The 114,428-nt window shown below is 73.4% G+C and carries 97 protein-coding genes and 4 tRNA genes (2 of these 101 running past the window's edge); 70 read left to right on the top strand and 31 right to left on the bottom strand.

Features of this window, described 5'->3' with window-relative positions; translation table 11 throughout:
* The 3 genes in view from ACWHYA_RS14315 to ACWHYA_RS14305 are tightly spaced (at most 44 nt apart) and all read left to right on the top strand, a layout consistent with a single transcriptional unit that may run on beyond the window.
* Positions 1–706, top strand: the 3' portion of a protein-coding gene (locus ACWHYA_RS14315) for a Gfo/Idh/MocA family protein (RefSeq protein WP_425942731.1). The gene continues 299 nt to the left of window position 1, outside the view; only the last 706 of its 1,005 coding nucleotides appear in the window; its start codon lies beyond the left edge, outside the window; it ends in the stop codon at positions 704–706.
* On the top strand, positions 703–1,959 hold the full coding sequence (locus ACWHYA_RS14310) for a glycosyltransferase (RefSeq protein ID WP_425942730.1): 1,257 nt from the start codon (positions 703–705) through the stop codon (positions 1,957–1,959). The genes ACWHYA_RS14315 and ACWHYA_RS14310 overlap by 4 nt, the downstream gene beginning before the upstream one ends.
* A gap of 44 nt (positions 1,960–2,003) precedes the next feature.
* Positions 2,004–2,651 carry a DnaJ family domain-containing protein gene (locus tag ACWHYA_RS14305; protein ID WP_425942729.1) on the top strand — a complete coding sequence of 216 codons (648 nt, stop codon included), beginning with the start codon at positions 2,004–2,006 and terminating at the stop codon, positions 2,649–2,651.
* Here ACWHYA_RS14305 and ACWHYA_RS14300 read toward each other — a convergent pair.
* The gene (locus ACWHYA_RS14300; protein ID WP_425942728.1) at positions 2,608–3,855 is read right to left on the bottom strand and encodes a hypothetical protein; all 1,248 of its coding nucleotides are present in this window, start codon (positions 3,853–3,855) and stop codon (positions 2,608–2,610) included. The genes ACWHYA_RS14305 and ACWHYA_RS14300 overlap by 44 nt on opposite strands.
* A gap of 61 nt (positions 3,856–3,916) precedes the next feature.
* Between ACWHYA_RS14300 and ACWHYA_RS14295 the strand changes: the two genes are divergently transcribed.
* Genes ACWHYA_RS14295 through ACWHYA_RS14285 form a run of 3 tightly spaced genes read left to right on the top strand, consistent with a single transcriptional unit; the run spans position 3,917 to position 8,368 of the window.
* Positions 3,917–5,749 carry an ABC transporter ATP-binding protein gene (locus ACWHYA_RS14295; protein ID WP_431473773.1) on the top strand — a complete coding sequence of 611 codons (1,833 nt, stop codon included), beginning with the start codon at positions 3,917–3,919 and terminating at the stop codon, positions 5,747–5,749.
* Complete coding sequence (locus tag ACWHYA_RS14290) at positions 5,742–7,223, top strand: glycosyltransferase (protein WP_425942726.1); 1,482 nt, start codon at positions 5,742–5,744, stop codon at positions 7,221–7,223. The genes ACWHYA_RS14295 and ACWHYA_RS14290 overlap by 8 nt, the downstream gene beginning before the upstream one ends.
* Positions 7,220–8,368: a glycosyltransferase gene (locus tag ACWHYA_RS14285; protein ID WP_425942725.1), complete on the top strand. Its 1,149-nt coding sequence runs from the start codon at positions 7,220–7,222 to the stop codon at positions 8,366–8,368. Before ACWHYA_RS14290 ends, ACWHYA_RS14285 begins: the two co-directional genes overlap by 4 nt.
* 87 nt (positions 8,369–8,455) lie before the next feature.
* Here the strand turns inward: ACWHYA_RS14285 and wecB are convergent, their stop codons facing one another.
* Positions 8,456–9,523, bottom strand: coding sequence for a non-hydrolyzing UDP-N-acetylglucosamine 2-epimerase (gene wecB, locus ACWHYA_RS14280; RefSeq protein ID WP_425942724.1), 1,068 nt, complete (start codon positions 9,521–9,523; stop codon positions 8,456–8,458).
* Between the two features lie 34 nt (positions 9,524–9,557).
* Here wecB and ACWHYA_RS14275 point away from each other — a divergent pair, with 34 nt between their 5' ends.
* A complete protein-coding gene (locus ACWHYA_RS14275) occupies positions 9,558–11,885 on the top strand; it encodes a glycosyltransferase (protein ID WP_425942723.1) in 2,328 nt (775 codons plus the stop codon).
* A gap of 10 nt (positions 11,886–11,895) precedes the next feature.
* Here ACWHYA_RS14275 and ACWHYA_RS14270 read toward each other — a convergent pair whose 3' ends face one another.
* Positions 11,896–12,834, bottom strand: coding sequence for an alpha/beta hydrolase (locus ACWHYA_RS14270; protein ID WP_425942722.1), 939 nt, complete (start codon positions 12,832–12,834; stop codon positions 11,896–11,898).
* Positions 12,835–12,907: 73 nt separating this feature from the next.
* On the opposite strand from ACWHYA_RS14270, the gene ACWHYA_RS14265 reads away from it, so the two are divergent.
* Positions 12,908–14,233 carry a nucleotide sugar dehydrogenase gene (locus ACWHYA_RS14265; RefSeq protein WP_425942721.1) on the top strand — a complete coding sequence of 442 codons (1,326 nt, stop codon included), beginning with the start codon at positions 12,908–12,910 and terminating at the stop codon, positions 14,231–14,233.
* Positions 14,230–16,206, top strand: coding sequence for a DUF6541 family protein (locus tag ACWHYA_RS14260; protein WP_425942720.1), 1,977 nt, complete (start codon positions 14,230–14,232; stop codon positions 16,204–16,206). The genes ACWHYA_RS14265 and ACWHYA_RS14260 overlap by 4 nt, the downstream gene beginning before the upstream one ends.
* 63 nt (positions 16,207–16,269) lie before the next feature.
* On the opposite strand, the gene ACWHYA_RS14255 is transcribed toward ACWHYA_RS14260, so the two are convergent.
* The 8 genes from ACWHYA_RS14255 to ACWHYA_RS14220 form a co-directional block, all read right to left on the bottom strand.
* Positions 16,270–17,058: a glycerophosphodiester phosphodiesterase gene (locus ACWHYA_RS14255; protein ID WP_425942719.1), complete on the bottom strand. Its 789-nt coding sequence runs from the start codon at positions 17,056–17,058 to the stop codon at positions 16,270–16,272.
* A gap of 68 nt (positions 17,059–17,126) precedes the next feature.
* On the bottom strand, positions 17,127–17,768 hold the full coding sequence (locus ACWHYA_RS14250) for a response regulator (RefSeq protein WP_425942718.1): 642 nt from the start codon (positions 17,766–17,768) through the stop codon (positions 17,127–17,129).
* Positions 17,765–19,468 (bottom strand): sensor histidine kinase, encoded by a 1,704-nt coding sequence (locus tag ACWHYA_RS14245; protein WP_425942717.1) that lies wholly within the window; start codon positions 19,466–19,468, stop codon positions 17,765–17,767. Before ACWHYA_RS14245 ends, ACWHYA_RS14250 begins: the two co-directional genes overlap by 4 nt.
* 97 nt (positions 19,469–19,565) lie before the next feature.
* On the bottom strand, positions 19,566–19,997 hold the full coding sequence (locus ACWHYA_RS14240; RefSeq protein WP_425942716.1) for a hypothetical protein: 432 nt from the start codon (positions 19,995–19,997) through the stop codon (positions 19,566–19,568).
* 155 nt (positions 19,998–20,152) lie between these two features.
* Positions 20,153–20,947: a spermidine synthase gene (locus ACWHYA_RS14235; protein WP_425942715.1), complete on the bottom strand. Its 795-nt coding sequence runs from the start codon at positions 20,945–20,947 to the stop codon at positions 20,153–20,155.
* Positions 20,948–20,985: 38 nt separating this feature from the next.
* The gene (locus tag ACWHYA_RS14230; protein WP_425942714.1) at positions 20,986–22,515 is read right to left on the bottom strand and encodes a helix-turn-helix domain-containing protein; all 1,530 of its coding nucleotides are present in this window, start codon (positions 22,513–22,515) and stop codon (positions 20,986–20,988) included.
* Positions 22,516–22,580: 65 nt separating this feature from the next.
* Positions 22,581–23,861: an HRDC domain-containing protein gene (locus ACWHYA_RS14225; RefSeq protein ID WP_425942713.1), complete on the bottom strand. Its 1,281-nt coding sequence runs from the start codon at positions 23,859–23,861 to the stop codon at positions 22,581–22,583.
* Positions 23,858–24,520: a DUF3000 domain-containing protein gene (locus ACWHYA_RS14220; RefSeq protein WP_426948813.1), complete on the bottom strand. Its 663-nt coding sequence runs from the start codon at positions 24,518–24,520 to the stop codon at positions 23,858–23,860. Before ACWHYA_RS14220 ends, ACWHYA_RS14225 begins: the two co-directional genes overlap by 4 nt.
* A gap of 110 nt (positions 24,521–24,630) precedes the next feature.
* Here ACWHYA_RS14220 and hemE point away from each other — a divergent pair, with 110 nt between their 5' ends.
* Positions 24,631–25,683, top strand: a complete 1,053-nt coding sequence (gene hemE, locus ACWHYA_RS14215) for a uroporphyrinogen decarboxylase (RefSeq protein WP_425942711.1) — start codon at positions 24,631–24,633, stop codon at positions 25,681–25,683.
* A gap of 27 nt (positions 25,684–25,710) precedes the next feature.
* Here hemE and nadE read toward each other — a convergent pair whose 3' ends face one another.
* Entirely contained in the window at positions 25,711–26,556 is an 846-nt protein-coding gene (nadE, locus tag ACWHYA_RS14210; RefSeq protein ID WP_425942710.1) for an ammonia-dependent NAD(+) synthetase, read from the bottom strand.
* Positions 26,557–26,598: 42 nt separating this feature from the next.
* On the opposite strand from nadE, the gene hemG reads away from it, so the two are divergent.
* From hemG to ACWHYA_RS14195, 3 genes are read left to right on the top strand one after another with little or no spacing between them, the layout of a single operon-like run.
* Positions 26,599–28,014: a protoporphyrinogen oxidase gene (hemG, locus tag ACWHYA_RS14205; protein WP_425942709.1), complete on the top strand. Its 1,416-nt coding sequence runs from the start codon at positions 26,599–26,601 to the stop codon at positions 28,012–28,014.
* 46 nt (positions 28,015–28,060) lie between these two features.
* A complete protein-coding gene (gene hemQ, locus ACWHYA_RS14200) occupies positions 28,061–28,768 on the top strand; it encodes a hydrogen peroxide-dependent heme synthase (protein ID WP_425942708.1) in 708 nt (235 codons plus the stop codon).
* A gap of 31 nt (positions 28,769–28,799) precedes the next feature.
* Entirely contained in the window at positions 28,800–29,168 is a 369-nt protein-coding gene (locus ACWHYA_RS14195; RefSeq protein WP_425942707.1) for an HNH endonuclease, read from the top strand.
* Positions 29,169–29,175: 7 nt separating this feature from the next.
* Here ACWHYA_RS14195 and msrB read toward each other — a convergent pair whose 3' ends face one another.
* Together msrB and ACWHYA_RS14185 are read right to left on the bottom strand one after the other, a co-directional pair.
* Positions 29,176–29,640: a peptide-methionine (R)-S-oxide reductase MsrB gene (gene msrB / locus ACWHYA_RS14190; RefSeq protein WP_425942706.1), complete on the bottom strand. Its 465-nt coding sequence runs from the start codon at positions 29,638–29,640 to the stop codon at positions 29,176–29,178.
* Positions 29,641–29,744: 104 nt separating this feature from the next.
* Positions 29,745–30,392 (bottom strand): hypothetical protein, encoded by a 648-nt coding sequence (locus ACWHYA_RS14185; protein ID WP_425942705.1) that lies wholly within the window; start codon positions 30,390–30,392, stop codon positions 29,745–29,747.
* 167 nt (positions 30,393–30,559) lie between these two features.
* Here ACWHYA_RS14185 and ligD point away from each other — a divergent pair, with 167 nt between their 5' ends.
* From ligD to ACWHYA_RS14170, 3 genes are read left to right on the top strand one after another with little or no spacing between them, the layout of a single operon-like run.
* Positions 30,560–31,651, top strand: a complete 1,092-nt coding sequence (gene ligD / locus ACWHYA_RS14180) for a non-homologous end-joining DNA ligase (RefSeq protein ID WP_425942704.1) — start codon at positions 30,560–30,562, stop codon at positions 31,649–31,651.
* A gap of 4 nt (positions 31,652–31,655) precedes the next feature.
* A complete protein-coding gene (locus ACWHYA_RS14175; protein ID WP_425942703.1) occupies positions 31,656–32,762 on the top strand; it encodes an ATP-dependent DNA ligase in 1,107 nt (368 codons plus the stop codon).
* On the top strand, positions 32,759–33,985 hold the full coding sequence (locus ACWHYA_RS14170) for an alpha/beta hydrolase (protein ID WP_425942702.1): 1,227 nt from the start codon (positions 32,759–32,761) through the stop codon (positions 33,983–33,985). Before ACWHYA_RS14175 ends, ACWHYA_RS14170 begins: the two co-directional genes overlap by 4 nt.
* A gap of 30 nt (positions 33,986–34,015) precedes the next feature.
* Here the strand turns inward: ACWHYA_RS14170 and ACWHYA_RS14165 are convergent, their stop codons facing one another.
* The gene (locus tag ACWHYA_RS14165; protein ID WP_425942701.1) at positions 34,016–34,738 is read right to left on the bottom strand and encodes a dihydrofolate reductase family protein; all 723 of its coding nucleotides are present in this window, start codon (positions 34,736–34,738) and stop codon (positions 34,016–34,018) included.
* A 94-nt stretch (positions 34,739–34,832) separates the two neighbouring features.
* Between ACWHYA_RS14165 and ACWHYA_RS14160 the strand changes: the two genes are divergently transcribed.
* The gene (locus ACWHYA_RS14160) at positions 34,833–35,798 is read left to right on the top strand and encodes a polyphosphate kinase 2 family protein (protein WP_425942700.1); all 966 of its coding nucleotides are present in this window, start codon (positions 34,833–34,835) and stop codon (positions 35,796–35,798) included.
* 62 nt (positions 35,799–35,860) lie between these two features.
* Here ACWHYA_RS14160 and glgX read toward each other — a convergent pair whose 3' ends face one another.
* Positions 35,861–37,999: a glycogen debranching protein GlgX gene (gene glgX / locus ACWHYA_RS14155; protein WP_425942699.1), complete on the bottom strand. Its 2,139-nt coding sequence runs from the start codon at positions 37,997–37,999 to the stop codon at positions 35,861–35,863.
* Positions 38,000–38,194: 195 nt separating this feature from the next.
* Between glgX and ACWHYA_RS14150 the strand changes: the two genes are divergently transcribed.
* The 3 genes from ACWHYA_RS14150 (at position 38,195) to ACWHYA_RS14140 (ending at position 38,468) form a co-directional block, all read left to right on the top strand.
* Positions 38,195–38,267 (top strand) — tRNA-Gly (locus ACWHYA_RS14150).
* Positions 38,268–38,296: 29 nt separating this feature from the next.
* A tRNA-Cys gene (locus ACWHYA_RS14145) sits at positions 38,297–38,367 on the top strand.
* Positions 38,368–38,393: 26 nt separating this feature from the next.
* Positions 38,394–38,468, top strand: a tRNA-Val gene (locus ACWHYA_RS14140).
* Positions 38,469–38,595: 127 nt separating this feature from the next.
* On the opposite strand, the gene ACWHYA_RS14135 is transcribed toward ACWHYA_RS14140, so the two are convergent.
* Positions 38,596–38,862, bottom strand: a complete 267-nt coding sequence (locus ACWHYA_RS14135; RefSeq protein ID WP_425942698.1) for a hypothetical protein — start codon at positions 38,860–38,862, stop codon at positions 38,596–38,598.
* 674 nt (positions 38,863–39,536) lie between these two features.
* Here ACWHYA_RS14135 and ACWHYA_RS14130 point away from each other — a divergent pair.
* The 10 genes from ACWHYA_RS14130 to ACWHYA_RS14085 all read left to right on the top strand — a co-directional run bounded on the left by ACWHYA_RS14130 (position 39,537) and on the right by ACWHYA_RS14085 (position 50,476).
* Entirely contained in the window at positions 39,537–39,698 is a 162-nt protein-coding gene (locus ACWHYA_RS14130) for a hypothetical protein (protein WP_425942696.1), read from the top strand.
* 408 nt (positions 39,699–40,106) lie between these two features.
* Entirely contained in the window at positions 40,107–40,889 is a 783-nt protein-coding gene (locus ACWHYA_RS14125) for an ABC transporter ATP-binding protein (protein WP_425942695.1), read from the top strand.
* Positions 40,886–41,746 carry an ABC transporter ATP-binding protein gene (locus ACWHYA_RS14120; RefSeq protein ID WP_431473781.1) on the top strand — a complete coding sequence of 287 codons (861 nt, stop codon included), beginning with the start codon at positions 40,886–40,888 and terminating at the stop codon, positions 41,744–41,746. Before ACWHYA_RS14125 ends, ACWHYA_RS14120 begins: the two co-directional genes overlap by 4 nt.
* Positions 41,743–43,659 carry an AMP-dependent synthetase/ligase gene (locus ACWHYA_RS14115; RefSeq protein WP_425942693.1) on the top strand — a complete coding sequence of 639 codons (1,917 nt, stop codon included), beginning with the start codon at positions 41,743–41,745 and terminating at the stop codon, positions 43,657–43,659. The genes ACWHYA_RS14120 and ACWHYA_RS14115 overlap by 4 nt, the downstream gene beginning before the upstream one ends.
* An 8-nt stretch (positions 43,660–43,667) precedes the next feature.
* Positions 43,668–44,582, top strand: coding sequence for a branched-chain amino acid ABC transporter permease (locus ACWHYA_RS14110; protein ID WP_425942692.1), 915 nt, complete (start codon positions 43,668–43,670; stop codon positions 44,580–44,582).
* On the top strand, positions 44,579–45,784 hold the full coding sequence (locus ACWHYA_RS14105) for a branched-chain amino acid ABC transporter permease (protein WP_425942691.1): 1,206 nt from the start codon (positions 44,579–44,581) through the stop codon (positions 45,782–45,784). The genes ACWHYA_RS14110 and ACWHYA_RS14105 overlap by 4 nt, the downstream gene beginning before the upstream one ends.
* Before the next feature lie 33 nt (positions 45,785–45,817).
* Positions 45,818–47,263, top strand: a complete 1,446-nt coding sequence (locus ACWHYA_RS14100) for an ABC transporter substrate-binding protein (protein ID WP_425942690.1) — start codon at positions 45,818–45,820, stop codon at positions 47,261–47,263.
* A gap of 149 nt (positions 47,264–47,412) precedes the next feature.
* Positions 47,413–48,543 carry a serine hydrolase domain-containing protein gene (locus ACWHYA_RS14095; RefSeq protein WP_448095604.1) on the top strand — a complete coding sequence of 377 codons (1,131 nt, stop codon included), beginning with the start codon at positions 47,413–47,415 and terminating at the stop codon, positions 48,541–48,543.
* 87 nt (positions 48,544–48,630) lie between these two features.
* The gene (locus tag ACWHYA_RS14090) at positions 48,631–49,215 is read left to right on the top strand and encodes an ArsR/SmtB family transcription factor (RefSeq protein ID WP_425942688.1); all 585 of its coding nucleotides are present in this window, start codon (positions 48,631–48,633) and stop codon (positions 49,213–49,215) included.
* Between the two features lies 1 nt (position 49,216).
* Positions 49,217–50,476 carry an MFS transporter gene (locus tag ACWHYA_RS14085; protein WP_425942687.1) on the top strand — a complete coding sequence of 420 codons (1,260 nt, stop codon included), beginning with the start codon at positions 49,217–49,219 and terminating at the stop codon, positions 50,474–50,476.
* A gap of 15 nt (positions 50,477–50,491) precedes the next feature.
* Here ACWHYA_RS14085 and ACWHYA_RS14080 read toward each other — a convergent pair whose 3' ends face one another.
* Both ACWHYA_RS14080 and ACWHYA_RS14075 read right to left on the bottom strand, forming a co-directional pair.
* Positions 50,492–52,246: a gamma-glutamyltransferase gene (locus ACWHYA_RS14080; protein WP_425942686.1), complete on the bottom strand. Its 1,755-nt coding sequence runs from the start codon at positions 52,244–52,246 to the stop codon at positions 50,492–50,494.
* A gap of 1 nt (position 52,247) precedes the next feature.
* Positions 52,248–53,468, bottom strand: coding sequence for an acyltransferase family protein (locus ACWHYA_RS14075; protein WP_425942685.1), 1,221 nt, complete (start codon positions 53,466–53,468; stop codon positions 52,248–52,250).
* Between the two features lie 29 nt (positions 53,469–53,497).
* Here ACWHYA_RS14075 and ACWHYA_RS14070 point away from each other — a divergent pair, with 29 nt between their 5' ends.
* Positions 53,498–55,657, top strand: a complete 2,160-nt coding sequence (locus tag ACWHYA_RS14070) for an alpha-galactosidase (protein WP_425942684.1) — start codon at positions 53,498–53,500, stop codon at positions 55,655–55,657.
* The gene (gene galK / locus ACWHYA_RS14065) at positions 55,654–56,889 is read left to right on the top strand and encodes a galactokinase (RefSeq protein ID WP_425942683.1); all 1,236 of its coding nucleotides are present in this window, start codon (positions 55,654–55,656) and stop codon (positions 56,887–56,889) included. The genes ACWHYA_RS14070 and galK overlap by 4 nt, the downstream gene beginning before the upstream one ends.
* A 56-nt stretch (positions 56,890–56,945) precedes the next feature.
* Here galK and ACWHYA_RS14060 read toward each other — a convergent pair whose 3' ends face one another.
* Together ACWHYA_RS14060 and ACWHYA_RS14055 are read right to left on the bottom strand one after the other, a co-directional pair.
* A complete protein-coding gene (locus ACWHYA_RS14060) occupies positions 56,946–57,296 on the bottom strand; it encodes a hypothetical protein (protein ID WP_425942682.1) in 351 nt (116 codons plus the stop codon).
* Between the two features lie 30 nt (positions 57,297–57,326).
* A complete protein-coding gene (locus tag ACWHYA_RS14055) occupies positions 57,327–57,530 on the bottom strand; it encodes a hypothetical protein (RefSeq protein ID WP_425942681.1) in 204 nt (67 codons plus the stop codon).
* A gap of 167 nt (positions 57,531–57,697) precedes the next feature.
* Between ACWHYA_RS14055 and ACWHYA_RS14050 the strand changes: the two genes are divergently transcribed.
* Positions 57,698–62,506, top strand: coding sequence for an nSTAND1 domain-containing NTPase (locus ACWHYA_RS14050; RefSeq protein WP_425942680.1), 4,809 nt, complete (start codon positions 57,698–57,700; stop codon positions 62,504–62,506).
* A gap of 37 nt (positions 62,507–62,543) precedes the next feature.
* Here ACWHYA_RS14050 and ACWHYA_RS14045 read toward each other — a convergent pair whose 3' ends face one another.
* Positions 62,544–63,773: an acetate/propionate family kinase gene (locus ACWHYA_RS14045; RefSeq protein ID WP_425942679.1), complete on the bottom strand. Its 1,230-nt coding sequence runs from the start codon at positions 63,771–63,773 to the stop codon at positions 62,544–62,546.
* 1 nt (position 63,774) lies between these two features.
* A complete protein-coding gene (pta, locus tag ACWHYA_RS14040) occupies positions 63,775–65,889 on the bottom strand; it encodes a phosphate acetyltransferase (protein ID WP_425942678.1) in 2,115 nt (704 codons plus the stop codon).
* Between the two features lie 45 nt (positions 65,890–65,934).
* On the opposite strand from pta, the gene ACWHYA_RS14035 reads away from it, so the two are divergent.
* The 3 genes from ACWHYA_RS14035 (at position 65,935) to ACWHYA_RS14025 (ending at position 70,188) form a co-directional block, all read left to right on the top strand.
* The gene (locus ACWHYA_RS14035) at positions 65,935–66,849 is read left to right on the top strand and encodes an aminotransferase class IV (protein ID WP_425942677.1); all 915 of its coding nucleotides are present in this window, start codon (positions 65,935–65,937) and stop codon (positions 66,847–66,849) included.
* Between the two features lie 585 nt (positions 66,850–67,434).
* Positions 67,435–69,897 carry a hypothetical protein gene (locus tag ACWHYA_RS14030; protein WP_425942676.1) on the top strand — a complete coding sequence of 821 codons (2,463 nt, stop codon included), beginning with the start codon at positions 67,435–67,437 and terminating at the stop codon, positions 69,895–69,897.
* Positions 69,898–70,111: 214 nt separating this feature from the next.
* Positions 70,112–70,188 (top strand) — tRNA-Val (locus tag ACWHYA_RS14025).
* A gap of 521 nt (positions 70,189–70,709) precedes the next feature.
* Here the strand turns inward: ACWHYA_RS14025 and ACWHYA_RS14020 are convergent.
* A complete protein-coding gene (locus tag ACWHYA_RS14020; protein ID WP_425942675.1) occupies positions 70,710–71,063 on the bottom strand; it encodes a winged helix-turn-helix transcriptional regulator in 354 nt (117 codons plus the stop codon).
* A gap of 452 nt (positions 71,064–71,515) precedes the next feature.
* Between ACWHYA_RS14020 and ACWHYA_RS14015 the strand changes: the two genes are divergently transcribed.
* Positions 71,516–75,826 (top strand): multicopper oxidase domain-containing protein, encoded by a 4,311-nt coding sequence (locus ACWHYA_RS14015; RefSeq protein ID WP_425942674.1) that lies wholly within the window; start codon positions 71,516–71,518, stop codon positions 75,824–75,826.
* Between the two features lie 343 nt (positions 75,827–76,169).
* Here the strand turns inward: ACWHYA_RS14015 and ACWHYA_RS14010 are convergent, their stop codons facing one another.
* Positions 76,170–76,643 (bottom strand): flavodoxin family protein, encoded by a 474-nt coding sequence (locus ACWHYA_RS14010; RefSeq protein ID WP_425942673.1) that lies wholly within the window; start codon positions 76,641–76,643, stop codon positions 76,170–76,172.
* Between the two features lie 129 nt (positions 76,644–76,772).
* Between ACWHYA_RS14010 and ACWHYA_RS14005 the strand changes: the two genes are divergently transcribed.
* On the top strand, positions 76,773–77,858 hold the full coding sequence (locus tag ACWHYA_RS14005; protein ID WP_425942672.1) for a DNA polymerase IV: 1,086 nt from the start codon (positions 76,773–76,775) through the stop codon (positions 77,856–77,858).
* A gap of 15 nt (positions 77,859–77,873) precedes the next feature.
* On the opposite strand, the gene ACWHYA_RS14000 is transcribed toward ACWHYA_RS14005, so the two are convergent.
* Entirely contained in the window at positions 77,874–78,398 is a 525-nt protein-coding gene (locus tag ACWHYA_RS14000) for an NUDIX hydrolase (RefSeq protein ID WP_425942671.1), read from the bottom strand.
* Positions 78,399–78,516: 118 nt separating this feature from the next.
* Here ACWHYA_RS14000 and thrS point away from each other — a divergent pair, with 118 nt between their 5' ends.
* Both thrS and ACWHYA_RS13990 read left to right on the top strand, forming a co-directional pair.
* The gene (thrS, locus tag ACWHYA_RS13995; RefSeq protein WP_425942670.1) at positions 78,517–80,499 is read left to right on the top strand and encodes a threonine--tRNA ligase; all 1,983 of its coding nucleotides are present in this window, start codon (positions 78,517–78,519) and stop codon (positions 80,497–80,499) included.
* A 29-nt stretch (positions 80,500–80,528) separates the two neighbouring features.
* Complete coding sequence (locus tag ACWHYA_RS13990; protein WP_425942669.1) at positions 80,529–81,005, top strand: hypothetical protein; 477 nt, start codon at positions 80,529–80,531, stop codon at positions 81,003–81,005.
* A 15-nt stretch (positions 81,006–81,020) separates the two neighbouring features.
* Here the strand turns inward: ACWHYA_RS13990 and ACWHYA_RS13985 are convergent, their stop codons facing one another.
* Positions 81,021–81,479, bottom strand: a complete 459-nt coding sequence (locus ACWHYA_RS13985; protein WP_425942668.1) for a nitroreductase family deazaflavin-dependent oxidoreductase — start codon at positions 81,477–81,479, stop codon at positions 81,021–81,023.
* Between the two features lie 89 nt (positions 81,480–81,568).
* On the opposite strand from ACWHYA_RS13985, the gene ACWHYA_RS13980 reads away from it, so the two are divergent.
* The 13 genes from ACWHYA_RS13980 (at position 81,569) to ACWHYA_RS13920 (ending at position 94,502) form a co-directional block, all read left to right on the top strand.
* Positions 81,569–82,138, top strand: coding sequence for an HIT family protein (locus ACWHYA_RS13980; protein ID WP_425942667.1), 570 nt, complete (start codon positions 81,569–81,571; stop codon positions 82,136–82,138).
* The gene (pgsA, locus tag ACWHYA_RS13975; protein WP_425942666.1) at positions 82,138–82,746 is read left to right on the top strand and encodes a phosphatidylinositol phosphate synthase; all 609 of its coding nucleotides are present in this window, start codon (positions 82,138–82,140) and stop codon (positions 82,744–82,746) included. The genes ACWHYA_RS13980 and pgsA overlap by 1 nt, the downstream gene beginning before the upstream one ends.
* Before the next feature lie 104 nt (positions 82,747–82,850).
* Positions 82,851–83,750, top strand: a complete 900-nt coding sequence (pdxS, locus tag ACWHYA_RS13970; RefSeq protein WP_425942665.1) for a pyridoxal 5'-phosphate synthase lyase subunit PdxS — start codon at positions 82,851–82,853, stop codon at positions 83,748–83,750.
* A complete protein-coding gene (gene pdxT / locus ACWHYA_RS13965) occupies positions 83,747–84,382 on the top strand; it encodes a pyridoxal 5'-phosphate synthase glutaminase subunit PdxT (protein ID WP_425942664.1) in 636 nt (211 codons plus the stop codon). The genes pdxS and pdxT overlap by 4 nt, the downstream gene beginning before the upstream one ends.
* 123 nt (positions 84,383–84,505) lie before the next feature.
* Positions 84,506–85,273, top strand: coding sequence for a YebC/PmpR family DNA-binding transcriptional regulator (locus ACWHYA_RS13960; protein WP_425942663.1), 768 nt, complete (start codon positions 84,506–84,508; stop codon positions 85,271–85,273).
* Between the two features lie 165 nt (positions 85,274–85,438).
* Entirely contained in the window at positions 85,439–86,089 is a 651-nt protein-coding gene (ruvC, locus tag ACWHYA_RS13955; protein WP_425942662.1) for a crossover junction endodeoxyribonuclease RuvC, read from the top strand.
* A complete protein-coding gene (gene ruvA / locus ACWHYA_RS13950) occupies positions 86,090–86,701 on the top strand; it encodes a Holliday junction branch migration protein RuvA (RefSeq protein ID WP_425942661.1) in 612 nt (203 codons plus the stop codon).
* Positions 86,698–87,858 (top strand): Holliday junction branch migration DNA helicase RuvB, encoded by a 1,161-nt coding sequence (ruvB, locus tag ACWHYA_RS13945; RefSeq protein ID WP_425942660.1) that lies wholly within the window; start codon positions 86,698–86,700, stop codon positions 87,856–87,858. Before ruvA ends, ruvB begins: the two co-directional genes overlap by 4 nt.
* Before the next feature lie 139 nt (positions 87,859–87,997).
* The gene (yajC, locus tag ACWHYA_RS13940) at positions 87,998–88,348 is read left to right on the top strand and encodes a preprotein translocase subunit YajC (protein WP_425942659.1); all 351 of its coding nucleotides are present in this window, start codon (positions 87,998–88,000) and stop codon (positions 88,346–88,348) included.
* Entirely contained in the window at positions 88,348–90,330 is a 1,983-nt protein-coding gene (secD, locus tag ACWHYA_RS13935) for a protein translocase subunit SecD (protein ID WP_425942658.1), read from the top strand. Before yajC ends, secD begins: the two co-directional genes overlap by 1 nt.
* Entirely contained in the window at positions 90,330–91,520 is a 1,191-nt protein-coding gene (gene secF, locus ACWHYA_RS13930; protein WP_425942657.1) for a protein translocase subunit SecF, read from the top strand. Before secD ends, secF begins: the two co-directional genes overlap by 1 nt.
* Positions 91,521–91,543: 23 nt before the next feature.
* Positions 91,544–92,116, top strand: coding sequence for an adenine phosphoribosyltransferase (locus ACWHYA_RS13925; protein ID WP_425942656.1), 573 nt, complete (start codon positions 91,544–91,546; stop codon positions 92,114–92,116).
* Positions 92,117–92,177: 61 nt separating this feature from the next.
* Positions 92,178–94,502 carry a RelA/SpoT family protein gene (locus tag ACWHYA_RS13920; RefSeq protein ID WP_425942655.1) on the top strand — a complete coding sequence of 775 codons (2,325 nt, stop codon included), beginning with the start codon at positions 92,178–92,180 and terminating at the stop codon, positions 94,500–94,502.
* Between the two features lie 471 nt (positions 94,503–94,973).
* Here ACWHYA_RS13920 and ACWHYA_RS13915 read toward each other — a convergent pair whose 3' ends face one another.
* Together ACWHYA_RS13915 and ACWHYA_RS13910 are read right to left on the bottom strand one after the other, a co-directional pair.
* Complete coding sequence (locus tag ACWHYA_RS13915; RefSeq protein ID WP_425942654.1) at positions 94,974–96,305, bottom strand: M18 family aminopeptidase; 1,332 nt, start codon at positions 96,303–96,305, stop codon at positions 94,974–94,976.
* Positions 96,305–98,242 carry a DUF349 domain-containing protein gene (locus ACWHYA_RS13910; protein WP_425942653.1) on the bottom strand — a complete coding sequence of 646 codons (1,938 nt, stop codon included), beginning with the start codon at positions 98,240–98,242 and terminating at the stop codon, positions 96,305–96,307. The genes ACWHYA_RS13915 and ACWHYA_RS13910 overlap by 1 nt, the downstream gene beginning before the upstream one ends.
* A 145-nt stretch (positions 98,243–98,387) precedes the next feature.
* Here ACWHYA_RS13910 and ACWHYA_RS13905 point away from each other — a divergent pair, with 145 nt between their 5' ends.
* A complete protein-coding gene (locus ACWHYA_RS13905; RefSeq protein ID WP_425942652.1) occupies positions 98,388–99,080 on the top strand; it encodes an MBL fold metallo-hydrolase in 693 nt (230 codons plus the stop codon).
* A 9-nt stretch (positions 99,081–99,089) separates the two neighbouring features.
* On the top strand, positions 99,090–100,493 hold the full coding sequence (hisS, locus tag ACWHYA_RS13900; RefSeq protein ID WP_425942651.1) for a histidine--tRNA ligase: 1,404 nt from the start codon (positions 99,090–99,092) through the stop codon (positions 100,491–100,493).
* Positions 100,494–100,518: 25 nt separating this feature from the next.
* Here hisS and ACWHYA_RS13895 read toward each other — a convergent pair whose 3' ends face one another.
* A complete protein-coding gene (locus ACWHYA_RS13895; protein ID WP_425942650.1) occupies positions 100,519–101,223 on the bottom strand; it encodes a peptidylprolyl isomerase in 705 nt (234 codons plus the stop codon).
* Between the two features lie 143 nt (positions 101,224–101,366).
* Here ACWHYA_RS13895 and ACWHYA_RS13890 point away from each other — a divergent pair, with 143 nt between their 5' ends.
* From ACWHYA_RS13890 to hisIE, 9 genes are read left to right on the top strand one after another with little or no spacing between them, the layout of a single operon-like run.
* A complete protein-coding gene (locus ACWHYA_RS13890; protein ID WP_425942649.1) occupies positions 101,367–101,717 on the top strand; it encodes a YerC/YecD family TrpR-related protein in 351 nt (116 codons plus the stop codon).
* 43 nt (positions 101,718–101,760) lie between these two features.
* A complete protein-coding gene (gene hisG, locus ACWHYA_RS13885; RefSeq protein ID WP_431473794.1) occupies positions 101,761–102,696 on the top strand; it encodes an ATP phosphoribosyltransferase in 936 nt (311 codons plus the stop codon).
* On the top strand, positions 102,693–104,009 hold the full coding sequence (hisD, locus tag ACWHYA_RS13880; protein ID WP_425942647.1) for a histidinol dehydrogenase: 1,317 nt from the start codon (positions 102,693–102,695) through the stop codon (positions 104,007–104,009). Before hisG ends, hisD begins: the two co-directional genes overlap by 4 nt.
* Positions 104,006–105,112 (top strand): histidinol-phosphate transaminase, encoded by a 1,107-nt coding sequence (gene hisC, locus ACWHYA_RS13875; protein WP_425942646.1) that lies wholly within the window; start codon positions 104,006–104,008, stop codon positions 105,110–105,112. The genes hisD and hisC overlap by 4 nt, the downstream gene beginning before the upstream one ends.
* On the top strand, positions 105,109–106,209 hold the full coding sequence (gene hisB / locus ACWHYA_RS13870; protein ID WP_425942645.1) for a bifunctional histidinol-phosphatase/imidazoleglycerol-phosphate dehydratase HisB: 1,101 nt from the start codon (positions 105,109–105,111) through the stop codon (positions 106,207–106,209). Before hisC ends, hisB begins: the two co-directional genes overlap by 4 nt.
* Positions 106,206–106,820: an imidazole glycerol phosphate synthase subunit HisH gene (gene hisH / locus ACWHYA_RS13865; RefSeq protein WP_425942644.1), complete on the top strand. Its 615-nt coding sequence runs from the start codon at positions 106,206–106,208 to the stop codon at positions 106,818–106,820. The genes hisB and hisH overlap by 4 nt, the downstream gene beginning before the upstream one ends.
* Positions 106,817–107,614 carry a 1-(5-phosphoribosyl)-5-[(5-phosphoribosylamino)methylideneamino]imidazole-4-carboxamide isomerase gene (hisA, locus tag ACWHYA_RS13860; protein ID WP_425942643.1) on the top strand — a complete coding sequence of 266 codons (798 nt, stop codon included), beginning with the start codon at positions 106,817–106,819 and terminating at the stop codon, positions 107,612–107,614. Before hisH ends, hisA begins: the two co-directional genes overlap by 4 nt.
* Positions 107,611–108,405, top strand: coding sequence for an imidazole glycerol phosphate synthase subunit HisF (gene hisF, locus ACWHYA_RS13855; protein ID WP_425942642.1), 795 nt, complete (start codon positions 107,611–107,613; stop codon positions 108,403–108,405). The genes hisA and hisF overlap by 4 nt, the downstream gene beginning before the upstream one ends.
* Positions 108,402–109,076 (top strand): bifunctional phosphoribosyl-AMP cyclohydrolase/phosphoribosyl-ATP diphosphatase HisIE, encoded by a 675-nt coding sequence (hisIE, locus tag ACWHYA_RS13850; protein ID WP_425942641.1) that lies wholly within the window; start codon positions 108,402–108,404, stop codon positions 109,074–109,076. Before hisF ends, hisIE begins: the two co-directional genes overlap by 4 nt.
* 16 nt (positions 109,077–109,092) lie before the next feature.
* Here hisIE and ACWHYA_RS13845 read toward each other — a convergent pair whose 3' ends face one another.
* Entirely contained in the window at positions 109,093–109,698 is a 606-nt protein-coding gene (locus ACWHYA_RS13845) for a hypothetical protein (RefSeq protein ID WP_425942640.1), read from the bottom strand.
* A gap of 142 nt (positions 109,699–109,840) precedes the next feature.
* Here ACWHYA_RS13845 and arfB point away from each other — a divergent pair, with 142 nt between their 5' ends.
* The 6 genes from arfB to ACWHYA_RS13815 all read left to right on the top strand — a co-directional run.
* Complete coding sequence (arfB, locus tag ACWHYA_RS13840; RefSeq protein WP_425942639.1) at positions 109,841–110,296, top strand: alternative ribosome rescue aminoacyl-tRNA hydrolase ArfB; 456 nt, start codon at positions 109,841–109,843, stop codon at positions 110,294–110,296.
* Positions 110,293–111,255 (top strand): site-specific tyrosine recombinase XerD, encoded by a 963-nt coding sequence (gene xerD, locus ACWHYA_RS13835; RefSeq protein ID WP_425942638.1) that lies wholly within the window; start codon positions 110,293–110,295, stop codon positions 111,253–111,255. Before arfB ends, xerD begins: the two co-directional genes overlap by 4 nt.
* Positions 111,256–111,376: 121 nt before the next feature.
* Positions 111,377–112,279, top strand: a complete 903-nt coding sequence (locus ACWHYA_RS13830) for a ParA family protein (protein WP_425942637.1) — start codon at positions 111,377–111,379, stop codon at positions 112,277–112,279.
* Between the two features lie 5 nt (positions 112,280–112,284).
* A complete protein-coding gene (locus ACWHYA_RS13825) occupies positions 112,285–113,145 on the top strand; it encodes a segregation and condensation protein A (RefSeq protein ID WP_425942636.1) in 861 nt (286 codons plus the stop codon).
* Positions 113,142–113,816, top strand: a complete 675-nt coding sequence (gene scpB / locus ACWHYA_RS13820) for an SMC-Scp complex subunit ScpB (protein ID WP_425942635.1) — start codon at positions 113,142–113,144, stop codon at positions 113,814–113,816. The genes ACWHYA_RS13825 and scpB overlap by 4 nt, the downstream gene beginning before the upstream one ends.
* Positions 113,813–114,428, top strand: partial view of a pseudouridine synthase gene (locus ACWHYA_RS13815; RefSeq protein ID WP_425942634.1) — the 5' portion only. 293 nt of this gene lie beyond the right edge of the window; only the first 616 of its 909 coding nucleotides appear in the window; its start codon is at positions 113,813–113,815; its stop codon lies beyond the right edge, outside the window. The genes scpB and ACWHYA_RS13815 overlap by 4 nt, the downstream gene beginning before the upstream one ends.

The raw sequence follows: 114,428 nt of genomic DNA, 5'->3' as shown, positions 1-114,428 counted from the left end.
GGCGTCGGCGGAGTCGGGGCGGCGGGTCGCGGAGGCGTTCGAGGCGGCCGGGCTGGTGGGTGCGGTGGGCTACGTGGAGCGGTGCAACCCGGCGCTGCTGCAGATGCGGCGGCGGATCGAGGCCGGTGAGCTGGGGGAGGTGTTCCAGATCACGACCTCGCGGCAGGGGCCCTTCCCGGCGCGGATCGCCGACGTGGGGGTGGTCAAGGACCTGGCCACGCACGACATCGACCTGACCGCCTGGATCGCCCGCTCGCCCTACGCGGTGGTCTCGGGGCAGGTGACCCACCGCTCGGGGCGTGAGCACGAGGACATGGTCGTGGCCACCGGCCGGCTGGCCAACGGGGTGATCGTCTCGCACACGGTGAACTGGCTCTCGCCGATGAAGATCCGCCAGACGGTGGCCACCGGGACCAAGGGGGCGTTCATCGCCAACACCCTCTCCGGGGACCTCACGTTCGTGGCCAACGGGGACGTGCGCAGCGAGTGGGCCCGCTCGACCGCGTTCCGGGGCGTGTCCGAGGGCGACTCGGTGCGCTACGCCATCGCCCGGCGCGAGCCGCTGCGGGTGGAGCAGGAGAACTTCCGCGACGCCCTCTGGGGCCGCCCCTCCGAGGCCGTCTCGATGGCCCAGGGCGTGCACACCCTGCAGGTCGTCGAGGCCATCCTCGCCTCCGCCGCCACCGGGGAGACCGTCCACCTGTGACCCGTCGTCCGCGGGTGCTGCTGGCCTCCCGGATCTTCGTCCCCGAGGCGGCCGCCGCCACCTTCCGGCTGCGGGCGCTCGTCTCGGCCGTGGCGCAGCGGGCGGACGTGCAGGTGCTGACGACCGAGCCGCCGCCCGCACTGCGGTCCGGGGGCAGGGACGGGGAGCCCGACGACGGCGACGACCGCGACGCCACCGGCGACGGCCTTCCGCCCGGGGTGCGGGTGCGGCGCTGGCCCGCCCTGCGCGACGCGTCCGGGTACGTGCGCGGCTACCTGCCCTACCTCTCCTTCGACCTGCCGCTGGCCCTGCGGCTCCTCGCCGCCGGCCGTCCCGACGTCGTCGTGGTCGAACCGCCCCCGACGACGGGCGCGGTCGTGCGCGTCGTGCTCGCGCTCCGGGGCCTGCGCGGCGGCCGGACCCCCTACGTCTACTACGCCGCCGACGTCTGGTCGGACGCGACGGCGTCCATGGGCGCGCCGGCCCCGGTGGTGACGCTCATGCGGGCGGTGGAGAGGTTCGCGCTGCGCGGCGCCCGGGACGTCGTCGCCGTCTCCGAGGGCGTCGCCGAGCGGGTCCGTCCGCTGGCGGGACTGGAGGTCCCGGTGACCGTGGTGCCCAACGGGATCGACACCGCGGTGTTCACCCCCGAGGGTCCGGTGCACCCCGAGGCGCCGGGGACGCCATACCTGGTGTATGCCGGGACCGCCTCGGAGTGGCAGGGCGCGGAGGTCTTCGCCGAGGCGATGCCGCGCGTGCTCGCCGAGGTGCCCACCGCCCGCCTCGTGTTTCTCGGCCAGGGCTCCAGCTGGCCGCGCCTGGAGCGGCTGCGGGACGCGCTCCCCCCGGGGGCGGTCGAGCTGCGCCCGCTGGTGCCGCCGGAGGAGGCCGCCGCCTGGCAGCGCGGCGCCGCCGCGGCCCTGGTGAGCGTGCGCCCGGGAATCGGCTACGACTTCGCCTACCCGACCAAGGTCCTGGCCGCCCTGGCCTGCGGCACCACGGTCGTGCACGCCGGCCCGGGCCCGGCGGGGGAGGACCTGCGCCGACACGACCTGGGGGAGTCGGTGGACCACGACGTCGGGCAGGTGGCGGCGGCGATGGTCCGTGTGCTGCACGACGGGGACGAGCGGTCCGGCGCCGGGCGGACCGCGGAGGAGGGGGCGCGCCGGCGGGTGGCGTGGGTGCGCGAGCACCGCAGCCTCGCCGCGACGGGGCGGGCGGCCGCCGAGGTCGTGCTGCCCGCCGGGGGCTGACCCGAGGCGCGGCGGTCGGTACCGTGACGGGGAAGGAGGTCGGTATGGCGCAGCGTGGCGCGGGAGACGGAGCACCGTGGGGGAGGGCCGGAGAGCGGCCGGGCGCCCCAAGGGCCGAGGACCAGCTGGCCGACCAGGGCGTCCGGCGGCGGCCACCCCCGGGGGACACCGCCCGCGCGGTGTCCGGCTGGGTGGACCAGCAGATCCAGCAGGCGCAGCGGCAGGGGGCCTTCGACGACCTTCCGGGGGCGGGCCGCCGGCTGCCGGACGTGGACGTGCGCACCGACCCCGACTGGTGGGTGCGCAGCCTCGTCGAGCGGGAGAAGCTCGACCTGTCCGCGGCCCTGCCGGGTGTTCTGCAGCTGCGTCGCGAGAAGGCCACCTTTCCGGAGTCGTTGCTGGGGCTGCCCGACGAGACGGCGGTCCGGGCCCGGCTCGAGGACTTCAACGAGCGGGTCCTGGCCGACCGTCGCCGCCCGCACGTGGGGCCGCACCCGCCGCCCGTCGTGGGTCGGGTCGACGTCGAGGCGGTGGTCGGGCGCTGGCGCGAGCTGGTCGCGCAGCAGGCGTCCACGGCTCCCACGGCTCCCACGGTCCCGAGTGCTTCGACGACCTCCTCGTACCCGGTGCCGGAGCCGCCGGACGATCTCAGCCGGGCCCGTCGTCGCTGGTGGCGCCGAGCACGTCGCTGAGCACCTGCGCCGCCCGGCGCCCGTCGTGGTGCCGCCGCGCCCAGGCCGGGCCCCGACCGGCCAGGTCCTGCGCGTGCGCACGGTCCCGGAGCAGCTCGCGCAGGACCTGGGCCAGGGTCCCCGCGTCGGCCTCGAGCACGGGCACCTCGGCTCCTGTCCCGTCCTCGTCCCGCAGCCGCTCGCGCACCGCGGCGGCGAGGTGGGCCACGACCACCCGTCCCGCGGCGAGCGCCTCGGCCGCCAGCACGCCCGGGTTGCCCAGCACGACCTGGTCGACGACCACGTCGGCGTCCGCGAGCAGGGCCGCCATCCGCGCGTGCGGCACGCCGCTGAGCCGGCGGTAGTCCACCAGGCCCTCGTCCTGCAGGTGGCCGAGCACCTCCTCGATCACGGCGGTGCCCTTCAGCAGGGGGTTGGACGGGGCGTGCAGCACGACCGGGCGGTCGCGCTCCAGCGGCCGCACCCCCGCCTCCGCGGCCGCCGCCACGAGGCGGTCGACGTCGACGACGACGGGCAGCAGCCGGGCCCCCGGTGCCGCGTCGAGCAGGTCGGGCGTGGACACCAGGACCGGCAGCCCGCTGCGGGCGACCAGGTCGCGGGTGCGCTCGACACCGCGCTGGAGGCGCTCCCACCGTTCGTCCCACGGCCCGCGGAACGGGGAGGAGGGGTAGGCCGCCGCGTGCGCGTGCAGGTCGCGCAGCTCCGAGCCGTGGAGGAGCAGCGCGGTCCAGATCCCGGCGGCCTGCAGGTCGGGCAGGTCGTCCAGGACGGTGCCGTCGAAGACGTTCCCCAGCACCGGGCGTCCGCTCTCGGCGAGGACGCCCGTCGCCCCGGGGACGCCCCGGCCCAGCACGCGCGCCCGGTGGGCCTCCAGACCGCGCAGCTGGACCTGGCGGGAGAGGTGCACGTCGGTCGCGTACCCGAAGGCGCCCGCCCCGGCGGCGATCCGCTCGACGGAGAGGCTGAGGGCCTGGGCGCCGGCGTGCTGCCGGGCGGCGCGGGCCCAGGCCTCGGCCTGCCCCGCCGTGTTGAGGGGTCCAAGGAGCCACCGGTGATGTGGCCCCGCGGAGGAGAACCAGGGCTGCCGACGCACCTGGGCCTGCGCCCGGGCGCGGAGCAGCGTCTCGGGCAGCGAGCGCACCGGGTCGGGCAGGCCCCGGTAGGCCTGGTAGACCACCTTGCGGACACCCGTGAGCGGAGGCATGGCTCCCAACCTAGGTCAACTACGCTGGGGCGACCTGCCACCGGACCGGGAAGGAGCCACCGTGCTTGCCCTGTGGCGCACCGTGCGCGACCTGCTCCTCGTCCTGCCGGCCGGGACCCGTCGGTTCATCATCACCTTCGCCGCCCTGCAGTCGCTGCTGGCGACCCTGGACGTGGCCGCGATCGGCCTGCTGGCCCTGGTGCTGGCCCCCATGCTCACCGGTGCGACGCTGACCGTCCCGGTGATCGGGCTGGAGATCTCCACCCCCGAGCAGTTCCGGACCATCCTCATCATGGTCGGCTCACTCATCATCGCCAAGTCGGTCCTCGCGGTCGCCCTGCAGTGGTGGGCCACCCGGCGGTTCGCCCGGTTCGAGCAGGACCTCGGGGCCCGGCTGCTGGAGTCGACCTTCGCCGCACCGTGGACCGAGCGGCTGCAGCGCAACTCCACCGACCTGGTGCGTTCCACCGACGTCGGCGTCGCCTCGACGATATCGGGGGTGCTCATCCCGTTCTGCCAGCTCTCGGGCGAGCTGTTCACCTTCCTGGCCGTGCTCGTCGTCCTCGTGGCGTTCGAGCCGCTGCTGGCCGGGGCCACGATCGTCTACTTCTTCGTGGTCGGCTACCTGCTCTACACGGTGGTGCTGCGCAGGGCCGTGCAGGCCGGGCAGGACAACCGCAACGCCTCGACCCGGGCCGTGCGCCTGGTCAGCGAGATGGTCCACTCGCTCAAGGAGATCACCCTGCGGGACAAGCAGGACGAGGTCGCCCAGGTGGTGCTCGAGGTGCGGACCAAGGCCTCCTCGGCCCGCGCGGACCAGGTCTTCCTCGGGGCGATCCCCCGCTACGTCCTGGAGGCTGCCCTCATCGGGGGACTGGGCATCGGGGCGGCGATCGGCTACCTGCAGGGCGGGGCCTCCGGGGCGCTCGCCGCGATCGCCCTCTTCGGCGTCGCCGGCTTCCGGATCGTGCCCAGCCTCACCCGCTTCCAGACGATCATGGCCCAGACCGGGGCCAACATCCCGTTCGCCCGACAGGTGCTCACCGAGATCGAGCGGGGGTCCCGGCACGTCCAGGAGCGGCGCACGGTGGGGACCCGGCCGGTCCCCGAGGACGCCCGCAGCCTGGTCCTGGAGGGGGTGACCTTCTCCTACCCCGGCGCGGACGTCCCGGCGGTCAGGAACATCTCCCTGGAGCTGCCGTTCGGCCGCACCCTGGCCCTGGTGGGCGCCTCCGGGTCGGGCAAGTCGACCCTGGTCGACATCCTGCTGGGCCTGATGCCGCCGGATGAGGGCGAGATCCGGGTCGGGACGCTCCCGCTGGGGGAGGTGCTGCACGACTGGCGCCGGCGGGTGGGCTACGTGCCCCAGGACGTGGCGCTCTTCGACGCCTCCGTGGCCCGCAACGTGGCGCTGAGCTGGCGGGACGAGGAGATCGACGACGAGCGGGTGCGCCGGGCCCTGGCCCGGGCCCAGCTGCTGGACGTCATCGAGTCGCGTCCCGGCGGCATCCACGGTCCTGTGGGGGAGCGCGGGCTGGCGCTGTCCGGCGGTCAGCGTCAGCGCCTGGGCGTGGCCCGGGCGCTGTACACCGACCCGCTCGTGCTCGTCATGGACGAGGCCACCTCGGCGCTGGACACCAGCACCGAGGCCGCGGTGACCACGGCCATCCGCGACCTGGCCGGCGAGGTCAGCGTCGTGGTCGTGGCCCACCGCCTGGCCACGATCCAGCACAGCGACCAGGTGTGCTTCCTGCGCGACGGCGAGCTCGTGGCGAGGGGGACCTTCGACGAGGTGGTGGCGGCCGAGCCCGACTTCGCCGTGCAGGCCGCCCTCGCCGGCCTGGGCGACCCGGCCGCCCGGCAGGCGCTGCTCGAGGGGCGGGCGGATGGCTGAACGGCCGGGCCCCTCGACGTCCCGGCTGCCGCTGGTCGACGGGCGTCCGGCCAGGGTGGTCAGCCTGGTCTACAACGACGCCAGCACCGACTCCCGCGTGCAGAAGACCGCGGCCACCCTGCGGGCCGCCGGTGCCGAGGCCGTCGTCGTGGCCATCTCGCGGGAGGTCGTGGGCCACCTGCCGGGACGGGGCACCGTCGGGGACGGCGTGCCGGTCCACCGCGTCCACGACCTGGACCTGACCCGGCTGCTGCCGCGCACCACGCGGGCGTGGCGCCGGCTGCGGGGCCGCAACCCCGACGGAAGCCCCCGGTCCGCAGCCGCGCCGCCACCCTCCGTCGCCGCCGTGCAGCCTGCCGCGGCCGTGGGACCCTCCACCCCCGGCGAGGCACCGCCGCCACCCCCGGTCCCCGACCCCCCACCCGCAGTCTCCCCACCCCTCGACCCCGCCACCGCAACGTCGTCCTCGCCCGTGCGGGCCGTCGCCGGCGACCTGTGGATGCGCTTCTACCAGACCGTCCGGCTCGGGCACTGGTGGTACGGCGTCGTGCGGGCCAGCCGGGAGCTGCGTCCCGACGTCGTCCACGCCAACGACGCGAACACGCTCGTCCCGGCCCTGCTCACGACGGTGGGCACCCCGGGGCTGGTCGTCTACGACTCCCACGAGCTGTGGCGCCGCCGCAACACCCGGCAGGACCGCTGGCTGGCCCCTGCGGTCGACGCCGTGGTCGAGACCGTGGGTGCCCGCCTCGCCGCCGGTGTCATCACCGTCTCGCCCTCGATCGCCGCGTGGCTGCAGCGGCACTACCGGCTGGCCGACACCCCCACCCTGGTGCGCAACGTCCCCACCGCCCGGCCCACCCCCTCGCCGGAGGAGGGGCGGCTGCGCGAGCTGGCCGGGCTGGGGCCGGCGGACCGCGTGGTCTCCTACACCGGCAGCATCACGACCGGCCGCGGCCTGGAGGAGACCGTCGAGGCCCTCGCCCTGCTCGAGGAGGACGTCCACCTCGTGCTGCTGGGCTACGGGGCGCCGCAGTACGTCACCCGCCTGCTGCGGCAGGCTCGCGCCGCTGGTGTCGCCCACCGGATGCACCTGGTCGGCTCGGTGCCCTCGGCGCAGGTGCCGCAGACGCTCGCCGACGCCGACGTCGCGGTCGTCTACGTCCGTCCGATCTGCCTGAGCTACCTCTACTCCCTGCCCAACAAGCTGTTCGAGTCGATCCACGCGGGGCTGCCCATCGTCGCCGCCGACCTGCCGGACACCGCCGAGGTCGTGCGGCGCCACGGCGTCGGCGAGGTCTTCGACGCCCGCACCCCGGCCGACCTCGCCGCCGCGATCCGCGCGGTGCTGGCCGACCCCGGCCACTACCGCCGCGCGGCGGTCACGGCAGCCCGCGAGCTCACCTGGGAGCACGAGGCCGAGCGGATGATCGCCCTCTACGCCCGCGTGCTGAGCGCCCGGTCCGGCGGATGAGACCCGACCCGCGGCCGCGCCTGCTCGTGCTGGCGTTCAGCCCGCTGCGCTCCGACGCCCGGGTGCTGCGCCAGGTGCGGCTCTTCTCGGAGCGCTACGCCGTCACCACCCTCGGTCACGGCGAGGCTCCGGACGGGGTGGTGGAGCACCTGCGCCTGCCCGACGACGTGGTCGCCTGGCACAAGGACCGCCGGCTGCTGGCGGCGCGGCGGTACGAGACCGCCTACCGCACCGCTCCCGTCGTGCGGGCGGCCGAGGAGCTCCTCGCCGGCCGGCGCGGGCGGTTCGAGGTCGTCCTCGCCAACGACGCCGACACGCTGCCGCTGGCGCTCGACCTGGCCCCGGCGGGCGGGGTGCACCTGGACCTGCACGAGTACGCCTCCCGGCAGAGCGAGGAGTCCTGGCGCTGGCGGTTGTTCGTGGCGCCCTACTACCGGTGGCTCCTGCGCACCTACGGCCACGAGGCCGACTCGGTCAGCACGGTAGGCCGGTGGCTGGCCCGGGAGTACCGCCGCGAGTTCGGGCTCGTCGCCGGTGTCGTCCCCAACGCCGCCCCGTGGGCCGACCGGGCACCCACGCCCGTCGGCTCGCCCCTGCGGCTGGTCCACTCGGGCCTGGCCCGGCGCGGGCGGAGCCTGCACGTCATGCTCGACGCCGTGCGCGCCACCCGCCGGGAGGTCAGCCTTGACCTCTACCTGATGCCCAACGACCCGGCCTACCTGGCCGAGCTGCGCGAGGCGGCCCGCGACCTGCCGCAGGTCCGCTTCCACGACCCGGTGCCGCCGGACGCGCTGGGGGAGGCCCTCGCCGGCGCCGACCTGGGGGTCTTCGTCCTGCCGCCGGTCAACTTCAACTACCGGTTCACCCTGCCGAACAAGTTCTTCGACTTCGTCCAGGCCCGGCTCGGGATCGTCGTGGGACCCAGCCCGGAGATGGCCGACCTGGTCCGTTCCCACCACCTGGGGGTGGTGCTGGAGGACTTCGAGGGGTCGTCGCTGGCGCGGGCGCTGGACGCCCTCACCGACGAGCAGGTCGGTGCGTTCAAGGCCGCGGCGCACGCCGCCGCACGGGAGCTCTCCGCCGAGGAGCAGGTGCGCGGATGGATCCGCGCGGTCGACACGCTCGCGGCGCGGGTCAACGGCTGAGGCCCGCACGGCAGGGACCGCGACGGCAGAGTTCCCGACCGCGGAGTCCCCGACGGCAGAGACCCCGGGGGTATGCCGTCGGCCGGCTCAGCGGCTCCCGGTCCCCGTGAGCGCGTCCAGGACGGCCGCGGCGGCCCGACCGTCGCCGTAGGGGGTGGCGTCGGTGGGGGCCGGCGCCGGCCGGGAGGCGGCCGCGGCCACGGCGGGGCCGGGCTCGACCAGGACGTTCCAGCTCAGCTGGACGGTCTCGACCCACTCGGTCTCGGTGCGCACGGTCGTGCAGGGAGTGCGCAGCACGAAGGCCTCCTTCTGCAGGCCGCCGGAGTCGGTGACCACCCCGCGGGCCTGGTCGACGGCGCCCACGAGCGCGGGGTAGGGCAGCGGGTCGTGCACGGTGAGCGACCCCCCGGACAGATCCAGGCCCTGTTCGGCGGCGCGAGCCCGCAGCCGCGGGTGGGCCAGCAGCACGACCGGGTGGTCGACCTGCTGCAGCGCCTGCACGACCGCGGCCAGACGCGCCGGGTCGTCGGTGTTCTCGGCCCGGTGGACCGTGGCCACCGAGAAGCCCCCGGGCTCCACGCCGAGGCGCTCCAGGACCGCGTCGGTGTCGGTCAGCTCGGCGCGCACGCGGTGGAGCACGTCGACCATCACGTCGCCGACCAGCACCGACCGCCCGGCCAGGCCCTCGGTCGCCAGGTGGTCCATGGCCACCTGCGTCGGAGCCAGGCACAGGTCGGCGGCATGGTCGGTCAGCACCCTGTTGTGCTCCTCGGGCATACGCCGGTTGAAGCTGCGCAGCCCGGCCTCCAGGTGGGCCACCGGCACGTGCAGCTTCACCGCCGACAGGGCTCCGGCCAGGGTGGAGTTGGTGTCGCCGTAGACCAGCACCCGGTCGGGGCGGTGCTCGGCCAGCACGCCGTCCATCGCCGCCAGGATCGCCCCGGTCTGGACCCCGTGCGTGCCCGACCCCACCCCCAGGTGCACGTCCGGGTCGGGGATCCCCAGGTCGGTGAAGAAGACGTCGGAGAGCATGGGGTCGTAGTGCTGCCCGGTGTGCACGATGACGTGCTCGACCCCGCGGGTCCCGCACTCCGCCGCCACCGGGGCGAGCTTGACGAACTGCGGACGGGCACCCACCACGGAGAGGATCTTCACGGGGTCAGCCTAGGTGCCCGGGTAGGTTGGGGCCGTGCGCGTGCTCGTGGTGACGACCTGGTTCCCCACCCCCTCGTCGCCCGGCACCGGCGTTTTCGTCGCCCGGGACGTCGCTGCGCTGGCCGCCCGCCACGACGTCCGCGTGCTCCACCTCGTGGCGCCCCGTCTCGCCCCGCCGTCCCTCGCCCCGCCGTCCCTCGCCCCACCGTCCCTCACCCCGCCGTCCCTCACCCCGCCGTCCGACGTCCTGCCGGACGTGCCGGTCGAACGCCTGGTCATGGACCCGCGCCGCCCGGACCACGTGCTGCGCGCAGCCCGGCGGGTGCGACGGGCCGCCGCCTCCGCCGACCTGGTGCACACGATGGCGGTGTCCGCGCTCCTGCCGATGACCGGCTGGCGCCCCGCGGTGCCGTGGGTGCACACCGAGCACTGGTCGGGCCTGGCCGCTCCGGAGACGCTGGGCCCCGCCCTGCGGGGAGCCCGTCGGGTCGTGGGCCGCCTGCTCGCCCGCCCCGACGTCGTGGCGGTCGTGGGGGAGGAGCTGGCCGCGCAGGTCCGCCGGCTGCGGACCGGCCCGGTCGCGGTCGTGCCCAACATCGTGACAGGGCCCCCGACCCTCGTGCCGCGCCGGCTGCCCGCCCAGGACCTGGTCGACCGCGACCGGTTCGAGCTGGTGGCCGTCGGCGGCCTCATCGACCGCAAGGACCCGCTCACCGCCGTCGCCACCGTGGGCGAGCTGCGGCGCCGGGGCGTGGACGCCCGGCTCACCTGGGTCGGCGAGGGCCCGTTGCGGGCGGCGGTCGAGGAGGCTGCCCGCGCGGCAGCGGTGCCGCTGGTGCTTCCCGGCGCGGTCCCGCCCGGGCAGGTGCAGGCGACCGTCGCCGCCGCCGACCTCTTCCTGCTGCCCACGAGGGCCGAGACGTTCTGCGTCGCGGCCGCCGAGGCGCTGGCCGCGGGGCGGCCGGTCGTCGTCGGCGACAGCGGCGGGCCGAGGGCCTTCGTGCGACCGCCGGCGGGGGCGCTGGTCGAGCCAGGTGCGCCCCCGACCGTCTGGGCCGACGCCGTCGAGCGGGTATGGGGTGCCTGCGCCACCACGCCGGCCGAGGAGATCGCCGACCTCGTGGTCCGGAGCTACGGTGCCGACCGCCACGTCGACGGCGTCGACGAGGTCTACGCCACGGCGGCCGACGCCCGACGGGGGCACGGTGACCACGGCCCGGCCCCGCAGGACGACGGACCTCTGGTCGACCTCGTCGTGGCGACCCACTCACCGGCCCGGCAGACGGGTCGGGCGGTCGCCTCCGCCCTCGCCGACGAGGTCGACGACGCCCTCGCCGACGACGTCGGCGACGTCGGCGACGGTGGCGGCGGGGTGCGCGTGAGCGTGGTGTGCCACGAGGTCGACGTCGCCGACGTCCGCGCCACCCTGCCCGCCGGGGTCCGCGACGACCCCCGGGTGCGCCTGCTCGAGCTGCGCGACGGCATACCCAGCCCCAGCGGCCCGTTCAACGCCGGGCTGGACGCCGCCACCGCCCCGTGGGTCGCGATCCTGGGTTCGGACGACACGCTGGCGCCGGGGGCGGTGCGCGGATGGCTCTCGGCGGCCGCGGGGCTGGACCCCGAGGACCCGGTCGTCGTCGTGGCACCGCTGGAGCTGTCCGGCCGGGTCGTGCCCACCCCGCCGGTCCGACCGGGCCGGCGGGACCGGCTGGACCTGGTCCGGGACCGGCTGAGCTACCGCTCCGCCCCGCTGGGGCTGATCTCCCGCGGAGCCCTGCGGCTGCCCGGCGCACGCCTGCTCGAGGGGGCGCAGGTCGGGGGCGACGTGCCGATGGTCACCGCGCTGTGGTCGCAGGCGCGGGTCGTCCTCGCGGCGGGGGCCCCGCCCTACCGCGTCCACGAGGACGCGGCGGACCGGGTCACCTACGACCCGCGGCCCGTGCGCGAGCAGCTGCGCAGCGTGGACGTCCTGTGGGACCTGCCGTGGGTGCGGGACCTGCCGCCCCGGGCCCGGCGCGCCGTCGGCACGAAGGTGCTGCGGATCCACGTCTTCGGTGCCCTGCCCACGCGGCCCGACCCGGCCTGGTGGTCACCGGACGAGCGGGTCGAGCTGGCCCGCGCCGCCCGACGCGTGCTGCAGGAGGCGCCCGGGTGCGCCGACCCGCTGAGCCTGGCCGACCACGACCTGCTCGGGGCCGTGCTGGACCCCGCCGTGCCCGCGGAGCGGCTGCTCGCCCTGGCCGAGGCCCGGCGGCGGCACGGCCGGCCGCGCACCCTGCTGCCGTCGTCGTGGCGCCACGCGCTCCACCGGGAGGCGCCGCTGCGGTTCATGGCCGCCTCGCTCGTGGCCCGCCGCCGCTGAGGGATCCGCGTCAGGCCGGGACGTGCTCGGCCAGCCACCGCACCAGGTCCTCCACGACCTCGTCCCGGTTGGTCTCGTTGAGCACCTCGTGCCGGGCGCCGGGCCACACCCGCGTCGTGACGTCGCGCACCCCGCCCCGTCGCAGCAGGTCGGCGACCTCGGCCACCGCCGCCGCCCCGCCGACCGGGTCGACCTCGCCGGAGACGACGTGGACCGGCAGGTCGGCCGGGACCCGTGCCGCCACCGACGGCTCGTTGACCCAGAGCAGGCCGGTGAGCAGGTCCCGGTAGAACCCGGCGGTGCCGTGTCCGCCGGAGAGAGCGTCGGCGACGTAGGCGTCCACCTGCGCCTCGTCGCGCGACAGCCAGTCGAAGTCGGTGCGGGTCGGCCGGAACGGCCGGTTGTTCGGGCCGAGGACGAGCGACTCCATCATCCGGCTGCGCGCCCGCGGGCCGCGCAGCCGCACCTCCAGCCCCGCCAGGGCCAGGCCGACCCGGCCCAGCGGGCCCGGGTGGCCCGCGGTGCCGGAGAGGACCAGCCCGGCGAGCCGGTCGCCGTACCGGGCCGCGTAGGCGCGCGCCAGGAAGGAGCCCATCGAGTGGCCGAGCAGCACGACCGGCGTGCCCGGGTGCTCGGCCCGCACGTGGTCGGTGAGGGCGAGCAGGTCGTCGACGACGGCCGCGAACCCGCCCTCGTCGCCCAGGTGGGTCAGGGACCCCGGGCCGTCGCCGGACAGGCCGTGCCCGCGGTGGTCGGCGCCGTACACGGCATACCCCTCCGCCGCCAGGCGCCGCCCGAGGTGGTCGTAGCGTCCCACGTGCTCGACCATCCCGTGGGCCAGCTGCACCACCGCCCGCGGCCGCCCCTGCGGCAACCAGCACCGCACCTGGAGCGCGGTGCCGTCGCCGGTGGTGAGGGGAAAGGTGGTCGGGACGCTCTGCTCGGTCACGTCGTCAGGGTATGCCGAGCCCGCCCCCGTATCCTGGGCGGGCACGCAGACCCCTCCAGGACGGACGCCACCCATGAAGATCGCTGTTGTCGCCCTCGGCAAGATCGGCCTGCCGCTGGCGGTGCAGTTCGCCGACGCCGACCCCTCGCACGAGGTGGTGGGCGTGGACGTGGACCAGCGGGTGGTGGACATGGTCAACCAGGGCACCGAGCCGTTCCCGGGGGAGGACCACCTGGCCGAGAAGCTGGCGCAGCTGGTCGCGGCGGGGCGGTTGCGCGCCACGACCGACTACGCCGACGCGATCCCCGGCGCCGACGCCGTCGTCCTGGTCGTGCCGCTGTTCGTGGACGAGGCCACCGGCGCGCCGGACTTCGGCTGGATGGACGGTGCCACCGCCTCCCTGGCCCAGCACCTGACCCCCGGGACGCTGGTGTCCTACGAGACCACCCTGCCGGTGGGCACCACCCGCACCCGGTGGAAGCCGATGATCGAGCAGATCTCGGGCCTGAGGGAGGGTGCCGAGGACGGGAGCGGATTCCACCTCGTGTTCTCCCCCGAGCGGGTGCTGACCGGGCGGGTCTTCGCCGACCTGCGCCGCTACCCCAAGCTCGTCGGCGGACTCACCGAGGCCGGCACCGCCGCCGCGGCCGACTTCTACGAGTCCGTGCTCTCCTTCGACGAGCGGGACGACCTGCCCCGCCCCAACGGGGTCTGGGACATGGGCAGCGCCGAGGCCGCCGAGATGGCCAAGCTGGCCGAGACCACCTACCGCGACGTCAACATCGGCCTGGCCAACCAGTTCGCCCGCTTCGCCGACACCGCCGGCATCGACGTGCACAAGGTCATCGAGGCCTGCAACTCCCAGCCCTACTCCCACATCCACCAGCCCGGCATCGCCGTCGGCGGACACTGCATCCCGGTCTACCCCCGGCTCTACCTGTCCACCGACCCCGACGCCACCGTCGTCTCCACCGCCCGCGCCGCCAACGCCGCCATGCCCGAGTACGCCGTCGCCCGCGCCGAGCAGCTCCTCGGGTCCCTGGAGGGCCTGCGGGTCGTCGTGCTCGGCGCCGCCTACCGCGGCAGGGTCAAGGAGACCGCCTTCTCCGGCGTCTTCGCCACCGTGGACGCGCTGCGCGCCCGCGGGGCCAAGGTGCTCGTGCACGACCCGATGTACACCGACGACGAGCTCACCGGCTACGGATGGGACCCCTACCACCTCAGCGAGGACGTCGACGTCGCGATCGTCCAGGCCGACCACCCCGAGTACGCCACCCTCTCGCCAGAGGACCTGCCCGGCCTGCGCCTGCTCCTGGACGGCCGCCGCGTCACCGACCCCGCCCGCTTTCCCGGCATCCCCCGCCTCACCATCGGCGGGGGTGAACCGGCCACCCCATGAGCTGGTCGGAGGCCGCGCCCGGCATCCTCGGGCTCGCCCTGCTGTGGGTGCTGCCGGGGTATGCCGTGCTCCGCCTCCTCGGGGCCCGCGGGCTGATCGCGCTGGGGGCCGGGGCGGCGGTCACGACCGGGGTCTCCGGCACGCTGGCCGTCGCCTACGCCCTCGTCGGCGTGCCGTGGTCGCTGACCACGATGCTCCTGGGCCTGGCGGCCGCCGTGCTGCTCGCGGGCGTGCTCGGCCGCGCGCTGGGCACCACGACCGACCCCGTCGGGGTGACGGTGGCGGGGGAGCGGCGCCTGCGCACCGTCGACCGGGCCTGGCTCGGGCTGACCTGGGCGCTGGGCGGGGGCGTCCTGGCGGCGGCGATGATGCGGGGGATGGGCCGGGCCGACCAGCCGCCGCAGGCCTGGGACGCCGTCTTCCACCTCAACGCGCTGTGGTTCGTCCGGGACACCGGCAACGCCAGCTCGCTGGGCGGGCTGTCCCCCATGTACGCCGGCAACGCCGCCCCGTTCTACCCGGCCACCTGGCACGGCCTGGTGGCCGTCGCGCCCGGCTTCGACCGGGTCACCGAGGCCGCCAACAGCTCCTCCCTCGTCCTCGGGTCGGTGATCTGGGTGGCAGGCCTCGTGGCCCTGGCCCGGGTCGTCTTCCCCGCCCGCGCCCTGCCGGCGGTGCTCGTGCCGGTGCTCGCCGCCTCCTGGGTCGCCTTCCCCGACATCGCGGTCTCCATGCTCGCCGTCTGGCCGTTCGCCCTGTCGGTGGCCTGCCTGCCCGGGACGCTGGCCCTGCTCATCGCCACGCTCCGCGGCGTCCTGTCCTGGCAGATGCACCTCGCGCTGGCGGTCGGGCTGGGCTGGGCGGTGGTCGGCGTCGTCCTGGCGCACCCCTCGGGCATCTTCTCCCTGCTGCTGCTGGGGCTGCCGCTGCTCTCCGTCCTGCTGGCCCGCCAGCTGCGCCGGACCGCCCGTCGCGGGCGCCCCACGCTCGCCTGGACGCTGATGGCCGCCTGGGTGGTCCTCGTCGCCGGCGTGCTGACCTTCCTGGTCACCTTCCCCCCGGTGCGCTCGATCATGGACTACCAGCGCGGCGGGCAGGACTCCTACCTGCCCGGCACCGGGTCCCTGCTCATCGACCACCCGCTCATCTACGTCTACAAGATCACCTCGGTGAACGTCGTCGGGACGCTCCTGGTGGCCACCGGGGCCGCGCTGACGGTCCGCCGGACGCACGCGCGCTGGCTGGTCGCCGCGCTCCTGGCCGCGGCCGTGGTCACCCTGCTGGCCGCCGGTCCTCCCGAGCAGCCGCTGCGGGTCCTCGCCGGGTTCTGGTACACCCAGGCCTCCCGGGTCAACCAGCTGCTCCTCGTCCCCGCGGTGGTCCTGGCCGCGGGGGGTGGGTCGTGGCTGGCCCGCCGGGCCGCCGAGCAGCTGCGGGTGCCGGTCGCCGCTCCCGCCGCGCTCCTCGTCGTCGCCGTGGTGCTGCTCACCTCGGGACTGCGGTGGACCACGCACGTGCAGGTGATGGCGTCCACGTACACCGCATACCCCATCGCCTGGGGCACCATCCTGGAGCCGGAGGAGATCGCGATGGTCGACCGGGCCGCGCAGACCCTGCCGGAGGACGCGGTGGTCCTCGGCGAGGCGGTGGCCGGCTCGCCCTACCTGCTGCACCGGTCCGACGTGCAGGTGGTCTTCCCCCAGCTCAGCCCGGTCCCCGGCTCGCCGGAGCGCGACGTGCTGGAACAGCGCTTCGACGAGTGGCGCACCGACCCCTCCGTCTGCGAGGCGGTCCGCGCGCTGGGCGTGACCCACGTCTACGCGGACTCGCTCACCTTCGAGGACGAGCTCAACGCGAAGTGGGAGGAGACCACCCCGGGGCTGCGGAACATCGAGCCGGGGGGGCAGGGGTGGCGCCAGGTCGACGAGGGCGGGCACGCCTCGCTGTGGGAGTTCACCGGCTGCGACCGGTGACGGGGCGGGGCGGGGCGGGACGGGCGGCGGGGAAGCCTGTCGACCTGGTGGTCGGTGGCCGGCTCAGGCGCCGGTCCACTGCCCCCGCTGCTGCAGCACGTCCTTGAGCACGTCGGCCCGGTCGGTCATGATGCCGTCGACGCGCAGGTCCAGCAGCCGGTGCATCTCGGCGGGGTCGTCGATCGTCCACACGTGGACGAACCGGCCGACCTCGTGCGCCGCGTCCACGGTGGTGGGCGTGACCACCGGGATCCCGCGGTGCTCCGGCGGCACCTGCAGGCCGTCCACCCGGCGGAGGCTGCGGGCAACCACCGTGGCGCGGATGAGCGGCGGCAGCTCGGCCGCGGCCCGGAACGAGGCCGTGCTGCGCTGGCCCGCGGAGGTGGCCACCGGTCGGGTGAGCCGCATGACGGCGGCGTCGCGACGCTGGTCGGAGAAGCTCGTCACGCACACCCGGTCGTGCGCGCGCGTGCGCTCGATGACACGCACCAGCGGCAGGATGGCCCCCGGGCTCTTGATGTCGATGTTGACGCGCAGCTCGGGCCAGGAGCCGAGCAGGTCCTCCAGCTGCGGCACGCGCTCGGTCCCGGCGATGCGCGCCCGCGAGACCTCCCGCCAGGACAGCTCGGGGATCGCGCCGCGACGGTCGGTCACCCGGTCCAGCGTCTCGTCGTGGAAGGCGACGACGACGCCGTCTCGGGTCGCGTGCACGTCGGTCTCGACGTAGCGGTAGCCCAGGGCGACCGCCGCCTCGAAGGCGGGCAGGGAGTTCTCCAACCCCGTCCCGGTGTCGTCGAACCCCCGGTGGGCCATGGCGATCGGACCGGTGTGGTCCAGGTATGCCGTGCGCACCCTTGGAGACTAACGCGCGAGGGGTCCGGTTCCCCGGCAGGTGCGCCGGTCGGACGGGGGAAGAGACGTCATACCAGCCCCGAGCGGTAGGCGTGGACCACGGCCTGCAGGCGGTCCCGGGCGGGCAGCTTCTGCAGGATGTGGGCCACGTGGCTCTTGACGGTGGCCAGCTCGACGACCAGCCGCCCGGCGATCTCGCTGTTGGACAGGCCCTGGCACATGAGCGCGAGCACCTCGCGCTCGCGCTCGGTGAGGCGGTCCAGCCCCGGGCGGGGCGCCCCCGCGTGGCTGCTGACGAAGTGCGCGGCGACCCTGGTGAGCACGCCCGGGGTGAGCACGGCCTCGCCGGCGGCGCAGGCGTGCACGGCGGCGATGAGCTCGCGCGCGTCGGCCGTCTTGAGGAGGAAGCCGTGGGCGCCGGCCTGCATCGCCCCCGCGACGTACTCGTCGAGGTCGAACATCGTCAGCACGAGGATGCGCACCTCCGGCAGCACGCGCAGCAGCTCGGTGGTGGTGCGCACCCCGTTCCAGCCGGGCATCTCCACGTCCATGAAGACCAGGTCGGGCCGGCGCGCGAGCGCCACCCGCACCGCCTCGGCCCCGTCGCCGGCCTCGCCGACCACCTCGATCCCCGGGTCGCTGGAGAGGACCATCGACAGCCCGGCCCGCATCGAGGCGTGGTCGTCCACGATCATGACCCGCACCGTCATCCGCCCACCTCCTCGGTCCGCGCCGCCCCGGGCAGGGCGGGCAGGAAGGCTTCGACCCGGAACCCTCCCCGGTCGGTGTCGCCACCCGCCTCGAGGGTCCCGCCGGCCAGCGCGACCCGTTCACGCAGTCCCACCATGCCGTACCGCCGGTCCGAGCGCCCGCCGGGACCGGGCCCGTCGTCGTGCACGAGGAGCCAGGTGCCCTCGGCGGTGGAGCGCACCCGGACGCGCACGTCGGCCCCGGGGGCGTGCTGCATGGCGTTGGTGAGCGCCTCCTGCAGGACGCGGTAGACGACGTCCATCCGGGCGGGTGGAGGTTCGCCCAGGACCGTCAGCTCGACCGTGCCGCCGGTGGCGCGCACCCGTGCCACGAGCGCCTCCACGTCGGCGACGGTGCGCGGTCCCGGGGCGGGCATCTCGGGGAACCGGTCGAGCGGGGTGAGCTCGCGCAGCGCCTCCTCGCTCGTGGCCACGACGTCCCGCAGCGCCCGGTCCCGGGCCGCCGGTGTCGGGGCCACCTCCAGCACGTTGAGCTGCATGGAGATGAGGCCGACGCTGTGGGAGACCACGTCGTGCAGCTCGCGGGCCACCCGCACCCGCTCGGCCGTCACCGCCCTGGCCACCTCGCGGTCCGTACGAGACTGCACCTCCCGCGCGGCCGCGGCGGTGGCGGCCGACCGGCGCAGGGTCACGGCGCGGAGGAGACCGCCGGCCAGCGCCACGACCACCACGGCGACGGTGGCCACGACCCCCAGCGCAGGCTCCTGCCCGCGCGTGGCCAGGACGGTGGTGGCCAGGAGGAGGGCGGCCCCCAGCTCCGCCCTCCCCGGCGTCCGGGCTGCGGTGCGCCACAGGACGACCCCGACGCCCCGCACCATCCACACCCCCGACATCACCGGTGCCCCGAGCCAGAACCCCACCGCGAAGACCAGGGACTGCACCACAGCCGTGAGGACGGGAGCGGTCGTGACTCCCAGGAACGCCGCGGCGGCCAGCACGGTGACCAGGACCACCGCCGGGTCGACGGCCCCCTGCCGGGTGCTCGTGTTGAGCCAGGCCTCGAACGCGCCGAGCAGGACGATGGCCACGGTCTCCACCACGTCGCGCCGGGGCGGCCTCCAGGACCTGTGCGCGGCGTCCGCACCCGGTCCCCGGCGGGTGGCTCCGTGTCGCCCCACGGTGGTGCCGTCGGCATCGCCGTCGCCGTCGCCGACGACGGGGTCCGTCTCCTCGGCCACGCGCAGGATGCCCAGCAGCCGACGCAGCTCGCTGGTGGCGACCTGCGTCCTGGTCCGCAGCGCCCCGACCTGCCGGTCCCAGGCCTCGGTCCGCCCGCCCCCGTCGGACAGGGCCGCCATCGCCCCGTCCCGGACCTGGGTCAGGGTGTCGACCAGCACGCCCCGGATGTCCACGGCCAGCCGCTGGCGCTCCTCGCGGACGGCCCGGTCCGCCAGCGCCCGGGCCGGGACGCCGGCCCTCTGCCGGAGCCGGTCCTCCTCCTCGCGCACGGCCCGGCGGGCGGCGACCAGGTCCATGAGGACCAGCGCCGCCAGGGACCAGACGTAGACGGCCGCGAGCCAGAGCAGCAGCGGCTGCTCCGGCTCGGTGACGAGGGTGAGAGTGGCCAGGCCCAGGCCCAGCAGCAGCGCCGTCCCGGCCCGCACCGCCGTGAGGCGGGGGACGAACCTCGCTCGAGCCATCTCACCTCACTTCGACGGGACTCCGGCCCAGGATTGCCCAGCCCCCCGAGACCGGGCAAGCCTGGGCCGGACGTGCGGTGGTCCGGCTCGGTCGACCTCAGCAGTCGTACGACTCGGCTCCGGCGACGTAGGTCGCCACCATCTGGTCCGGCAGGGGCGACGGAGCTCCGAAGTACTCCAGGCCCTTGCCGTTGGCCCCGTTGGGGTTCATCCGGCCCTTCCCCTTGGGGTCGCCGATCGTCATCTTGTCGAAGATCTTGATACCCACAGGCAGCCCGGCCTCCTCGAGCGCGGCGTACCCTGCGTCGGCCGCACCGGGGCACGCGGCGACGTAGCCCGGGTTGCCCTCCTCGTCCGGGAACGAGGCTCCCATCTCCGCCGAGACGACGAACCAGTTGGGCGAGCTCGGGCCGTTGAGGTTGTACATCGGGATGAAGCAGTGGTGGGCCGAGGCGGACCCGGCGGCCATCGCGACGGCTGCGGTGCCGGCTGCGGTGGCGAGGAGGCCTCGACGGAGCATGCGGTTCATGGGTGTTCCTTCCGGAGCGGGGCGACCCGGCGTCGCCCGCTGCACCCAGTCCACCGCCCCCGCGACCCGGAGCACGACCCCCACGGGGACGATCGTGCTCCACCGGTCGGACGATCCAGGTCCGCCGCAGGGATGACGGAACGGTCACCCGTCGACTACCGCAGGCGCAGCGGACCGTCCTCCGGCGGCGGGGGAGACGGCTCGCCGACCTCGCCGAACGGCTCCACCCCCCGCTCCGCGACGGCCAGCTGGGCGCTGGGCCGCCACGTCGTCGGGAAGTCGGCCCGGGCCGCGGCCCGGGTCAGGGTGACGTCGTCCAGCGGCGCCCGCGAGGCCACCAGCACCACGTTGCCGAACCGCTTTCCCTTGGCCACCTCCCGCAGGATCAGCTGGCCCACCTGCGGCAGCTCGGTGCGCAGGGTGGCCCCCAGCCGGGTGACCCACCTCAGCCCGGGGGAGTCGGCCGCGTTGACGAGCAGCAGCCCGTCGGGGGCGAGCACCCGGGAGACCTCCCGTGCCCACCGGCGGCCGGTCAGACCGGCGGGCAGCCGTCCCCCGTCGTAGGCGTCCACCACGACGACGTCGGCCGACCCGTCCCGCAGGGCGGCGACCCCGTCCTCCCCGGTGACCGGCCGGACCCGGATCCGGTGGCCCCGGGGCAACGGGAGCTCGCGGCGCACCAGCTCGGTCAGGGGCACGTCCGGTTCCAGCACGATCTGGGGGGACCCCGGGTGCACCCGGTGCACCCAGCGCGCGAGCGTCATACCCGCGCCTCCCACGTGCGTGACCGCCAGCGGTGCCGGGTCGGGGCGCAGCGCCTCCAGCACGAGCGCGAACTGCTGGACGTACTCGAAGACGAGCAGGAGCGGGTCGTCGGGGTCGACGTAGGACTGCGGGTGCCCGTCGCGCACGACGGTCGCCCCGCCCCGCTCGTCCCAGACGATGCTCATCGGGTATGCCGTCGCCCGCCCCCGCGCCGGTGCGCGGCTCAGATGTCGCGGAAGGTCTGGATCTGGGCGCCGAGGGCGTTGAGCCGGGTGGCCAGGTCCTCGTAGCCGCGGTTGATGACGTAGACGTTGCGCAGCACCGAGACGCCGGGCGCGGCCAGCATCGCCAGGAGGATGACGACGCCGGGGCGCAGGGCCGGCGGGCACATGATCTCGCCGGCGCGCCACTTCGTCGGACCCTCGATCATCACCCGGTGCGGATCCATCAGGTGGACCTTGGCTCCGAGGGTGGTGAGCTCGGTGAGGTAGATGGCGCGGTTCTCGTAGACCCAGTCGTGGATGAGCGTCGACCCCTGCGCGCACGCCGCGATGATCGCGAAGAACGGCAGGTTGTCGATGTTCAGGCCGGGGAAGGGCAGCGGGTGGATCTTGTCCAGCGGCGCCTTCAGCGGGCCGGGCACCGTGCGCAGGTCGACGAGCCGCGTCACCCCGTTGGCCGAGGTGTACTCCTCGGTGAGCTCGCACTCGAAGCCCATCGTGTCCAGGACGGCCAGCTCGATCTCCATGAACTCGATCGGCACCCGCCTGATGGTGATCTCGCTGCCGGTGACGACCGCGGCGGCCAGCAGGCTCATCGCCTCGATCGGGTCCTCGGAGGGGGAGTACTCGATGTCCTGGTCGATGTGCTCGATGCCGGTGACGGTCAGCGTGGTGGTGCCCAGACCCTCGATCGTCACGCCGAGCTGCTGCAGGAAGACGCACAGGTCCTGGACCATGTAGTTGGACGAGGCGTTGCGGATGACCGTGGTCCCCGGGTGCCGGGCGGCCGCGAGCAGGACGTTCTCAGTGACCGTGTCGCCGCGCTCGGTCAGGACGATGGGACGCTGCGGGCTGGCGGTGCGGTCCACCGACACGTGGTAGGACCCGGTCGTCGCCGTGACGTCGATCCCGAAGTGCCGCAGCGCGATCATGTGCGGTTCGACCGTCCGCGTGCCGAGGTCGCAGCCGCCGGCGTAGGGCAGCTCGAAGGTCTCGAACTCGTGCATGAGCGGACCCAGGAACATGATGATCGTGCGGGTGCGCCGGGCGGCCGTCTCGTCGATGGAGTCGAGGTCGATCTTCTCCGGCGGGCAGATCTCCAGGTCGGAGGAGTCGGGCAGCCAGCGGATCTTGAAGCCGATCGAGGTGAGCACCTCGGTGATCCGGTTGACCTCCTCGATCCGGGCGAGGTTGCGCAGGGTGGTGCGCCCCTTGTTGAGCAGGGAGGCGCACAGGAGCGCGACGGCGGCGTTCTTGGAGGTGCGCACGTCGATCTCGCCGGTGAGCTTGACGCCCCCGGTGATGCGCAGGTTCTGGGGGACGCCGGAGGAGACCTGGACGATCTCGGAGTCCAGCTTCTCCCCGATGCGGGCGATCATCTCCAGGGACAGGTTCTGCTTGCCCTGCTCGATCCGGGCTACGGCACTCTGGCTCGTGCCCAGGAGCTGCGCGAGCTCGGCCTGGGTGAGGTCCTTGTGCCGTCGGGCGTCGCGGATCAGACCGCCGATGCGGGAGAGGTAGCTCTCAGTCATGACGGCCACTGTAGATCACATATATGAGATAGGCATGAGGGCTCACGGGCCGGCCGGGACCGGGTTCAGACCGTCCGCAGCGCCTGCTCGACCACCGGGACGACCAGCTCGCGCTGCCACGGGCGCGCGCCCAGCTCGGCGAAGGCGGCGTCGAGCGCGTCCGGGGTGGCCGGGTGCGGCGGCTCCCACAGGACCCGGCGCACCAGGTCGGGCGTCATGAGGTTCTCCACCGGGACGTCCACCCGCCCGGACAGCTCCGCCAGACCGCTGCGGGCCCGGTCGAGCCGGGCCGCGGCCTCGGGGTCGCGGTCCGCCCAGGCCCGCGCCGGCGGGGGTCCGTCGGGGCGGGGCGACGGCGGGGGGAGCTCGTCCTCGGGCAGCTCGGCGGCACGGCGCAGGGCGTCCAGCCAGACGCGCTGGTGCCGGGCCAGGCCCTGGTCGGCGCGGCGCTGCCGGGCGTGGCCGCGCTCGGCCTTGCCCCCGACCAGGTCCGCGGCGTGGCGGGGCAGCCGCGCGGCCAGGTCCACGAGGGTGGCGTCCGGCAGGATGCGGCCCGGCGGGACGTCCCGCTCGCGGGCGATCCGGTCCCGCTCGAGCCAGAGCTCGCGCAGCGCGGCGGCCTGTCGGGGACGGCGGGCGCGCTGCGCGCCGCTGGTGCGGCGCCAGGCGTCCTCGTCGTCGCGCTGGGGCCCGACGAAGTCGACGAGAGCCTCGAACTCCTGCCGCGCCCACTCCAGCTTGCCCTGCTCGGTCAGGTCGCGCTCCATCCGGTCCCGCAGGTCGACGAGCAGCTCCACGTCGAGGGCGGCGTAGCGCAACCAGGGTTCGGGGAGGGGGCGGGTGGACCAGTCCACGGCCGAGTGCTCCTTGGCGAGGGTGACACCGAGGTAGTACTCGAGAGAGGCGGACAGCCCCACCCGGGGCAGGCCGGCGATCCGCGCGCCGAGCTCGGTGTCGAAGAGGCTGCCGGGGCGCAGCCCCACCTCCGCCAGGCACGGGATGTCCTGGGTGGCCGCGTGCAGCACCCACTCGACCCCGTCGAGGGCGTCGGCGACGGGGGAGAGGTCCTCGAGGGCGACCGGGTCGACCAGCCAGGTGCCCGCTCCCTCGCGGCGCAGCTGCACCAGGTAGGCCCGCTGCCCGTAGCGGTGGCCGGAGGCCCGCTCGGCGTCGATCGCGACCGGACCGCCGGCACCGGCCAGCGCGTCGGCCAGCTCGGTCAGCTGCGCGGGCGTCTCGACGACGTGGGGCACCCCCTCGACGGGCGCGTCGAGGGGCTCGAAGTCCTCGGTCCCGGCCTCGCGGTCGAGCTCCTCGCCCCGGTCCGTCGGGCGGCCTGCGCTCACCGGCGGATCCCGCTCAGTGCGACGACGCCCTCCGGCAGCGGGGGCAGGCCGGCCAGGGTGCACAGCAGGTCGCCCCAGGCGCCCAGGTGGGCGGCGGTCTCCTCGGCCTCGCGCCCGGGGGTCAGCACCGGCGTCCAGGAGGCGCGCAGCTCCAGCTCCACGGTGGGCGGCCGGTCGACGAGGGCCCCGAAGCTCTCCGAGGTCACGCAGGTGACGGTGCCGGCCGGGGCGGCCCACGTCAGGTCGGCGGCCTCGAGGGAGTCGGTGAGCCAGGACCAGCCGGCCTGCCCCGCGAGCGGGTCGTGGCCGACCTCCGGCTCCATCTCGGCCTTGGCGTAGCTGACGATCCGCCACGGGCCCTCCCAGGGCTCGGGGCAGGAGGGGTCGTGCAGGAGGACGAAGCGGCCGGTCGCGACGGCGTCGTCGTCCTCGGTCAGGTAGCTGGGGACGACCTCCCCGGAGAGGGCCACCGCCTGCGGCGCCAGCCGGGTCGGGGCCGGCACCTCCTCGAGCTGCAGCTCGGGACGCGTCGTGGCCAGGCGGATGCCCTCCAGGGCCAGCGCGAACGGGGAGACGGCAGAGGCCCCGGAGGTCCCGGCCGGCGCGGACGAGCGGCCCGCGGTCCCCGACCGCGGGCGAGGTCCGGTTCCGCGGCTCACCACCTCTCCACAGTAGGACGCCCCGGGGTGCGCCGGCGGGAGGCGAGGCCGCTCGCGTGTCCGGGACCGGGCCGCCGGTGCCGCCGCAGCCCCGTGGCAGACTTCCCCGGGTGACCAGCCCCAGCCCGCAGACGGCCGACAGCGTCCTCGTCCGCGCCGCCCGCCGGCGGCCGGTGCCCCACACCCCGGTGTGGTTCATGCGGCAGGCGGGACGCTCCCTGCCGGAGTACCGCGCGGTCCGCGCCGACGTCCCCATGCTGCAGTCCTGCCGCACGCCGGAGCTGGTCACCGAGATCACGCTGCAGCCGGTCCGCCGCCACGGCGTCGACGCCGCGATCTTCTTCAGCGACATCGTCGTCCCGCTCCAGGCCGTGGGCCTGGACCTGGACATCGTCCCCGGGACGGGTCCCGTCGTGGCCGAGCCGGTGCGCACCCGGGCGGACCTGGACCGGCTGCCCGAGCTCACCCCCGAGCACGTGCCGGACATCGCCGAGTCGGTGGGCCTGCTCGTCGCCGAGCTCGGGAGCACCCCGCTCATCGGCTTCGCCGGCGCTCCGTTCACCCTGGCCTCCTACCTCGTCGAGGGGGGACCGTCGAAGAACCACGAGCGCACCAAGGCCCTCATGCACGGCGACCCCCAGCTGTGGCACGACCTGTGCACCCGGCTCGCGCAGATCTCGCTGGCCTTCCTGCGGGTGCAGGCGGACGCCGGGGCCTCGGCGGTGCAGCTCTTCGACTCCTGGGCGGGCCACCTGTCCCGGGCGGACTACGCGCGCCTCGTGGAGCCGCACAGCCGCACCGTCCTGGAGGGGATGGCCGCCTCGCATCCCGGGCTGCCGCGCATCCACTTCGGGGTGGGCACGGGCGAGCTGCTGCCGCAGATGGCCGAGGCGGGCGCCGACGTCGTCGGCGTGGACTACCGCGTCAGCCTGGCCGACGCGGTCGAGCGGACCGGGGGACGGTATGCCGTGCAGGGCAACCTGGACCCGGCGCTGCTCTTCGCCCCGTGGGAGGCGCTGGAGCGGCGGGTCCGGGAGATCGTCGAGGAGGGCCGGCAGGCCCCGGGGCACATCTTCAACCTCGGCCACGGTGTGCTGCCCGCCACCGACCCGGACGTGCTCACCCGCGTCGTGGAGCTGGTGCACGAGGTCTCCCGGCGCTGAGCTCCCGGGTGCCGGCCGGCGGCCGGCTCAGCGGTCGCCGAGGAAACCGTCCGGCGTGACCGGCAGGGCCCGCTTGTGGGCCGTACGGCGGTACCACCCCAGGATCGTCGCCTCGTCCTCGGCGGAGACGTCCTGGCCCTCGAGGTAGTCGTCGATCGCGACGTAGCTCACGCCCAGGGCCTCCTCGTCGGACAGCAGCGGCCGGTCGCTCTCCAGGTCGGCCGTCGGCACCTTGTCGACGAGGGCGTCCGGGGCGCCCAGCTCGCGTCCCAGGTCGCGCACCCTGCGCTTGGGCAGGCCGAAGAGCGGGGTGACGTCGGCCGCGCCGTCGCCGAACTTGGTGTAGAAGCCGACGAGCGCCTCGGCAGCCTGGTCGGTGCCCAGGACCAGCATCCCGCGGACCCCGGCGAGGGCGTACTGGGTGACCATGCGGTGGCGGGCCTTGACGTTGCCCTTGTGGTACTCGTCGACGTCGTCGTGGACGTCCAGGCCTGCGTCGAGCAGGGCCTGCCAGTGCGCGTCCACGCCGGGCCCGATGTCGATGGTCATCACCTCGTCGGGGCCGATGAACTCCAGCGCGGCCCGGGCGTCGTCCTCGTCGGCCTGTACCCGGTAGGGCAGCCGGACGGCCACGAAGGCCGCCTCCAGCCCCTCCTGGCGCACCCGCTCACAGGCGAGCTGGGCCAGCCTGCCGCCCACCGTGGAGTCCACCCCGCCGCTGATGCCGAGCACGTAGCCCTTGGTGCCCGTCCGGCGCAGGTACTCCGCGAGGAAGGAGATGCGCCGCTCGGTCTCGGCGGCGGCGTCGAAGGTGTCCGGGTCGACGACCTCGAGGGCCTTCCGGATCTCGTCCTGGGTCTGTCGGTCGGTCATGCCGTCAACCCTAGTCAGGGACGGGGGTGAGACGCTGGGCCGATGACGTCCTACCTCGTGCTCGGCGGCGGGATCAGCGGTCTGGCGGCCGCCGAGGAGATCCTGAGTCGCGACCCCTCGGCCGAGCTCACCGTGCTGGAGGGGTCGGACCGGGTCGGCGGGAAGATCCGGGCCGGGTCCGTCGCCGGGGTGACCGTGGACGTGGGGGCCGAGGCGGTGCTGGTCCGACGGCCGGAGGCGGTGGCGCTGATGGAGCTTGTCGGACTGGCCCAGCACGTCGTCCACCCCACCGGCGCCCCGGCCCGGATCTGGTCCCGCGGCCGTCTGCACCGCATCCCGCCGCGCACGCTCATGGGGGTGCCCGCCGACCCCGGGACCCTGCACGGACTGCTCACCGAGGAGGAGGTGGACCGCGCCCGGCACGAGGTGGTGGGCGGCACGGTGCGGCCCGACGCCGAGGACACCTCGGTCGGCGAGCTCGTCGGCTCCACCCTGGGGCCCGCCGTCGTGGACCGGCTGGTCGAACCGCTCCTCGGCGGGGTGTACGCCGGGTCGGCCGACCTGCTGTCCGCGGCGTCGACGCTCCCGGCACTCCTGGCCGCCGCCCGGTCGGGCCAGCCGCTGCTCGAGGCGGTCGCTCGCGCCGTCCCGGCCGGAGGAGGCACGCAGTCGGCCGCCCCCCGTCCGGTCTTCGCCACGCTCGACGGGGGCCTGCACCGGCTGCCCTCCGCCCTGGCGCAGTCCCTGGCGCGGCGCGGGGCGCGCGTCCTGCTGGGCACCGTGGCCCGCGAGCTGCACCGCCACCCCGACGGGGGCTGGCAGGTGGTGACGGGACCGCGGCCCGCTCCCACGACATACCTGGCGGACCGGGTCGTGCTCGCCGTCCCCGCCGCGCCCGCGGCCCGGTTGCTGCACCCGGTCGCGCCGGACGCGGCGGAGCTGCTGGGCCAGGTCGAGACGGCGTCGATGGCGGTGGTGACCCTCGCCTACCGCAGCCAGGAGCTGGGCGAGCTGGACGGGTCCGGCTTCCTCGTGCCACCGGTGGACGGGCGCACGGTCAAGGCGTCGACCTTCAGCGCGGACAAGTGGGCCTGGGTGCGGGAGGCGGGCCGGGGGGCCGGTCCGTCGGGAGAGGACCTGAGCATCCTGCGCGTCTCGGTGGGCCGGCACCGGGAGGAGGCGACCCTGCAGGTGCCCGACGCCGACCTGGTCGAGGTCTGCCGCAGGGAGCTGGCGCAGGCGCTCGGCCGGGACCTGCCGGCACCGGTCGACGTCGACGTGCGACGGTGGGGCGGAGGGCTGCCGCAGCACGCCGTCGGGCACGGCCGACGGATCGAGCACGTCCGGGCCGCGCTCTCGGAGGTGCCGGGACTGGCGGCCTGCGGGGCCGCCTTCGACGGCGTGGGCATCCCCGCCTGCATCGCCTCCGCGGGGCGGGCCGTCGACGAGCTGGGATGACCCCCCGGGCGGCGGAGGGCAGCGTGGCGGGACACAATGGGCGACCATGACGTCCTACACGCCCCCCACCCCTGAGCAGGTCGACGAGATCAACTCCACGGTGCGCTACGCGGCCTACTCCGTCTTCCGCGCCGGCGCCCCGCTGCCGCACGAGCGGGAGGGGATCGTGGCCGAGGTCGACCGCCTCTTCGCCGAGCTGGGCGACGACGGTCTCGTGGTGCGCGGCGTCTACGACGTCTCCGCCCTCCGGGCCGACGCGGACGTCATGGTCTGGTGGCACGCCGAGGAGGTCGAGACCGTGCAGCGGGCCTACCAGCGGCTGCGGCGCACCGAGCTCGGTCGCCACCTGGACCCGGTGTGGTCGGTCGTGGGGATGCACCGGCCGGCGGAGTTCAACCGCGGCCACGTGCCCGCCTTCCTCTCCGGCCACGAGCCGGGGAGGTACCTGTGCGTCTACCCCTTCGTGCGCTCCTACGAGTGGTACATCCTCGACCCCGCCGAGCGGGGCCGGATGCTGCGCGAGCACGGCCAGGCCGCGGCGGACTACAAGGACGTGCTGGCCAACACCATCTCGGCCTTCGGGCTGGGGGACTACGAGTGGTTGCTGGCGTTCGAGGCCGAGGAGCTGCACCGCATCGTGGACCTGATGCGCGACCTGCGGGCCACCGACGCGCGCCTGCACGTGCGCGAGGAGGTGCCCTTCTTCACCGGCCCGCGGGTGGAGCTCGCCGACCTGGTCGACTCGCTCCCCTGAACGGGGCGCGGCACGGCATACCCTCGGGCCCATGGTCTCCCGCACCCGCTCGGCGCGCTCCTCGCGCCGACGGGCGCGGCGCATGGCGCGGGTGGAGCACGACCTCGCACCGGCCCAGTGGGCGGCGCTGCTGGAGGTCTGGGGCGGGTGCGCCTACTGCGGCGCGCCGCCGGTGGGGCTGCAGAAGGACTGCCTGCTGCCGATCTCACGGGGCGGGCGGTACACGCTGGAGAACGTCGTGCCCGCCTGCCGGTCGTGCAACGCGAGCAAGTGCTCCACCGAGGTCACCGTGTGGCTGCGGCGCAAGAAGATGGACGAGCGGGCGTTCCTGGTCCGGCATGCCGAGCTGAGGAGAGCCGTGGCCGACCGGCTGGCCGACCACGGCCCCAAGACCGGCTGAACCGCGCTCAGGCCTGCTCGTCGCCGGCCGGCTGCAGGGTCATGGCGATCGAGTTCATGCAGTAGCGCAGGTCGGTGGGGGTCTCGTAGCCCTCGCCCTCGAAGACGTGCCCCAGGTGCGAGCCGCAGGAGCCGCAGCGCACCTCGGTGCGGGTGCGGCCCAGCGAGTCGTCCTTGATGTACTGGACCCGGTCCTCGGCGAGCGGGGCGTAGAAGCTCGGCCAGCCGCAGTGCGACTCGAACTTGGTCTCGGAGCGGAAGAGCTCGGCCCCGCACGCGCGGCAGCTGTAGACGCCCTCGGTCGTGGTGTTCGTGTACTCACCGACGAACGGTCGCTCGGTGCCGGCCTCGCGCAGGACGTGGTACTCCTCCGGCGTCAGCTGCGCCTTCCACTCCTCCTCGGGACGGACGGTGGGGTAGGCGGTCGCGCCCTTGGCGGCGTCGGTGGCGGGGGTGCTGTGGTGGTGGGCCATGTCGTGGTCAACGACGTGGGGGCGCAGTTGTTCCCGGGCGGCGCGGCGGGCGCGTCGCCCGGGAACGGAGCACCGGAGGGCCGATGATCAGGCTCGGCCCCGGCTCACGGCATCCGCCACCGGTCCTGGGACCGGTAGCTGCCGGTGTAACCGGCCTTTCCGTCGAGGCTCAGGTCTCCGAGATCGCCGCTGACTGTGGCCCTGCTCGCCGTCCGGGTGGCCCTGAAGGAGAAGGACTCACCGGTCTCCCCGTCCCTGAACGTATAGGTCTGCGTCTCCCGGGAGGACTTGCCGTAGGGGGTCAGGCTCACGTCGAGCGGCACGATGGTCGCCGTCTCATTCCCCTCCCCGGTCTCCTCGTCCCAGGAGAAGGCATTCATCCGCAGGTCGCCGACCACGGCGGTGGTGGCGTTCTTGCCCTTGCCGGTCGATACGTCGAGGTCCCCGCCGTCGAACCACACGTCGGCGACGTAGGTGCAGCCCTCGGCGTCGTCGCCGGGGGCGGCCCCGTCCTCGCACTGGAAAGCGCTGGCACCGCCCATGGCCCAGTCACCGAAGATCTCCAGGGAGCCAAAGGCGAGGTAGTTGCCGGGAATGGCGTCGGACGCCTCGGGACCGGTCAGGTCGATCGAGGCGAAGGTGCCCGAGGACCGGACGTGTCCGGCCTCTCCGGCGCTGGCAGGCAGGACCGCGCCCGCGACGAGCGGGGCGGCGAGGAGGGCGGTGGTGAGGGTGCGGGCGGTGGTTCGCATCTGGTTCCCCTTTGAACCTAGGGCCGTCACCTGGGACGGCCCGTCAAGTCAGGTGCCGAGCGGCACCTGCTGCTGAGCATTCCGTCGAAACCACCCGCTGTGTTGCACCGCACGCACGGTGATCTTGGTCACACCGTGTGCCGTGGGGCAGTCGGTAGGTTACGGACATGCCCGAGGCCATGACCCTGACCGCTCCCGGACCCGGCGGCGACGACCGTCAGGTGCGTCTCTCCAGCCCCGACAAGGTCGTCTGGCCGGCCACCGACCGTGGTGCCGCGATCACCAAGGCCGACCTGGCGGCATACCTGCAGGCCGTCGCGGAGCCGATGCTGCGCGGGCTGGCCGACCGCCCCGTGACCCTGCAGCGCGTGCGCGGAGGCATCGAGGGGGAGGAGTTCTACTCCAAGAACCCGCCGAAGGGGGTCCCGGAGTGGTCGCGCACGACGATGGTCACCTACCCCAGCGGGCGCAGCCACCCCCAGCTGGTCGTCGACGACCTGGCCACCCTGCTGTGGACCGCGCAGATGGGCACGGTCACCTGGCACCCGTGGCCGGTGCGCACGGGGGACAACGACCACCCCGACGAGGTCCGGGTCGACCTGGACCCCCAGCCGGGCCGCAGCTACCGCGACGTCGTGGAGGCCGCCCACGGCCTGCGCGAGGTCATGACCGAGGTGGGGCTGCGACCGTTCGTCAAGACGACCGGCAGCCGGGGCGTGCACGTCTTCGCCTCGGTCCGGCCGACGCTGGAGTTCCTCGACGTGCGCCACGCCGTCATCGCGATCGCCCGGGAGCTGGAGCGTCGCCACCCCGACCTGGTGACGACCGCGTGGTGGAAGGAGGAGCGGGGGGAGCGGATCTTCGTCGACTACAACCAGGCGACCCGCGACCGGACCCTGGCGGCGGCGTGGAGCCCGCGTATCCTGCCCGGGGCGCCGGTGTCGGTCCCGGTCTCCTGGGAGCAGCTGGACGAGGTCGACCCGACCACGCTCGCGGTCCACACCGTGCCCGGGTGGCTGGCCGAGCACGGCGACGCCTGGGCCGGTCTGCACGAGGACCCGGCCGACCTCGCCGCCGCGCACGCCCTGTGGGAGGCCGACCTGGAGCGCGGCCTGGGCGAGCTGAGCTTTCCTCCGGACCACCCCAAGATGCCGGGGGAGCCGCCGAGGGTGCAGCCGAGCAAGAAGGTCGCCGAGCACTGGGACGAGGAGGGCAACCGCGTGGAGCCTCCGCAGCGTCGGTCGGATCGGGCAGACTGACGCCGTGGACCTGCCCGTCGTTCCGCCCCTCGCGCCCATGCTGGCCAAGCCGCTGAAGACGCTGCCCGAGGGGTGGTGGTACGACCCCAAGTGGGACGGGTTCCGCTCGATCGCCTTCCGCGACGGCGACGAGGTGGTCCTGGGCAGCCGCAACGAGAAGCCGTTGACCCGCTACTTCCCCGAGGTCGTCGAGGCCGCCCTGGAGCACCTGCCGTCCCGGTGCGTCGTCGACGGGGAGATCGTGGTGACCACCGCCGACGGCACCCGGCTGGACTTCGAGGCCCTCCAGCAGCGCATCCACCCGGCGGACTCGCGGGTGCGGATGCTGGCGGAGGCGACCCCGGCCACGTTCGTGGCCTTCGACCTGCTCGCCCTGGGCGAGGAGGACCTGCGGGGTATGCCGTTCCGCGAGCGCCGGGCGCGCCTCGAGGAGGCGCTGGGCGGGCTGGAGGCGGACCGGTCGGACCGGGTGGCCGGCGGTCGGCCGGTCGGGGTGCACCTCTCGCCCGTCACCGACGACGAGGAGGTCGCGATGCGCTGGTTCCGCGACTTCGAGGGGGCGGGCCTGGACGGTCTGATCGCCAAGGACCCCGACGCCCCCTACCAGCCCGGCAAGCGGGTGCTCACCAAGCTCAAGCACGAACGGACGGCCGACTGCGTCGTCGCCGGGTACCGGACGCACAAGACCGACGACGAGGCCGTCGGGTCCCTCCTCCTGGGGCTCTACGACGAGGACGGCACGCTGGCCAGCGTGGGGGTGAGCTCGTCCTTCCCGATGGCGCGGCGCCGCGAACTCTTCGTCGAGCTGCAGGAGCTGGTGACCGACCTGGACGGCCACCCGTGGGACTGGGCCCGGCACCTGGCGGGGGAACGCACGCCGCGCAAGAGCGAGCAGTCCCGCTGGGCCGCGGGCAAGGACCTCTCGTTCACCGCCCTGCGACCCGAGCGGGTCGTGGAGGTGCGGTACGACTACCTGGAGGGGCAGCGCTTCCGTCACACGACGCAGTTCGTGCGCTGGCGGCCGGACCGGGACCCCCGCAGCTGCACCTACGACCAGCTCGACCGGCCCCAGGACTACGACCTGGCCGACGTCCTGGGCGTGGGACGGTGAGCACGGGGGCCCGGCGGGCCGCGTCGGTGGGGGCCGGCGTCGTCGGCGGGGCGGCCCTCGGGGGTGCGGTGTCCATGGGGACGGCCACCTACTTCGCCCACCGGATCATCACCCCGGAGCACGAGAAGAAGGACGACACGACGATCGTCGCGGTGGACGTCGACGGCGGCGTCGGCACCGTGACCCTGCGGTCCACGCCCTGGACCACCGCCCCGGGCCGCTACGGCCTGTGGCTCGACGGAGGAGCCGGTCACGCCCGGCTGGGGGACGTCGTCGAGGCCGGCCACGACGGCACCGGGGGTGGCGCCGAGCCGCCGGAGGGGCGTTCGCGCGGCCGACGTGCCCCCGCCACGGTGACGCGCCAGGTGCTCGGGGTCGACCGGGGGGAGCTGGCTCCCGGGAGCGCGCGGTGGAACAACTACTTCTACTGCGGCACACCGGGTTCGGCCGTCGACCTGGCGTACGAGGACGTCGTGGTCACCTCCGACGTCGGGGACCTCCCGGCGTGGAAGGTGGCGCCCGACCCCGCCAGGGACACCGGCGACTGGGCGGTCCTGGTGCACGGGCGCAGCGCGCAGCGTGAGGAGTGCCTGCGGGCCCTGCCGGTCCTGCACCGGATGGGCTTCACCAGCCTGGTCCCGATGTACCGCAACGACATCGGCGCACCGCCGTCGGCCGACGGGCGCTACAGCCTGGGGCTGTCCGAGTGGCGCGACATCGACGCGGCGATGCGTTTCGCCCTCGACCAGGGCGCCCGTCGCCTGGTGCTGGTGGGGTGGTCGATGGGTGGGGCGATCGTCCTGCAGGCGCTCAACCGGTCCGAGGTGGCCTCCCGGGTCCACCGGGTGGTGCTCGACGGTCCGGTCATCGACTGGGGGTCGGTGCTGGCCCACCAGGCCGACCTGCACTTCATCCCGCGGCCGATCGACCACCTGGCCCGCTCGCTCCTGCGGTCGCGCGCCTCCCGCCACCTGCTGCGGATCGCCGAGCCGGTGGACGTGGCCGCGACCAACTGGGTGGACCGGGCCGACGAGGTCAGCCACCGCATCTTCATCATCCACTCGGCCACGGACGAGACCGTGCCCTTCGGCCCCTCGCAGGACCTCGCGCGGCGTCGCCCCGGGCTGGTCCACACCTTCGTCTGGCCGCGGGCGCGGCACTGCCAGGAGTGGAACACCAACCCCTCGCTGTGGGAGGACCTGGTCGCCAGCTTCGTGCGGTGAGGACCGTGATGATGGTGCCGGTCGTGAGGATCAGCGCAGCCGGGTCCGGACCAGCACGTCCCCTCCCCAGGTGAGCAGGTGCGTGGCCCGACCGAGGAGGCCGCCGAAGGAGGTCGTCGGGGGCACGAGGAGCGGTCCGTCGCCGCCGGCGAGGACCGGCCGGACCGTGAGGCACAGCTCGTCCACCGCCCGGGCGGCGAGCCAGTTCCCGAACACCTGGGGCCCTCCTTCCAGGAGGATCCGGCGCAGCCCACGGCGCGCAAGCTCCGCCAGCACCTCCCCGGGCGCCAGGCTCCGGCCCCGGCCGCCCAGCACCAGGACGCCACCACCCCCGCCCTGTCCCAGCTCCTCGTCCCGCCCAGCCTGGCCGTTCCCCCCGGCGTCGCCGTCGCCCCCAGCCTCTCTGCGCTCCCCGGCCGCCCCGAGAGAGTCGGGAAGGACACCGTCGCGGGTGAGCAGCACGAGCAGGGCGCCGGGAACGGGCTCGTACTCCTCGGTCCGGGCCGTCCCCGCCCCGACCACGACCACCTGGGCCCAGGAGCGCAGGTGGTCGAAGACGGCATGGTCGCCCGGGGAGCCGGCGTTCAGGCTGGAGCTGCGGCCGTCGGGCCCGCTGGCCCGGCCGTCCAGGGTCGTCACGAAGCTGGCCCGCACCCAGGGGCGGTTGTCGACGCCCCGCGGCACGGCATACCAGCGGTCCAGGTCTGCGGGCCCGAGCGGGCCGGCCCCGACCTGTGGTGGTGGGGAGGTCATGGACCCATCCTGCCGGTCCGCCGCGTCGGCACGGGGACGGCATCAGGACGCGCCCCGGGTGGGCGCGGACCGACCCCTCTGCCAGGATGGCTCGATGGCCAGGAGCGAGAAGAAGAAGTCCACGAAGAAGAAGGACGCATCCCCGAAGGACGCCGCAAAGACGTCCTCGACGAAGGCGGCGGACGCGGCGGCGGGCACGCCGGACCCCGCCGTCTCGACGGACGCGGGCACCCCGTTCAGCGACGCCCTGCGGGTCGGGGAGGGCTTCGTCCTCGCCGACGTCGCCCCGCGGTCCACCCCCGCGTTCGACGGTGGGAAGGCGGAGGGGAAGGCGGCCCTGGGGGAGGTCGACGACGAGCTGGACGCGCTCCAGGAGATGCTCTTCGCCAGCAGCACGGCCGGGGACCGGCGTCGGGTGCTGCTGGTCGTCCAGGGCATGGACACGGCCGGCAAGGGCGGAATCATGCGGCACGTGGTCGGCGCCGTCGACCCCCAGGGGGTGCAGATCAAGGCGTTCAAGAAGCCGACCGAGGAGGAGCTCAGCCATCCCTTCCTCTGGCGCATCCGGCAGGCCGTGCCCGACCCGGGGATGATCGGCGTCTTCGACCGGTCCCACTACGAGGACGTGCTGGTGGTGCGGGTCCACGACCTGGTCCCGCCGGCCCAGTGGGGGCGCCGCTACTCGACCATCAACGACTTCGAGAAGAGCCTGGTCGACGACGGGGTGACGCTGATCAAGGTGATGCTGCACATCTCTGCGGAGGAGCAGAAGGAGAGGCTCGGAGAGCGGCTGGAGCGGCCCGACAAGTACTGGAAGTACAACCCCGGAGACCTCGACGAGCGGGCGCACTGGGACGCCTACCAGGAGGCCTACCAGGTCGCCCTGGAGCGGTGCAGCACGCAGGTGGCCCCGTGGTTCGTCGTGCCGGCGGACCGCAAGTGGTACGCCCGGCTCGCGGTGCAACGGCTGCTGCTGGAGCACCTGCGGGCGCTGGACCTGCGCTGGCCCCCGGCCGACTTCGACGTCGAGGCGGAGCAGGAGCGGCTCGCGGCGGGCTGACGCGGACCCGACCCTGGACCCCAGCCGGCCCGGCACCATCGCGGTGCCGGGCCGGCTGCGGTTCAGCTCCCGTTCGTCCCGGCCAGCTGGGGCTGGGGGGTCGCCTGCAGGAGGACCACCGCGCGCGGCGGCATCGGGTGCGTCGAGCCCGTCTCCCACGGGACGTCGTCGTCGATGTCGTCCCCGGAGGTGTCCACGGCGACCTGCCAGGTGGTGGTGTCGATCCCGTCGGGAACGGTGAACTCGACCGTCTCGTGGTGACCGTTGATGAGCAGCAGGAAGTGGTCGTCGAGGACGGGGCGGCCCCGCTCGTCGGTCTCGGTGATCGCCTCCCCGTTGAGGAAGACGGCCACGGCCTGCTCCTTGCTGTGCCACCCGCCCTCGGTCATGACCGAGCCGTCGGGGGAGTACCAGACGATGTCGCCGAAGTCGCTCTGCCCGCCGTGGTCGGCGTCACCGGCGAAGAACCGGCGTCGACGGAAGACCGGGTGCTCCCGGCGCAGCTGGATCAGGTGGGCGGTGAAGTCCAGCAGGTCGCTCTGCTCGGGCGCCAGGTCCCAGTCCATCCAGGCCAGCTCGTTGTCCTGGCAGTAGACGTTGTTGTTGCCCATCTGGGTGCGCCCCATCTCGTCCCCGTGGGCGAGCATCGGCACCCCCTGGCTCAGCAGGAGCGTGGCCAGGAAGTTCTTCTGCTGCCGCAGGCGCAGCGCCGAGATCTGGGGGTCGTCGGTGGGACCCTCCACCCCGCAGTTCCAGGACCGGTTGTGCGCCTCGCCGTCGTTGCCGCCCTCGCCGTTGGCGTCGTTGTGCTTCTCGTTGTAGGAGACCAGGTCCCGCAGCGTGAAGCCGTCGTGGGCGGTGATGAAGTTGACCGAGGCGAAGGGCCGGCGTCCGCTGTGCTCGTAGAGGTCCGAGGAGCCCGTCAACCGGGAGGCGAACTCGCCCATGGTGGCCGGGGCGCCCCTCCAGAAGTCCCGGACGGTGTCGCGGTACTTGCCGTTCCACTCCGTCCACAGGGGCGGGAAGTTGCCCACCTGGTAACCCCCGTCGCCCAGGTCCCAGGGCTCGGCGATGAGCTTGACCTGGGAGATGACCGGGTCCTGCTGGATGATGTCGAAGAAGGCCGAGAGCTTGTCGACCTCGTGGAACTGCCGCGCCAGGGTGGCGGCCAGGTCGAAGCGGAACCCGTCCACGTGCATCTCGGTGACCCAGTAGCGCAACGAGTCCATGATCAGCTGCAGCACGTGCGGGCTGCGCATGAGCAGGCTGTTGCCGGTCCCGGTGGTGTCGTAGTAGTGCGCCTTGTCGAAGTCGACGAGCCGGTAGTAGCTGGCGTTGTCGATCCCGCGGAAGGACAGGGTGGGACCCAGGTGGTTGCCCTCGGCCGTGTGGTTGTAGACGACGTCGAGGATGACTTCGATGTCGGCCTCGTGCAGCGCCTTGACCATCGACTTGAACTCGGTCACCTGCTGCCCGCGGTGGCCGTAGGCGGAGTAGGCGTTGTGCGGGGCCAGGAAGCCGATGGTGTTGTAGCCCCAGTAGTTGGACAGGTCCTTGTCCTGCAGGTGCGGGTCGTCGACGAACTGGTGGACGGGCAGCAGCTCGATGGCCGTGACCCCCAGCGTGGTCAGGTGGTCGATGACGGCCGGGTGGGCGACGCCGGCGTAGGTGCCTCGGATCTCCGGCGGGACGTCGGGGTGGTTCATCGTCAGACCCTTGACGTGGGCCTCGTAGACCACCGTGTCGGCGTAGGCGTGCCGCGGGGGCCGGTCGTGGCCCCAGTCGAAGAACGGGTTGACCACGACCGAGAGCATCGTGTGCAGGAGGGAGTCGTCCTCGTTGTAGGAGGTGGGGTCCCCGAAGTCGTAGCCGAAGATGCCCTGGTGGTTGCGGATCTGCCCGCTGATGGCCTTCGCGTAGGGATCCAGCAGCAGCTTGTTGGGGTTGAACCGGTGGCCCTCCTCGGGGGCGTACGGCCCCGTGACCCGGTAGCCGTACCGCTGGCCTGGCTGGCAGTTGGGGATGTAGCCGTGCCAGACGTGGGCGTCGACCTCCTCCAGGGGGATGCGCACCTCTTTGGCGCGCTCGCCGATGAGGCACAGCTCGACCGAGGTCGCGTGCTCGGAGAACAGGGCGAAGTTCACGCCGCGGCCGTCGAAGGTTGCGCCGAGGGGATAGGCGCTGCCGGGCCAGACATCCATGGTGGGTCGACTTTCGGTGGGGGATCGGTGGGGCAAGGGACCGGGGACCTCGTCGTCGCCGCCCTCCATTGTGACCGAACGAGGACCGTTCCCCCGACAACCGTCGCCCCTCGACACGCCTCCGTCGCCGGATTTGGACCTCCGCCGCCAGTCGGCTAATGTTCTTTCTCGCGCCACCGAAGACGGTTGGGGCACGCGGACGTAGCTCAGTTGGTAGAGCGCAACCTTGCCAAGGTTGAGGTCGCCGGTTCGAGCCCGGTCGTCCGCTCGGAGGCACAACCACCACGGTTGCCTCACGGTGGAGTGGCCGAGAGGCGAGGCAACGGCCTGCAAAGCCGTCTACACGGGTTCAAATCCCGTCTCCACCTCGCTTGACGGACATGTCCACGAGCACGGGCGATTGGCGCAGTGGTAGCGCGCTTCCTTGACACGGAAGAGGTCACTGGTTCAAACCCAGTATCGCCCACCAGATACCGCAGGTCAGAGGCCTTTTCGAGGGCCTCGACGTGTCTTCGAGGAAGAAACAAGGAACAACGGGGTGCCGTCATCCCCAGGCAAAGGGTCGGTATGGAACCATCCGCACGATGGAACCAGCCTCACGGCAGTGACGCACTCGTCATCTGGGTGATGACCCATCGCTCGCCGACGTACGTCATCTCCACCAACAGCTGACCTTCCGCACCCTCGGGATCGCTCGCGACTGCGCTGCCGCTCGCGTCGACGATGTCCGGGACGAGCCAGTCCACGTCGATCTCGACTCCCGCACCGCGGTCGACGAGCATGGCCTCGAGAACCTCGACATCCGCGAAGGGTCCGGTGGCGACCTGCGACTCCTCGGACATCGCGTCGACCGCGGTGACCATGGCATCACCGGGTCGGCACGTGGGCGCGGCCAGGGCGTCGAGGACGCCCAGTTAAGGCTGGGCTGCCATGCGGTTCAGCACCTCGAAGTAGTGCTCGACGAAGGCTTGCGCTCCGGCCTCGGTCTGCTCACGCGCAACTGCGGGCAGCTCGGGCAGGCTGACCCCATCAGCGGCTGGCGGCTCGGTCTTCTCGCCGTCATCGGGCGCCCGCGACGTCAATGTCACCGGGCCGGCCTCCGACGTCGTGACCCCGGGTTCGTCAAGGGTGCTGCACGCGGCGCTCGTGAGCAGAGCCAGGGTCAGCGCGAGCCGGCGGCGAGGCGCACGGGTGTCTCCCTCAGGTCGACGACGTCAGGATGGTCCGGTGGGTCGCCAGTCTCACCGATTCACGAGCCCGGCGCCACGGTCGAGCCGGTGCGTTGGCCCGTGACAGGCCCGGCCTGCCACACGCCGCCACGACCACGGAGGCTGTTGCGTCTAGGGTCCACAGGTGTCCCAAGGCTCACACTCACTCTCCACCGTCCATGGGTGGCCCCGCGTATCCCGCGACCTGCGAAAGAGGAGCAAACCGGGCGCCGAGGATGACTCGCAGCGCCTTGGCGAGACCGTCGAGGAGGCCATCCGGGCCTCGGGGCAGGCGGAGCTCGACGCGCACGAGATCGGGATGGCGATCCTTGGCCCCGCTGCGCGACCTCGACAAGGTGGCCGATCTGCGGTTCGCCTCCGGCTACCAGGCGTTCAACTCCCTCGACGACTTCCAGACCGCCACAACCCTCCTGCGCGCGGCGCGCAAGCCGACGGGTATGTCGGTGGCGCCAGGCAGCGGTGACCACTGAGAGACCACGAAGCACTGCTCGAGACCGGCGGAATCAGCCCCACCCACACCCTCGATGGCGAGAACTCTCAGGGGGTGCGTCCAGATCCGTCCATCTGTTTCCCTCGCCGATATGCCCTCTGACCTGCGAGTTATCATCAAAGTGGACGGCGGGGGGTCGTAACCTCTTCCAAGAGTTGAAACCCAGTATCGCCCGCCCTCTGAACAAGCCCCTGGCCAGCGGAACGCTGCTCAGGGGCTCTTTCGTGCCGGCACGTGGGGACCACGTGGGGAACGGTTCCCCCCGGGGCATGTTTCTTTTCGGTAACAATCGCCGGTGGTGCGTGACGCAGGTCACGGGCATGGGGCAGGCTCAGCCAACCCTTGATCCCCACATCCGCGCTTCCGCGGGTGATCCCCAGGAGCGCCGATGCTCGCCGTGCACAACCTCGAGGTCGTCTACGAGGACGTGATGCTCGCTGTGCGCGGTGCCAGCCTTCAGGTGGGGCCCGACCGGATCGTGGCGCTCCTCGGGGCGAACGGAGCCGGCAAGACCACCCTGCTGCGGGCCATCACCGGGTTGCTCGACGTGCACCGTGGTCGGATCACCCGCGGCTCGGTGAGCGTCGACGGCGCCGACCTGGACACCCGCCGCGCCGCGTCCGTGGTGCGGGCCGGTGTCGGGCAGGTGATGGAGGGCCGGCGTGTCTTCGTGGAGTTCAGCGTCGAGGAGAACCTGCGGGTCGGCGCGCACACGGTCGGCACCCGTGGGCTGGCGGAGAAGCTCGACCGCATCTACACCATGTTCCCGGTGCTGGCCGACCGGCGGAGCTCCCACGCGGGCTACCTCTCCGGAGGTGAGCAGCAGATGCTCGCGATCGGTCGGGCGCTCATGGCCCAGCCCCGCTACCTGCTGCTCGACGAGCCCAGCCTGGGGCTCGCCCCCAAGATGGTGGAACGCATCCGCGACCTCATCGTCGAGATCAACGGCAGTGGCACGGGGGTGCTGCTCATCGAGCAGAACGCCGCGATGGCGCTGTCGATCGCCCACCACGGCTACGTCATGGAGAACGGCATCACGGTCATGGACGGGCCGGCCGAGAAGCTCCGGGCGGACGCGGACATCCAGGAGTTCTACCTGGGCCTGGGCGGAGAGAACACCTCGCTGCGGGACGTCAAGCACTACCGGCGGCGCAAGCGGTGGCTGTCGTGACCGGGGTGCCGCTGCTGGAGGTCGCGGACCTGACGTTGCGCTTCGGCGGCAACACCGTCCTCGACGCGATCAGCTTCGACGTACCCGAGGGGGAGCTGTTCGCCATCATCGGACCCAACGGGGCCGGCAAGACCTCCACGTTCAACTGCATCTCCGGGGTCTACCGACCGCAGGAGGGGCAGGTGACCTTCCGCGGAGAGTCCCTCCTGGGCCCCAAGCCCGACCGGGTCGCCGCCCTGGGGGTGGCCCGCACCTTCCAGAACATCGAGCTCTTCGACAACCTCTCGGTCCTCCAGAACCTGCTGCTGGGCCGGCACCAGCGGATGCAGGTGCCGTGGTGGCAGGCGATGGCCTGGCTGCCCCCCGCGCGCCGCGAGGAGTACCAGGCACGGGAGACCGTCGAACACCTCATCGAGTTCCTCGACCTCACCGCCGTTCGCCACCACCCGGTCGGCATCCTGCCCTACGGCATCAAGAAGCGCATCGAGCTGGGTCGGGCCCTGGCCATGGACCCCCAGCTGCTGCTTCTCGACGAGCCGGTGGCCGGCATGAACTCGGAGGAGACCGAGGACATGGCCCGGTTCATCCTCGACGTCCGCAGCGAGCTGGGCATCGCGATGATCATGGTCGAGCACGACATGCGCCTGGTCATGGATCTGGCCGACCGGGTCCTGGTCATCGACTTCGGCCGTCGGATCGCCCTGGGCACCCCGGAACAGGTGCAGCGCGACCCTGCCGTCGTCGCGGCCTACCTCGGCGGAGCCAGCAAGGACGTGCTCGCCGGGGTCGCCGGTGCCGACCTGGTGGAGGCGGCCGAGGTCGGACCCGGTGACGGCGGGACGGAGGGCCAGCGGTGAGCGAGCAGCCCGCCTCCACCCCTCCCCAGGGCGCCGACGAGGGCCACGAGGTCACCTACCTGCCTCGGCTGCTGCGGGCGGCCGCGGCCGAGGACGGTGGGCGCACCGCTCTGCGCGAGAAGCGATTCGGTCTCTGGCAGGACATCACCTGGTCGGACTACCTGCTCAACGTCGAGCAGGTCGCCTTCGGTCTGGCCGCCCTCGGGGTGGGCCCGGGGGACCGGGTGGCCGTCCAGTCGGAGAACCGGCCCGAGTGGTTGTACGCCGACGTGGCCACCAACGCGCTGCGGGCGATGACCGTGGGCTTCTACCCGACCAACCCGGTCACGGAGGTGGAGTACCTGCTGCGCGACTCCGGTGCCCGGGTGCTGTTCGCCGAGGACCAGGAGCAGGTCGACAAGGCGCTGGAGGCCATCGACGCGGTCCCGACCCTGGAGTGGGTCGTGCACCTGGACAGCCGGGGCCTGGCCGACTACGAGCACGAGCGGCTCATCCCCGTCGACGAGCTGGTCGAGCGGGGGGCCGCGGTGCGCAGGGTGGACCCGGGCCTGTTGGACCGCCTCGACGCGGACCGCACCCCCGACGACGTGGTCACCCTCATCTACACCTCCGGCACCACGGGGCCGCCCAAGGGTGCCATGCTCAGCGCGCGCAACGTCAGCTACGCCACGCAGACCTTCTCCGCCGCCCCGGGCATGTTCGGGCCGGACGGGCTGGGGCACGACGACGTGCTGGTCTCCTACCTGCCGCTGTCCCACGTCGTGGAGCGGGCGGTGACGACCTGGTCGGGGGTGCGCAACCGGACCGTGGTGCACTTCGCCGAGTCCATCGAGACGGTCACCACCGACCTGGCCGAGGTGCAGCCCACGGTCCTCTTCGCGGTGCCCCGCATCTGGGAGAAGATCCAGGCGTCCGTCGCCATCAAGGTCGCCAACGCCTCTCCGGCCAAGCGGGCGGCGTACGGGCTGTCCCAGCGGCTCGGCACCCAGGTGGCTCAGCAGCAGCTGGCCGACGGCGGGCGGCTCTCCGCCGGCTCACGGGTGCGGTCCGGGCTGGCCTGGGTCCTGGCCAACCGCAAGCTCAAGCAGCACCTGGGGCTGACCCACGTGCGGCACGCGCTGTCCGGCGCCGCCCCCATCTCGCCCGACCTGCTCACCTGGTTCCAGGGGCTGGGGCTGACCATCCACGAGGCCTACGGGATGACGGAGAACACCGCAGTGGCCACCACGAACTACCCGGGGCGGGTCCGCGTGGGGACCGTCGGGGAGGCGCAGCCAGGCATCGGCCTGCGACTGGACGAGCAGACCGGCGAGGTGCTGACCCGGCACCCGGGCACCTTCGTGGGCTACTGGAACCGTCCGGACGCGACCGCAGAGGCCGTAGACGAGGAGGGTTGGCTGCACACCGGCGACGTCGGCGAGTGGGTGGGCGGCTCGCACCTGCGCATCGTCGACCGGATCAAGGACATCATCATCACCGCGGGGGGCAAGAACATCTCCCCGAGCGAGATCGAGAACGCGATCAAGGCCTCGCCCTACGTCCGGGAGGCGGTCGTCATCGGGGACCAGCGCCCCTACCTGACGGCTCTCGTCGGCATCGAGTACGACACCGTCTCCGACTGGGCGGCCCGGCGACGGATCGAGTACACCACCTACCGTGACCTGGCCTGCCGGGCCGAGGTGGTCGAGCTGGTCGCCGGGGTGGTGCGCGAGGTCAACTCCCGGTTCGCCCGGGTGGAGTCGGTCCGCAAGTTCCGGATGCTGCACAAGGAGCTGGACCACGAGGACGGTGAGCTGACCGCGACCCAGAAGCTCAAGCGGTCCGCCTTCGCCGCCACCGTCCCGCACCTGGTCGACGACATGTACGCCGGCACCGAGGAGCACGCCGGTGCCGACCTGGGCCGGTCGGGCTGAGGAGGACCATGGACACCGTCATCACGGCCGTCATCTCCGGGTTGGGCTCCGGCGCCGTCTACGCGATCATCGCCGTCAGCTTCGTCATCATCTACCGGGCCACCGGGGTGCTCAACTTCGCCCAGCCGGGGCTGCTGATCCTCGGGACCTTCGCCACCTCCGTGCTGGCGGTCGACGCAGGGCTGCCGTTCTGGGTCGCCGTCGTGCTGGCGATGGCTCTCGTGGCGCTGCTGGCCATGGCCGTGGAGCGGGTGGCGATCCGGCCCATGATCGGGCGAGGCATGTTCCCCACCGCCCTGGTGACGGTCGGCATCTTCATCGTCCTGCTCATCCTGGCCTTCCGGCTCTTCGCCGCCCGGGCCCGCACCGTCAACGACCCCTGGCAGCTGAGTCAGATCTGCCTTCGACAGGGTGAGTTCGCCTGCGTGATCCCGGTCTACCACTTCACCGTCGGGCGCATCCTCGTCGCGGCCGTCGTGCTCGCAGCACTGGGCTGGTGGCTGACCAGGTCGCGCACCGGTCTGGCGATGCGGGCCACCTCCATGGACCAGGAGGCCGCGATGGCCCAGGGGATCCACGTGGGACGCATGTTCTCGCTGTCCTGGGCGCTCGGCGGGGCGCTGGCCGCGCTCGCGGGGGTCATGCTTGCCTCGACCGGAGCGGTCGTCCAGGCCAACGACGCGTTGTTCGCTCTGGTCGCGCTGCCGGCCCTCATCCTCGGCGGGGTCGACTCGTTCCGGGGGGCGGTCGTCGGAGGGCTGGTGATCGGGGTGATCACCGCGCTGACCGCTGCCTACCAGCCCATCCACGCCACGTGGCTGGGTCCGAACTTCGAGAACGTCGTCCCCTACCTGGTGATGATCCTCGTGCTCCTCATCAGGCCCTACGGCCTGTTCGGCACCCGGGAGGTGCAGCGGGTATGACCACCGGCACGGGCACGGGGCTGCAGCGCCTGACCGGCGTGTCCCGCTCGCTGGCCCCCAGCGGGACGGCGGGCCAGGTCCCGCGGTCGGTGCGTCGTGGCCGCCCGCGGCTCTACACCCGGTACGCGTCCGACTCGGCCCTGCTCAACACCCCGGCGAAGCGTTGGTGGACGGCCGCGGCCCTGGTCGCCGCGCTCGTGCTGCCGTTCGTGGTGACCCGGGACCTGACCCACCTGGTCTCGACCGCGATCGCCTACGCCATCGCAGGGATCGGGCTGAACCTGCTCACCGGATACGCGGGCCAGATCTCGCTGGGACACCCCTTCTTCATGGCGCTGGGCGCCTACACCGCAGCGGTCCTCGGGGGCGTACCCGGGTCGATCACCTGGGGCCTGGAGCTGGACCTGTCGCTCGCGCTGGCGGCCGCCGCCGTGGTGCCCGCGCTGGTGGGCCTGGTGGTCGCGCCCCTGGCGACCCGTGTGCGGGGGCTCTACCTGGCCGTGCTGACCCTGGGGCTGCTCATGCTCGGTGAGCAGCTGTTCAAGCAGTGGGCTGCCGTCACCGGCGGGTCCGGGGTCGGGCGAGCCGGTGCCGTGCCGGTCCTGTTCGGCACCGACATGCGGCTGACGTATGCCGTGGGTCCGCTCCGGCTGAGCCCGGAGATCTCGATGTACCTGCTGTGCCTGACGCTGCTCGTGGTGCTCGGGGTGGCCGCCCGCAACCTGGCCCGCAGCCGGACCGGCCGGGCGTTCGCCGCCGTGCGGGACCGGGACATCGCCGCCGAGATCATGGGGGTCAACCTGCTGCGCACCAAGACGCTGGCCTTCGTGCTCTCCTCCGGCTACGCAGGCGTGGGTGGGGCGCTGCTGGCCATCCTCATCGGCCGGACCACCCCGGAGCAGTGGAACATCCTCATGTCGATCAACCTGCTGGCCATCGTCGTCATCGGCGGGGTCGCCACGGTGACCGGCACCCTGATCGGTGCGGCGTTCGTGGTCCTGCTGCCCCGGGTGCTGGAGTGGGCGGCCCACTGGCTGCCCTTCGTCAGCACGAGCAGCGGTGGGCTCATCAACATCTTCCAGCTGCAGTCGATGCTCTTCGGCATCCTCATCGTCGCGTTCATGATCCTGGAACCCCGTGGGATCTTCGGCCTCTGGCACCGCGTCCGCACCTACTTCAAGGCCTGGCCTTTCAGCTACTGACCACATCAAACCCGCCCGTACGAAGGAGTACACATGTCACGCACCACCCCATCCCGCGCCCTGCTGGCGCTGTGCGCCGCCGGGGCTCTGGCCCTGTCCGGCTGCACGGCCGTCGACGAGACCCCTGACGAGCCGGCCGCCCCCACCCAGGACGACGCGGCGGACGACGCCGCCGAGGACACCGACGACACCGCAGCCGACACCGCCCAGGACACCGGTGACGCCGCCGACGAGACGGGCAGCGGCGGCGACCAGGCCGTCGGCGAGGTGACCATCGGCGACGGTGTCACCGAGGAGGCCTGTCCCGACGGGGTGAACCCGGACAACGGGTGCATCTACCTCGGCGTGCTCTCGGACCTCACCGAGGGCCCCTTCGCGGCTCTGGCCGTGCCGATCACCGACGCGCAGCGGGCCTACTGGCAGATGGTGAACGAGGACGGTGGCATCGCCGGTTACGACGTCGACATCGACACCTACACCCGCGACACCAAGTACCAGCCCGCCGAGCACGCGGCGGCCTATCAGCAGATCGAGCCGAACATCCTGGCCATCGCCCAGTCGCTGGGGACGGTCAACACCGAGTCGGTGCTGGGGGACATGGACGCCAACGACATCGTCGCAGTGCCGGCCTCGTGGTGGTCGGGCTACAACTTCAGCGAGAACGACAGTGGTCTGATCCTGGAGAACGGCTACTCCTACTGCGTCGAGGCGATGTCCGGCCTGGACTGGTTCGTGGAGAACCATGGCGAGGTCCAGTCGGTGGCGGCTGTCGGCTACCCGGGCGACTACGGTGGCGACTCGGCGGCCGGGGTGGGCCAGTGGGCCGAGGTCAACGGCGTGGAGGACGTCACGGTGGTGCCCACCGGCCCCAACCAGGTGACCGGTACCCAGGACGCGGTGGTGTCCGCCGTCGCGGCCGCCTCCCCGGACGTGGTGGTGCTGGCCGTCGGTCCGGCCGAGACGGCCGAGATCGTCGGCAAGCTGGCTGCCGGTGGCTTCCAGGGCCGGTTCGTGGGGTCCCTGCCGACCTGGAACCCGGCGCTGCTGCAGAGCGGTGCGGCCGATGCGCTGGTCGGGCTGTACAACCACCTCGCACCCAGTGAGCAGTGGGACGGCACCAGCGAGGGCGTCGCGGCGATGAAGGAGTCGCTGAACGGTGAGGAGCCCGCGAACGGCGGCTACATCATCGGCTGGATGATGAGCTACCCGATGCACGCGGTCCTGGAGCAGGCGGCCGAGAACGGCGAGCTCACCCGCGAGGGCGTGCGTGCGGCGGTCGACGGCCTGGAGGTCGACTTCGCCGGCATGGCCGAGACGATCGTCTATGGGGGCGAGGGCAAGGAGGTCGTCCCCAGCGGCGTCGTCGTCTCCACCCCGAACCCGGACGCCCCGCTGGGCGTGGAGTCCGCCGGCGGGTGGTTCGAGGGCCCGACCTTCGACGAGGTCGACTACACCGAGGCCTGCTCGGCGACCTCCTGACCCCGGCACCGGCACCGGATCGGCCCCCGTCGCCACCCACCAGCCGGCGACGGGGCCCGATCCGACGCGCTCCCCACGCCCGGACTGTTGTGCACCGTGGTCCGCCGGGTGCATCATCGAAAGGGACGGGGTCGAAGGCGGTGGTCAGGATGACTCGGGCAGGAGCCGGCCCTGTGGTCGCCCTCCTCGTGCTGGCGGGGTGCTCGACCGCCGCGCTCCCGCTGGACACCGACACCATGGACCGGACGGTCCAGCCGCTCCCGTGCGACGCGCCGGTGGAGGGTGTCGAGCCCCGGGGCACGGGCCCCCCGGAGTCGGTCCAGGAGGTCCTCGTGGGCGCCACCCGCTCGATGTCGGGCGGAGCGGTCGTGGCGATCGGCGCCGAAGGAGCCGTGCGCTACTGCGCGGCCGGCAGCGCGGACCCGGAGGGCAGCCCTTTGGTGCCCGACCACGTGTTCCGGATCGCCAGCATCACGAAGACGTTCACGGCCGTGCTGGTGCTCCAGCTGGTCGAGGAGGGCCTGCTCGAGCTCGACGACCCGGTGACCGACGTGCTCCCCGGCCTGGACCTCGCCGACGACATCACCGTGCGCCAGCTGCTCGACCACTCCAGCGGCCTGCACGACTTCCTGGACGCCTCCTTCGACCTGGCCGTCCGCGAGGACTGGGACCGGAGCTGGACCTCTGCAGAGATCCTCGAGCGGGTGGCCCTGGAGGAGCGTGAGTTCGAACCACCAGGGACGGACCGCCGCTACTCGAACACGAACTACCTGGTGGCCGGCCTGATCGTCGAGGAGCTCACGGGCCGACCGTTCGCCGAGGTCCTGCGTACCCGCATCACCGCCCCCCTGGGGATGACGCACACCGCGCTGGGACCGGACGGGCCGGAACCGGTCACCGGCTTCTCACCGATCATGCCGGCGGGCAGCACCGACACGGTCTCCTACCGGGCGCTGGAGACCTCGACGGGCGCCGCGGGCGGGATGGTCTCGACCGCGGAGGACCTGATGACGTTCGCGGAGGCGCTGACCGAGGGTCGGCTCGTGTCGCCGGAGAGCTGGTCGGAGATGACCGACGTCACCGAGGTCGACGACGGGATCGCGGTGGGGCTGGGCCTCATGGAGGACGAGGCAGGACGGCTGTTCCACGAGGGGGACCTGCCCGGTTACCGGTCCCTCCTGATCCTTCCCTCGGCGGCCGAGGACGGAGTCGTCGTCCTGGCCAACGACTCCTACATCAACGTCTTTCTTTTGTCCGAACGGTTGATGCCTGCTCCCTGAGACTTCTCCTGAACCGACGGGGCACCGGCCTGCCACGTCACGAAAGACTTCTTGCGAAAGAACTCTTGCAAGAGGTATGGTGCGCCGGTGACCGGACGGCCGACCCGCATCTCCGACCCCGAGCGCATCCGGGCCCTGGCGCATCCGCTCCGCCTCGAGCTGCTCGACCATCTGCGCGACGTCGGCGAGGCGACGGCCACCGAGTGCGCCGCCCACGTGGGGGAGTCGGTGGCCAGCTGCTCCTTCCACCTGCGGATGCTGGCCAAGTACGGGTTCCTGGAGCGCGCGGAGCGGCGCGGCAAGGAGAAGCCGTGGCGCGTGGTGGAGCAGGGTGCCCACCTCGACGCGCGGCCCGACCCCCGGGTTCCTGGGTCGATGCACGCCGTGCAGGAGCTGGCCGCCCTCACCGTCACCCGCGAGGCCGACCGGGTCGCACGCTTCCTCGCCCGTGCCGTCGACGAGCCCCAGGAGTGGATCGAGGCGACGACCATCACGACCTCGGCGTTCTGGGCCACCGCCGAGGAGCTGGCCGAGCTGGGCTCTCAGGTCCAGCGGCTCACGGACCGGTTCCAGGGGCGACGCTCCGACCCGACCACCCGACCCGTCGGCGCCCGTCACGTCCGACTGCTGGCCACCCTGAACCCCGACCCGGCACCCCGGCAGGAGGGGTGAGGTGGCGGCCCCCACCCCGGTGACCACCGCCGGCGCGACCCGGTGGTGGCGCCGCCGGCCCGCCGCCTGGGAACACCCGGGGTTCCGGCGGCTGACCCTGGCGTGGGTGTTCACCAACCTGGCCGACAGCGCGCTCTACCTCATGGTGGCGGTCTGGGTGAAGGAGCTCACCGGCTCCGACAGCGCCGCGGCGATGGTCTTCGTCATGCTGGGCGTTCCCGCCGTCGCCGCCCCCGTCCTCGGGCAGGTGGCGGACCGGGTCTCGCGCCGGCGTCTGCTGGTGGTCGCCAACCTGCTGGTGACCGCGGTCGTGGCCACCCTCCTGCTCGTCCGGTCGGCCGACTGGCTCTGGCTCATGTATGCCGTGGTCCTCGCCTACGGGGCGATGGGCTACCTCAGCGCAGCCGCCCAGTCCGGGCTCGTCCGCGACCTTCTCCCCGACGAGCACCTGGCCTCCGGCAACGGCCTGCTCACCTCGGTCGACCAGTCCCTGCGGCTGGTCTCACCCGTCCTCGGGACCGGTCTCTACGCTCTCCTCGGCCCTCAGGCGGTCGTCGTCGTGACGGCGGCCTGCTTCCTGCTCACGGCCGTGCTGATGGCCGGTGTCCGCGTCGTCGAGTCTGCGCCGGAGAGCGCCGACCAGCGTGGCTCCTACCGGCAGGAGGTCACGGCCGGCTTCCGCCACCTGGTGCGCACGCCCCTGCTGGGCCGGCTCACGCTCCTGCTCGCCGTCGTCTGCGCGGCGGCCGGCCTGGTCAACGCGGCCGTCTTCCCCGCCCTCGAGCACGGCATGGGGCTGCCACCCTCGGCTCTCGGTGCACTGGTCAGCGCACAGGGGATCGGCGCCGTGGCCGCCGGGCTCACGGCCGCCTGGGCGGTCGGCCGGTGGGGCGAGGCGAGGACCTTCGGCGTGGGGGCGGCGCTCATGGCGGCCGGCATCGCCCCGGTCCTCGGCAGCAGCGTGGTGCTGCTGGTCGCCGGCCTGGTGGTGCTCGGGTTCGGGGTGACCTGGTCGGTCGTCGCGTTCATGGTCGTGCGTCAGCGGCTCACGCCGCCACGCCTGCAGGGACGGACCAACGCCGCCGCCAACGTGGCGATCAACGTGCCGCAGACCCTGACCACCGGCGTGGCCGCCGTCCTCATCGCGGTGGTCGACTACCGGCTGCTCGTGGCGGTGACCGTGGTGGTCACGGCCGCCGCCGCGGGCGCGGCGGTCCGGACCGTGCGCCCGACCCCGACCCCGACCCCGATCCCGGCCTGAGCCGATCCACCCCGGTCAGCCGTCGGGCCCGGTCTCCTCGACCCGGAAGCCGGCCGCGCGCCGCCCGTCCGCCACGGAGGTGACCGTGCCGGCCTCCCAGTCCACCTCCAGCACGTTGAGGGACCCGAAGTCGGCCCGGGTGGCGGGATCGACCACGCGCACGGCATACCCCCGCTCCCGCAGCTCCGCCGCGTGCTCGTCCGTCTCCAGCACCATCTCTCCGCCGGTGGCGATGAACCGGGGTGCCGCGACCAGGTCCTCCAGCTCCGCGTCGTGCAGTGTCCAGCGAAGCACCGCCGCCGCGATCGTGTTGGGGATCTGCTGGCCACCGGGGGTGCCCAGCACCAGCACCGGCCGGCCCTGGTCGTCGAGGAGCAGGGAGGGGGTGCTCCAGCTCACCGAGCGGCGCCCCGGCGAGGGCTCGTTGGCGGACGTGGTCCCCAGCGCCTCGAAGCGGGTGAGCTGGTCGTTGAGGAAGTACCCGTCGACGTAGCGGCCGGTGCCCCAGTAGTGGGTGATCGTGTTGGTCATCGACACGGCCGTCCCGTCCGCGTCCACCACCGAGACGTGGGTGGTGTTGCCGCCGCCCTCGAAGGGCGCGGCCGCGCCGGGTGCGGCGTCGGTGCCCACGAGCTCGGCCGCGATCTGCGCGTTCTGGCCAGGGTCGGTGAGCCGGTCGACGGGCACGTCGACGAAGTCCGGATCGCCGACCAGGGTCTGCACCGACTCCTCGGCCACCGCCCAGGCCTGCGACTGCAGCTGCACGAAGTCGGGCGACCAGGGGTCGACCTCACCGATGCCGCCAGCCTCGGCGATCTGCACCAGCTGCACCAGCGCCGCCCCGGGCAGCGGGGGCGCGGCCGAGACGAGGGTGAGGTCACCGACGGGGCCGGAGGGCGGAACCGACACCTGCAGCTCGTAGCCGGCCAGGGAGCCGGCGTCCATCCCGGGCTCCTGGGTGAGGCGGTCGGCCAGGCTTCCCTCGTAGAAGGCGTCGGCCCCCTCCTCGGCGATCACCGTCATCGTGCGGGCCAGCTCCTCCTGGACGAGCAGGTCGCCCTCGCCGAGGAGGGCACCGTCCGCCCCACGGAAGTGCGGGAGGTCCGCGAGGTAGGCGTCCACGCCGGGCAGCACCATCGTCGAGGCCAGGAAGTCCGACACCGGGACGCCGGACCGGGCCAGCTCGACGGCCGGTCGCAGCAGCTCGGCCCACGGCAGGTCGCCGTGCTCGGCGTGCAGCCGCTCCATGCCGGCCACGAACCCGGGGATCCCGGCCCCGCCCGGGGGGATCACGCCGGCGTCGTTGACCACCTCCCGGTAGTCGAAGCTGGTGACCTCTCCGCCGTCGGCCACGAGGGCGGCCCCGCCGCCGCCGAGCCCGGAGGTGACGGGCTGCGCGACCGCGTCGGCGAAGGCGGCGGCGACCGCCGCGTCGACCGCGGTCCCTCCCTGCTCGAGCATCTCCATCCCGGCGTCCGCGGCCAGCGGGTGCCCCGCGGAGACGCCGTGGGCACCGAGGAGGGTGGCGTCCCCGGTGCTCGCGGACGTGTCCTCGGCCGCCTCCGGTGCCGAGGAGGTCGTCGCCCCGTCGTCGACCGGCGCGGGTGCCGGCACGGCGGTCGGAGCCGCGGCGTCGGTGGCCGTGGGGCCCGTGGTCCCGTCCGCGGGCGCCGGAGGACCGGACGTCCCGTCCCCGGTGCACCCGGCGAGGCCGAGCAGCACCAGCGGGGCCGCGACGAGCAGTCCTCGGGCACCGGGGATGCGGGTCATCTCAGCGGTCCTTCCCGTCGGGAGGAGGTGCGGCCCCGGGACCACCGGAAGGGGCGGGCCGCAGCCACGGGTGGCGCAGGACCCACTCGAGCGGGCCGGGAAGCCCCGTGCGGCTCCACGCCAGTGCCAGGAGGTAGAAGGTGACGACCATGGTCGCGCTCACGGCGGCCCCGACGGGGAAGGAGAGCAGACCCTCGGGCGGCGGCAGCACCGCCAGGACGAGGACGTGGGCGACGTAGATGCTCAGCGCGTAGGTCCCCAGCACCCCCAGCCGGCGCAGCGGGCGGCCGGGCCGCCGGGAGATCCGCAGGCACACAGCGACGACGAACACACCGCCACCGGTGGCGCTGACCAGCCACAGCGGCATCTGCCCGTGCGCCACGCCCGTGAGGAGCCGCAGCCACCCGTGGTCCGCACGGGACCCCAGCGCGGCGTAGGCCAGGTCGGCCACGAGGAAGCCCGCGACCGCGGCCACCGCACCCCAGACCGCGAGCCGCCGCAGCACCGCGGTGCTCCACAGGTCCGCCCGGGCCAGGAGCAGACCCACGAGGAAGGGGACGGTCCAGCTGGCCAGGGGATAGGGACCGGTGACGAGGAGCGAGTGCAGCGCGTCCACCGGAGGGGTCCTGAGGTCCACCCCCTCCTGGGCGTGGATGCCCGGGCTGACCACGTCGTGGGCCACGATCCACACCGGCCCCGCGACGAGGAGCACCCCCGTCACCGCCACCAGGGCACGGGTGCCCAGGTGCCGCACGAGGGGGGCCAGCAGGAAGAGGAGGGCGTAGGTGGACAGGATGACGCTCACCCGCTGGGTGAGGGTCTGCAGGACCAGTCCGAGCACGAGGAGCAGCAGCACCCGCCAGACCAGCGACCGCCACAGCACCCGGCCCGAACGGCGCTGCATGAACAGGCCCATCCCGAGCCCCGCCAGGACGACGAACAGCACCGAGGCGCGGCCGAAGGGGAGCAGGTAGAGCCGCTCGAGGACGGTGTCGGCGTTCGTCGGCCCCACGTTGACCACGATCATCCCGATGATCGCCAGCCCGCGGGCCGCGTCGAGCCCCAGCAGCCGCGGTCGTCCGCGTCCGACCGTGACGGCCTGCTGCGCCGTGGTGGTGGCCGTGACCTCTCCCGTCCGTCGTGGGCCGTCCGCGCCAGCACGGCCCCGTGGGGTGTCCTCCCACTGTAGGGCCGTCGGCCGGTCACGGGACGGACTGGACAACGCGGGCCTCCCTCCGGTGAGGTGGTCCGGTGACCCTGCATCCCTCCGGGACGACCCGGCACCTGCACCTGCGCGCCGCCGGCACCTCCGTGGTCCTCGAGCTTGTCGGCGACCTGCTGCCGGTCATCCGCCACTGGGGGGCGGACCTCGGAGAGCTGGGCGAGCGGGACCTCGCGGCGCTTTGTCTCGCGGCCCGGGAAGCGGTGGGGGACAGCCCCTTCGACGTCGCCGACGCCGTCGGCATCCTGCCCGAGCACGGTCGTGCCTGGATCGGTCGTCCCGGCGTGGAGGGCTCACGCGCCGGCCGCGACTGGTCGCCCGCCTTCCGCACGACCCAGGACGTGGAGTCGTCCACCGAGGCCGACGGCACCCGACGGGTGCTCGCGCGCGCGACCGACCCCGCGGCATACCTGGGTCTGCTCCTGGAGCTCGAGCTGCACCCGGGCGGGCTCCTGCGGGTGCGCGCGACGCTGACGAACACCGGTCAGGACCCGTACGAGCTGGGTGCCGTGCGCACCACCCTGCCCGTCCCCGAACGAGCGCAGGAGCTGCTCGACTTCACCGGGCGGCACACCTACGAGCGCATCCCGCAGCGACAGCCCTTCACCGCCGGGGTGCACGCGCGCGAGGTGCGGACCGGGCGCACCGGCCTCGATGCGGTCCACCTGCTGTGCGCGGGCGAGCCCGGGTTCGGTTTCCGGCACGGACAGGTGTGGGCGGTGCACCTGGGGTGGAGCGGCAACCAGCAGACCTACGCCGAGCGCCTCGCCAACGGCGCCCGGGTCCTGGGCGCGGGGGAGGCCCTGGAGCACGGGGAGGTGCGCCTGGCACCGGGGGAGCAGGTCACCACCCCCTGGACGTATGCCGCGCACGGCACCGGCCTCGACGTGGTCGCCGGGCGCTTCCACGCCTGGCTGCGCTCGCGTCCGCACGCTCCCGCCCGGCCCCGGCCCGTCACCCTCAACACGTGGGAGGCGGTCTACTTCGACCAGTCGCTGGAGCGGCTGACCGCGCTCGCCGACCTCGGCGCCCGCGTGGGGGCCGAGCGGTTCGTCCTGGACGACGGGTGGTTCGGGGGTCGGCGCGACGACACCACCAGCCTGGGCGACTGGGTGGTCTCCCAGGACCTGTGGCCCGAGGGCCTGGGGCCGCTGGTGGAGCACGTCCACCGGCTGGGCATGGAGTTCGGGCTGTGGGTGGAGCCGGAGATGGTCAGCCTCGACTCCGACCTCGCGCGAGCACACCCGGAGTGGCTCTTCAGCGCCGGCGGACGCCGGGGGCTGGAGTCGCGTCAGCAGCACGTGCTCGACCTGGGTCACCCGGGCGCCTACGCGCACGTGCGCGACCAGCTGGTGGCGCTCCTGCGCACCTACGACATCGCCTACCTCAAGTGGGACCACAACCGGTACCTCAACGACGCGGGCCACACGCCCGGAGGGGAGCCGGGGGTCCGGGCGCACACCCTGGCCGCCTACCGCCTCATGGACGAGCTCCGCTCGGCGCGCCCGGGGCTGGAGATCGAGTCGTGCGCCGGCGGTGGTGGCCGGATCGACCTGGGCGTGCTGGACCGCTGCGTGCGGGTCTGGGCCTCGGACTGCATCGACCCGCTGGAGCGCCAGCCGATCCAGCGGTGGACCTTCGCGCTGCTGCCGCCCGGCTGGGTCGGGACGCACGTCGGCTCGCCGCGGTCGCACACGACCGGGCGGCGGCACGACCTGTCCTTCCGTGCGCAGACCGCGCTGTGGGGGCACCTGGGGATCGAGTGGGACCTCACCACGGCCACCGAGGAGGACCTGCAGGTGCTCGCCCGGTGGGTGGCGTTCCACCGTCGGCACCGTGCGCTGCTGCACGGTGGCACGGTCGTCAACGGTGACCACCACGACGACGCGACCTGGGTGCACGGCGTCGTGGCGCCGGACCGTGCTGAGGCGCTGTACGGCGTCGTTGCCGTCCGCCGCGCGGTCTCCGGACCCGGTCGGGTGCGGCTGCCGGGGCTGGACCCCGACCGCCGCTACCGGGTGACGGTGCCGGACCCGGGGGACGAGGGGCTGCTCGAGGAGCGACCCGTGGTGCCGTGGGCCCGCACCGGCCTCGTGCTGCCGGGCCGGGTGCTCGAGGAGGTGGGTCTGCCGATGGTGCCGCTCCATCCTGAGCACGCCCACCTGCTGCAGGCCGTGGAGGTCCGGTGAGCACGTCCACGGAGGGTGCGGAGCCGCCGAGGTGGCTGAGGCCGGCCGTGGACCCCGAGGTCGCCGCCGGCCTGAGCGGCGCGTTCCGCGACCGGTTCGGGCGGTCCCCGGACGGGCTGTGGGCCGCTCCCGGCCGGGTCAACCTCATCGGAGAGCACACGGACTACAACGGTGGCTACGCGCTGCCCCTCGCCCTGCCCCACCGCACCTACGCGGCGGTGCGTCGGCGCGACGACGGCCGGCTGCGGCTGGCCTCGCTCCAGGCGCGCGAGGGGTGGGAGGGCTCGGTCGACTCGGTGGCTGCGGGGCGCCCGCAGGGCTGGGCGGCCTACGTAGCCGGGGTCGCGCACGTGCTGGCGGAGCGCGTCGGGCCCGGGCAGGTCGGTCTGGACGTCCTCGTCGACGGGCACGTCCCGCTGGGCGCCGGGCTCTCCTCCTCGGCCGCCCTGTCGTGCTCGGTGGCGGTGGCGCTGCGCGACCTGGTGCCCGGCCTGGTCGACCTGCCGGTGGAGGAGCTCGTCGCCGCATGCGTCCGCGCCGAGAACGAGGTGGCCGGTGCCGCGACGGGGGGGATGGACCAGACGGTCTCGCTCCGCGCCGTCGACGAGCACCTGCTGCTGCTCGACGCCCGGGACTTCACGGTCGTCCCGGTCGCCTGGACCCTTCCCGGGCACGAGCTCCTCGTCGTCGACACCCGCGCGCACCACTCCCTCGCGGACGGGCAGTATGCCGCGCGCCGCACCACCTGCGAGCGGGCCGCCGCGGCCCTCGGGGTGGGCTCCCTGCGGGAGCTGGACCCGGCACGGCTCCAGGACGCGGACGTGCGCCGGGTGCTGGCGGACGTCCCGGACGGGATGGCCAGGGTCCGTCACGTCGTGACGGAGAACGACCGGGTGCTGGACCTCGTGGGGGCGCTCCGCGAGCAGGACGCCGCACGTGCGGGTGCGCTGATGACCGCCTCCCACGCCTCGTTGCGGGACGACTACGAGGTCTCCTGCCGCGAGCTGGACCTCGCGGTCGACGCGGCCCTCGGGGCCGGCGCCCTGGGCGCGCGCATGACCGGGGGAGGGTTCGGCGGCTCGGCAGTCGCGCTGGTGAGGCGGGAACAGGTCGAGCACGCGGCGGGGGAGGTGGCGGCGGCCTTCGCGGCCGCGGGCCTGACCGAGCCGCACTTCCTGGAGGCGGTCCCCAGCCGCCCGGCCGGCCGGGTGGTGACGGACACGCCGGGCTGACCGGCCGACGGTGCGGGAGGGACCGCGGGCGACGCCCCCGGCCCCTCGTGCCCACCTCACTCGAACGTCGGCACGCCGCCGCCCTTGCGCGGGTCGTTCCAGCGGTCGTGGAACGCGGCGTCCTCCTGGCACTGCTGCTGCAGCTGCTCGCGGACGTGGTCGCTGATCACCTGGTCCAGCAGGGCGGGCTCGCAACCGGGGTCGGGGCGGTTGCGCCGGAGCTCGGCGACCTTCTGCTTGAGCAGGATGTCGGAGTCGGAGTACTGCACCCCCTGTTGCACGGGGGCCGGTGCCGCCGGCTCGACGGCGGGCGGGTCCGAGGCCGTGACGGAGCCGCAGGCGGCGAGCACGGCGGTGAGGCCGGTCGCCGCCAGGGTCGTGGTGACGCGGGTACGGATGGTGCTCATGACGGGTCTCCTTCGGTGCGTGGGCGCTCGTCACCGGACGGGACGGTGCGCCAGGTGCAGGTGCAGGTGCACGAGCGCGTCGTGCCATCGCTGGGCCAGGTCGGCCGCTGGGGACAGGTGTCGGGGAACGGCCGGCCGGCTGATCTCGGCCTGACGGCGGGCGAGCCGGACCTGCAGGTCCCGCTCGCGCTCGACGGCGAGCGAACGGGCCAGGTCGAGGTTCTGGAAGCTCATGGTGGCAACTCCTCATGGTGGTGGTCGTGCTCTCCCGAGCCCCTGCGGCCCGGTGCCAACACCATGTGTCCGGGCGGTACCGGTCTGGTGCAGCACCGGTATCAGCCCGGTAAACATGCAGGTGGGATGGTCTAGACGCGACGTCAAGGCCGACGGGACCGTGAGGTATGGCCATCAACGTGCTGGGACCGCTCGTCACGGATGACGGGACCCCGTCCCTGGCACCGCGCGACCGGGTGGTGCTGGCGGCCCTCGTCACCAGGCTCGGTCAGGAGGTGTCGGTGGACGCCCTCGCCGGGGCTCTGTGGGGCGAGGCTCCCCCTGCCAGCGCCGCCAAGGTGGTCCAGGGTTGCGTGGTCCGCCTGCGCCGCGTGCTGGGGGCGGAGGCGATCCGGACCGGGCCCAGCGGCTACCGGCTCGTCGTTCCGGCGCACGACGTGGACGCCCGCCGGTTCGAGAGACTGCTTGCGGAGGGCGTGGAGCAGCTCGCGGTGGGTGAGCCGGACCGCGCCGCCTACACCGCGCGGCGGGCCCTGGACCTGTGGCGCGGCCACCCCCTGCCGGAGCTGGAGGAGTGGGAGCCAGGACGCCTCGAGGCCGAGCGGCTCACTGCTCTGCGGCTGCAGGCCGAGGAGCTGTCGCTCGAGGCGCGCAGCGCCTCCGGCCAGCACCACGAGGTGCTGGCCGAGGCACGGACGCGCGTCGGCGAGCAGCCGCTGCGGGAGCGACGCTGGCACCTCCTGGCTCGGGCGCAGTACCAGTCCGGCCTGCAGGCCGACGCGCTCGCCACCCTGCGCACGGCTCGCGAGCACCTTCTCGACGAGCTCGGCCTCGATCCCGGGCCGGAGCTCGTTGGGCTCGAGAAGGCGATCCTGCGTCAGGACCCGGCGCTGGACCGGAGCACGGCACCCTCACCCTCCGGTCAGCCGCCGTACCCCGGACTCGTCCCCTTCGACGTGGACGACGCTGCGTCGTTCTTCGGTCGGGAACGGGAGATCCTGGAATGTCTGACGATGTGGACGGCCCACGGGGTGCTCGCAGTCGTCGGTCCGTCCGGGTCCGGCAAGTCCTCCCTCGTGCGAGCAGGGGTGTCGGCCCGCCTGGCCGACGGCGGCCACCGGGTCGTCGTCATGACCCCCGGCGCGCGTCCCCTGTCCAGTCTGGAGACGAGCCTGGCAGGCGTCGGACCCCGGGACGACGTGGTCCTCGTCGTGGACCAGGCCGAGGAGCTGGTCACCCTCTGCGACCGCGAGGTCGAGCGCCGCAGCTTCGCGGCCACTCTCGTCGACCTCGCCCCGCGAGTCCGTCCGGTGCTCGCCGTCTCGGCAGACCGTCTGGGCGAGCTCGCGGCCTACCCCGACCTCGTCCGGCTTCTCGAGCCCGGCCTCTACCTGCTGGCCCGCCTCGAGCCGACGGCCCTGCGCGAGGTCGTCGAGGGCCCGGCGAGGGTCGCCGGCCTGCTGCTCGAACCGGGGTTGGTGGACGTCCTCGTCCGCGACGTGGCCGAGGAGCCCGGGGCCCTGCCGATGCTGGCCCACGCCCTCCGGCAGACGTGGGAGCGGCGCGAGGGACGCACCCTGACCGTGTCAGGGTATGAGGCCTCGGGCGGTATCCAGGGTGCCGTGGCGCAGTCGGCCGAGCACGTCTACCGCGACCTCACGGCCGAGGAGCGGTCCGCGCTGCGCGACCTGCTCCTGCGGCTCGTCACCCCCAGCCCCGACCGCGAGCCGGTGCTCACCCGGATGCCGCGGGACGTGGTTGCCCCGGACGACCAGCGGCAGCGCATCGTCGAGCGGCTGGTCCGCGCCCGGTTGCTCACCCGCGACCAGGGTGCTGTCGAGATCGCCCACGCCTCGCTCGTCCGTGCCTGGCCGCGCCTGCGGCGCTGGCTCGCCGAGGACCTGCAGGGCCAGCTGCTGTGGCACCACCTCACCGACTCGTCGCTCGCGTGGGACGCGAGCGGCCGTCCTGAGGACGAGCTGTACCGCGGCGCGCGTCTGGCCGCAGCTTCCGAGTGGGAGCGCCGCGTCGGCCCGTCGCTGACCCAGGTAGAGCGCGAGTTCCTCGACGCCGGCCGGACGGTCCACCAGCGTGAGGTGCGCCGTCTGGAGGAGGAGGCGGCACGGCAGAGGCGCAGCGTGCGACGGCTCCGCGCCCTGGCCGCCGCCGTGGCCGTCGTGGCTCTCGTGGCCACGCTCCTCGGCACGTCCGCGGTGCGGCAGGCAAACCGTGCCGACGTCGAGGCGCTCCGAGCACGGGCCCACGAGCTGGCGGCGTCCTCGCTGCAGGCCATGAACTCGGACCCCGGTCTGGGGCGCACGCTCGCCGTGGCCGCTGCCGAGGCGGGTCCGGAGACACCGAGCGTCCAAACCTCGGCCGCCCTGCACCAGGCCCTCGCGACCGACCAGGTCGTGGCCCGTCTGACCTTCCCGCACGCGTTCGGTCGACTCACCGCCGACCTCCACCCGGACGGGGACCGGGTGGCCATGACCAGTGAGTGGCCCGACGCCGGCACCCGGTTCGTCGAGGTGCAGCAGCTCGACGGTCGGCCCGTGGCCACCCTCGAGCTTCCGAGGACGCTGGACGCTGCGTCGGCCATCTTCGACAGGGCCTACTTCACCCCCGACGGCACCGAGCTCGCGGCCGGTGTGCTGTGGAACCCCACGCACACGGGACGCATCGGTCCGCCGAACGACGAACCGCCGCCGACGTTGCTCGGGGTGCACATCTACGACACCGAGACCTACGAGCTCGAGGACGTCGTCGACGTCGGCGCGTGCGGCGGAGGCCTCCTCAGCGCCACGCAGACGCATGTCGTGGTCTACGCCGCCGCGAGCCCGAGCTGCGACTGGACCTTGAGCGAGGGACGCGACCTGGTCCTGGTCGCCCGTGGGTCCGGTGAGCGGACGGTGCTGGCTGAGGGCATCACGAACCTCGTCGGGTCCGCGCGTCTGAGCGCCGACGGCCGGTTCGTCGTGCACGAGGACCGTGCGGGCGGGACTCGCGAGGTGGTCGTGCGGGTCCTGGCGTCCGGGGAGGAGGTCGCCCGGTGGGCGGGGGACACGCTGCGCGACGTCTCCCCGGACGGTGCCTGGGTGCTCCAGGGGTTGAACGCATGGACCGTGCGCGAGGTGGCCACCGGCAACGAGGTGACGTTTCAGGACCCCAGGGGGATCGGCTTCTATGCTGACTTCCACCCCGACGGGCAGAGCCTGACCACCGTCACCGAGGACGGCACCGTCAGCTGGTGGGACGTCCGGACGGGTGAACGCCTCGGCTCGCACCGGGGGCTCCGCGCCGGCAGCGTGTCGGTGGCGGCTGACGGGCTGGTCACCGTGGCGGACGCGGCGGGGATCGAGGTGTCGGTCGTGGACCCGAACCGCGGGGAGAGCGGCACCCGGGGCCGGGTGTGCCCCGTCACGAGCGACATCACCGAGATGATGGTCCGGGACGGCGGTGTGCACACGAGCGTCCGCTGCGAAGATGCCTCCTCGTGGAGCCACCACCGCACCGATCTCGCGACGGCTCGGACGACGCAGCTGGACGCCGGACGGGTCGTGTGGTCCGACTCCGGTATGCAGTGGCGCGAGTCCGTGGGGAGTCCTCCGGCGGCGCCCGCCGGGGCGGTCAACCAGCTCTACCTCGAGGTCCTGGCCGACGACGCTCGGGCCGACCCCGTCCGGCTGGGGGGTATGTGCCCGCTCGTCTGGGGCGAGAGGGGTGCGGTGACGGAGGGTTGCGCGCCGTTCCCGGAGCAGCCGTTCTTCCTGGACCCGTGCGCCGTGGCGTTCTCACCGGACGGTGGGCTGGTGGCCGCGATCAGCTGCCCCGGGTCGTCCGGGGGCCTGACCGTGTGGGACACCGGCTCGGGAGAGCTCCTGCACGCAGGGACCGTCGCCGACCCGGAGACCGGTGGGGCCCCGACGCACCTCGTCTTCACCCCGGACGGGACGGAGCTGGTCGTCAGCACCGAGACCGGCCACGTCGTCGTCCTGGACGTGGACAGCTGGAAGGTGGCACGACGCTCGGCGGCGCCCGTGCTCGACGCCTCGTACATGCCCGTCGTGGGCTTCCTGGGCGGCGGTGACCTCGTCGGCGTCACGAACGTCGGCGCGCCGGGCGGCGGCGCGGACGCCACGCTGCACGTCCTCGACCGGGAGTCGCTGGTCCCGCAGCACACACGACAGTCGCTGCATGAGGGCACCGTGATGGACGCCGAGCTCAGCCCCGACGGCAGTCGCGTGGCCACGGCCGCCGCGCAGGGCCTGGTTCGCCTGTGGGACACCGGGACCCTGGACCTGGTGCACGAAATCCCCGTCAGCCAGGCGGTTCACGCCGTGGCCTGGCTCGACGACCGGCGACTGGTCCTGCTGCGCGACGACGGGACCCTGGACACGGTCCTCACGGACCCTGGCGAGCTCATCGCGGTCGCACGGGAGGGGCTGAACCGGCCCCTGACGACGGCCGAGTGCCGCAGCTTCGGCTTCGAGGGGTCCTGCCCGTCCCTGGGGCAGCTGCGGGACGGGCCGACAGCCACCGACCTGGACGGCAGCTACGTGCTGCGTCGACGCGCCGAGGACTTCCACGCGGACATGCGGGCCGGTGTCGAGGCAGAGCAGGGAGCGACCCTCGACCAGCGTTCGACGGAGGAGCTCGCCGCTCTGTCCGCCGAGATCCTCGGCGAGGCAGCCGGGATGCGGCTGCACCTGGAGGACAGGTCGTTCCGCGTCGTGCGGGACGTGGCCACGTCCGGACAGGTCGAGGGTGCTGAGGCCCACTGCGAGGGCACCTACACCGTGACGGGGGACATGCTGCGGCTCGACGCGGAGCGCGGCACCTGGTGCTATCTCGGCCTGTACCTCGAGGCGCGCTTCAGCGTCGAGGAGGGAGGCCTGAGGTTGCACGCCGACGGGTTCCGCGGACCGGTCTTCGAGCGCTACCTCTGGGGCGACCAGCTGCTGCTGAGCCAGACCTGATCCCGTGCCGTCCCGGCGGGTGTCCGGTCTGGCTCCGTCAGCCCCGGGCGACGAGCTCGGCGGCCTGGCTGGCGATCTCCCACTCCTCGTTGGTCGGCACCACCCAGACCGCCACCGAGCTGTCCGGTGTGCTGATGCACGTCTCGCCGTCGGCCGCCTCGTTCGCGGCCCCGTCCAGCCGCACGCCGAAGCCGGCGAGGCGCTCGACGACGGCGGCGCGCACGAGGGGGCTGTGCTCGCCGATCCCCGCGGTGAAGACGATCGCGTCCAGCCGACCCAGCACCGCGGCATACGCCCCCACGTAGTGCAGGAGGCGGTGCACGACCACGTCGAAGGCCAGCCGGGCGTCGGCGTCGCCCTCGTCCATGCGGCGCTCGACGTCCCGCATGTCCGCGGACCCGGTGAGCCCCAGCAGACCGCTCTCCTTCGACAGGGCCCGGTCGTAGTCCTCGACGCCCAGACCGGCCACCTCGGCCAGGTGCCGTGGCAACCCGGGGTCCACGTCCCCGGGCCGGGTGCCCATGACGAGCCCCTCCAGCGGCGTCATTCCCATCGAGGTGTCGACGCTGCGGCCACCGTCGACGGCGGTCGCGCTGGCGCCGTTGCCCAGGTGCAGCACGATCGTGGCGACGTCCTCCAGGGGACGGCCCAGGAGGTCGGCGACGCGGCGCGAGACGTAGGCGTGGGAGGTGCCGTGGAAGCCGTAGCGGCGCACGCGGTACTGCTCGCGCCAGGCCTGCGGCACGGCATACGTCGACGCGGCCGCGGGCATGGTCTGGTGGAACGCGGTGTCGAAGACCGCGACCTGGGGCACGTCCGGAAAGACCTGCTGGGCGACCTGGATCCCCTGGAGGTTGCCCGGGTTGTGGAGCGGGGCGAGCGGGACGAGCCGTCGGATCGCGTCCACGACCGCGGGGGTGACCACGATGGGCTCGCTGAAGTCGGCACCGCCGTGGACAACGCGGTGACCGACCGCGACGAGCTGCACCCCGGCCAGGTCGGGACCGTGCTCGGCGAAGGCGGCACGCAGCAGCTCCATGGCGTGGACGTGGTCGGGGACCGTCGTCTCGTGCGCGTGCGTGCCGGAGGCGCAGGTGTGCCGCACGCGACCGGCGGGCAGCCCGATCCGCTCGATCAGGCCGGTGGCGTCGGAGGCACCGGTGTCGGGGTCGACGAGCTGGTACTTCAGCGAGGAGGAGCCGGCGTTGACGACGAGGACCCGTCGGGTGGAACGGGCGTCCGGTGCGGTCGTGCCGGTGGAGGTCATGTCAGCCCTTCGCCTGGATGCCGGTGATCGCCACCGTGTTGATGATGTCGCGCACGGTCGCTCCGCGGGACAGGTCGTTGACCGGGGCGTTCAGGCCCTGGAGGACCGGGCCGATCGCGATGGCGCCGGCGCTGCGCTGGACCGCCTTGTAGGTGTTGTTGCCGGTGTTGAGGTCCGGGAAGATCAGGACGGTGGCGCGACCGGCGACGGGGGAGTCCTTCATCTTGGTCGCCGCGACGGCGGGGTCGACCGCGGCGTCGTACTGCAGCGGTCCCTCCACCTGGATGTCCGGGGCCTGGTCGCGGACGATCGCGGTCGCCTCGCGGACCTTCTCCACGTCCGCGCCCGAGCCGGAGCCGCCGGTGGAGTAGGACAGCATCGCCAGCCGCGGGTCCACCCCGAACTTCGCGGCCGTGCGCGCCGAGGAGATCGCGATGTCGGCCAGCTGCTCGGCGGTCGGGTCGGGGTTGATGGCGCAGTCTCCGTAGACCAGGACGCGGTCGGCCAGCAGCATGAAGAAGACGCTGGAGACCACCGAGACGCCCGGCGCGGTCCGGATGATCTCGAGGGCCGGACGGATGGTGTGCGCGGTCGTGGTGATCGAGCCGGAGACCATCCCGTCGGCCTGTCCGCCGTGCACCATCATCGTGCCGAAGTAGGCCGGGTCGGCGACGACGTCCCACGCCGTCTCGGGCGTGACCCCCTTGTGGGCCCGCAGCCGGGCGTACTCCTCCGCGAAGCCCTGGCGCAGGTCGCTGCTCTGCGGGTCCACGACCGCCGCCTCGTCGAGGTGGAGGCCGAGGGCGGCGGCCCGGGCGCGGACCTCGCCCTCGTCGCCGAGCAGGGTCAGGCGGGAGACCCGGCGGGCCAGCAGCGTGTCCGCCGCCTGCAGGATCCGGTCCTCGACGCCCTCGGGGAGGACGATGTGGGCGTCGGCGGCCCGGGCCCGTGCGGTGAGCTCGTGCTCGAACATCAGGGGGGTGACGACCCGGGGCCCGGTCGCCCCGGCGTGGCCGCCCACGGGCAGGAGGGTGTCGATGTCGACGTGCTGGTGGACCAGGGCCCGCGCGCGTTCGATCTTGCGGGTCGAGCCCGGACCGATCCGGGCGTGGACCCGAGAGATGGCGGTGGCCGTGGTCATCGTCCCCGTCGTGCAGGTCACGACCGGGAGCTCGACGCCGACGCCCTCCACGAGGCGGTGGACCTGCTCGCTGGGCAGGAAGCCCCCGTTGAGGACGATGCCGGACAGGGACGGGAACGTCGAGGCGCGGTGGGCCAGCAGCGAGGCCAGCAGCACCTCCTCGCGGTCCCCCGGGCAGATCAGGGCGCACCCCTCGTGGAGCCGGTCGAGGACGTGCGGCATGGTCATGGCGGCCACGACCATGCCCGTCACCTCGCGGTCCAGCAGCGACTCCTCGCCCAGCAGCAGCCGCCCGTCGACGGCCGCCATGAGGTCGCGCATCGTCGGGGCGCTGAGGAGGGGGTCCCCCGGCACGGTGAAGACCGGGGCGGCGGTGCCGACGCTGGCCCGCCGCTTTCCGGTGGGCGTGACCTCCGAGCGGAGCCGTTCCACGATGCCCGCGCGGACGGCCTCCCCCTGCTCGGACGGCACCCGGTTCGCGACGACCGCCGCGACGTCGGCGTGCCTGCTCCTCGCCTCGGAGTAGATGACCTGGGCCGCGGTGACGCTCTCCTCGAGCGACCGGTCCAGGCAGGGGACCACCAGCACCATCGGTGCCCCCAGGTGCGCGGCGATGGCGGCGTTGACCGAGAACTCCGTCGGCGCGGGCACCCCGGTGAAGTCGGACCCGACGACGAGGACCGTGTCGTGCTCGGCGGCGTAGGCGTGGAACCGCTCCACCGCGGCGCCGACGGCTGCGTCATGCCCCTGGTGGACGTCGTCGTAGGTCACCCCGACGGCCGCGGACGCCTCTGCGGGGGAGGTGGACATCGGGTGGAGCAGCTCGAGGAGGGGGTCGTGCGCGGTGTCGAGCACGATCGGGCGGAACACCCCCACCCGACCGCCCCGTGCGCACAGCTCGGCCAGGAGGCCGACGGCCAGTGCGGACTTGCCGGACTGCGTCTCGGCCGAGGACAGGTACAGCGCGTTGACCACGGACCTGACCCTATCGCTGGAGGCCTCCGTGCGAGAGTGACCCCCATGGACGCAGGTATGCCGCAGGTGCGGGTGTGGGTGGACGGGCGCCTCGTGGGGCCGGCCGAGCCGGCCCTGCTGCCGTTGGACCACGGGTTCACCGTGGGCGACGGGGTGTTCGAGACGGCCAAGGTCGTCGACGGGGTGGTCTTCGCCGCCGACCGGCACCACGCCCGGATGGACCGGTCCCTGGCGGGGCTGGGGTTGTCACCGCTGGACCGGGACCGGGTCCAGGAGGGGATCGACGCCGTTCTCGGGGTCGGCCCGATGAGCTTCGGCCGGTTGCGGTACACCGTCACGGCCGGCCCCGGACCTCTGGGGAGCGAGCGCGGGACGGGTGGCACGACATACCTCGTGACCGGGCAGGAGCAGGAGCCGCCGCCGCGCACGACCGCGGTCGCGGTCGTTCCGTGGGCGCGCAACGAACGAGGTGCGCTGACGGGGCTGAAGACGACGTCGTACGCCGAGAACGTGGTCGCTCTCGCGGCCGCGAAACGGGCCGGAGCCGCCGAGGCGCTCCTGCCGAACATGGCGGGGGAGCTGTGCGAAGGGACCGGGTCCAACGTGTTTGTCGTCCTCGGTGAGGTGGTGATGACGCCGGCGCTGACTGCCGGTCCGCTGGCGGGCGTGACCCGTGCCCTCACGATCGAGTGGCTGCGCGCGGAGGGGGTGGAGGTCGTCGAGGCGCACCTTCCGGTCGCGGTCCTCGACGAGGCCGACGAGGTGTGGATCACGTCGTCGGTCCGGGACGTCTGCGCGGTGACGCGGATCGAGGTGACGGGGCCTGCGACGACGGCGACCGGGCTCGAGCTGCCGGCCCCGGTCGTCATGCCGAGGTCGTTGGGGGACGGGGCCGGGCCCGTGACCCGGTTCGCCCAGGAGATGTTCGCCCGCCGGGCGGCCGTCGACCACAACCCCTGACGCGGCGCGGGTCGAGGGGGAGGCACGCGGGTCGGGGGGAAGGTGTAGGGGTCGAGGGAGAGGCGCGTCGGTCGAGGGGGAGTCGCGCGGGACGAGGGAGGCGCGTCCGTCGAGGGGGAGTCGCGTCGTTACCCGTCGCGCCGCCGGGTACCTCGGGGTCTCTGGTGGACGGTCGGGCGGGTACGGGCGGGTGTTCATCCTGCGAAGCACAAGCCGATCCGACCTCGTGGGTCGATCGGGATGCCGTGGGAGCCGGGCTGCCTGAGCGTCCCGGCGCCTCGGTCCGGGCGCCGAGTCCGTGGTCTGCCTGTCCTCTGACCCGCTCCGACGTGCCCCGAGCAGGTCCGCGCAGTCCCGATCCTCGCCCGCCCCCCGGGCCGGCCCACCAGCTGTCACGGTCGGACTGCGCCACCTGGTGGCCCAAGAGGGTTGGGGATACCTCTTGCGCTCTTCGAACAGGTGTCCTAATATGGGTCTCAGGCAGGGGGATGTCTGGGGAGGAGGGGTTCGATGGGTGGCAGTCGCAGTGCCGGTCGTGGTGGTGGGGCGTCGTGGGTGTCGGGTGGGTCGGGTCCTGGTGTTGCGGTGGTGGAGCCGCCGTGGGAGGACGTGGAGCCCTATGACGCCGAGGGATGCGCGGTGGGGGAGTCGTTGGACTGGCAGGATGTGACCGGCCCCGGGGCCTGGGTCGAGCCGCCGGTCGAGCACGATCCGGGGTTGGCGTTGGCCGACCCGGTCGGGGCTCTGGGTCGGGTGCTGTCCGATCTGGGCCTGGGAGCGGCGACGGTGGAGGCGATGGCGGGTGCGGCCGTGGTGGCGGCGGAGCACGAGGGAGTTCTCACTGCCCCGGCCATGGACCTGCAGGCCGTCCACGGGGTGGGGGTGCTGGCGTTGTTGCGGTGCCGGATGGAGGCGGTGCAGCTGGTCGCGGTGGCGGATCTGGCGGTGCGCACGGGGCGGCGGTTGCTGCAGGAGAAGGGGATCGGGGACTCGGCGGGGTTGTCGGCCACGGCCTGGGGCAGGTGGCGGGCGCGGGTGAAGTCGTTGGTGGCTGCCGAGCTGGAGGTGGCTCTGGGTCTGGGCCGCGGAGAGGCCCGGGACATGGTCGCGGTGGCGTGCGCGCCGGAGGGGATCGTCGGAGCGGTGCTGGGTGCGTTGCGCCGCGGTGAGGTGCCCTGGCACCTGGTGCGCCGGTTCTGGACCAAGGCGGGGTCGCTGCCGACCGAGGACGTGAGCATGATCGGTTCGGCGCTCTTCGGCAGCGACGTGGCGTGTGCGGCGCCGGAGCGGTTGGATCCGGACGGGCAGTTGCACGGTCGGGCGTGGGCGGTCAAGGAGTTCTACGCCGCGCTCGAGCGTGAGGTGGTCCGGGCCAGGGGCAGGGACGAGCGGTCCGCGCGGGCCGCCCGCGACGAGGCGGTCGCGGGGCGGGACGCTTGGTTGCGGGTGCATGACGACGGGACCGCCACGGTGGGTGTGCGCACCCCGTTGATCTCGGGCGTGGGCGTGTTCGCCCGCATCGACCGGATGGCCAGGACGTTGAGGGGTGCGGGGGAGGAACGCTCGCTGGCCCAGCTGCGCTCGGACCTGTGCGCCAGTCTCCTGCTGCACGGCACGGTCGCGATTCCCCAGGTCGTCGATGAGCTGCTCACACCGCAGGACCTGGACGCCCTGGCCGCGGTCACGACGGCGACCCCACCGGTGGACCTGCAGGTCGTCGTCCCGTGGGACTGCCTGACCGGTGAGGTGGCCTGCCCCCGGTGCGCGCACACCCGCTCCGGCTCGGGCCCCGAGCGTGCGCACGGCCCAGGTGGCGTCGTCGGCACTGACGAGGCCGGTGATGGTCGAACCGGGCTCGGGTCGTTGACCCTGGCCGGCCCTGGCTGGCCTCCGCTGCCGGACTGGCTCGCCCGACGATGCGGGGACCAGTCGGCCCTGCCGTCCTCAGCAGGGCCGCCCACCCCGCCAGGAGCGCCACCGCCCTCGCCGGACGCGTCGCCCTCTCCGGACGCGTCGCCCTCTCCGGACGCGTCGCCCTCTCCGGACGCGTCGCCCTGGCCGTGCGCGCCGGCACCGATGGCCGTGCCACCGGGCTGGCCGGTGGTAGGGCAGGTCCCGTTGCCGGGAGTGGCGTGGTCGGGCACGGTGGCCGAGCTGGTGGGGCTGCACCCGGCGTTCCTGACCCCGGGTCAGGCGCGGGAGCTGGTGCTGGCTCCGGGGACCACGATGCACCGGATCCTGGTCGATCCGGCCGACGGGCGGTGCATCGAGCGCACGATCAGCGCCTACCGGCCCGACGCGGACATGCGCCGGCAGGTCGCGGCGGCCGACGTGTACGGGCGCGGCCCGGGGGAGCGGACCCCGCCGCAGCGCTGGCAGCTCGACCACGAGCACGAGCACCAGGACGGCGGCCCGACGGCCGAGACCAACCTCAACGGCAAGGGCGTCTTCTTCCACGCGGTCAAGACCGCCCGGCTGTGGTCCTCGGCGATGAACCAACGCCGCGACCTGACCTGGACCACCCTGCTGCGACAGGTCGTGACCACCCGCGGGCACGACTACCGCCAGTACCTGACCCGCCTGGACACCCTGGCCGCCGACCCCCGCGCCAGCACCCAGGGACCGAACGCCACCGGGAACGACGACACGACGGTCGCCGACCGGGCCGCCGACGTGGAGGACCGGGACACCGCTTCGGCCATGGCCGACCGGGCCGACCTGGCCAACCGCCTCCTGTACGCCGCGATCGTGCACCGCCACGCCGGCGCCCCGGCCCGCGCCACCGACGACCTCGTCGACGCCGAGGCCTACGACCTGCGCCTGGCCGGCTGGGCCAGCATCGACCCCCGCCTGGCCCTGGCCCGCGACGGCCGCCACGCCGACCTCAAAGGCCCCACCCCCGAACAGCTCCTCGGCATGGACACCACCGCCGCAAAGACACCCGACACCCCCCGCACCCAGGACCCCCGGGCGTCAAGACCCGCCACCCAGGGCCACACCGACGGCTGGGCCACCCGCCCCGCCCCCGACGACCCCCCACCCTTCTGAGGGAAGCGGGGTGAGGTCTCGTGGGTGAGGAAGGCGACCGCGACGAATGGACGTCCGTCACGACGGCTCGGTCAGCGGTGTCACGAGAGGCTTTCGAGCCACCAGGCTGTGCTCGTCCGCAGGCCGGTCTCGGCACCTCCCCAGGAGCCGCGTCACGGATTTCGTCGGGCGACCGCAGGCCGCTACAGTAGGTCCCCGCGCCCGTCGGGTGCCTGGACGTGTAGCTCAGCTGGTTAGAGCGCTCGCTTCACACGCGAGAGGTCAGGGGTTCGAGTCCCTTCACGTCCACCAGCACCGATCGCGGCCTGACCCAGCGGAAACGCCTGGACAGGCCGCGATTCGTCTTCCTGGCGTGTCGGATGACCCCCGAATATCGGCCCGGTCGACCCCCGAGGGCCGCGCTCGACCCGCGGTCTGACGGGCGAAGCGGGCGCGTGGACGAGATCGCGGGGGATGCTGTCCGGATCGACGCAGCAGCGCTGGACCCTCGCCGCGCAGGTCGCCGTCGGCCGCTGACGCCCCGCACCCCCAGGCGCGCCGCCTGGGCGGGCAGCATCGGCCTCACCTCGTGCCCGCTCAGCGACCGGGTCGACCTGCGCGCCCTCCGGTTCAGCGCCGCCGAAACGGCCAGCGTGCGCCGTCGCCGTCGCCGTCGTCGGAGTCGGCGTCAACGCCACCACCGGAGTGCGTCTGCGTTGCAGGATCGACCTGTGTCTCGGCGACGCTAGAAGCGCTCCGCGGAGCACTTCATCTTCACGCCGCCCAAGAGGCCTCCCGTGGCGTGCGGCCTCGAGGGCGTCCGGGCCAGGTCGTCACTGGCGGGCGACGCGGTCCGGCTCAGCGGGGACAAACCGATGCGGGAGAGGTTTGCGCTGAGGACAGGCGTTGGCTCGCTCGACGAGGTCCAGGAAGTCCCCGATCGTCACACGTCCCTCGACGCGGTGCCGGAACAGCTCGTCCCGGCGCACGGTGTAGTTGTTGCGACGCCCCACCCGAACTCGGATGACCACACCGGCTCGCTCGAGATCTCCGACGATCTGCTGCACCGCGCGCTCGGTGATCCCGATGCTTGTCGCGACGTCCCGCAGGAGAACCTCGGGGTTCACCGCCAGACACGCGAGCACGTGCCCGTGGTTGGTGAGGAACGTCCAGCCGTCCCGGCCCATATGAACGACGATACGGGAATCGGCCTTTGCTGACGCCGAAAGGTGACGAATGACTCACCGGCCGGCGCCCGGCACGTCCGACGCCCGGAGGGGTCGACCGACCACGCGCGCGGCCATGGGGCCCGAGCCCTTTCGGATTCGCGAACGGCGTTTCCGGAGCGAGGTTTCTCTTGTGAGGGAATTCCCAGCGGTCCTACGGTCCACACATCCGTGGCCACCAGGGACACGATCACAGGGGCGAGGTCCGTCATGTCGGACGGCACGACACGCGAAGCCAGAATCACCATCACGACAGCGATGCTGCTCGCGGTGCCCGCCGGGGTCGGCGCCATCGTCGCCACCGCACCAGGCACGGGGACAGCGGTCGCTGCGACGGACCCGACGAAGGTGTCGGACGGCTTCGCGCCGTGGCCCAGCCTCCACTCGGAAGGAGCACGACAGTGAAAAGAAACATGGGCATCGCTGCTTTCGCGGCCATCGCCCTGCTACCCATGGGGCTGGCCAACCCTCCCGCCGTCACCCCAGCCGGTGCCGACATCCCTGCGCTCGTGGCGGCGCAGCCCGATGAGCAGGACCGCTACAAGGACAAGGCCGAGAAGGTCAAGGAGAAGCAGGAGAAGACGATCGACCAGGCCGACCGTGAGGCTGCGGCCGCTCGAGCGCTGCAGGACGGCGCGCTCAACCCGATGATGGTGGTAGACGCCGAGATGATCACCGCGGCTGCGGCCCCCGGTGATGCGCCCCGCTACTTCAGCCACCCGAACTACGCGAACAGCCCGCTGCCCGAGTTGACGACGGCAGCGGGCGACAGCGTTCTGGTCGGCAACGACGTGATCCAGCGGACGAACCCGACAGACACCGCGTCGAACGTCCTCGTGATGAGCCCAGGGGTGCTGTCCGACGGCTTCCTGAACGGGTTCCAGACCTACGTCCAGGCCGGGTCGGAGGGGCTCCCCTTCCATGCGTACGTCCTTCGGCCGACGGGAAACCCGGACAACCCGAACGAGTACACGGTCGTCTTCGACAGCGGGCAGCTCGTGACGCCCGCCACGACCGGCGTGGCCGCATACGGCGTGACCAACTTCGAGGTCATGGCGGGTGACCGCATCGCCCACTACGGTCAGGGCATTCCCTACACCCCCGGATCGGGCACGGACAGCATCTACTACCCCTCTGCTGCACTGCCCGCCCAGGGCTCGACGATCACCCTGGGGACGGCTCCCTACCCGCCGTACACCGCCCAGGCGCGGACGTACTCCTTCGCGGCGAGCATGGTGGGTCCGCAGGAGGTGACCATCACCGGTGGGATCCGCAAGTTCGTCGACCCGCTGCCGGAGATCCCAGCCGCCGTCGCCGACACGGCGTCCTTCCCCGTCGACGGGACGACGCCGGCTGCCGACTACTACGAGATCGCCCTCGTCGAGTACACCCAGCAGCTGCACCAGGACCTGCCGGCAACCACGCTGCGCGGCTACGTGCAGCTGGAAACCCCCGCGAACGCGGACGCGAACAGCGCCCACTACGACCTCGGCAACGGGTACTTCGGCTACACCGCGCCCAGCTATCTGGGCCCGGCCATCGTGGCCCAGAAGGACAAGCCGGTCCGGATCAAGTTCCGCAACCTGCTGCCGACGGGTGCGGAGGGCAACCTGTTCCTGCCGGTGGACACCACGGTGATGGGCGCGGGTATGACGCCCGAGGGTCACGAGATGATGGAAGCCATGCCCGACATGGTCGACCCGCAGGTCCCCATGTGCAACGACCCTGCGACGAAGCCCGGTCTGGTGGCGAGCGGGGACTGCTACTCCGACAACCGGTCGATCATCCACCTGCACGGCGGCATCACCCCGTGGATCTCCGACGGCACCCCGCACCAGTGGATCACGCCGGCGAACGAGGACACCCCGTTCCCTGAGGGCGTGAGCGTCAAGAACGTGCCGGACATGGATCCGGCGGCTGAGGACCCGACCGACGGCGTCCAGACGTTCTACTACACCAACGCCCAGAGCGCGCGGCTGATGTTCTACCACGACCACTCGTGGGGCATCACGCGACTCAACGTGTACGCCGGCTCGGCCGCGCCATACATCATCCAGGACGAGACCGAGCAGGCCTTGGTCACTGCCGGGACCATTCCGGACGCGGCCTCGACGATCCCGCTCGTGTTCCAGGACAAGACCTTCGTGCCCAACCAGGCCCAGCTCGACCTTCAGGACGAGACGTGGGACACGACGGCCTGGGGTGGCGAGGGAAGCCTCTGGCTGCCGCACGTCTACTCCCCGGCGCAGAACCCGGGCGACGTCTCCGGTGTCAACGCCTACGGCCGCTGGGCCTACGGTCCGTGGTTCTGGCCGCCGACGAACAACGTGGAGTACGGCCCGATCGACAACGCGTACTTCGATCCCACCTGCGACCCTGAGGCGGGCTGGTGCGAGCCGGCGCTGATGCCTGGTGTGCCGTACAACTCGATGGGCATGGAGGCGTTCATGGACACCCCCATGGTCAACGGGGCGGCCTACCCGACCACGACCCTGGAGCCCAAGCCCTACCGGTTCCGGATCCTCAACGCGGCCAACGACCGGTTCTTCAACCTGTCGATGTACCAGGCGGTCGACGCCAACGGCACGGTGTGCGACGGCACCACCGCACCGGTGGCCGAGAGCACCGGGGTGGCGTGCACCGAGGTGGCGCTCAACCCGGACGAGGTCGCAGCCGCGCTGGAGGACCCGACGGTCTTCCCGACGCCGGTCGCCGGCACCGAGGGCCCGGACTGGGTCGTCATGGGCACCGAGGGCGGCTTCCTGCCGGCCCCGGTCGAGGTCCCGGCGCACCCGACCACCTGGGTCAACGACCCGACCGTGTTCAACGCCGGCAACGTCGACCAGCACTCGCTGCTCGTCGCACCCGCCGAGCGCTTCGACGTGGTGGTGGACCTGTCGCAGTACGCCGGCCAGACGCTGATCGTCTACAACGACGCACCCGCGGCGTTCCCGGCACGCGACCCGCGCTACGACTACTACACGGGCAACGGCGACTACCGCGAGTCCGGTGGCACGGCGTCGACCCTTCCGGGGTACGGGCCCAACACCCGCACCGTCATGCAGATCAAGGTCGCGGACACCGCCCCGGCTCCGGCGTTCGACGTCGGCAAGCTCAGCACCGCATTCAACCACACGGCTGACGGAAAGGGCGTGTTCGAGGCCGGGCAGAAGCCGATCATCGTCGGCCAGGGCGAGTACAACAGCGCGTACGGCACATCGTTCCGGACAGCCCTCCCGCGCAACGGCACAGTGCAGATCTACGACACGTCGCTCACTTTCGACCGGCTCGTCGACCCGGATGCGGACACCGCGCCCGGCGCCCCCTTCACCACCTCTACGGTGGCCGAGCGGCTGACGACCGATCTCAAGCCCAAGATGATCCAGGACGAGATGGGCGAGGCCTTCGAACAGGAGTACGGGCGCATGAGCGGGTTCCTGGGGGTGGAGACACCGAACGCCCAGGCCGGTCTGCAGAACATGATCCTGTACGGCTTCTCGATGCCACCCACCGAGGTGCTCGACGGCATCGAGCTGCCGCCAGGCATGGAGGCCACGCCGATCTCCTCTGCCGCGGACGGCACGCAGATCTGGAAGTTCACGCACAACGGGGTCGACACGCACCCCATCCACTTCCACCTGTATGACGTGCAGCTGCTCAACCGCGTCGGCTGGGACGGGATCGTCCGCAAGCCGGAGGCGACCGAGCTCGGCTGGAAGGACACCGTCCGGATCAGCCCGCTGGAGGACACCATCGTCGCGGTGCGGCCGATCATCCCGCCGATCCCGGAGGAGTGGGGCGGACTGCCGAACAGTGTCCGGCTGCTCGACCCGTCCATGCCGGCAGGCGCCTACCTGGCGAACACGACGCAGCAGGAGGCGCTGGGCCTGCCGCTCATGGCCTTCAACCCCGACGGTGAGCCGATCGACGTGCTCAACCACTACGTCAACTTCGGCTGGGAGTACGTGCTCCACTGCCACATCCTCAGCCATGAGGAGATGGACATGATGCGCTCCCAGGCCGTGGCGGTGAACCCAACAGCGCCCACCGGCATCGACTACGTGCCGTCAGGCAACGGCAGGAACCGGATCAACACGGTGACGTGGACAGACAACTCGAAGAACGAGACCGCCTTCGTCATCGAACGGCGCGTCGAGGGCTCCACGGGTCCGTGGTCGGAGATCGCCATGGTCCAGACCGAGGACCGGGTCAACCTCACGAGCCTGTCCACGGCGACCACCGAGACCGGTGCAGCAACCGGTGAGGCCACGTACGTGGATGCGATCGGCAACACGAACACCCTGTACGAGTACAACGTGTACGCGATCAACACGGTCGGGGACACGTGGGACTACTCGGACCCGGCGTTCAACAACATCCCGCCGGGAGGAGGCTTCCCGACGATCACGGTCGACAGCCGTGGCACCGGGCAGGTCGCCGGCGACCCGGTCGACGCACCGACCGGGCTCACCGGGACGCTCACCGTGAAGAACAAGAAGACCTCCACGGTGAACCTCAGCTGGACGGACAACTCGGACAACGAGACCGGGTTCCTCATCCAGCGCACCAACAGCGACGGAACCAACCTCGTGAACGCCACGGTGGGTGCAGGCACCAGCACGTTCACGCAGACCGTCACCTCCGGAGTGGCCTACCTCTACCGGGTGCACGCCTTCAGTGACACCACCCAGTCGAGCTGGTCCAACACCCTCGCGCTGCCGTGACCTGCGGTCGCTGACAGGGCACAGGGGCCCGGGTGGATGCGAAGGCATCCGCCCGGGCTCCGTCCTGACCGGGGCATCAGAGACGGCTGCGCGAGGCCCCGGGTGGGTGTCGTGGGCGACGCCCGGTGATAGAGCCCCGCCCGGTGGGCAGCCTTCGTCGCCCTGACGTGGGACTTCTCCATGGCCATCGAGCGCCTGCGCGGATTCGGACTCAAGGTCACGGACCGCTACGCCCCCGCCCACCTTCGTGAGCTCGACCGGAGACGTGAGGCACGCGGCGCCTGAGGCGCCCTCGTGAGCGCTCGAGGCCCGTCTCGACGTGCGGCGTCCGCGCAACCCCTCCTCAGAGGAGACCCTGCGCCCACGTCCGGGCCCGGTCCGCCTCCCCGTCCAGGAGCGGACCCTTGTCTCCGTGCACCCAGAACTTCTCGGGTGCCGCCACCATCGTGCAACCCAGCGCCCGCAGCCTCTTGGCGGCCGCCCTGCTGGCCGTGCCGGGAAGGTTGGGCTTGCGGGTGTGCGTGTCGAAGGTCGCCACCTTCAGGGTCGCGCTCCCGGCGGCGTCCAGCCACTCCCGGATCCCGGTCGTCGGCGGGTGCCCGCCGCGTCCGGCAGCGTCCTCCCGGGTCTGGGGCCGGCTCATCCCGAAGGCGTGCGTCGGTGCGCCGACGACGAGCAAGTCCACGTCGAGGCTCTCGAGCGGAGGGGCGCTCCCGACGTCGACGAGATCCGTCCCGTCGCCGAGCCCCGCGGCCACCGCCTCCGCGACCTCCCGGGTGTTGCCGAACGCGGACTCGTAGACGACCAGGTACGTCATGGACCTCACCTCTGCGTGGTCCTTCCAGCACACACCCGTCCGTGGGGGACCGCAAGGAGGTCGGCTGTCTACCGCGTCACAGTCCGCCCGGACGCGCGGCGGGCCGCCCCACGCACGACACTGGGACCCATGAGCGAGGGCGCCGTTCCGTGGGTGCTCCACGTCGACCTCGACGAGTTCCTCGCCGCGGTCGAGGTGCTGCGCCGTCCGGAGCTAGGCGGGACCCCGGTCGTCGTGGGCGGGCGCGGTGACCCCACCGAGCGGGGAGTGGTCGCCACCGCCTCCTACGCCGCCCGCGAGCTCGGCGTCCGCTCCGGTATGCCGCTGCGCACGGCCCTGCGCAAGGCTCCGGAGGCGACGTTCCTCCCCGCGGACCACCAGGCCTACGAGGAGGCGTCCGCCTCCGTGATGGCGACCCTGCGCGGTCTGGAGGGGGTGGTCGTGGAGGTGCTGGGGTGGGACGAGGCCTTCCTGGGCGTCGTCACCGACGACCCGGAGGGCGTCGCGCAGCACGCCCGGTCGGAGGTGTTGGCGGCGACCGACCTGCACTGCTCGGTCGGCATCGGGGACAACAAGGTCCGCGCGAAGATCGCCACCGGCTTCGGCAAGCCGCGCGGCATCTTCCGGCTGACCGACCAGAACTGGTTCACGGTGATGGGGGACCGGCCGGTCGTCGACCTGTGGGGCGTCGGCCCCAGGGTCTCGCGCAGGCTGGCCGGTCACGGCGTACGCACCGTCAGCGAGCTCGCCCGCGCCCCGGTCGAGGTGCTCACGCAGGAGTTCGGCCCCCGGATGGGCCGCTGGTACCACGAGCTCGGCAGCGGCCTCGGCCCCTCCGTCGTGGACGACGCTCCGTGGGTCGCCCGCGGGCACAGCAGGGAGAGGACCTTCCAGGAGAACCTGACCTCGCCGGAGCAGGTCGACGAGGCCGTCCGGGACCTCGCCACCCGGGCGTTCGCCGACACCGCCCGGGAGGGACGGGCCGTGGTCCGGGTGACGCTCAAGGTGCGCTACGCGCCCTACTTCACCACAATCTACGGCCGCAGGCTGCCTGCGCCGACGACGGAACGCGACGACGTGGTGGCCGCGGCCCTGGCGCTGACCGAGCGCCTGGAGGCCGGCCGGGAGGTCCGGCTGCTCGGCGTGCACGCGGAGATGGTCATGCCCGATGGACCCGGCCGGGCGGACCGCACCCCGGTCCGTGGGCGGATCTGATGCGGGCGGACCTGATCAGGGTGCTTCGGCCCGCCGGGCCAGCCGCTGCGGCACCAGCCGCAGCGCCAGCCGCGCCCAGGCCCGCACCTCGTCGGTGACGGGGCGGGCGAGCAACCCCTCGGCGTCCACCCACTGCATCTCCGGCTCGTCCCCGTCGAGGACCGGCAGCCCGGCCGCGGTCCGCGGACCGTCCCCCACCACCTCCGCGACGTAGACGAGGTCGATGTGCTGGTGCCCCGGGGAGATGTCCTCCACCTGGATCCCCTCCGGCCGCACCAGCTGGCGGGGCGACCCCGGGGCGTCGTGGTCGATGCCCGGCGACCCCACGAGCCGCACCTGCAGCCCCGTCTCCTCGCGCGTCTCCCGAAGCGCTGCGTCGTCGGGCAGCTCGTGCGGTTCGACGTGGCCGCCGGGGGGCAGCCACAGGCCCACCTTCCGGTGCGGGTGCAGCAGCACGTGCCCGGCGTGGACGACGAACACCGCGACGGTGAAGTGCTTGGTGATGCCGTCCGGTGGTTCCCGGTCCTGCACGTGGCCCATGGCCCCGACCCTAAGGGCGCAGGTGTGCCGTGCTCCTGCCGGTAGGGTTTGACGGGCACCGGCCCACCCGGACGCGCCGCACCACCGCACCGCACACGCATACCCGAGGAGCCCACCCGTGTCCCAGATCATCGTCCACGTCGCAGGCAGCGAGCGCGCGGTCGAGCAGGGCACCACGGCCGCCGAGCTCTTCGCCGACGACCCGCAGGTGGTCGTAGCCCGCCTCGACGGCGAGCTCGTCGACCTCGCCCACGTCCTTCCCGACGGAGCGAGCGTGGACCCGGTCCTGGTGAGCGAGCCCGACGGTCTGGACGTGCTCCGCCACTCCTGCGCCCACGTCCTGGCCCAGGCCGTCCAGCAGACCTTCCCGGACGCGAAGCTGGGCATCGGCCCGCCGATCCGCGACGGCTTCTACTACGACTTCGACGTCGAGGAGCCGTTCACCCCCGAGGACCTCAAGCGCCTCGAGAGGTCGATGCAGAAGATCATCAACACCGGTCAGACCTTCGCCCGGCGCGAGGTCGAGGACGACGCGGCCCGCGCCGAGCTGTCGGGCGAGCCCTACAAGCTCGAGCTCATCGGCCTCAAGGGCAGGTCCGCCGACGAGGCGGCCGAGGGCGCGGGCGTCGAGGTCGGTGGCAGCCAGCTGACCGTCTACGACAACGTCGACCGCACCGGTCAGGTCGTCTGGGGCGACCTGTGCCGCGGTCCGCACCTGCCGACCACCAAGATCATCGGCAACGCCTTCAAGCTCATGCGCAGCGCCGCCGCCTACTGGCGCGGCAGCGAGAAGAACCCCCAGCTGCAGCGCATCTACGGCACCGCCTGGCCGAGCAAGGAGGAGCTCAAGGCCCACCTCGAGCGGCTCGCCGAGGCCGAGCGCCGCGACCACCGCAGGCTCGGGGCGGAGATGGACCTGTTCTCCTTCCCCGAGGAGGTCGGCCCGGGCCTGCCCGTCTTCCACCCCAAGGGCGCGATCCTGCGCCGCACCATGGAGGACTACGTCTGGCAGCGGCACGTGGAGGCCGGGTTCTCCTACGTCACCACCCCCCACCTGTCCAAGGAGGGGCTGTTCCACACCTCCGGGCACCTGCCCTACTACGCCGACGGGATGATGCCCGAGCTGGACGACGACGGTCAGGCCTACCGCATCAAGGCGATGAACTGCCCGATGCACAACCTCATCTACCGGTCCCAGCAGCGCTCCTACCGCGACCTGCCCCTGCGCTACTTCGAGTTCGGCACCGTCTACCGCAACGAGAAGTCCGGCGTCCTGCAGGGCCTGACCCGGGTGCGGATGATCACCCAGGACGACAGCCACTCCTACGTCACGAAGGAGCAGGCGCCCGGCGAGGTCAAGCACCTGCTGGACTTCGTGCTCGGGCTGCTGCGCGACTTCGGCCTGGACGACTACTACCTCGAGCTGTCCACCCGCGACGAGACCGGGGAGAAGAAGGACAAGTTCATCGGCACCGACGAGCAGTGGGCCGAGGGCACCGCGGTGCTGGAGCAGGTCGCCCGCGGGTCCGGGCTGGAGCTGGTGGACGACCCCGGGGGCGCGGCCTACTACGGACCGAAGATCTCCGTCCAGGCCCGGGACGCGATCGGTCGCACCTGGCAGATGTCGACCATCCAGTACGACTTCAACCAGCCCGAGCGCTTCGGCCTGGAGTACTCCGCCTCCGACGGCACCCGCCAGCAGCCGGTGATGATCCACTCGGCCAAGTTCGGGTCGATCGAGCGGTTCATCGGCGTGCTCACCGAGCACTACGCCGGCCAGTTCCCGCCGTGGCTGGCTCCGGTCCAGGTGCTCGGCGTGCCGGTGGCCGAGGACTTCGACGGCTACCTGCAGGACGTCGCCACCCGGCTCCGGGGCGAGGGCGTCCGGGTCGAGCTCGACCTGTCCGACGACCGGTTCCCCAAGAAGATCCGCAACGCCAGCCGGTCCAAGGCGCCGTTCATCCTCATCGCCGGCGGCGAGGACCGGGACGCCGGCGCGGTGTCCTTCCGCTACCGCGACGGCTCGCAGAAGAACGGCGTGCCCCTCGAGGAGGCCGTGGCCGAGGTCGTGTCCGCCGTGCGCGGACGCGTCCAGGTCTGAGGGTCGTGGGCGGCGCGGGGGAGCGGGGTATGCCGTCGCTCGGCCAGGAGGCCGCGCGCGTGCGGGTGCGCCCCGTCCCCGACGACGAGGCGCTCCTCCTCGGCGCGCTCCACCTGCAGTCCCTGCGCCGCGACGGCGTCGAGCCGGACCCGGGACCGCCCAGCCACGTGCAGGCCTTCGCCGCGGCCTGGCGCTCCCGGTCCGCGGACCTGCCGGCCTGGGTGGCCGAGTGCGACGGGCAGCACGTCGGGCTCGTGCTGTGCCGGGTGCCGCCGCTGCCCCTGCTGGGTCCGGGCGTGCCCGAGGTGGTGGCGCTGACCTGCCTGGGCGGTTCCGAGGAGGCGGTCGCGCTCGCTCTGGTCCGCACGGTCGTCACCTGGTTCGGCCGGCAGGGGCACCTCTCGGTCGACGTGGCCGACGACGTCCGGCTGCCGGCCGCCGTGCTGGACGCCGCGCGCGCCGACGTCCTGCCCCGTCGCCGGGTCAGCCTGCCGACCAGGCCCTGAGCCGCAGGGGGGTCCTCAGCGGCGCTCGAGGACGAAGACCGGGATGGTCCGGTCGGTCCTGACCTGGTAGTCGGCGTAGGAGGGGAAGGCCGCCACGGCCCGCTCCCACCAGGCATCGCGCTCGGGCCCCTCCTCCAGAAGCCGGGCCGAACGCACGTGCTGCTCGGTGCCGTCGTGCACGAGCACGTCGGCGTGCGCCCGCAGGTTGTGGAACCACTGGGGGTGCTCGGGGGCACCACCCTTGCTCGCCACCGCCAGGTAGTCGCCGTCGTGCTCGACCCGCATCAGCGGCACCCGGCGCAGCATCCCGCTGCGCGCCCCCCGCATGGTCACCACGACCACCGGCCGCCCCTGCACCTGGACGGACCGGGTGTCACCCGACTCGTCGATCTCGGCGAGCTGGCGCGCGACCCACGTGCTGCGCTCGGGGAGGTAGGCGGCGGCCTCGGGTCCGGACTGCTGGGGGAACGGCATACCCGCACAACACCGCCCGACCCCGACGTCTTCCCCGGTCCGGGCCGGTCGTCCCCGGTCGCGGCCGGGCGGCGACGTAGGATCGGGCCATGACCGACGGACCCGCGACGGTGAGCGACGCCGAGGGACTGCCCGGCACCGCCGACGGCTTCGAGCGACTCTGGACGCCCCACCGGATGGCCTACGTCAAGGGCGAGCGACCCAGCGCGGACGCGGGGAAGGGGTGCCCCTTCTGCGCGGCGCCCGGCAAGGACGACGAGACCGGCCTGATCGTCCACCGGGGCCGCACGTGCTTCGTGGTGCTCAACCTCTTCCCCTACAACCCCGGCCACCTGCTCGTGTGCCCCTACCGGCACGTGCCGCTCTACGTCGACCTCACCGACGAGGAGACGGCCGAGTTCACGGCGCTGACCAAGCAGGCCATCCGCGCGGTCGAGGCGGCCAGCGGGCCGGCCGGCTACAACCTGGGGATCAACCAGGGCGACGTCGCCGGGGCGGGCGTGGCGGCGCACCTGCACCAGCACCTCGTCCCGCGGTGGCTGGGGGACGCCAACTTCCTGCCGATCGTCGCGCGGACCAAGGCCCTGCCGCAGCTTCTGGAGGACGTGCGCCGCCAGCTCGTCGACGCCTGGCCGACGGGCGAGGGCGAGCAGCGCTGATGCTCAACCGCTACGCACGCGGGACGTTCACCAGGGTGTTCGGTCCGCTGGCCCGGCTGCTGCTGCGCCTGGGCGTCCACCCGGACCTCGTCACCGTCGTCGGCACGCTGGGCGTGGTCGTGGGCGCGCTGTGGTTCTACCCCCGTGGTGAGCTGTGGTGGGGGACGCTGTTCATCACCGCCTTCGTCTTCGCCGACCTGGTCGACGGCACGATGGCGCGGATCTCCGGCCGGGCCAGCCCCTGGGGCGCCTACCTGGACTCCACCCTCGACCGCCTCGGCGACGCCGCCGTCTTCGGCGGACTGGTGCTGTGGTTCCTCGGCCCGGGGGAGCGCCCGTTGGACGGGTACCTCGCCCTGGCCTGCCTCGTGCTGGGCTTCCTCGTCTCCTACGCCAAGGCGAGGGCGGAGTCCCTCGGCTGGCGCTGCGAGGGCGGGATCGCCGAGCGGGCCGACCGGCTCGTCGCCGTGCTCGTGGCCACCGGGTTCACCGGCCTGTTCCTGCCCGCCTGGGTGCTCACCGTCGTCCTGGCGCTGCTGGCCCTCGCCTCGCTGACGACCGTGGTCCAGCGGATGGGGATGGTGCGCCGCCAGGCGCTGGCCGCCTGAACCGGGCACCCGGGCCGGACTCGTAGACTGGAGCGCCGCACCCGCGTGCACCCACCCCTGTCCCGCGACCCCGGCACGGTCGCCCGCGCTCCCGAGAGGCACCGATGAGCGAGCCCACCACCCACACCACCGGCACGACCCGCGTCAAGCGGGGGATGGCCGACATGCTCAAGGGCGGCGTCATCATGGACGTCGTCACCGCCGAGCAGGCCAAGATCGCCGAGGACGCCGGCGCCGTGGCCGTCATGGCCCTCGAGCGCGTCCCGGCCGACATCCGCGCCCAGGGCGGGGTGTCCCGGATGAGCGACCCCGACATGATCGACAGCATCATCGAGGCCGTCTCCGTACCGGTCATGGCCAAGGCCCGGATCGGGCACTTCGTCGAGGCCCGGGTGCTGCAGAGCCTGGGGGTGGACTACGTCGACGAGTCCGAGGTGCTCACCCCGGCCGACTACGCCAACCACATCGACAAGTGGGCCTTCACCGTGCCCTTCGTCTGCGGGGCCACCAACCTCGGCGAGGCGCTGCGCCGCATCACCGAGGGTGCGGCGATGATCCGCTCCAAGGGCGAGGCCGGCACCGGAGACGTGTCCAACGCGACCACCCACATGCGGGCCATCCGTGGGGAGATCAACCGCCTCACGGCGATGGCGCCCGACGAGCTCTACGTGGCCGCCAAGGAGCTGCAGGCTCCGTACGACCTCGTCAAGGAGGTCGCCGAGACCGGCAAGCTCCCGGTCGTGCTGTTCACCGCCGGCGGCATCGCCACCCCGGCGGACGCCGCGATGATGATGCAGCTGGGCGCCGAGGGCGTCTTCGTCGGCTCGGGCATCTTCAAGTCCGGGAACCCCGCCCAGCGTGCCGCCGCCATCGTCAAGGCGACCACCTTCCACGACGACCCGGACACGATCGCCGAGGTCTCCCGCGGGCTCGGCGAGGCGATGGTCGGGATCAACGTCGACGACATCCCGGCACCGCACCGCCTCGCCGAGCGCGGGTGGTGACGGAGGCCCACCCGAGCGGGCCGGCCACCGACGCGCCGCTCGTCGGCGTCCTGGCGGTCCAGGGCGACGTGCGCGAGCACGTCCGGGCCCTGGAGCTGGCCGGTGCCCGGGTCCGCACGGTCCGCCGCCCGGCCGAGCTCGAGGGCCTGGACGGTCTGGTCGTGCCCGGCGGCGAGTCCACGACGATCGACCGGCTCTGCCGGATCTTCGGCCTGCACGAGCCGGTGCGCCGGCTGGTCGCCGACGGGCTGCCGGTCTACGGGTCCTGCGCCGGGATGATCCAGCTGGCCGAGGAGATCCTCGACGGCCACGCCGAGCAGCAGTCCTTCGGCGGGATCGACATGACCGTGCGCCGCAACGCCTTCGGGCGGCAGGTGGACTCCTTCGAGTCCGACCTGCACGTCGAGGGGCTCGAGGACGCCGACCGACCCTTCCGTGCGGTGTTCATCCGCGCCCCGTGGGTCGAGCGCCTGGGCGCGGACGTGCAGGTCCTGGCCCGGGCCGACGGGCACCCGGTCGCGGTCCGCCAGGGCGCCCTGCTGGCGACCTCCTTCCACCCCGAGGTCACCGACGACCACCGGGTCCACGCGCTGTTCGTCCGCATGGTCGAGCAGGCCCGGGCGGCGACCTGACCGGCCGGGCGCGGATATGCCGTTCCCGCCGGGCGTGGTCCGGCGGTTGGGTCGCGGCGGTGGTCGGCCGGTAGCATCGGTCCCCGGTTTCCACGGCCGTTTGCAGGCACGAGAGGACGAGGCATGTCGGGACACTCCAAGTGGGCGACCACGAAGCACAAGAAGGCCGCGATCGACGCCAAGCGCGGCAAGCTCTTCGCCAAGCTGATCAAGAACATCGAGGTGGCGGCCCGCACCGGCGGTGGTGACCCCGCGGGCAACCCGACCCTCTTCGACGCCATCCAGAAGGCGAAGAAGACCTCGGTCCCCAACGACAACATCGACCGCGCGGTCAAGCGCGGGTCGGGCGCGGAGGCCGGTGGCGCCAGCTACGAGGCGCTGACCTACGAGGGCTACGCCCCGGGCGGCGTCGCGCTCTACATCGAGTGCCTCACGGACAACAAGAACCGCGCCGTCATGGAGGTGCGGACCGCGCTGTCGCGCAACGGCGGGTCGATGGCCGACAGCGGCTCGGTGGCCTACCTGTTCAACCGCAAGGGCCAGGTCGTCGTGCCCCGCACCCAGGAGACGGGCGAGGTGACCGAGGACGCCCTCCTGGAGACCGTGCTGGAGGCGGGGGCCGAGGAGGTCAACGACCTCGACGACGCCTTCGAGATCATCAGCGAGGCGACCGACGTCGTCGCGGTGCGCACCGCCCTGCAGGAGGCCGGCCTGGACTACGACTCCGCCGAGGTGACCTTCGTGCCCAGCATGGAGGTGCCGCTGGACGCCGACGGCGCCCGCAAGGTCATGCGCGTCGTCGACGCGCTCGAGGACTGCGACGACGTCCAGAACGTGTACTCCAACGCCGACATCTCCGACGAGGTCCTGGCCGAGCTCGACGAGGACTGATCCGCCGGACGCCCTGGAGGGCGGGGCCCCGGAGCGACGGGACCGGGTGGAGCGTGTCGCACCGGGGCCGGAGGGCCCGCGGTGGGTAGCGTGGGGTGCGAACACCTGTCCACACCGGTGGCCACCCGCGTCCGCGGGCCGGTCCGCAGCCCGAGGAGGTCGACCGTGCGCGTGCTCGGCGTCGACCCCGGCCTGACCCGCTGCGGCCTGGGCGTGGTCGAGGGCCTGCCGGGCCGGCGGCTGCAGATGGTGGCCGTCGGCGTGGTGCGCACCCCCGTCTCCGACGAGCCGCAGGACCGGCTGCTGTCGGTGCAGACGGAGATCGACCAGTGGCTGGCGGACTGGCGGCCCGACGCGATCGCCGTCGAGCGGGTCTTCGCCCGGGCCAACATCAGGGGCATCATGGGCACCGCCCAGGCCTCGGCCATCCCGATGCTGGCGGCCGCCCGGCTCGGTCTCCAGCTGGGCATGCACACCCCCTCCGAGGTCAAGGCCGCGGTCACCGGCAACGGCCGCGCCGACAAGGCCCAGGTGACCCACATGGTGACCAGGATCCTGCAGCTCGCCGACCCGCCCCGGCCGGCCGACGCGGCCGACGCCCTCGCGCTGGCGATCTGCCACGTGTGGCGCGCCGGGACCGACGGGAGGCTGGGCGTGGTCACCAGCACGACCAACCGCATCCACGAGGCCGAGCGGCAGGCCCAGGCGGGGGCCCCCAACCGGCTCGCGCAGCTCCACACCCAGCACCGCGCCGCAGCCCGGGCCGCGACGGCCCGCGCGTCGGCGCGCCCCGCCCCCAGCAGGAGGAACGTCTAAGTGATCGCGTCCGTCCGCGGCCCCGTGCGCCACGTCGGCCTCGACCGCGCCGTCGTCGAGGTGGGGGGCGTGGGTCTGCTCGTGCACACCACGCCCGCCACCGTGGCCGAGCTCCGAGCCGGCCAGGAGGTCACCCTCGAGACCACGCTGGTGGTGCGCGAGGAGTCGCTGACCCTCTACGGCTTCGCCGACCCCGACGCCCGGTCCCTCTTCGAGCAGGTGCAGACCGTCTCGGGGGTGGGTCCGCGGCTGGCGCTGGCGATGCTCTCCGTCCTCGCGCCGGACGACGTGCGCCGCGCGCTGGCCCAGGGGGACCTGGCCACGCTGACCAAGGTGCCCGGCATCGGCCGCAAGTCGGCCGAGCGGCTCGTGCTGGAGCTCAAGGACAAGGTCGCGGCGGTCGGGGGAGGGACCGGGGCCGGCGGCACGGTCTCCCGGCCCGCCGGGACGCCGGAGGAGGCGGTCGCCTCCCAGGTCCGGGAGGCGCTGGAGGGGCTAGGGTGGTCGACGCGCCAGGCGACCGACGCCGTCGCGTCCGTCACCGGTGGTGAGTCGGCGCCGACCGAGGTCTCCGCGGTGCTGCGCGCCGCCCTGCGCGAGCTGGGCCGATGAGCGCTCCGTCCGGGGACGACGGGCGGGTGGTCGACCCCGCGGGCACCGAGGAGGAGCGGCGCATCGAGGCCGCGCTGCGGCCGCGTCGACTCGCGGAGTTCCCCGGCCAGCGCCGGGTGCGCGACCAGCTGGGCCTGGTGCTGGAGGCCGCCCGGCGACGCGGGAGCCCTCCGGACCACGTCCTGCTCTCCGGTCCGCCCGGCCTGGGCAAGACGACCCTGGCGATGATCATCGCCGGCGAGCTGGAGCAGCCCATCCGGATCACCAGCGGGCCGGCGATCCAGCACGCGGGGGACCTCGCCGCGGTCCTGTCCTCGCTCGTGGAGGGTGAGGTCCTCTTCCTCGACGAGATCCACCGGATGTCCCGCCCGGCGGAGGAGATGCTCTACCTGGCCATGGAGGACTTCCGGGTCGACGTCATCGTCGGCAAGGGCCCCGGGGCCACCGCCATCCCGCTGGAGCTGCCGCCCTTCACCGTCGTCGGGGCGACCACGAGGGCCGGGCTCCTGCCGGCCCCGCTGCGCGACCGCTTCGGCTTCACCGGCCACCTGGACTTCTACGACACCGCCGACCTGGTGACGATCCTGACCCGCAACGCCGAGCTGCTGGGGATCGAGGCCGACGAGGAGGGGATCACCCAGATCGCCTCCCGGTCGCGGGGGACGCCCCGCATCGCGAACCGGCTGCTGCGCCGGGTGCGCGACTGGGCCCAGGTGCACGGCCGTCACGTCGTCGACGAGCCGGCGGCCCAGGCGGCCCTGGAGCTCTTCGACGTCGACGTCCTCGGGCTGGACCGGCTCGACCGGGCGGTCCTGGAGGCCCTGTGCACGCGGTTCGGCGGTGGGCCGGTCGGCCTGTCCACGCTGGCCGTCGCGGTGGGGGAGGAGCCCGACACCGTGGAGACGGTCGCCGAGCCCTACCTGGTCCGGGAGGGGTTCATGGTCCGCACCCCGCGGGGGCGGGCCGCCAGCCCGGCCGCGTGGGAGCACCTCGGCCTCACCGCCCCGTCCCAGGCCGCGGCCGGTGCGCACGCCTCAGGAGGTGTCCGGCTCGGGGGCGGGCCCCCTCCCGGAGGACAGGTCCCGCTGCCCTGGGACCTGGACGGCGTCGAGGACCGCGCGGAGGGCGGGGACGACGGCGACAGCCGCACGGCCTGACCGGCGCGCCGCCGGACACGGGGCCCGTGTCTTTGGCGGGTCCGCCGCGCTCACCTAGACTGCCCCGGGTGCCCGATCCCCGGCCGACGACGGCCGCTGCCCGGACGGCACCGCACGCTCACCACCCGAAGGGTCGACCATGACGCCACTGGCCACCGCCGCCGCAGCACCTGCTGCGGGCGGGGGACTCACCACGCTGCTGCTGCTCGGGATCCCGTTCCTCGTGCTGCTGTACCTGATGATCTCCCAGCGCCGCCGGGCCCGCACCGTCGCCGAGGCCCAGGCGTCGCTGCAGGTGGGTGACGAGGTGATGGCCGCGGCCGGGATCTTCGGCACGGTCGCCGGGGTCGAGGACGACGTGGTCCTGCTGCAGGTGGCCGAGGGTGTGGTGCTGCGCGTGGCCCGGCGCGCGATCGTCCCGCCGGGCACCGACGCCAGCGGCCGCGTGGCCCGCACCCGCCGCGACGAGCGGCCGGGGGAGACCGCCTGATGTCGATGTCGGCACGCGGCTCGCGCCGCGAGGAGGACCTGCCCGGCTCCGGTTCCACCACCACCCGCACGCAGAGCCGGGGCGGCGCCTCGCGCCGACGCGGGCCCCAGGGCGCCCGCAAGGCCCGCATGCGGGGGCCGCTGCGAACCCTGACCACGCTGCTCGTGCTCACCGTCATGCTCTTCGCCGGGATCGGCGCCGCCCACCTGTGGGGCACCCCGAAGGCGCCCCTCGCCCCGCAGCTGGGGCTGGACCTGGCCGGCGGTCGCCAGGTGGTCCTCGCGCCCCTCACCGAGGGCGGCGCCTCGATCGACGCCGACCAGCTCGAGCAGGCCATCGACATCATCCGCCGCCGGGTGGACGCCACCGGTACCTCCGAGGCGGAGGTCACCCGGCTGGGTCAGAACATCTCGGTCGCCATCCCCGGCGACCCCTCGCCGGACCAGCTGGAGGCCCTGAGCCGGTCCTCGCAGATGGCCTTCCGCCCGGTGCTCGTCGCCGAGCCCGTCTTCGCCCCGGGCGAGGAGCCGCAGATCCCCCGTGAGCTCCCGCTGCCGGACGACCAGCTCTCCGAGCAGGTCGAGCAGCTCCAGCCGCCCGCGGCGCCGGAGGAGGCCGACGAACCGGCCGGCGACGAGGCGACCAGCACCGACGAGAACCGCGGCGGTACGGCGCTGCCTGCCTCGTCCACCGAGGAGGCTCCGGCCACCGAGGCGCCGGCCACCGACGACGCGGGTGCCACCGAGGAGCCGCTCACCGAGGAGCCCGCCACCGAGGCACCCCCGGTGACCAACCCCTCCGACCTGGCACAGGTCACGCCCGAGATCCAGCAGACCTTCGCCGAGACCACCTGCGAGGACCCCGACCTGGCCGACCGAGCGGCCGTCAGCCCGGCCGCGCAGCCGCTCGTCGTCTGCAACACCGAGGGCACCGAGAAGTACGTCCTCGGCCCGGTCGAGCTCTCCGGCGGCAACCTCACCGACGCCACGGCCGGCCCCGAGCAGGCCCAGGGCGGGGCGGTGACCGGCCGGTGGGAGGTCGTGCTGACCTTCGACGACGAGGGTGGCGACGCCTTCGCCGACGTCACCACGCGGCTCATGGGCTATCCCCAGGACTCCGCGCAGAACAGGTTCGCCATGGTGCTGGACGGCGAGGTCATCTCCGCCCCGACCGTCAACAGCGTCATCAGCGCCGGCATCGCGACCATCACGGGCGACTTCACCGTCGAGGAGGCCGAGACCCTGGCCAACCAGCTGCGCTTCGGCGCCCTGCCGGTCTCCTTCGACGTGCAGACCTCCGAGCAGATCAGCCCCACCCTCGGTGGGGAGCAGCTGCGCTGGGGCCTGATCGCCGGTGCCGTCGGCCTGGGCCTGGTCTTCCTCTTCATGCTCGTGCAGTACCACGCCCTGGGCCTGGTGGCGATCGGCTCGCTGATCCTCGCGGCGATCATCGCCTACGGCGCGGTCACGCTGCTGGGGTGGGCGATCAACTTCCGCCTGACGATGGCCGGCGTCACCGGTCTCATCGTGGCCATCGGCGTCACGGCGGACAGCTTCATCGTCTACTTCGAGCGCGTCCGGGACGAGGTCCGCTCCGGGCGCCCCCTCCGCTACGCCGTCGACACCGGATGGGAGCGTGCCCGCCGCACGATCATCATCTCCGACCTGGTCAACCTCATCGCCGCCGGCGTCCTGTACTACCTGTCCGAGTCCGGGGTGAAGGCGTTCGCGTTCACCCTCGGCCTGACCACCCTCATCGACCTCCTCGTCGTGATGATGTTCACCCACCCGGTGGTGAGCGTCCTGGCCAACACCAAGTTCTTCGGCGAGGGCCGCCGCTGGTCGGGCATGGAGCCCGAGCGTCTCGGCGCCAAGCGCTCCGCCTACCTGGGTCGCGGCCAGTTCCGCGAGCCCGAGCCCGAGGTGCTCGCACCCGGACGGCGGCGCCATACCCGTGAAGAGCTGGAAGGGGGGGTGGTCTGATGTCGCGCTTCAGCCAGTTCGGCAACGACCTCTACTCGGGCAAGCGGTCCTTCGACATCGTCGGCCGCCGCACCCTGTTCTACGTCGTCTCGCTCGTGCTGCTGGGCCTGTCGCTGTTCGGGCTGCTGGGCAAGGGCCTGAACTTCGGCATCGAGTTCCGCGGCGGCACCGAGCTGCGCGTGAGCCAGGTGCAGGAGATGACCGACTACGAGAGCCGGGCCCAGGAGGTCGTGCAGGCGCCGGTCGACGGGGGCACCACCGCCGTCACCCGCATCGGCGACGACACGGTCCGCGTCCAGACCGGCGAGATGACCTCGCCGGAGGCCGAGGCCCTGCGCGCCGAGCTGGCCGAGGAGTTCGAGGTGCCGGTGTCCGCCGTCACCAGCTCGCTGGTCGGACCGTCCTGGGGCGAGAGCGTGACCACCCGGGCGCTCATCGCCCTGGGCGTCTTCCTCCTGCTGGTGACCGTGGTCCTCACGCTCTACTTCCACACCTGGAAGATGGCCGCGGCCGCCCTGGTGGCCCTGCTGCACGACGTGGTCTTCACCGTCGGCGTCTACGCCCTCCTGGGCATCGAGGTCTCGCCGGCCTCGGTCATCGGGTTCCTGACCATCCTGGGCTACTCGATCTACGACACGATCGTGGTCTTCGACAAGGTCAAGGAGAACACCGACCACGCGATGGACACGCGTCGGTCGACCTACGCGGAGGCCGCCAACACGGCGGTGAACCAGACGTTCGTCCGCTCGATCAACACCTCGGTGGTGGCGCTCCTGCCCGTGGCCGTCATCCTGCTCGTCGGGGTGACCATCATCGGCCCCGGCACCCTCGTCGACCTGGCCTGGGCGTTGTTCATCGGCATCGCGGTCGGGACCTACTCCTCGGTCTTCGTCGCCACCCCGCTGCTGGTCCACCTGCGCCAGGGCGAGCTGGACATCCGCAAGCACGACGCGGGTGTGCGCAAGCGGCGCCAGCGGGCCGAGAGCCGTTCGGGCCGCGGTGAGGCCACCGCGGAGGCGATGGCGACGACGCCGACCGTCGACGGGCCCAGCGACCCCGAGCCGGCAGCGGTCGGCGCGGCCGCCCCACCCGCGGAGGAGGGCACGCGGGCGACGACCGCGGGCCGTCAGCTGCACCCCTACGCCCAGCGCGGACCGCGCAACCAGCCCCGGCGCAAGCGCCGCGGCTGACCACCCTCGTCCCAGGAGCAGACATGAGCACCCTCGAGCGCGCCGACGACGGCGCCGACGGACGCAGCAGCGACCCCGGACTGGCGTCGGACGTGCTGGCGGGGCTGCGGGACATCCCCGACTTCCCCGTCAACGGGGTGGTGTTCAAGGACTTCACGCCCGTCCTCCTCGACCACCCGCTGCGGTCGCGGATCATCGCCGACGTCGTCGAGCGTCGACGCGGCCAGGTCGACGTGGTCGCCGGGATCGAGGCGCGGGGATTCATCCTGGGGGCCGTCATCGCGCACGAGCTGGGGGTCGGCTTCGTCCCGGTGCGCAAGGAGGGCAAGCTGCCCTCGGCCGTGCACGCGCAGTCCTACTCGCTCGAGTACGGCACCGCGACCCTGGAGATCCACCAGGACGCGGTGTCCCACGGGGAGCGGGTACTGGTCGTCGACGACGTGCTCGCCACCGGGGGCACCCTGGCCGCCACCTGCGAGCTGGTCGAGCGCTGCGGGGCCAGCGTCGCGGCGATCGAGCTGGTCCTGGAGATCGGCCCGCTGCAGGGCCGCGAGAAGCTGACCCGCTACGACGTCCGCTCGACCGTCACCATCTGAGCGCTGCAGGCCACCCGGCGGGCCGCGGTCCGTCCCCCGGCACGGCAACTATGATCTGGACATGACCGACGGCGCCGCCCCGCCCCACCCGCCCGCCAGGGCCGGGGGAGGCCTGCGCCCGCGCTGGGCCCGCCTGGGAGGGGTGCGCACCGCCAGCGCCAACCCGGCCGTCGAGCCGCTGCTGCGCTCGGTCCGGGCGACCCACCCCAAGGCGGACCTCTCGCTCATCCAGCGGGCCTACGCGGTGGCCGAGGAGGCCCACCGCGGGCAGCGGCGCAAGAGCGGCGACGCCTACATCACCCACCCCCTCGCGGTGGCCACGATCCTGGCCGAGCTGGGGATGACCCCCTCCACGATCGCCGCGGCGCTCCTGCACGACACGGTGGAGGACACGGCATACTCCCTGGACCAGCTGCGCACCGACTTCGGCGACGAGATCGCGATGATGGTCGACGGCGTCACCAAGCTGGACAAGGTCACCTACGGCGAGGCCGCGCAGTCCGAGACCGTGCGCAAGATGGTCGTGGCCATGGCCAAGGACATCCGGGTGCTGGTCATCAAGCTGGCCGACCGGGTGCACAACGCGCGCACGTGGCGCTACGTGTCGCCGGAGTCGGCCGCCCGCAAGGCCGCCGAGACCCTGGAGATCTACGCCCCGCTGGCGCACCGGCTGGGGATGAACACGATCAAGTGGGAGCTGGAGGACCTGGCCTTCGCCCAGCTCTACCCCAAGGTCTACGACGAGATCGTGCGGATGGTGGCCGAGCGGGCACCGGCGCGCGAGGAGCTGCTCGCCACGATCCGGCAGGAGATCAACGAGGAGCTGCGGGCCAGCAAGATCCGGGCCACGATCACCGGGCGCCCCAAGCACTACTACTCGGTCTACCAGAAGATGATCGTGCGGGGGCACGACTTCGACAAGATCTACGACCTGCTCGGCGTGCGCGTGCTCGTGGACTCCATCCAGGACTGCTACGCGGTGCTCGGGGCGCTGCACAACCGGTGGAACCCGGTGCCGGGGCGGTTCAAGGACTACATCGCGATGCCCAAGTTCAACATGTACCAGTCGCTGCACACCACGGTCATCGGCCCCGAGGGCAAGCCGGTGGAGATCCAGATCCGCACCCACCAGATGCACCGCCGCGCGGAGTACGGCGTGGCCGCCCACTGGAAGTACAAGGAGCAGTCCCCGGACGGGACGCGCGCCGTCGCCGGCCAGGACGGTGCCCCCGGGGCCCTGGAGGGTATGCAGTGGCTGCGCCAGCTGCTGGAGTGGCAGCGGGAGACCTCCGACCCGGGGGAGTTCCTCGACTCCCTGCGCTTCGAGATCGGCGCGGCCGAGGTCTACGTCTTCACGCCTGGCGGCGACGTCATGGCGCTGCCGGCCGGGGCCACGCCCGTCGACTTCGCCTACGCCGTGCACACCGAGGTGGGCCACCGCTGCGTGGGCGGGCGGGTCAACGGCAAGCTGGTCCCGCTGGACTCCGAGCTGTCCAACGGCGACGTCGTCGAGATCATCACGAGCAAGGCCCAGGAGGCCGGGCCGAGCCGGGACTGGCTCAGCTTCGTCAAGAGCGCCCGGGCCCGCAACAAGATCCGGCAGTGGTTCACCCGCGAGCGGCGCGAGGAGATGGTCGAGTCCGGCCGCGACCAGATCGCCAAGGTGCTGCGCAAGCAGAACGCCCCGCTCCAGCGGCTGATGTCGCACGACACGCTGTCGGCCGTGGCCGGCGACCTGGGCTACAAGGACATCGAGGGCCTCTACGCCGCCGTGGGGGAGAAACACGTCTCGGCCCAGCACGTCGTCAAGCAGCTCACCGCCACGCTGGGCGGCGAGGACGGCACCGAGGAGGACCTGGCCGAGGCCACCCGACCGCGGCGGGGCCGGGTGGCGCACACCGACCCCGGGGTGACGGTCGTGGGCACCAACGACGTGTGGGTCAAGCTGGCCAAGTGCTGCACCCCCGTGCCCGGCGACCCGATCATGGGGTTCGTGACCCACGGCCGGGGGGTGTCGGTGCACCGGACCGACTGCACCAACGCCCAGCAGCTGCAGCAGCACCCCGAGCGGATCATCCCGGTGGCGTGGGCCCCGTCGGCCAGCAGCCTGTTCCTGGTCAACCTGCAGGTGGAGGCGCTGGACCGGTCCCGGCTGCTCTCCGACGTCACCCGGGTGCTCTCCGACCAGCACGTCAACATCCTCTCGGCGTCGGTGCAGACCGGCCGCGACCGGGTGGCGCTGAGCAAGTTCTCCTTCGAGATGGCCGACCCCTCCCACCTGGAGTCGGTCATCCGGGCCGTTCGCCGGGTGCCCGGGGTGCTGGACGCCTACCGGATCACCGGCACGACGAGCACCGACCCGCACCGGCGCGGCCGCTCGGCCTGACTCTCCTGGCTCTCCTGGCTGACCGGCAGAGAAGCCGGCCTCCGGGGCGTCGGCCCGAGCGGGGGCGCCGGCCGGTGGGCGCGGGCCGGTGGTGGCGCCGGCCGGTGGGCGCGGGCCGGTGGGCGCGGGCCGGTGGTGGCGACGAGGCTACGGCGTGTCGTGCACCGTGCGCCGCCGCTGCGGCGTGTCGGGGTCCCTGGCGCGGCTCTCGCAACACGCGACACGCCGCAACGATCGTCCGGGCCTCCGGGCCTCCGGGCCTCCGGGCCTCCGGGTCTCTGGGCCTCTGGGCCTCCGGGTTTCTGGGCCTCCGGGTCTCTGGGCCTCCGGGTCTCTGGGCGTCTGGGCGGCCGTGCCGTCGCTGGGTGTCTGGTATCTCTGGGCTTCGTTGGGAGTCGGTGGCTCCCCCGCGGCAAGGCTGCAGACCGGCCGGACGGCGCGGTCGCGAGGTGCAGGGAGCTGGCCGGGTGCTCAGGCTGGTGCGAGGAAGGCCGCCAGCGCGGCGGCATACCCCGCCTGGTCCAGCGTTCCGCAGATCTCCCGGGCCGAGTGCATCGAGAGCACCGGGGCGCCGAAGTCCACGGTGGTGGCACCCGTCAGGGCGGAGGTCGTCGGGCCCACGGTCGAGCCGCAGGGCAGGTCGGAGCGGGTGACGAAGGTCTGCATGGGCACCCCGGCCTGCTCGCAGGCCAGCGCGAAGGCCGCCGCCCCCAGGGAGTCGGTGGCGTAGCGCAGGTTGGCGTTGACCTTCAGCACCGGCCCGCCGTTCATGAGGATCGGGTGCTCCGGCTCGTGCCGGTCGGCGTAGTTGGGGTGGGTCGCGTGAGCCATGTCGCCCGAGGCGACGACCGTGCCGGCGAGGGAGCGCCACAGGTCCTCCCGGGTGCCCCCCGCGGCCAGGACGACCCGCTCCAGCCAGGCCGGCAGGAAGGTCGACTGGGCGCCGCGCTCGGACGTGCTGCCGACCTCCTCGTGGTCGAACAGGACGATCATCGGCACGGTCGGGTCGGCGGACGGCTCGCCGACGGCCTGCAGGATCGCGCGGACCGCGGCGTAGCTGGTGGCCAGGTTGTCCAGCCGCCCCGAGGCGATGAGTTCCCCCTCAGTACCGGTCCGGCGGGCGGGGGTCAGGTCGTGGGTCATCGCGTCGTAGGCCAGCAGGTCGTCCGGCGCGGTGCCGACGAGGTCGGCCAGCCAGGCGCGGAACGAGCGGGGGCCGGCACCCAGGCCCCAGTGCGGGGCCAGGTGCTGCTGGTCGTTGAGCTGCAGGCCCTCGCTGCGGACCGTGCGGTCCAGGTGGATGGCCAGCTGGGAGACCCGCAGCACCGGGTCATCGGTGCGGAAGAGCCGGTGACCGACCCCACCGGGTGCCCCGGCGTCCCGGACGGCGACCCGTCCGGAGAGACCCAGGTCGCGGTCCAGCCAGGAGTTGGTCAGCGCGCCGCCGTAGACCTCGACCCCGAGCAGCTGCCAGCCGGCCCGGGCCCAGTCGGGGCGGGGCTTGACCCGCAGGTTGGGGGAGTCGGTGTGGGCGCCGACGATCCGGAACGGGGTCGACGCGGTCCGGGCGGCGCCGTCCAGGTGGGCCGTGGACCAGGCCAGGAGCGAGCCGCCCCGGCGGACCACGTAGCTGCCCGGCCCGGGCGGGGTGGCGTCGGTCTCGGCCACCTCGGTGAAACCCTGCGCCCTCAGCAAGGCCGCCGCGGTGTCGACCGCGTGGAACGGCGAGGGTGAGGCGTCCAGGTAGGCGCACAGCCCCTCGGCGACCTGGGTGACCTGCGCGGCCAGGTCCGCGGCCGCCATCAGGACAGACCGCCCCGGGCGGACTCCAACCAGGTGCGCTTGGTCTCCAGCTCCGAGGTCAGCCGGGCGATCCGCTTCTCGTCCCCGGCGGCCTGCGCGGCGGCGAGGTCGGACTCCAGTCCCTGGACCCCGCGCTCGAGCTGGTCGACCATGGACTGCGCGCGGGCGGCCAGCTCCGGGTCTGTGCGCTGCCACTGCGTGTCCTCGACGTCACGCACCTTCTGCTCCACGGCCCGCAGCCGTCCCTCGACCCGGCGCACGTCCGCCCGCGGCACCTTGCCCGCGGCCTCCCAGCGGTCCTGGATGCGCCGCAGGGCCGCCTTGGTGCCGTCCAGGTGCTCGGTGTCCACCGGCAGCGCCTCGGCCTCCCGCAGGAGCTCCTCCTTGACCTTGAGGTTCTCGGAGAACTCCGCCTCCTCGGCCGCCACGACCTGGTCCTTGGCGTCGAAGAAGGCGTCCTGGGCCGCCTTGAAACGGGCCCACAGGGCGTCGTCGTCGGAGCGGGAGGCGCGTCCGGCCCGCTTCCACTCCTGCATGAGGCGTTTGAAGGCGCCGGCCGTGGCTCCCCAGTCGGTGCTCGTGGACAGGGCCTCGGCCTCGGCGACCAGCTTCACCTTGGCCGACTTGGCCTGGCCGTGCTCCTCGTCCAGCTGGGCGAACCAGGTCTTGCGCATCTTGTCGAACGCCGTGCGGGCGTGGCTGAAGCGCTTCCACAGGGCGTTCTCGACGTCCTTGTCCAGCCTCGGTCCGGAGCGCTGGTGGGCCTTCCACTCGTCGAGCAGGTCGCGGATGCGGTTGCTGGCCTGCTTCCACTGCACCTTGGCCGGCTCGGTCGCCGCGAGGGTCTCCGCCTCGAGGACGAGCGCCTCACGCTCCGTCGTCGCCCGTGCCTTGGCCTCCGCCCGTGCCCTGGCCTCGACGGCCGACCGCTCGGCGACGGTCTCCTCCAGTCCGGCCACGGTCGCCTCGAGGGCGGCCAGGTCGCCCACGACGTGGGCCTCACCGATCTGCTCCTTGAGGTGGGCCAGGGACTGGCGGGCGTCGTGCGCGGAGACGTCGGTGTGGGCCAGCCGCTGGGCCAGGAGGTCCGCGGCCGCCCCCAGCTCGTCGTACTTGCGGGCGAAGTAGGCCAGCGCCTCCTCGGGGCTGGCCCCGGGGTAGGACCCCACGGCCCGCTCGGACCCGTCGGCCAGCCGGACGTGGACCGTCCCGTCCTCGTCGACCCGTCCGTGGCGCACCGAGTCGCTCGGCGGCGTCGGCTCCTCGGCCGGCGGCGCGGGGGACGCGGTGGTCGGCGAGGAGGAGGACTCGGCGCCTGCCGGGGGGCGCGGCACCGCGGGCCTGCGGGCCGCGAACATGGCCGGCGTGGGCGTAGGCGTGGGGGAGGCGGGCCGGGCGGGCTGCGGTGACTCTGCGGGATCCGCCGGCGGTGCCTCGTCGGACCCGGCCTCGGTCGCGTCGGTCGCCGGCTCGCTCTCCGGCTCTGACGCCGTGGAGGTGCCCTCCGGCTCGGAGACGGGTTCAGCAGTGGCGCTCCCTGGCTCGGGCTCGGGCTCGGGCTCTGCGGGTGCCTCCTCGGACGCGTTCTCCGAGGTGGCGGTCTCGGACTCCGGCTCGGAGTGGGCGGCGGTGGCCGGCTCCGGCTCGACGGAAGCCACCTCCTCCCCGGGCGTCTCCGCCCCGGACTGGATCGGCTGCTCCGCGGGCGTCTCCGCCCCGGACTGGATCGGCTGCTCCGCGGGCGTGTCCTCCTCCGGCTGGGCGGGCTGCTCCGCGGGCGTGTCCTCCTCCGGCTGGGCGGGCTGCTCCGCGGGCGTGTCCGACTCCGGCTGGGCGGCCTGCTCCGCGGGCGCGTCTGCCCCGGGCTGGATCGGCTGCTCCGCGGGCGCTTCCATCTCTGGCTGGGCGGCGTCGGGCTGGACGGGCTGCTCGGACACGGTGGTGGCCTCTCTCGACCGCGGGCGCGGCCATCGGGGCCGGCTCGACTGACAGTTCGACCCCGACCCTACCTGCCTCGTCCGACGCGCCCACGGTCTCCGTGCCACTGGGCCGGCGCACGTCCTCCCGGCTAGGCTCGGGGACGTGTTCGTCCGCAGCATCGTCGCCGACGCCTTCGGGACCAACTGCTACGTGCTCGCCCCCGCCGAGGGGGAGGAGTGCGTCGTCGTCGATCCCGGGATCGGGGTGGAGGGTCGCGTCCAGGAGGTCCTGCGCGAGCACCGCCTGCGCCCGGCCGCCGTGCTGCTGACGCACGGGCACCTGGACCACGTGTATGCCGTGACGCCGGTCTGCGGCGGCACCGTCGCCGCGCACATCCACACCGAGGACCGCTACCGGCTCACCGATCCGCTCTCGAGCCTGGGACCGGGACTGGTCGCGGCGCTGGAACAGCAGTTCGGCACCCGGGCCCGCTGGCAGGAGCCGGAGCAGGTCGTGGACCTGCTCGACGAGCAGGTCCTGGAGCTGGCCGGGCTGCGGGTGAGCGTGAGCCACGCGCCGGGGCACACCGAGGGATCGGTGATCTTCGGCCTGGGCGAGCTGCCCGCCGCCGTCCCGGCGGACGACCTGGACCGCACCGTGCTGTCCGGCGACGTGCTCTTCGCCGGGTCGATCGGTCGCACCGACCTGCCGGGCGGCGACCCGGCCGCGATGCAGCGCTCCCTGCGGGACCGCGTCCTGCCCCTGCCGGACTCCACGCTGGTCCTGCCCGGGCACGGACCGGCGACGACCATGGCCCGGGAACGCACGACCAACCCCTTCCTGCAGAACATCTAGACTCGCGGCGTGATCACGCCCCGCACCCCCTCCGGAGTCCTCGAGCTGCTCCCCGGCGAGCAGGTCGCCTTCCAGCGGATGCTGGAGGCCATCCGCGCCGGCTACGAGCGGTTCGGGTTCCTGCCGATCGAGACCCCGGTGTTCGAGCGCTCCGACGTGCTGCTGACCAAGACCGGCGGGGAGACCGAACGGCAGGTCTACTTCGTCCAGTCCACCGGCGCCCTGGAGAAGGCGCGCGACGCCGCCGGCGGCGAGGACGCGGCATACCCCGAGCTCGCCCTGCGCTTCGACCTGACGGTGCCGCTGGCGCGCTACGTCGCCGAGCACGAGCACCAGCTGACCTTCCCCTTCCGGCGCTACCAGATGCAGCGGGTCTACCGGGGGGAGCGGCCCCAGCGCGGACGGTTCCGCGAGTTCTACCAGTGCGACGTCGACGTCGTCGGCAAGGACGAGCTGTCCGTGCGCCACGACGCCGAGTGCCCCGCCGTCATCCACGCGATCTTCACCGACCTGGCGATCGGGCCCTTCACCATCCAGATCAACAACCGCAAGCTGCTGCGCGGCTTCTACGAGGACCTCGGCATCACCGACGCCGAGCAGCAGGCCGCGGTGCTCCGGGAGGTCGACAAGCTCGACAAGCGCGGGGAGGAACACCTGCGCACCACCCTGACGGGAGAGGGGTTCGACCTCCCGGCCGACGTGGTCGAGCAGGTCCTGGCCTTCGTCCAGGTGCGCTCCGAGGGGCACGACGACGCCCTCGCCCACCTGGCCGCCGTCGAGTCGGCCTCCGGGGGCAGCAGCGCGCTCGCCGAGGGGGTCGCCGAGCTGCGCGAGGTGCTCACGCTCGTGCGGGCGCTGGGGGTCCCCGAGAGCGACTACCGGCTCAACTTCTCCATCGCCCGCGGGCTGGACTACTACACCGGCACCGTCTACGAGACGACGCTGGACGAGCACCCGCAGATCGGGTCGATCTGCTCCGGCGGGCGCTACGACAACCTGGCCGGGCAGTACACCCGCTCCCGGCTGCCCGGGGTCGGCATCTCGATCGGCCTGTCCCGCCTGTTCTGGCAGCTGCGCGAGGCGGGCCTGGTCGAGGCGTCCGCAGGGGAGTCCACCGTCCAGGTGCTCGTCCCGCAGGTGGAGGCCGCCCTCCTCGACGACCAGCTCGCGCTGGCCTCCCAGCTGCGCCACGGCGGGATCAACACCGAGGCCGTGCTCGACGGGGGCAAGCTGGGCAAGCAGCTGCGGTATGCCGACCGCGCCGGCATCCGGTTCGTGGCCATCCTGGGTCCCCAGGAGGTGGCCGACGGCACGGTGACCCTCAAGGACCTGCGTCGCCAGGACCAGTTCACCGTCGCCCGGGACGAGGTGGTCTCGGCCCTGCGGGTCGAGCTGGCCCAGCCGCTGGTCTGACCGCGCGGACCTGGACGGCGGGCGTTCAGCCGCCCTCGCGGACCTCGACCTCCAGGATGCTCACCGGCCGGGCCGGTGCGCCGTCGGCGGCACCGCCCTCGGCGCCCTCGGCGGCCACCGCCTCGACGATCTCCAACCCCTCCGTGACCTGGCCGAAGACGGTGTAACCGCCGCCCTGGGTGGGCAGCTGGGTCTCCTGGTAGACGATGAAGAACTGGCCGCCGTTGCTGTCCGGGTCCTGGGTGCGGGCCATCGCCAGCGTGCCGGGCGGGTAGCGCCCGTCGTCCGGAGCGTTCTCGACGCCGTAGCCGTAGCCCGGGTTGCCCCGACCCGTGCCCGTCGGGTCGCCGCACTGGAGCACGAAGATGCCCGAGGTCGTCACCCGGTGGCAGGGGCTGTCCTCCCACCAGCCCTGCTCGGCCAGGAAGGCGAACGAGGCGACCGTCTGCGGAGCCGCCCCGGCGGCCAGGTCGACGACGAGGTCGCCGCAGGTCGTCCTGATCGTCGCGGTGACCTCCTCGGCCCCGGCCCACGGGTCGGGCAGGTCGTCCTGGGGAAAGGCGGTGACGTCCTCCGGCGGGGGCGGAGGATCGGCGCAGTCCAGGGTCACCCCGCTGGCGGGGGCGGCCCCGTCCGCGGCGTCCGAGCCGTCGTCCGGGTCGGCGGCGCAGCCGCCCGCGAGCAGGAGCAGCAGCGGCAGGGTGGCGGCAAGGCCGGCGCGAGGGGTCACGATGAAGGAGTGTAGGCAGTGGGTCCGGACGGCACGGAAAGGTGTGTTAGCGTACTAGCACGCTGGTACAGCAGTCGGACCACGACGCGGCCCAGCACCCACCACCTACCCACCACCTCACGACCCGCACGGCAGGAGCACGGATGAAGCAGCGCCCGGGGGACACCACGCGTGCCTCGCGCACCCGTGCCGACCTGACCTCCGTGCTGGCCGCCCTGCAGGACCCTGCGCTGGTGGACGCGTTCCTGCAGGACCTGTGCACCCCTGCTGAGATCGAGGCGCTGGCCGACCGCTGGTCGGTCGTCCCCCTGCTCGCCCAGGGCCTGTCCTACCGGCAGGCCCACGAGGCCACCGGGGTGAGCGTGACCACCGTGGGCCGGATCGCGCGCTGCCTGGAGGCCGGCGCCGGCGGCTACCGCGCCGCGCTGCAGCACCGTCCGGCCGCGGGCCGGCCCGCCGGGGACGAGCATCCGCGGGCGGCCTCCACCGCCTGAGCCGGCCGCGCCCACCCGCCTGCCCCACGTCATACCCCTGCCCGTGCCCCTGCTCCTCGAGAAGGCCCTCATGACCCCGCCCGCCCAGCCACGCGAACGTCTGCGCGTGGCCATCCAGAAGTCCGGCCGCCTCGGCGAGCCGGCCCGCGACCTGCTGGCCTCGTGCGGGCTCACCTGGCGCGAGAGCCGGGACAAGCTGTTCTGCTACGGCGAGTCCCTGCCGGTCGACCTGCTCCTGGTCCGCGACGACGACATCCCGGGGCTGATCGCCGACGGCGTCTGCGACCTGGGGATCGTGGGCCGCAACGTCCTCGTCGAGCACCGCCTGGAGCGCGCGGCGCACGGGCGTCCGGCCGACCTCACCGAGTGGCGCCAGCTGGGCTGGGGGGCCTGCCGCCTGGACGTGGCCATCGAGGAGGAGCAGGAGTGGACCGGCCCCGCGCAGCTGGAGGGGCTGCGGATCGCCACCTCCTACCCGCGGACCCTGGCCCACTGGCTGGAGGAGCAGGGCGTCGACGCCGAACCCGTCGTGCTCAACGGCTCGGTCGAGATCGCCCCGCGCCTCGGCCAGGCCGACGTCGTGTGCGACCTGGTCTCCAGCGGCGGCACCCTGCGGGCCAACCAGCTGCGTCCGGTGACCACGATCCTGCACTCCGAGGCGGTCATCGCCGGACCCTCGGCCACCCTCGACGACGGCCGTCAGGAGATCGCCGACCTGCTGCTGCGCCGCATCGACGGGGCGGTGCAGCTCAAGGAGTCCCGTCTCCTCCTGCTGCGGGTGGCCCGTGCCTCCCTCGAGGAGCTGCGCCCCCTCCTGCCGACCGGGCACGAGCCGACGGTCACCCAGGTGGACGGCCGTGACGAGGTCGCCGTCCAGGTGCTCGTGCACGGGCCCGTGCCGTGGTCCAAGCTCGAGGACCTCAAGCGCGCGGGCGCGCACAACCTCATGGTCCTGCCCGTGGAGGGGATGCTGGCATGAACGTGCTCACCTGGTCCGCGCTCGACGCGGCCGCCCGCGAGGAGGCCCTGCGCCGCGGCACGGCCGCCGCCGGGGCCGAGGTCACGGCCGGGGTCGCCGACATCCTGGCGCAGGTGCGCACCGGCGGCGACGCCGCCGTGCGCGCGCTGACCGCCCGCCTCGACGGGGCCGACGTCGCCGAGCCGGAGGTCTCCGTCGCCGACCGGGACGCCGCCGTCGCCGGCCTCGACCCCGTTCTGCGGGAGGCGATCTCGGAGGCCGCCGGGCGCATCCGCGTCTTCCACGAGGCGGGCATGCAGCAGGGGTATGCCGTGGAGACCGCACCCGGGGTGGAGTGCCGCCGGGTGGTGCGCCCCGTGCGTCGGGTCGGGCTCTACGTGCCCGCCGGGTCCGCCCCCCTGCCCTCGACCGCCCTCATGCTCGGCGTGCCGGCGCAGCTGGCCGGCTGCCCCGAGGTCGTGCTGTGCACCCCGCCCCGTCCCGACGGCACCGCCGACCCGGCCGTGCTCGCGGCCGCCGCCGAGTGCGGCATCACCCGGGTCTTCCTCGTGGGAGGTGCCCAGGCGGTGGCCGCCCTGGCCTACGGGACGGAGTCCGTGCCGCGGGTCGACAAGATCTTCGGCCCCGGCAACGCCTGGGTGACCGAGGCCAAGCGCCAGGTCAGCACCGCCGAGGGCGGGCCCGGCATCGACCTGCCGGCCGGCCCCTCGGAGGTCCTGGTCATCGCCGACGCGGGGGCCGACGCGGAGTTCGTGGCCGCGGACCTGCTGAGCCAGGCCGAGCACGGGCCGGACAGCCAGGTCGTGCTGCTCACCGACGACGCCGACCTGGCCGCCCGGGTGGCGGCCGAGGTCGAGCGCCAGGTGGAGACGCTGCCCCGGGCCGACGTGGCCCGCAAGGCGCTCGCGGCCAGCCGCCTGATCGTGACCCCCGACCTGGACACCGCCCTGGAGGTGTCCAACGACTACGCGCCCGAGCACCTCATCCTGGCCCTGCGCGACGCGGACGCCTGGGTGGACCGGGTCGACCGGGCGGGGTCGGTCTTCCTGGGCGACCACACCCCCGAGACGCTGGGCGACTACTGCTCGGGGACCAACCACGTGCTCCCCACCGCCGGCGCCGCCCGGTTCACCGGCGGGGTGAACGTCGCCTCCTTCCAGATCGCCATGACCGTGCAGCGGGCCACCCCGCAGGGCCTGGCCGCGGTGGGCCCGTGCGCGGTGACCCTCTCGGAGGCCGAGCAGCTCTACGCCCACCAGCGGGCCGTCACGCGGCGGCTCGCGCGCCTCACCGGAGCGGGGGCGGCACCGTGAGCGACGGCTCCGAGGGCACCGCCCCGTTCCCCGCCCACCTCGTCCGGGAGGACCTGCGCGACTTCGCCGGCTACTCCTCCGCACGGACCAGCGCACCAGGGGTGCCCGCCTCGATCTGGTTGAACGCCAACGAGTCCGGTGAGGCCAGCAGCGCCGACCCCGAGGGTGCCAACCGCCGCTACCCCGACCCCCAGCCCCCGGCGCTGGTCGAGGCGTTCGCCGACCTGTGGGCCACGACGCCCGGACGGGTCGTCGTCGGCCGGGGAAGCGACGAGATCATCGAGCTGCTGGTGCGCACGCTGTGCCGCCCCGGCGGCGACGGCGTCGTCGTCGCCCCGCCCACCTTCGGGATGTATGCCGTCTCGGCCCGCCTCCACGGGGTGCCGGTCCACGAGGTGCCCCAGGTCGACGACGGGGCGCGCTTCACCGTCGACACCGGGGCGCTGGCGACCCGGGCCCGGGAGACCGGGGCGCGGATCGTCTTCGTGGCCTCGCCGGGGAACCCGACCGGGACCGTCGTCCCGCTTCGCGACCTCGCCGCCCTCGTCGAGGCGGTCGCCGACCGGGCCGTCGTCGTGGTCGACGAGGCCTACGGGGAGTACGCCGAGCAGCGCTCCGCCGTCGCCCTGCTGGAGGAGCACCCCACCCTGGTCGTGCTGCGCACCCTGTCCAAGGCGCACGGCCTGGCCGGGGCGCGGATCGGCATCGGGCTGGCCCACCCCGACCTGGCCACCGTCCTGCGCCGGGTGCAGGCGCCCTACCCGGTGCCGGTGCCCGTGGCCCGGCTCGGCCTGGAGGCGCTGGCCCCGGCCGCCCTGGAGGCCACCCGCCGGCGGGTGCTGCAGACCCTGCGGCTGCGCGACGTCGTGGTCCGGCGGCTGCGCGAGGTCCCGGGCGTCCGCGCGGTCTACGCCACCGACGCCAACTTCCTCCTCGTCCGCTCCGACGACCCCGGTGCGCTGCTCCATACTCTCGCCTCGGCCGGGATCGTGGTCCGCGACCTGCGGCACCAGCCCGGCCTGCACGACGCCCTGCGGATCACCGTCGGCACCGCCGACGAGATGACCGCCCTCGACACCGCCCTCAGGGAGACCACCGCATGAGCACCGCCCGCCCCCTCTGCCTCGTCGACCGCGACGGGACGATCATCGCCGAGCCGGACGACTTCCAGGTCGACGACCTGGCCAAGCTGCGTCTGGTGGAGGGCGTGATCCCGGCGCTGCTGCGCATCCAGGACGCCGGCTACGACCTGGTCATGGTCAGCAACCAGGACGGCCTGGGCACCGAGGCCTTCCCGCAGGAGAGCTTCGAGGCCGCCCACGGGCTGCTCATGCAGATCCTCACCAGCCAGGGCGTGCGCTTCCGCGAGGTCCTCGTCGACCCGCACCCGGCCGGGCCGGACGCGCCCTGGACCCGCAAGCCGGGCATCGGCATGGTGGTCCACCTGCTCAAGGACACGGGCGTGGACTGGGGCCGCAGCGTCATGGTGGGCGACCGGGACACCGACCGGCAGTTCGGAGAGAACCTGGGCATCCCCACCTACCTGCTGCCCTCGGTGGCCACCCCCGAGGGGACCCCGACCACGACGTGGGCGGACATCGCCCACGCCCTGGCCGACCGGCCGCGGACGGCGCACGTGGACCGGAACACCGCCGAGACGCGGATCAGCGTCGACGTCGACCTCGACCGGCCGGGGGGCGCCGACGCGCGGACCGGCCTCGGCTTCTTCGACCACATGCTCGACCAGCTGGCCAAGCACGGCGGCTTCTCGATGACCGTCCGCTGCGACGGCGACCTGCACATCGACGACCACCACACGATCGAGGACGTGGCGCTGGCCGTCGGCGAGGCGGTCCGCACGGCCCTGGGCGACAAGCGGGGGATCGGCCGCTACGGCTTCACCCTGCCCATGGACGAGGCGCGGGCCAGCGCCTCGATCGACCTGTCGGGCCGGCCGTTCTTCCTCTACGAGGGCTCCTTCGACCGGTCCCACGTGGGGGAGTTCCCCACCGAGATGGTCGAGCACTTCTGGCGCTCCTTCGCCGACGCCACGCGCTGCACGCTGCACCTGAGCGTGCTCGGCACCAACACCCACCACCAGGTCGAGGTCGGTTTCAAGGCCGTGGCCCGCGCCCTGCGGATGGCCATCGCCCGCCAGGGCGACGCCACCGAGCTGCCCTCCACCAAGGGCGTCCTGTGAGCCCGCCCCTGCGGGTGGCCCTCGTCGACGGCGGCGGCACGAACATCGGCTCGGTCAGCTACGCGCTCGAGCGGCTGGGGGCCGCGCCCCGCCTGACCGCCGACCCCGCCGAGATCCTGGCGGCCGACCGCGTGGTCCTGCCCGGGGTGGGCGCGGCGGGGGCCGGGATGGCCCGGCTGCGCGGGTCGGGCCTGGAGGATGTGCTCCGCCAGGTGCAGGCACCCCTGCTGGGCGTCTGCCTCGGGATGCAGCTGCTCTTCGACCGCTCCGCCGAGGACGGCGGCACCACCACCCTCGGGCTGGTCCCGGGCGAGGTCGTGCCCATCCCGGCCGCGCCGGGCGTGCGGGTGCCGCACATGGGCTGGAACCGCCTCGACGACCTCGTGCAGGACCCGCTCCTGGCCGGGATCGACCCGGGGGAGCGGGCCTACTTCGTGCACTCCTTCGCCGCCCCCGTCGGCCCCTCGACCCTGGCCTCCACGACCCACGGGACCACCTTCTCGGCGGTGGTGCGCGCCGGCTTGCGCTGGGGCGCCCAGTTCCACCCGGAGCGTTCGGGTCGGGTCGGGGCCCGCCTTCTGCGAAACTTCCTGCTGGAGATCGACCGATGACGACCGACCCCACCGACGACGTCCGGAGTGAGACCGCTGTGACCACCGCCCGCCCGTTCACCGTCTACCCGGCGATCGACGTCCGCGGCGGTGCCGTGGTGCGGCTCCTGCGCGGCGACTACGACCAGGAGACCCGCTACACCGACGACCCGGTGGCCGTCGCCGAGAACTACGCCCGGGGCGGCGCGCGCTGGCTGCACCTCGTCGACCTGGACGCCGCCCGGGCGGGGGACTACACGCTGGGGGAGACGCTGACCCGGATCGTGGACACCACCGGCCTGATGGTGCAGACCGGTGGCGGGGTGCGCAGCGCCGAGGACGTGCAGCGACTGCTGGACGCGGGGGCCACCCGCGTCGTCGTCGGGTCGCTGGCCGTGCGCGAGCCGGAGACGGTCTCGGGCTGGCTCGACCGCTTCGGGCCCGAGCAGCTGACCGTCGCGCTCGACACCCGCACCTCCGACGACGGCCGCTGGGTCCTGCCCGTGGCGGGCTGGACCTCGGTCGGGGAGCAGGACCTCATCACCTGCCTGCACCGCTACGACGGCTCGGGCCTGCGGCACGTGCTCTGCACCGACATCGGCCGGGACGGGACGCTCTCGGGGCCCAACTTCCACCTCTACACGATGCTCACCCGCTCGGCCCCCCACCTGCAGGTGCAGGCCTCCGGCGGCGCCCGCAACGTGGACGACGTCCGGGCCGCCCGGCGCACCGGCACGGCCGGGATCATCCTGGGCAAGGCCCTCCTCGAGGGACGCCTCACCGTGGGCGACGCGATCGCCGAGGAGGGCCTGTGAGCACCACGCTGGCCCGCCGCATCATCCCCTGCCTCGACGTGCGCGACGGCCGCGTCGTCAAGGGCACCCGCTTCCGCGACCACCGGGACATGGGCGACATCGTCGAGCTGGCCACCCGCTACGCCGAGGAGGGCGCCGACGAGCTCGTCTTCTACGACATCACCGCCAGCCCCCAGGGACGCGGCGTCGACGTGGAGTGGGTGCGCCGGGTCGCCCGAGCCATCGACATCCCCTTCTGCGTCGCCGGCGGCATCCGCTCGGTGGACACGGCCCGGGCGGTGCTCCACGCCGGGGCGGACAAGATCTCGGTCAACACGCCGGCCACGCAGCGGCCCGAGCTGGTCTCGGAGCTGGCCGGGGCGTTCGGCGTCCAGTGCGTCGTCGTCGGCGTGGACAGCCTGCGCGACAAGGACGGCACCTGGCGGATCCGGCAGTTCACCGGCGACCCCGAGGCGACCCGCGCCCTACCCGTGGGCACCCTGGACTGGGTGCGCCGGATGCAGGAGCTCGGGGCCGGGGAGGTCGTGCTCAACTGCATGGGCTCGGACGGGGTGCGCTCGGGGTATGACGTGGAGCAGCTCTCCGCGGTCCGGGCGGTCTGCGGGGTGCCCCTCGTGGCCAGCGGCGGTGCGGGGACGGCCGAGCACTTCGTGGAGGTGTTCCGGGAGGCCGACGTCGACGGCGCCCTGGCCGCCACCGTCTTCCACGACGGCTCGCTGCCGATCCCGCAGCTGAAGACGACCCTGGCCGCGGCCGGTGTCGAGGTGCGCGCCCCGGAGGCGGCGGCGTGAGCACCGGGGAGGGGGCAGCGGGGCAGCCCGGGCAGCCCGGGCAGCCCCTGCGTCTGGGTGCCGGCCTCAGGGTGGAGGACCTCGACTTCGCCAAGGCCGGGGGCCTGGTGCCCGGGGTGGTCCAGGACGTGGACACCCGCGAGGTGCTCATGGTCGGCTTCCTCGACGCCCAGGCCGTGGAGACCACGCTGCGGACGGGACTGGCGACCTTCCGCAGCCGCAGCCGGGGCGGACCGTGGACGAAGGGGGAGACCAGCGGCAACACGCTGCAGGTCGTGGCCGTCGACGTCGACTGCGACCGGGACACCCTGCTGATCTCCGCCGTGCCGGCCGGGCCGACCTGCCACACGGGGGACCGGACCTGCTTCGACGGCGCCCGTGCGCAGGCACCCCGGCCCTTCCTGCCCGTGCTCGACGAGGTCGTCGCCCAGCGCCACCAGGAGCTGCCGGAGGGGTCCTACACCACCCGGCTGTTCGCCGGGGGCGTGCGCCGCATCGCCCAGAAGGTGGGGGAGGAGGGCGTGGAGACGGCGCTCGCCGCGGTGGCCCAGGACGACGAGGCGCTGCTGGGGGAGTCCGCCGACCTGCTCTACCACCTGCTGGTGCTGCTGCGCTCCCGGGACCTGTCGCTCGCCGACGTGGAGGACGTCCTGCGCCGACGCCACGGCTGAGAGCCCGCGGGGGCCGTCAGGGCCGCGTGCGCAGCCCCAGCTCGGACAGCTCGAGGTCGGCCAGCCCGCGGAGCACGTCGGGGTCACCGGAGCGGAAGGCCGCCACCGGGTCGGGGTGGAGCTGCTGGAGGCGGCGGGGGGGCTGACGGACCAGGGCACGCAGCGCGAGCAGCTGTTGGGACTCCGGGTCGGAGACCTCGCGGCCCAGGGAGGCCGCCCGCCGCACCCAGACCAGCCGCAGCAGCCCCCAGGCCAGGACGACGAGCAGCACCGGGGTCCCGGCGCTGAGCAGGGAGACCACCCAGGCCACCGTGCGGACCGAGGCCTCGAGCTGGTCGCCGGCGCTCACCAGGTCGTCCCCGACGGCGGCGGCACCGATGAACGGGGCGTCCAGGCGGTCACCGAGCAGCGGAACCTCCCCGATCCGTCCGGCGACGTCCTCCATCCGGTCGCTCAGCCCGGTGCCCGCGCTGCGCAGCGGGACCGCCGGCCGGGCCAGGGTCATCACGAGGTCGAAGACCCACCGGCCCACCAGGACCCAGGCGAGCACCCAGCCCAGGACGAAGAGGTCGGCGCCCACCTGCCGGGCGCGGCGGGCGGGGGCGTCGGCGTAGAGGCGCATGGGCACAGTCTCACCCGTCGGCACCCACCGTGCCGGGTCGGCACCGACCCGGCGGTCGGCCGGACCGGGCGGGAGGCCCGGACGGGAGGCCCGGTCGGCCGGACCGGGCGGGACGCCCGGGCGGGCGTGGCAGAGTGGACCGGTGAGCCCCCGTCCGGACGTGACCGCCGACCTGGTCGTCTCCGACCGGGTCGTCGTGCCCGCCGCCGAGCTGGTCGAACGCTTCAGCCGCTCCTCGGGGCCGGGCGGGCAGGGCGTGAACACGACCGACTCGAGGGTGGAGCTGTGCCTCGACGTCGCCGCCAGCCCCTCGCTGCCGCCCGACCTGCGCGACCGGGCGGTCTCCCGGCTGGGCGCCCGCCTCGTCGACGGCGTCCTGACCGTCGTCGCCTCCGAGCACCGGCGTCAGCTGGACAACCGCCGGGAGGCCCGGCGCCGGCTCGCCCAGCTGCTCCGGGAGGCGACCGCGGCCCCCGCGCGCCGCCGCCGACCGACCCGGCCCACCCGGGGGTCCGTCGAGCGCCGGCTGCGGGGCAAGGAGCACCGCGCCTCCGTCAAGCGGGCCCGGCGGCGGCCGGGGCCCGGTGAGCAGCCGTGAACGCGACGGCCCTGAGGCTCGCGGCCGACGGGTGGCTGGACCACCTGCGGGTGGAGCGGGGCCGCTCGGAGCACACGCTGCGCGCCTACCGGCGGGACCTGGGCCGCTACCTCGACTTCCTCGCCGCCCAGGAGGTCACCTCGCCCGCCGAGGTGCGGGAGCGGCACGTCACCGAGTTCCTCGCCCACCTGCGGGCGGGGGACGAGGAGCACGCCCCGCTGGCGGCCACCTCGGCCGCCCGCGCGGTGGTCGCCGTCCGGGGCCTGCACACCTTCCTGGCGCTGGAGGGGGAGAGCCCCGACGACCCGGCCCGGGAGGTGTCGCCGCCCACCCCGCCGCGACGGCTGCCGACGGCGCTGCCCCTCGACCAGGTGGAACGGCTGCTCCAGGCGGCGGCCGTGGGGGACACGCCGTCGGCGCTGCGCGACCGCGCCCTGCTGGAGGTCCTCTACGGCTGCGGGGCCCGGGTCAGCGAGGCGATCGCCCTCGACCTGGACGACCTGGAGCTGGGCCGGACCGAGGACGGCACCGGGGGGGTGGTGCGGCTCTTCGGCAAGGGCCGCAAGGAGCGCGTCGTCCCGATGGGCCGGCACGCCCGGGCAGCCCTGGACGCCTGGCTGGTCCGTGGCCGGCCCGAGCTGGTGCGGACCGGACGGGGGACCCCCGCCGTGTTCGTCAACGTCCGCGGTGGCCGCCTGTCGCGCCAGTCGGCGTGGACCGCGATCAAGGGCGCCGCCGAGCGGGCCGGCCTGAGCTCGACGGTCAGCCCGCACACGCTGCGCCACTCTTTCGCCACCCACCTGCTCGACGGAGGAGCCGACGTCCGGGTCGTCCAGGAGCTCCTCGGTCACGCGTCGGTGACGACCACCCAGATCTACACGCACGTCTCCACCCAGCGCCTGCGCGAGGTCTACGCCCAGGCGCACCCCCGGGCGCGGGCCCCCGTCGTCGGCCCCTGACCCCCGAGTCTCGACCTCAGGTCGAGGTTCACCGCGCCATACCCGGGTCGCCCGCTCCGTTAGGGTCGGGCATGATCGGCGGGAGCCGACCCGAAGCGAGCGAGGCTGGAGACCACACACCGTGAACCGCGAGGCACACGCCACCTACGACCGCCTGCCCGGGACCGAGTCCACGGGGGTGGGGCAGGACGGTCCCACCGGGCGACCCCTGCCGGACTTCCCGGTCCCACCCCCTCTGGCCGATCACGGCCCGGCCCGGATCATCGCGATGTGCAACCAGAAGGGCGGCGTCGGCAAGACCACGACGACCATCAACCTGGGTGCCGCGCTGGCCGAGTACGGCCGCCGGGTCCTCCTCGTCGACTTCGACCCCCAGGGAGCGCTGTCCGTCGGTCTCGGCGTGCGCACCCACGACCTGGACGTGACCGTCTACAACCTCCTGGTCGAGCGCGGGCACGACGTGCGCGACGTCATCCAGTCCACCCACGTGCCCGACGTCGACCTGCTGCCGGCCAACATCGACCTGTCGGCGGCCGAGGTCCAGCTCGTCGGCGAGGTGGCGCGCGAGCAGATCCTGGCGCGCGTGCTGCGGCCGGTCGTGGACGACTACGACGTCGTCCTCATCGACTGCCAGCCCTCGCTGGGGCTGCTCACGGTCAACGCCCTCACGGCGGCGCACGGGGTCGTCATCCCCCTGGAGTGCGAGTTCTTCGCCATGCGAGGCGTTGCCCTGCTCATCGAGACCATCGAGAAGATCACCGACCGGCTCAACCCCCGGCTGGAGGTCGACGGCATCCTGGCCACGATGTACGACGGCCGCACGCTGCACTCCCGCGAGGTCGTCCGCAGCGTCGTCGACCACTTCCAGGACACCGTCTTCCACACCGTCATCAGCCGCACCGTGAAGTTCCCCGACGCCACGCTGGCGGCCGAGCCGATCACCTCCTACGCCAGCACCCACTCGGGCGCGGAGGCCTACCGTCAGCTGGCCCGCGAGCTCGTGGCCCGCGGCGGCGCTCCCTGAGCCCGGTGTCCCAGGTTCCACCGGCCGGAACCACCCCCGGTGGGGTGCTGAGCGGTTCCCGGGGCAGCTTCGAGGTCCACCTCGACGTCTTCTCCGGACCCTTCGAGCTGCTGCTGGGCCTGATCAGCAAGCACCGGCTGGACGTCACCGAGATCGCCCTGGCGTCGGTGACCGACGAGTTCGTCGCCCACCTGCGCACCTCGCGGGAGGCCCAGCAGGAGTGGGACCTGTCGCAGGCCAGCGAGTTCGTCGTCATCGCCGCGACGCTGCTGGACCTCAAGGCCGCGCGGCTCCTCCCGGGTGCCCGGGAGGACGACGAGGAGGACCTGGCCCTCATCGAGGCCCGCGACCTGCTCTTCGCCCGGCTCCTGCAGTACCGCGCCTTCAAGCAGGTGGCCGACGAGCTGCGCCTGCGGATGGCCGGGGCCGGCCGGATCTACCCGCGGGACGTGGGGCTGGAGGACCGGTTCGCCACCCTGCTCCCCGAGGTGGTGCTCTCCGTCACCCCGGAGCAGCTGGCGATGATCGCCGGGCGGGCGATGATCCCGCGACCGCCGCCCGCCGTGGGGGTGGGGCACCTGCACGCGCCCACGGTCTCCGTGCGCGAGCAGGCCTCGATCGTCGTGGCCCGCCTGCGCGAGCGCGGACGGGCCACCTTCCGTGAGCTCGTGGCCGACGCCGGCTCGACCCTGGTGGTGGTGGCCCGGTTCCTGGCCCTGCTGGAGCTGTTCCGGGACACCGTGGTCGCGCTGGAGCAGGAGGAGGCCCTCGGGGAGATCGTCGTGCGCTGGACCGGGCCGGACGCCGGTACGGTCGACGTGAGCGACGAGTTCGACGACCCGACCGACGAGGAGGCGCACCCGTGAGCGACACCCCCCCACCGCGGGGCACCGACGCCGCCGAGGACGACAGCGTGGTGGAGACCCTCGGGGACGCCCCCGCCGGGGACGCCCCCGCCGAGGCGGTTCCTGACGTGGCGGACCTGCCCGGCGGGGCCAGGGCGGCCCTCGAGGCCGTCCTCATGGTGCTGGACGAGCCGGTGACGGAGGAGGCGCTGGCCACCGCCCTGCGCCGCACGGTCGAGGAGGTCGGCGGCCTCCTGGACGCGCTGGCGCAGGAGTATGCCGTGCACGAGCGCGGGTTCGTCCTGCGCCGCCTGGGGGGCGGCTGGCGTCTCTACACCCGGGCCGACCTGGCTCCGGTGGTCGAGGGCTTCCTCCTGGGGGGTCAGCAGGCCCGCCTGACCCAGGCGGCCCTGGAGACGCTCGCGGTGGTCGCCTACCGCCAGCCCGTCAGCCGGGCACGCATCGGCGCCATCCGCGGCGTGAACGTGGACGGGGTGGTGCGTACGCTTCTCGCCAGGGGCATGGTGACCGAGGTGGGGCAGGACCCCAGCGCGGGCGCGGTGCTCTACGGCACGACCGACCTGTTCCTGCAGAGGATGGGACTGGACTCCCTCGACGACCTGCCGGCCCTCGCGCCCTACCTGCCGTCGGCAGAGGTGCTCGAGGAGCTGGCTGCGGAAGGACTGGCATGAACGACGACAGGAAGGGCCGCAGCGGCGGCCGGCAGGGCGGTCGCGGCGGACCGGGCGGAGGGCCGCGGCGCGGCGGCGGTGGCAACGCCGGTCCCCGGCAGGCCGGTGGTCCGCGACCACCGCGCGGCCGGCGCCCCCAGCCGCCGCGGTCGGACCGTCCGGACGTGGACGTCCACGACCCGCAGGGCGTGCGGCTGCAGAAGCTGCTGGCCGCGGCCGGCTTCGGGAGCAGGCGTGCCTGCGAGAAGCTCATCGAGCAGGGCCGGGTCGTCGTCGACGGCCAGGTGGTGACCGAGCTGGGGGTGCGGGTCTCCCCGGCCACGCAGGTCGTCCACGTGGACGGCGACCGCGTCGTGCTGGACACCGACAAGGTCTACCTGGCGTTCAACAAGCCCGCTGGCGTGGTCTCCACGATGCACGACGAGGAGGGACGGCCCTGCCTGGCCGACTACGTCGGCCACCTCTCCGCCCGGCTCTTCCACGTCGGCCGGCTCGACGTCGACACCGAGGGGCTGCTGCTGCTGACCAACGACGGCGACCTGGCCCACCGGCTCCAGCACCCTGCCTACGGGGTGCCCAAGACCTACGTGGCGCAGGTCCACGGACTCGTGG

Source organism: Ornithinimicrobium carbonis (genome assembly GCF_977012275.1).
Note: the sequence above shows the minus strand (reverse complement) of the source record. Positions and strands in the feature narration are given on the sequence as shown.

What these genes read in the sequence shown, in the direction of transcription:
- ACWHYA_RS13925 (WP_425942656.1), top strand. Translation starts at nt 91,544, where the DNA reads ATGAGCACCCTCGAGCGCGCCGACGACGGCGCCGACGGACGCAGCAGC.
- ACWHYA_RS13985 (WP_425942668.1), bottom strand. Translation starts at nt 81,479, where the DNA reads ATGCCGTTCCCCCAGCAGTCCGGACCCGAGGCCGCCGCCTACCTCCCC.
- ACWHYA_RS14305 (WP_425942729.1), top strand. Translation starts at nt 2,004, where the DNA reads ATGGCGCAGCGTGGCGCGGGAGACGGAGCACCGTGGGGGAGGGCCGGA.
- ACWHYA_RS14000 (WP_425942671.1), bottom strand. Translation starts at nt 78,398, where the DNA reads ATGGGCCACGTGCAGGACCGGGAACCACCGGACGGCATCACCAAGCAC.
- ACWHYA_RS14235 (WP_425942715.1), bottom strand. Translation starts at nt 20,947, where the DNA reads ATGAGCATCGTCTGGGACGAGCGGGGCGGGGCGACCGTCGTGCGCGAC.
- ACWHYA_RS14125 (WP_425942695.1), top strand. Translation starts at nt 40,107, where the DNA reads ATGCTCGCCGTGCACAACCTCGAGGTCGTCTACGAGGACGTGATGCTC.
- ACWHYA_RS14290 (WP_425942726.1), top strand. Translation starts at nt 5,742, where the DNA reads ATGGCTGAACGGCCGGGCCCCTCGACGTCCCGGCTGCCGCTGGTCGAC.
- ACWHYA_RS14095 (WP_448095604.1), top strand. Translation starts at nt 47,413, where the DNA reads ATGACTCGGGCAGGAGCCGGCCCTGTGGTCGCCCTCCTCGTGCTGGCG.
- ACWHYA_RS13915 (WP_425942654.1), bottom strand. Translation starts at nt 96,305, where the DNA reads ATGGCGGCCGCGGACCTGGCCGCGCAGGTCACCCAGGTCGCCGAGGGG.
- secF (WP_425942657.1), top strand. Translation starts at nt 90,330, where the DNA reads ATGTCGCGCTTCAGCCAGTTCGGCAACGACCTCTACTCGGGCAAGCGG.
- nadE (WP_425942710.1), bottom strand. Translation starts at nt 26,556, where the DNA reads ATGACCGACCGACAGACCCAGGACGAGATCCGGAAGGCCCTCGAGGTC.
- ACWHYA_RS14050 (WP_425942680.1), top strand. Translation starts at nt 57,698, where the DNA reads ATGGCCATCAACGTGCTGGGACCGCTCGTCACGGATGACGGGACCCCG.
- pdxS (WP_425942665.1), top strand. Translation starts at nt 82,851, where the DNA reads ATGAGCGAGCCCACCACCCACACCACCGGCACGACCCGCGTCAAGCGG.
- ruvB (WP_425942660.1), top strand. Translation starts at nt 86,698, where the DNA reads ATGAGCGCTCCGTCCGGGGACGACGGGCGGGTGGTCGACCCCGCGGGC.
- ACWHYA_RS13990 (WP_425942669.1), top strand. Translation starts at nt 80,529, where the DNA reads ATGCCGTCGCTCGGCCAGGAGGCCGCGCGCGTGCGGGTGCGCCCCGTC.
- hisA (WP_425942643.1), top strand. Translation starts at nt 106,817, where the DNA reads ATGACGACCGACCCCACCGACGACGTCCGGAGTGAGACCGCTGTGACC.
- ACWHYA_RS14135 (WP_425942698.1), bottom strand. Translation starts at nt 38,862, where the DNA reads ATGGTCACCGCGGTCGACGCGATGTCCGAGGAGTCGCAGGTCGCCACC.
- hisD (WP_425942647.1), top strand. Translation starts at nt 102,693, where the DNA reads ATGAACGTGCTCACCTGGTCCGCGCTCGACGCGGCCGCCCGCGAGGAG.
- ACWHYA_RS14165 (WP_425942701.1), bottom strand. Translation starts at nt 34,738, where the DNA reads ATGACCTCCCCACCACCACAGGTCGGGGCCGGCCCGCTCGGGCCCGCA.
- ACWHYA_RS14005 (WP_425942672.1), top strand. Translation starts at nt 76,773, where the DNA reads ATGAGCGAGGGCGCCGTTCCGTGGGTGCTCCACGTCGACCTCGACGAG.
- yajC (WP_425942659.1), top strand. Translation starts at nt 87,998, where the DNA reads ATGACGCCACTGGCCACCGCCGCCGCAGCACCTGCTGCGGGCGGGGGA.
- ACWHYA_RS14185 (WP_425942705.1), bottom strand. Translation starts at nt 30,392, where the DNA reads ATGCGAACCACCGCCCGCACCCTCACCACCGCCCTCCTCGCCGCCCCG.
- ACWHYA_RS14240 (WP_425942716.1), bottom strand. Translation starts at nt 19,997, where the DNA reads ATGAACCGCATGCTCCGTCGAGGCCTCCTCGCCACCGCAGCCGGCACC.
- ACWHYA_RS14250 (WP_425942718.1), bottom strand. Translation starts at nt 17,768, where the DNA reads ATGACGGTGCGGGTCATGATCGTGGACGACCACGCCTCGATGCGGGCC.
- ACWHYA_RS14230 (WP_425942714.1), bottom strand. Translation starts at nt 22,515, where the DNA reads ATGACTGAGAGCTACCTCTCCCGCATCGGCGGTCTGATCCGCGACGCC.
- ACWHYA_RS14035 (WP_425942677.1), top strand. Translation starts at nt 65,935, where the DNA reads ATGGACGCAGGTATGCCGCAGGTGCGGGTGTGGGTGGACGGGCGCCTC.
- ACWHYA_RS14245 (WP_425942717.1), bottom strand. Translation starts at nt 19,468, where the DNA reads ATGGCTCGAGCGAGGTTCGTCCCCCGCCTCACGGCGGTGCGGGCCGGG.
- ACWHYA_RS13845 (WP_425942640.1), bottom strand. Translation starts at nt 109,698, where the DNA reads ATGCGCCTCTACGCCGACGCCCCCGCCCGCCGCGCCCGGCAGGTGGGC.
- ACWHYA_RS14160 (WP_425942700.1), top strand. Translation starts at nt 34,833, where the DNA reads ATGGCCAGGAGCGAGAAGAAGAAGTCCACGAAGAAGAAGGACGCATCC.
- ACWHYA_RS13980 (WP_425942667.1), top strand. Translation starts at nt 81,569, where the DNA reads ATGACCGACGGACCCGCGACGGTGAGCGACGCCGAGGGACTGCCCGGC.
- glgX (WP_425942699.1), bottom strand. Translation starts at nt 37,999, where the DNA reads ATGGATGTCTGGCCCGGCAGCGCCTATCCCCTCGGCGCAACCTTCGAC.
- ligD (WP_425942704.1), top strand. Translation starts at nt 30,560, where the DNA reads ATGCCCGAGGCCATGACCCTGACCGCTCCCGGACCCGGCGGCGACGAC.
- ACWHYA_RS14260 (WP_425942720.1), top strand. Translation starts at nt 14,230, where the DNA reads ATGAGCTGGTCGGAGGCCGCGCCCGGCATCCTCGGGCTCGCCCTGCTG.
- ACWHYA_RS14020 (WP_425942675.1), bottom strand. Translation starts at nt 71,063, where the DNA reads ATGGGCCGGGACGGCTGGACGTTCCTCACCAACCACGGGCACGTGCTC.
- ACWHYA_RS14285 (WP_425942725.1), top strand. Translation starts at nt 7,220, where the DNA reads ATGAGACCCGACCCGCGGCCGCGCCTGCTCGTGCTGGCGTTCAGCCCG.
- ACWHYA_RS14100 (WP_425942690.1), top strand. Translation starts at nt 45,818, where the DNA reads ATGTCACGCACCACCCCATCCCGCGCCCTGCTGGCGCTGTGCGCCGCC.
- ACWHYA_RS14015 (WP_425942674.1), top strand. Translation starts at nt 71,516, where the DNA reads ATGGGCATCGCTGCTTTCGCGGCCATCGCCCTGCTACCCATGGGGCTG.
- hisB (WP_425942645.1), top strand. Translation starts at nt 105,109, where the DNA reads ATGAGCACCGCCCGCCCCCTCTGCCTCGTCGACCGCGACGGGACGATC.
- ACWHYA_RS13960 (WP_425942663.1), top strand. Translation starts at nt 84,506, where the DNA reads ATGTCGGGACACTCCAAGTGGGCGACCACGAAGCACAAGAAGGCCGCG.
- msrB (WP_425942706.1), bottom strand. Translation starts at nt 29,640, where the DNA reads ATGGCCCACCACCACAGCACCCCCGCCACCGACGCCGCCAAGGGCGCG.
- pgsA (WP_425942666.1), top strand. Translation starts at nt 82,138, where the DNA reads ATGCTCAACCGCTACGCACGCGGGACGTTCACCAGGGTGTTCGGTCCG.
- ACWHYA_RS14105 (WP_425942691.1), top strand. Translation starts at nt 44,579, where the DNA reads ATGACCACCGGCACGGGCACGGGGCTGCAGCGCCTGACCGGCGTGTCC.
- hemQ (WP_425942708.1), top strand. Translation starts at nt 28,061, where the DNA reads ATGACGTCCTACACGCCCCCCACCCCTGAGCAGGTCGACGAGATCAAC.
- hemG (WP_425942709.1), top strand. Translation starts at nt 26,599, where the DNA reads ATGACGTCCTACCTCGTGCTCGGCGGCGGGATCAGCGGTCTGGCGGCC.
- ACWHYA_RS14110 (WP_425942692.1), top strand. Translation starts at nt 43,668, where the DNA reads ATGGACACCGTCATCACGGCCGTCATCTCCGGGTTGGGCTCCGGCGCC.
- ACWHYA_RS14080 (WP_425942686.1), bottom strand. Translation starts at nt 52,246, where the DNA reads ATGACCCGCATCCCCGGTGCCCGAGGACTGCTCGTCGCGGCCCCGCTG.
- ACWHYA_RS14060 (WP_425942682.1), bottom strand. Translation starts at nt 57,296, where the DNA reads ATGAGCACCATCCGTACCCGCGTCACCACGACCCTGGCGGCGACCGGC.
- ACWHYA_RS14265 (WP_425942721.1), top strand. Translation starts at nt 12,908, where the DNA reads ATGAAGATCGCTGTTGTCGCCCTCGGCAAGATCGGCCTGCCGCTGGCG.
- ACWHYA_RS14195 (WP_425942707.1), top strand. Translation starts at nt 28,800, where the DNA reads ATGGTCTCCCGCACCCGCTCGGCGCGCTCCTCGCGCCGACGGGCGCGG.
- ACWHYA_RS13890 (WP_425942649.1), top strand. Translation starts at nt 101,367, where the DNA reads ATGAAGCAGCGCCCGGGGGACACCACGCGTGCCTCGCGCACCCGTGCC.
- ACWHYA_RS14300 (WP_425942728.1), bottom strand. Translation starts at nt 3,855, where the DNA reads ATGCCTCCGCTCACGGGTGTCCGCAAGGTGGTCTACCAGGCCTACCGG.
- ACWHYA_RS14045 (WP_425942679.1), bottom strand. Translation starts at nt 63,773, where the DNA reads ATGACCTCCACCGGCACGACCGCACCGGACGCCCGTTCCACCCGACGG.
- secD (WP_425942658.1), top strand. Translation starts at nt 88,348, where the DNA reads ATGTCGATGTCGGCACGCGGCTCGCGCCGCGAGGAGGACCTGCCCGGC.
- ACWHYA_RS13920 (WP_425942655.1), top strand. Translation starts at nt 92,178, where the DNA reads ATGACCGACGGCGCCGCCCCGCCCCACCCGCCCGCCAGGGCCGGGGGA.
- ACWHYA_RS14010 (WP_425942673.1), bottom strand. Translation starts at nt 76,643, where the DNA reads ATGACGTACCTGGTCGTCTACGAGTCCGCGTTCGGCAACACCCGGGAG.
- ACWHYA_RS14055 (WP_425942681.1), bottom strand. Translation starts at nt 57,530, where the DNA reads ATGAGCTTCCAGAACCTCGACCTGGCCCGTTCGCTCGCCGTCGAGCGC.